The organism is Caulobacter sp. LjRoot300, assembly GCF_964253875.1.
In the GTDB taxonomy this organism is placed as follows: Bacteria; Pseudomonadota; Alphaproteobacteria; order Caulobacterales; family Caulobacteraceae; genus Caulobacter.
In genome coordinates, this window is sequence record NZ_CAXUSA020000004.1 from 275396 (window position 1) to 388423 (window position 113028).

Annotated in this window: 101 protein-coding genes and 4 pseudogenes (2 of these 105 only partly in view); 54 read left to right on the forward strand and 51 right to left on the reverse strand. The window is 68.6% G+C overall.

Annotated features, from left to right (window positions below; translation table 11 throughout):
• Window positions 1-1276 carry the 3' portion of a flavin-containing monooxygenase gene (locus tag ACSQ2G_RS15725; RefSeq protein ID WP_436032398.1) on the forward strand. Its footprint begins 119 nt before the window's first position, so the window shows 1276 of its 1395 coding nt (coding positions 120-1395); its start codon lies off the left edge, out of view; the stop codon is at window positions 1274-1276.
• Window positions 1277-1280: 4 nt separating this feature from the next.
• On the opposite strand, the pseudogene ACSQ2G_RS15730 reads toward ACSQ2G_RS15725, so the two are convergent.
• Window positions 1281-1421: pseudogene (locus tag ACSQ2G_RS15730) on the reverse strand (hypothetical protein); the annotation flags it as partial.
• A gap of 61 nt (window positions 1422-1482) precedes the next feature.
• Here ACSQ2G_RS15730 and ACSQ2G_RS15735 point away from each other — a divergent pair.
• The 9 genes from ACSQ2G_RS15735 to yihA all read left to right on the forward strand — a co-directional run bounded on the left by ACSQ2G_RS15735 (window position 1483) and on the right by yihA (window position 8257).
• Window positions 1483-2124 carry a TetR/AcrR family transcriptional regulator gene (locus tag ACSQ2G_RS15735; RefSeq protein WP_436032400.1) on the forward strand — a complete coding sequence of 214 codons (642 nt, stop codon included), beginning with the start codon at window positions 1483-1485 and terminating at the stop codon, window positions 2122-2124.
• A 31-nt stretch (window positions 2125-2155) separates the two neighbouring features.
• Entirely contained in the window at window positions 2156-3217 is a 1062-nt protein-coding gene (locus ACSQ2G_RS15740) for an alpha/beta hydrolase (RefSeq protein WP_436032402.1), read from the forward strand.
• A gap of 111 nt (window positions 3218-3328) precedes the next feature.
• A complete protein-coding gene (locus ACSQ2G_RS15745) occupies window positions 3329-4324 on the forward strand; it encodes an NADPH:quinone oxidoreductase family protein (RefSeq protein WP_436032404.1) in 996 nt (331 codons plus the stop codon).
• Window positions 4325-4371: 47 nt separating this feature from the next.
• Window positions 4372-4578 carry a hypothetical protein gene (locus tag ACSQ2G_RS15750; protein ID WP_436032406.1) on the forward strand — a complete coding sequence of 69 codons (207 nt, stop codon included), beginning with the start codon at window positions 4372-4374 and terminating at the stop codon, window positions 4576-4578.
• A gap of 6 nt (window positions 4579-4584) precedes the next feature.
• Complete coding sequence (locus ACSQ2G_RS15755; RefSeq protein WP_436032408.1) at window positions 4585-4902, forward strand: type II toxin-antitoxin system RelE/ParE family toxin; 318 nt, start codon at window positions 4585-4587, stop codon at window positions 4900-4902.
• A gap of 140 nt (window positions 4903-5042) precedes the next feature.
• The gene (gene rpmH / locus ACSQ2G_RS15760; protein WP_012284717.1) at window positions 5043-5177 is read left to right on the forward strand and encodes a 50S ribosomal protein L34; all 135 of its coding nucleotides are present in this window, start codon (window positions 5043-5045) and stop codon (window positions 5175-5177) included.
• 123 nt (window positions 5178-5300) lie between these two features.
• A complete protein-coding gene (gene rnpA, locus ACSQ2G_RS15765) occupies window positions 5301-5708 on the forward strand; it encodes a ribonuclease P protein component (protein WP_404979906.1) in 408 nt (135 codons plus the stop codon).
• A gap of 9 nt (window positions 5709-5717) precedes the next feature.
• On the forward strand, window positions 5718-7601 hold the full coding sequence (gene yidC / locus ACSQ2G_RS15770) for a membrane protein insertase YidC (RefSeq protein ID WP_436032411.1): 1884 nt from the start codon (window positions 5718-5720) through the stop codon (window positions 7599-7601).
• Window positions 7601-8257: a ribosome biogenesis GTP-binding protein YihA/YsxC gene (yihA, locus tag ACSQ2G_RS15775; RefSeq protein WP_436032413.1), complete on the forward strand. Its 657-nt coding sequence runs from the start codon at window positions 7601-7603 to the stop codon at window positions 8255-8257. Before yidC ends, yihA begins: the two co-directional genes overlap by 1 nt.
• A gap of 5 nt (window positions 8258-8262) precedes the next feature.
• On the opposite strand, the pseudogene ACSQ2G_RS15780 reads toward yihA, so the two are convergent.
• A pseudogene (locus tag ACSQ2G_RS15780) lies at window positions 8263-8370 on the reverse strand (hypothetical protein); the annotation flags it as partial.
• A 91-nt stretch (window positions 8371-8461) separates the two neighbouring features.
• Between ACSQ2G_RS15780 and ACSQ2G_RS15785 the strand changes: the two are divergent.
• Entirely contained in the window at window positions 8462-8959 is a 498-nt protein-coding gene (locus ACSQ2G_RS15785) for an ASCH/PUA domain-containing protein (protein WP_436032415.1), read from the forward strand.
• A 111-nt stretch (window positions 8960-9070) separates the two neighbouring features.
• Here the strand turns inward: ACSQ2G_RS15785 and ACSQ2G_RS15790 are convergent, their stop codons facing one another.
• From ACSQ2G_RS15790 to ACSQ2G_RS15805, 4 genes are all read right to left on the reverse strand, one after another.
• Window positions 9071-9523: a chemotaxis protein CheW gene (locus ACSQ2G_RS15790; protein ID WP_028037890.1), complete on the reverse strand. Its 453-nt coding sequence runs from the start codon at window positions 9521-9523 to the stop codon at window positions 9071-9073.
• Between the two features lie 269 nt (window positions 9524-9792).
• Entirely contained in the window at window positions 9793-9912 is a 120-nt protein-coding gene (cydX, locus tag ACSQ2G_RS15795) for a cytochrome bd-I oxidase subunit CydX (RefSeq protein WP_035071806.1), read from the reverse strand.
• Window positions 9913-9923: 11 nt separating this feature from the next.
• A complete protein-coding gene (cydB, locus tag ACSQ2G_RS15800; protein ID WP_436032417.1) occupies window positions 9924-11069 on the reverse strand; it encodes a cytochrome d ubiquinol oxidase subunit II in 1146 nt (381 codons plus the stop codon).
• A 14-nt stretch (window positions 11070-11083) separates the two neighbouring features.
• Entirely contained in the window at window positions 11084-12664 is a 1581-nt protein-coding gene (locus tag ACSQ2G_RS15805) for a cytochrome ubiquinol oxidase subunit I (protein WP_436032419.1), read from the reverse strand.
• A 124-nt stretch (window positions 12665-12788) separates the two neighbouring features.
• Here ACSQ2G_RS15805 and cydD point away from each other — a divergent pair, with 124 nt between their 5' ends.
• The 5 genes from cydD to fixK all read left to right on the forward strand — a co-directional run bounded on the left by cydD (window position 12789) and on the right by fixK (window position 19194).
• Complete coding sequence (cydD, locus tag ACSQ2G_RS15810) at window positions 12789-14423, forward strand: thiol reductant ABC exporter subunit CydD (RefSeq protein ID WP_436032421.1); 1635 nt, start codon at window positions 12789-12791, stop codon at window positions 14421-14423.
• A gap of 151 nt (window positions 14424-14574) precedes the next feature.
• The gene (locus tag ACSQ2G_RS15815; protein WP_436032423.1) at window positions 14575-16287 is read left to right on the forward strand and encodes an ATP-binding cassette domain-containing protein; all 1713 of its coding nucleotides are present in this window, start codon (window positions 14575-14577) and stop codon (window positions 16285-16287) included.
• Between the two features lie 6 nt (window positions 16288-16293).
• On the forward strand, window positions 16294-17793 hold the full coding sequence (locus ACSQ2G_RS15820; protein ID WP_436032425.1) for a PAS domain S-box protein: 1500 nt from the start codon (window positions 16294-16296) through the stop codon (window positions 17791-17793).
• A gap of 3 nt (window positions 17794-17796) precedes the next feature.
• A complete protein-coding gene (gene fixJ, locus ACSQ2G_RS15825; RefSeq protein WP_436032427.1) occupies window positions 17797-18426 on the forward strand; it encodes a response regulator FixJ in 630 nt (209 codons plus the stop codon).
• Window positions 18427-18546: 120 nt separating this feature from the next.
• Window positions 18547-19194 carry a transcriptional regulator FixK gene (gene fixK / locus ACSQ2G_RS15830; protein ID WP_436032429.1) on the forward strand — a complete coding sequence of 216 codons (648 nt, stop codon included), beginning with the start codon at window positions 18547-18549 and terminating at the stop codon, window positions 19192-19194.
• On the opposite strand, the gene ACSQ2G_RS15835 is transcribed toward fixK, so the two are convergent.
• Both ACSQ2G_RS15835 and ACSQ2G_RS15840 read right to left on the reverse strand, forming a co-directional pair.
• On the reverse strand, window positions 19191-20042 hold the full coding sequence (locus ACSQ2G_RS15835) for an aldose 1-epimerase (protein ID WP_436032431.1): 852 nt from the start codon (window positions 20040-20042) through the stop codon (window positions 19191-19193). The genes fixK and ACSQ2G_RS15835 overlap by 4 nt on opposite strands.
• A 166-nt stretch (window positions 20043-20208) precedes the next feature.
• Complete coding sequence (locus tag ACSQ2G_RS15840) at window positions 20209-22215, reverse strand: SPFH domain-containing protein (protein ID WP_436032433.1); 2007 nt, start codon at window positions 22213-22215, stop codon at window positions 20209-20211.
• A gap of 246 nt (window positions 22216-22461) precedes the next feature.
• Between ACSQ2G_RS15840 and ACSQ2G_RS15845 the strand changes: the two genes are divergently transcribed.
• Window positions 22462-23469 (forward strand): SMP-30/gluconolactonase/LRE family protein, encoded by a 1008-nt coding sequence (locus ACSQ2G_RS15845; protein ID WP_436032435.1) that lies wholly within the window; start codon window positions 22462-22464, stop codon window positions 23467-23469.
• On the opposite strand, the gene ACSQ2G_RS15850 is transcribed toward ACSQ2G_RS15845, so the two are convergent.
• Together ACSQ2G_RS15850 and ACSQ2G_RS15855 are read right to left on the reverse strand one after the other, a co-directional pair.
• Window positions 23466-23849, reverse strand: coding sequence for a DUF1244 domain-containing protein (locus tag ACSQ2G_RS15850; protein ID WP_436032437.1), 384 nt, complete (start codon window positions 23847-23849; stop codon window positions 23466-23468). The genes ACSQ2G_RS15845 and ACSQ2G_RS15850 overlap by 4 nt on opposite strands.
• A 79-nt stretch (window positions 23850-23928) precedes the next feature.
• Window positions 23929-24507 (reverse strand): helix-turn-helix transcriptional regulator, encoded by a 579-nt coding sequence (locus ACSQ2G_RS15855; protein ID WP_436032439.1) that lies wholly within the window; start codon window positions 24505-24507, stop codon window positions 23929-23931.
• 355 nt (window positions 24508-24862) lie between these two features.
• Between ACSQ2G_RS15855 and ACSQ2G_RS15860 the strand changes: the two genes are divergently transcribed.
• The 10 genes from ACSQ2G_RS15860 (at window position 24863) to ACSQ2G_RS15905 (ending at window position 33539) form a co-directional block, all read left to right on the forward strand.
• Window positions 24863-25534, forward strand: a complete 672-nt coding sequence (locus ACSQ2G_RS15860; protein ID WP_436032440.1) for a hypothetical protein — start codon at window positions 24863-24865, stop codon at window positions 25532-25534.
• Between the two features lie 112 nt (window positions 25535-25646).
• Window positions 25647-26231: a hypothetical protein gene (locus ACSQ2G_RS15865; protein ID WP_436032441.1), complete on the forward strand. Its 585-nt coding sequence runs from the start codon at window positions 25647-25649 to the stop codon at window positions 26229-26231.
• Window positions 26232-26256: 25 nt separating this feature from the next.
• A complete protein-coding gene (locus tag ACSQ2G_RS15870) occupies window positions 26257-26820 on the forward strand; it encodes a hypothetical protein (RefSeq protein ID WP_310081137.1) in 564 nt (187 codons plus the stop codon).
• 23 nt (window positions 26821-26843) lie between these two features.
• Complete coding sequence (locus tag ACSQ2G_RS15875; protein ID WP_436032444.1) at window positions 26844-27428, forward strand: hypothetical protein; 585 nt, start codon at window positions 26844-26846, stop codon at window positions 27426-27428.
• Window positions 27429-27431: 3 nt separating this feature from the next.
• Window positions 27432-28004: a hypothetical protein gene (locus ACSQ2G_RS15880; RefSeq protein WP_436032446.1), complete on the forward strand. Its 573-nt coding sequence runs from the start codon at window positions 27432-27434 to the stop codon at window positions 28002-28004.
• A gap of 12 nt (window positions 28005-28016) precedes the next feature.
• Window positions 28017-28631: a hypothetical protein gene (locus tag ACSQ2G_RS15885; RefSeq protein WP_436032448.1), complete on the forward strand. Its 615-nt coding sequence runs from the start codon at window positions 28017-28019 to the stop codon at window positions 28629-28631.
• Window positions 28628-29203 (forward strand): hypothetical protein, encoded by a 576-nt coding sequence (locus tag ACSQ2G_RS15890; RefSeq protein WP_436032450.1) that lies wholly within the window; start codon window positions 28628-28630, stop codon window positions 29201-29203. Before ACSQ2G_RS15885 ends, ACSQ2G_RS15890 begins: the two co-directional genes overlap by 4 nt.
• Window positions 29204-29235: 32 nt before the next feature.
• Window positions 29236-30045, forward strand: coding sequence for a fimbrial biogenesis chaperone (locus tag ACSQ2G_RS15895; RefSeq protein ID WP_436032452.1), 810 nt, complete (start codon window positions 29236-29238; stop codon window positions 30043-30045).
• On the forward strand, window positions 30011-32548 hold the full coding sequence (locus ACSQ2G_RS15900) for a fimbrial biogenesis outer membrane usher protein (protein WP_436032454.1): 2538 nt from the start codon (window positions 30011-30013) through the stop codon (window positions 32546-32548). The genes ACSQ2G_RS15895 and ACSQ2G_RS15900 overlap by 35 nt, the downstream gene beginning before the upstream one ends.
• A 1-nt stretch (window position 32549) precedes the next feature.
• Window positions 32550-33539 (forward strand): hypothetical protein, encoded by a 990-nt coding sequence (locus ACSQ2G_RS15905; protein ID WP_436032456.1) that lies wholly within the window; start codon window positions 32550-32552, stop codon window positions 33537-33539.
• Between the two features lie 94 nt (window positions 33540-33633).
• Here the strand turns inward: ACSQ2G_RS15905 and ACSQ2G_RS15910 are convergent, their stop codons facing one another.
• The 18 genes from ACSQ2G_RS15910 to ACSQ2G_RS15995 form a co-directional block, all read right to left on the reverse strand.
• On the reverse strand, window positions 33634-34038 hold the full coding sequence (locus tag ACSQ2G_RS15910; protein WP_436032457.1) for a hypothetical protein: 405 nt from the start codon (window positions 34036-34038) through the stop codon (window positions 33634-33636).
• Between the two features lie 470 nt (window positions 34039-34508).
• A complete protein-coding gene (locus ACSQ2G_RS15915; protein WP_436032459.1) occupies window positions 34509-35135 on the reverse strand; it encodes a helix-turn-helix transcriptional regulator in 627 nt (208 codons plus the stop codon).
• Window positions 35136-35406: 271 nt separating this feature from the next.
• A complete protein-coding gene (locus ACSQ2G_RS15920; RefSeq protein ID WP_436032461.1) occupies window positions 35407-35931 on the reverse strand; it encodes an A24 family peptidase in 525 nt (174 codons plus the stop codon).
• Window positions 35921-36880, reverse strand: coding sequence for a tetratricopeptide repeat protein (locus tag ACSQ2G_RS15925; RefSeq protein WP_436032462.1), 960 nt, complete (start codon window positions 36878-36880; stop codon window positions 35921-35923). Before ACSQ2G_RS15925 ends, ACSQ2G_RS15920 begins: the two co-directional genes overlap by 11 nt.
• Window positions 36880-37386 (reverse strand): tetratricopeptide repeat protein, encoded by a 507-nt coding sequence (locus tag ACSQ2G_RS15930; RefSeq protein WP_436032464.1) that lies wholly within the window; start codon window positions 37384-37386, stop codon window positions 36880-36882. The genes ACSQ2G_RS15925 and ACSQ2G_RS15930 overlap by 1 nt, the downstream gene beginning before the upstream one ends.
• A gap of 2 nt (window positions 37387-37388) precedes the next feature.
• Entirely contained in the window at window positions 37389-38336 is a 948-nt protein-coding gene (locus ACSQ2G_RS15935; RefSeq protein WP_436032466.1) for a type II secretion system F family protein, read from the reverse strand.
• Window positions 38337-38343: 7 nt separating this feature from the next.
• A complete protein-coding gene (locus ACSQ2G_RS15940) occupies window positions 38344-39318 on the reverse strand; it encodes a type II secretion system F family protein (protein ID WP_436032467.1) in 975 nt (324 codons plus the stop codon).
• Window positions 39319-39343: 25 nt separating this feature from the next.
• Window positions 39344-40693: a CpaF family protein gene (locus tag ACSQ2G_RS15945; RefSeq protein ID WP_436032469.1), complete on the reverse strand. Its 1350-nt coding sequence runs from the start codon at window positions 40691-40693 to the stop codon at window positions 39344-39346.
• Between the two features lie 4 nt (window positions 40694-40697).
• Complete coding sequence (locus ACSQ2G_RS15950; RefSeq protein WP_436032471.1) at window positions 40698-41915, reverse strand: AAA family ATPase; 1218 nt, start codon at window positions 41913-41915, stop codon at window positions 40698-40700.
• Window positions 41912-42523, reverse strand: coding sequence for a TadE/TadG family type IV pilus assembly protein (locus ACSQ2G_RS15955; protein ID WP_436032473.1), 612 nt, complete (start codon window positions 42521-42523; stop codon window positions 41912-41914). Before ACSQ2G_RS15955 ends, ACSQ2G_RS15950 begins: the two co-directional genes overlap by 4 nt.
• Complete coding sequence (locus ACSQ2G_RS15960) at window positions 42520-43023, reverse strand: TadE/TadG family type IV pilus assembly protein (protein WP_436032474.1); 504 nt, start codon at window positions 43021-43023, stop codon at window positions 42520-42522. The genes ACSQ2G_RS15955 and ACSQ2G_RS15960 overlap by 4 nt, the downstream gene beginning before the upstream one ends.
• On the reverse strand, window positions 43016-44488 hold the full coding sequence (locus ACSQ2G_RS15965) for a pilus assembly protein TadG-related protein (RefSeq protein WP_436032476.1): 1473 nt from the start codon (window positions 44486-44488) through the stop codon (window positions 43016-43018). The genes ACSQ2G_RS15960 and ACSQ2G_RS15965 overlap by 8 nt, the downstream gene beginning before the upstream one ends.
• Before the next feature lies 1 nt (window position 44489).
• Complete coding sequence (locus tag ACSQ2G_RS15970; protein WP_436032478.1) at window positions 44490-44807, reverse strand: hypothetical protein; 318 nt, start codon at window positions 44805-44807, stop codon at window positions 44490-44492.
• Complete coding sequence (locus tag ACSQ2G_RS15975; RefSeq protein ID WP_436032480.1) at window positions 44779-46227, reverse strand: type II and III secretion system protein family protein; 1449 nt, start codon at window positions 46225-46227, stop codon at window positions 44779-44781. Before ACSQ2G_RS15975 ends, ACSQ2G_RS15970 begins: the two co-directional genes overlap by 29 nt.
• A 71-nt stretch (window positions 46228-46298) precedes the next feature.
• Window positions 46299-47180 (reverse strand): Flp pilus assembly protein CpaB, encoded by an 882-nt coding sequence (gene cpaB, locus ACSQ2G_RS15980; protein ID WP_436032482.1) that lies wholly within the window; start codon window positions 47178-47180, stop codon window positions 46299-46301.
• 105 nt (window positions 47181-47285) lie between these two features.
• A complete protein-coding gene (locus tag ACSQ2G_RS15985) occupies window positions 47286-47468 on the reverse strand; it encodes a Flp family type IVb pilin (protein WP_436032484.1) in 183 nt (60 codons plus the stop codon).
• 647 nt (window positions 47469-48115) lie between these two features.
• Window positions 48116-49654, reverse strand: a complete 1539-nt coding sequence (locus ACSQ2G_RS15990) for an FAD-dependent monooxygenase (RefSeq protein ID WP_436032486.1) — start codon at window positions 49652-49654, stop codon at window positions 48116-48118.
• Between the two features lie 383 nt (window positions 49655-50037).
• Window positions 50038-53118 carry a TonB-dependent receptor gene (locus ACSQ2G_RS15995; protein ID WP_436032488.1) on the reverse strand — a complete coding sequence of 1027 codons (3081 nt, stop codon included), beginning with the start codon at window positions 53116-53118 and terminating at the stop codon, window positions 50038-50040.
• 627 nt (window positions 53119-53745) lie between these two features.
• Between ACSQ2G_RS15995 and ACSQ2G_RS16000 the strand changes: the two genes are divergently transcribed.
• From ACSQ2G_RS16000 to ACSQ2G_RS16025, 6 genes are all read left to right on the forward strand, one after another.
• Window positions 53746-55839: a TonB-dependent receptor gene (locus ACSQ2G_RS16000; RefSeq protein ID WP_436032490.1), complete on the forward strand. Its 2094-nt coding sequence runs from the start codon at window positions 53746-53748 to the stop codon at window positions 55837-55839.
• A 55-nt stretch (window positions 55840-55894) separates the two neighbouring features.
• The gene (locus ACSQ2G_RS16005; protein ID WP_436032492.1) at window positions 55895-56281 is read left to right on the forward strand and encodes a hypothetical protein; all 387 of its coding nucleotides are present in this window, start codon (window positions 55895-55897) and stop codon (window positions 56279-56281) included.
• Complete coding sequence (locus ACSQ2G_RS16010) at window positions 56281-56610, forward strand: type I restriction-modification system subunit M N-terminal domain-containing protein (RefSeq protein WP_436032494.1); 330 nt, start codon at window positions 56281-56283, stop codon at window positions 56608-56610. The genes ACSQ2G_RS16005 and ACSQ2G_RS16010 overlap by 1 nt, the downstream gene beginning before the upstream one ends.
• A 604-nt stretch (window positions 56611-57214) precedes the next feature.
• Entirely contained in the window at window positions 57215-58846 is a 1632-nt protein-coding gene (locus tag ACSQ2G_RS16015; RefSeq protein WP_436032495.1) for an integrase, read from the forward strand.
• A 161-nt stretch (window positions 58847-59007) separates the two neighbouring features.
• Window positions 59008-59487 (forward strand): hypothetical protein, encoded by a 480-nt coding sequence (locus ACSQ2G_RS16020; RefSeq protein ID WP_436032497.1) that lies wholly within the window; start codon window positions 59008-59010, stop codon window positions 59485-59487.
• 234 nt (window positions 59488-59721) lie between these two features.
• Window positions 59722-61146, forward strand: a complete 1425-nt coding sequence (locus tag ACSQ2G_RS16025) for an RES domain-containing protein (protein WP_436032499.1) — start codon at window positions 59722-59724, stop codon at window positions 61144-61146.
• 97 nt (window positions 61147-61243) lie between these two features.
• Here the strand turns inward: ACSQ2G_RS16025 and ACSQ2G_RS16030 are convergent, their stop codons facing one another.
• Window positions 61244-62194, reverse strand: coding sequence for a DUF6615 family protein (locus ACSQ2G_RS16030; RefSeq protein WP_436032501.1), 951 nt, complete (start codon window positions 62192-62194; stop codon window positions 61244-61246).
• Window positions 62195-62628: 434 nt separating this feature from the next.
• On the opposite strand from ACSQ2G_RS16030, the pseudogene trbE reads away from it, so the two are divergent.
• From trbE to ACSQ2G_RS16065, 7 genes and pseudogenes are all read left to right on the forward strand, one after another.
• Window positions 62629-64779, forward strand: a pseudogene (trbE, locus tag ACSQ2G_RS16035) (conjugal transfer protein TrbE); the annotation flags it as partial.
• Window position 64780: 1 nt separating this feature from the next.
• Window positions 64781-65530 carry a P-type conjugative transfer protein TrbJ gene (gene trbJ / locus ACSQ2G_RS16040; protein ID WP_436032503.1) on the forward strand — a complete coding sequence of 250 codons (750 nt, stop codon included), beginning with the start codon at window positions 64781-64783 and terminating at the stop codon, window positions 65528-65530.
• Entirely contained in the window at window positions 65527-65784 is a 258-nt protein-coding gene (trbK-alt, locus tag ACSQ2G_RS16045) for a putative entry exclusion protein TrbK-alt (protein WP_436032505.1), read from the forward strand. Before trbJ ends, trbK-alt begins: the two co-directional genes overlap by 4 nt.
• The gene (gene trbL, locus ACSQ2G_RS16050) at window positions 65784-67049 is read left to right on the forward strand and encodes a P-type conjugative transfer protein TrbL (RefSeq protein ID WP_436032507.1); all 1266 of its coding nucleotides are present in this window, start codon (window positions 65784-65786) and stop codon (window positions 67047-67049) included. The genes trbK-alt and trbL overlap by 1 nt, the downstream gene beginning before the upstream one ends.
• 3 nt (window positions 67050-67052) lie before the next feature.
• A complete protein-coding gene (trbF, locus tag ACSQ2G_RS16055) occupies window positions 67053-67736 on the forward strand; it encodes a conjugal transfer protein TrbF (protein WP_436032509.1) in 684 nt (227 codons plus the stop codon).
• Window positions 67733-68599, forward strand: a complete 867-nt coding sequence (gene trbG, locus ACSQ2G_RS16060) for a P-type conjugative transfer protein TrbG (RefSeq protein WP_436032511.1) — start codon at window positions 67733-67735, stop codon at window positions 68597-68599. Before trbF ends, trbG begins: the two co-directional genes overlap by 4 nt.
• Window positions 68596-69747 (forward strand): TrbI/VirB10 family protein, encoded by a 1152-nt coding sequence (locus ACSQ2G_RS16065; RefSeq protein WP_436032513.1) that lies wholly within the window; start codon window positions 68596-68598, stop codon window positions 69745-69747. The genes trbG and ACSQ2G_RS16065 overlap by 4 nt, the downstream gene beginning before the upstream one ends.
• On the opposite strand, the gene ACSQ2G_RS16070 is transcribed toward ACSQ2G_RS16065, so the two are convergent.
• Together ACSQ2G_RS16070 and ACSQ2G_RS16075 are read right to left on the reverse strand one after the other, a co-directional pair.
• Window positions 69744-70283 (reverse strand): LysR substrate-binding domain-containing protein, encoded by a 540-nt coding sequence (locus ACSQ2G_RS16070; RefSeq protein ID WP_436032900.1) that lies wholly within the window; start codon window positions 70281-70283, stop codon window positions 69744-69746. The two genes, ACSQ2G_RS16065 and ACSQ2G_RS16070, sit on opposite strands and share 4 nt — an antisense overlap.
• A gap of 189 nt (window positions 70284-70472) precedes the next feature.
• A pseudogene (locus tag ACSQ2G_RS16075) lies at window positions 70473-70661 on the reverse strand (helix-turn-helix domain-containing protein); the annotation flags it as partial.
• Window positions 70662-70841: 180 nt separating this feature from the next.
• On the opposite strand from ACSQ2G_RS16075, the gene ACSQ2G_RS16080 reads away from it, so the two are divergent.
• Window positions 70842-71756 carry a HEPN domain-containing protein gene (locus ACSQ2G_RS16080; RefSeq protein ID WP_436032515.1) on the forward strand — a complete coding sequence of 305 codons (915 nt, stop codon included), beginning with the start codon at window positions 70842-70844 and terminating at the stop codon, window positions 71754-71756.
• Between the two features lie 103 nt (window positions 71757-71859).
• Window positions 71860-72897 carry a hypothetical protein gene (locus ACSQ2G_RS16085; RefSeq protein WP_436032517.1) on the forward strand — a complete coding sequence of 346 codons (1038 nt, stop codon included), beginning with the start codon at window positions 71860-71862 and terminating at the stop codon, window positions 72895-72897.
• Window positions 72898-72906: 9 nt separating this feature from the next.
• Here ACSQ2G_RS16085 and ACSQ2G_RS16090 read toward each other — a convergent pair whose 3' ends face one another.
• Genes ACSQ2G_RS16090 through ACSQ2G_RS16100 form a run of 3 tightly spaced genes read right to left on the reverse strand, consistent with a single transcriptional unit; the run spans window position 72907 to window position 77143 of the window.
• Complete coding sequence (locus ACSQ2G_RS16090) at window positions 72907-73710, reverse strand: hypothetical protein (RefSeq protein ID WP_436032519.1); 804 nt, start codon at window positions 73708-73710, stop codon at window positions 72907-72909.
• Entirely contained in the window at window positions 73710-74843 is a 1134-nt protein-coding gene (locus tag ACSQ2G_RS16095) for a hypothetical protein (protein ID WP_436032521.1), read from the reverse strand. Before ACSQ2G_RS16095 ends, ACSQ2G_RS16090 begins: the two co-directional genes overlap by 1 nt.
• The gene (locus tag ACSQ2G_RS16100) at window positions 74843-77143 is read right to left on the reverse strand and encodes a sensor histidine kinase (RefSeq protein ID WP_436032523.1); all 2301 of its coding nucleotides are present in this window, start codon (window positions 77141-77143) and stop codon (window positions 74843-74845) included. The genes ACSQ2G_RS16095 and ACSQ2G_RS16100 overlap by 1 nt, the downstream gene beginning before the upstream one ends.
• A gap of 262 nt (window positions 77144-77405) precedes the next feature.
• On the opposite strand from ACSQ2G_RS16100, the gene ACSQ2G_RS16105 reads away from it, so the two are divergent.
• The 9 genes from ACSQ2G_RS16105 to ACSQ2G_RS16145 all read left to right on the forward strand — a co-directional run bounded on the left by ACSQ2G_RS16105 (window position 77406) and on the right by ACSQ2G_RS16145 (window position 95607).
• Window positions 77406-79451 carry a Druantia anti-phage system protein DruA gene (locus tag ACSQ2G_RS16105; RefSeq protein ID WP_436032525.1) on the forward strand — a complete coding sequence of 682 codons (2046 nt, stop codon included), beginning with the start codon at window positions 77406-77408 and terminating at the stop codon, window positions 79449-79451.
• 122 nt (window positions 79452-79573) lie between these two features.
• Window positions 79574-81052: a hypothetical protein gene (locus tag ACSQ2G_RS16110; RefSeq protein ID WP_436032527.1), complete on the forward strand. Its 1479-nt coding sequence runs from the start codon at window positions 79574-79576 to the stop codon at window positions 81050-81052.
• Complete coding sequence (locus ACSQ2G_RS16115; RefSeq protein ID WP_436032529.1) at window positions 81045-82397, forward strand: hypothetical protein; 1353 nt, start codon at window positions 81045-81047, stop codon at window positions 82395-82397. The genes ACSQ2G_RS16110 and ACSQ2G_RS16115 overlap by 8 nt, the downstream gene beginning before the upstream one ends.
• Window positions 82397-87088 (forward strand): AAA family ATPase, encoded by a 4692-nt coding sequence (locus ACSQ2G_RS16120; RefSeq protein WP_436032531.1) that lies wholly within the window; start codon window positions 82397-82399, stop codon window positions 87086-87088. The genes ACSQ2G_RS16115 and ACSQ2G_RS16120 overlap by 1 nt, the downstream gene beginning before the upstream one ends.
• Window positions 87089-87178: 90 nt before the next feature.
• Window positions 87179-88015 carry a hypothetical protein gene (locus ACSQ2G_RS16125; RefSeq protein WP_436032533.1) on the forward strand — a complete coding sequence of 279 codons (837 nt, stop codon included), beginning with the start codon at window positions 87179-87181 and terminating at the stop codon, window positions 88013-88015.
• A gap of 462 nt (window positions 88016-88477) precedes the next feature.
• Window positions 88478-89026: an RNA polymerase sigma factor gene (locus ACSQ2G_RS16130; RefSeq protein WP_436032535.1), complete on the forward strand. Its 549-nt coding sequence runs from the start codon at window positions 88478-88480 to the stop codon at window positions 89024-89026.
• Entirely contained in the window at window positions 89023-90021 is a 999-nt protein-coding gene (locus tag ACSQ2G_RS16135; protein ID WP_436032537.1) for a FecR family protein, read from the forward strand. Before ACSQ2G_RS16130 ends, ACSQ2G_RS16135 begins: the two co-directional genes overlap by 4 nt.
• A gap of 124 nt (window positions 90022-90145) precedes the next feature.
• A complete protein-coding gene (locus tag ACSQ2G_RS16140; RefSeq protein WP_436032538.1) occupies window positions 90146-93157 on the forward strand; it encodes a TonB-dependent receptor domain-containing protein in 3012 nt (1003 codons plus the stop codon).
• Window positions 93158-93216: 59 nt separating this feature from the next.
• Window positions 93217-95607 (forward strand): S9 family peptidase, encoded by a 2391-nt coding sequence (locus tag ACSQ2G_RS16145; protein WP_436032539.1) that lies wholly within the window; start codon window positions 93217-93219, stop codon window positions 95605-95607.
• Here ACSQ2G_RS16145 and ACSQ2G_RS16150 read toward each other — a convergent pair.
• From ACSQ2G_RS16150 to ACSQ2G_RS16160, 3 genes are all read right to left on the reverse strand, one after another.
• The gene (locus ACSQ2G_RS16150) at window positions 95520-97286 is read right to left on the reverse strand and encodes an asparagine synthase-related protein (protein ID WP_436032540.1); all 1767 of its coding nucleotides are present in this window, start codon (window positions 97284-97286) and stop codon (window positions 95520-95522) included. The genes ACSQ2G_RS16145 and ACSQ2G_RS16150 overlap by 88 nt on opposite strands.
• Window positions 97286-97924: a lasso peptide biosynthesis B2 protein gene (locus ACSQ2G_RS16155; protein WP_436032542.1), complete on the reverse strand. Its 639-nt coding sequence runs from the start codon at window positions 97922-97924 to the stop codon at window positions 97286-97288. Before ACSQ2G_RS16155 ends, ACSQ2G_RS16150 begins: the two co-directional genes overlap by 1 nt.
• A 576-nt stretch (window positions 97925-98500) precedes the next feature.
• Window positions 98501-99133: a GntR family transcriptional regulator gene (locus ACSQ2G_RS16160; RefSeq protein ID WP_436032544.1), complete on the reverse strand. Its 633-nt coding sequence runs from the start codon at window positions 99131-99133 to the stop codon at window positions 98501-98503.
• A gap of 318 nt (window positions 99134-99451) precedes the next feature.
• Here ACSQ2G_RS16160 and ACSQ2G_RS16165 point away from each other — a divergent pair, with 318 nt between their 5' ends.
• Entirely contained in the window at window positions 99452-100039 is a 588-nt protein-coding gene (locus ACSQ2G_RS16165; RefSeq protein ID WP_436032546.1) for a hypothetical protein, read from the forward strand.
• Here ACSQ2G_RS16165 and ACSQ2G_RS16170 read toward each other — a convergent pair.
• From ACSQ2G_RS16170 to ACSQ2G_RS16225, 12 genes are all read right to left on the reverse strand, one after another.
• Window positions 100034-101767, reverse strand: coding sequence for a relaxase/mobilization nuclease domain-containing protein (locus ACSQ2G_RS16170; protein ID WP_436032548.1), 1734 nt, complete (start codon window positions 101765-101767; stop codon window positions 100034-100036). The genes ACSQ2G_RS16165 and ACSQ2G_RS16170 overlap by 6 nt on opposite strands.
• A gap of 187 nt (window positions 101768-101954) precedes the next feature.
• A complete protein-coding gene (locus ACSQ2G_RS16175) occupies window positions 101955-102563 on the reverse strand; it encodes a lytic transglycosylase domain-containing protein (protein ID WP_436032550.1) in 609 nt (202 codons plus the stop codon).
• Window positions 102560-103063, reverse strand: coding sequence for a S26 family signal peptidase (locus tag ACSQ2G_RS16180; RefSeq protein WP_436032552.1), 504 nt, complete (start codon window positions 103061-103063; stop codon window positions 102560-102562). Before ACSQ2G_RS16180 ends, ACSQ2G_RS16175 begins: the two co-directional genes overlap by 4 nt.
• On the reverse strand, window positions 103060-103530 hold the full coding sequence (locus ACSQ2G_RS16185) for a DUF2840 domain-containing protein (protein WP_436032554.1): 471 nt from the start codon (window positions 103528-103530) through the stop codon (window positions 103060-103062). Before ACSQ2G_RS16185 ends, ACSQ2G_RS16180 begins: the two co-directional genes overlap by 4 nt.
• Entirely contained in the window at window positions 103527-103757 is a 231-nt protein-coding gene (locus ACSQ2G_RS16190; RefSeq protein WP_436032556.1) for a ribbon-helix-helix protein, read from the reverse strand. The genes ACSQ2G_RS16185 and ACSQ2G_RS16190 overlap by 4 nt, the downstream gene beginning before the upstream one ends.
• Window positions 103754-104392: a ParA family partition ATPase gene (gene parA / locus ACSQ2G_RS16195; RefSeq protein ID WP_436032558.1), complete on the reverse strand. Its 639-nt coding sequence runs from the start codon at window positions 104390-104392 to the stop codon at window positions 103754-103756. The genes ACSQ2G_RS16190 and parA overlap by 4 nt, the downstream gene beginning before the upstream one ends.
• Window positions 104389-105447, reverse strand: coding sequence for a replication initiator protein A (locus ACSQ2G_RS16200; RefSeq protein WP_436032560.1), 1059 nt, complete (start codon window positions 105445-105447; stop codon window positions 104389-104391). Before ACSQ2G_RS16200 ends, parA begins: the two co-directional genes overlap by 4 nt.
• A 2-nt stretch (window positions 105448-105449) precedes the next feature.
• Complete coding sequence (locus tag ACSQ2G_RS16205) at window positions 105450-105722, reverse strand: helix-turn-helix transcriptional regulator (RefSeq protein ID WP_436032562.1); 273 nt, start codon at window positions 105720-105722, stop codon at window positions 105450-105452.
• A gap of 144 nt (window positions 105723-105866) precedes the next feature.
• Window positions 105867-106199, reverse strand: coding sequence for a DUF2285 domain-containing protein (locus ACSQ2G_RS16210; RefSeq protein ID WP_436032564.1), 333 nt, complete (start codon window positions 106197-106199; stop codon window positions 105867-105869).
• A 211-nt stretch (window positions 106200-106410) separates the two neighbouring features.
• Entirely contained in the window at window positions 106411-106611 is a 201-nt protein-coding gene (locus ACSQ2G_RS16215; RefSeq protein ID WP_436032566.1) for a transcriptional regulator domain-containing protein, read from the reverse strand.
• Between the two features lie 110 nt (window positions 106612-106721).
• The gene (locus ACSQ2G_RS16220; protein ID WP_436032568.1) at window positions 106722-106988 is read right to left on the reverse strand and encodes a DNA -binding domain-containing protein; all 267 of its coding nucleotides are present in this window, start codon (window positions 106986-106988) and stop codon (window positions 106722-106724) included.
• A gap of 102 nt (window positions 106989-107090) precedes the next feature.
• Complete coding sequence (locus ACSQ2G_RS16225; protein WP_436032570.1) at window positions 107091-107438, reverse strand: DUF736 domain-containing protein; 348 nt, start codon at window positions 107436-107438, stop codon at window positions 107091-107093.
• 299 nt (window positions 107439-107737) lie between these two features.
• Here ACSQ2G_RS16225 and ACSQ2G_RS16230 point away from each other — a divergent pair, with 299 nt between their 5' ends.
• Window positions 107738-108139, forward strand: a complete 402-nt coding sequence (locus ACSQ2G_RS16230) for a helix-turn-helix domain-containing protein (RefSeq protein WP_436032572.1) — start codon at window positions 107738-107740, stop codon at window positions 108137-108139.
• Window positions 108140-108185: 46 nt separating this feature from the next.
• On the opposite strand, the gene ACSQ2G_RS16235 is transcribed toward ACSQ2G_RS16230, so the two are convergent.
• A complete protein-coding gene (locus ACSQ2G_RS16235; protein ID WP_436032574.1) occupies window positions 108186-108500 on the reverse strand; it encodes a DUF736 domain-containing protein in 315 nt (104 codons plus the stop codon).
• A gap of 743 nt (window positions 108501-109243) precedes the next feature.
• On the reverse strand, window positions 109244-111328 hold the full coding sequence (locus ACSQ2G_RS16240) for a ParB/RepB/Spo0J family partition protein (RefSeq protein ID WP_436032576.1): 2085 nt from the start codon (window positions 111326-111328) through the stop codon (window positions 109244-109246).
• A 443-nt stretch (window positions 111329-111771) separates the two neighbouring features.
• Between ACSQ2G_RS16240 and ACSQ2G_RS16245 the strand changes: the two genes are divergently transcribed.
• Window positions 111772-113028, forward strand: the beginning of a protein-coding gene (locus tag ACSQ2G_RS16245) for a sacsin N-terminal ATP-binding-like domain-containing protein (RefSeq protein WP_436032577.1). The gene runs 3138 nt beyond the window's last position; only the first 1257 of its 4395 coding nucleotides appear in the window; it begins with the start codon at window positions 111772-111774; its stop codon lies off the right edge, out of view.

The window sequence follows — 113028 nt, forward strand, 5'->3', positions numbered from 1 at the left end:
GGCCTCCGACGACGTCGGCGGCAACTGGTACTACAGGAACCCCAACGGGCTGTCGGCCTGCTACGAAAGCCTGCACATCGACACCTCGAAATGGCGGCTGGCCTTCGAGGACTTCCCGGTCCCGCCGGACTGGCCCGACTTCCCGCACCACAGCCAGGTCCTGGCGTACTTCAAGGCCTATGTCGCCCATTTCGGCCTGCGCCAGACCATCACCTTCAACACCAAGGTGCTGCGCGCCGAACGCACGACCGACGGCCTGTGGTCGGTGAGCCTGTCGACCGGCGAGACCCGGCTCTACGACGTGCTGATCGTCGCCAACGGCCATCACTGGGATCCGCGCGTTCCGGACTATCCCGGGACCTTCGACGGCGTCGCCTTCCATGCCCACGCCTATAGCGACCCGTTCGACCCCGTCGACATGCGCGGCAAGACCGTGGTGGTGGTCGGCATGGGCAATTCGGCCATGGACATCGCCAGCGAGCTGGCTCAGCGCCCGATCGCCGGCAAGCTGATCGTCTCGGCCCGGCGCGGGGTCTGGGTGTTCCCCAAATACCTGAACGGCAAGCCGTTGGACAAATCCGCCATGCCACCGTGGATGCCGCGCCGGCTGGGCCTGAAGATCGTCCGCGCGCTGGTCCGCAAGCACCTGGGCCGGATGGAGGACTACGGCCTGCCCAGGCCCGACCACCAGCCGCTGGAGGCCCATCCCTCGGTCAGCGGCGAGTTCCTGACCCGGGCCGGCTGCGGCGACATCACCTTCAAGCCGGCGATCAAGGCGCTGGAGGGGCGCGAGGTCCGCTTCGCCGACGACAGCGTCGAGGCCGTCGACGTGATCGTCTTCGCCACCGGCTACAGGATCAGCTTCCCGTTCCTGGACGATCCGGCCCTGGTTCCCGACGCCGACCATCGCCTGCCGCTGTTCAAGCGGATGATGAAGCCCGGCGTACCCGACCTCTTCCACATGGGTCTGGCCCAGGCCCTGCCAACCCTGGTCAATTTCGCCGAGCAGCAGTCCAAGCTGGTCGCCGCCTACCTGACCGGCCGCTACGCCCCGCCCCCGGTCGCCGAGATGCGGCGCATCACCGCCAAGGACGAGGAGCGCCACACCGGCCACTATTACGCCTCGGCCCGCCACACCATCCAGGTCGACTTCGGGGTCTATTGCGCCGACCTGAACAAGGAGATCGCGGCCGGCGAGAAGCGGGCGCGAACGGCCGGCGGGGCCTTGCCCGTGCCGGCCCGCGCGCCGCACGCCTTGCCACTGGCGGCGGAATGAGGCGGCGCCTTGCGTCCTTCGAGGCCCGCTGCGCGGGCGCCTCAGGATGAGGAACTCTGTCGCTGAATCCCTCATCCTGAGGTGCGAGCCGAAGGCGAGCCTCGAAGGACGCACGGCCTCGCCGCGAGCTGGAGCTTGCCCCCACCGCGGAATGAGGCTGAAATCATGACGGGGCGTCATCCGCGCCTCGCCACGAGTCGCGTCCGATGTCGAACATCGCCTATTTCCCGGTCCGTCCGTCGCCGGAGGACAACCGTCCCGGCAAGCGCGAGCGCACCAAGGTGGCCAACCGCCAGGCGATCCTCGACGCGGCGCGGGCGGTGTTCGGCGAGCTGGGCTACGAGGCCGCCACGGTGCGCGACATCATCCGCCGCACCGGCTTGGCCTCTGGCACCTTCTACAACTACTACAAGTCCAAGGAGGAGGTGTTCGACGCCCTGGCCGACGACGGCGCGCGGCGCTTCCGGCCGATCCTGCGGGCCGAGTCCGACAAGGCGGTGGACTTCGAAAGCTTCCTGCGCGGCGCGATCCGGGCCTATTTTGACTTCCTGGCGGCCGAGCACGAGAGCTGGCGGATCAACCGGCCGGCCGGTGAGGTCTTTCCCCACGCCCGCGCCACGCCCGAGATCGTCGCGGTGTTCGACGAGGTGCGCGCGGCCTTCGCCAAGGTTCTGGCGCACGACCACGCCCCGGCCGTGGACCTCGACTATTTCACCGCCGCCTGCATCGCCGTCGCCCGCGAGATCGGCGACAAGATGCTGGAACGCCGGCCGGTCGACGTGGACAGCGCCGCCGACTTCGCCGTCCGGATGATCCTGGGCGGCCTGCCCGCCCTGCCGCGTCCCTGACCTCACCGCGACCGCACAAGAAAGAGCCCGAATGGCCGACCCCGCCGTCCAGAAGTTCATCCTCAAGGCGCTGATGTCGCTGCCCAGCCCAGTGCTGCGGGCGATGTCGGGCGGCGGCACGGTCTATCGCGGCGGGCGAACCCTGGACCCGCGCTTCCAGTTCCTGGCCGCGGCGGCCGCCAGGATGCCGTCGATGACCACCCTGTCGCCGGACGAGGCCCGCTCCGCCAGCGCCAAGGGCCTGGCGGCCATGAGCGGTCCGGCCGAGCCGGGGGTGCGCAACGAGAGCCTGTCGATCGACGGCCAGGACGGACCGATCCGGCTGCGCGCCTACCGCCCCGCCGACCAGGACGGCGCCGCTCCGCTGATCGTCTTCGCCCATTTCGGCGGCGGGGTGATCGGCGACCTGGAGACCTGCCACGCCTTCTGCGGGATCCTGGCCCGCATCGCCCGCACGGCGGTGCTGTCGGTCGACTACCGCCTGGCCCCCGACCACCGGTTCCCGGCGGGGCTGGACGATGTTCTGGCCGCCTTCCGCTGGGGCCGCGACAACGCCGCCCGCTTCGGGGCCCCGGCCGGGACGGCGGCGATCGGCGGCGACTCGATGGGCGGCAACTTCGCCGCCGTGGTCGCCCAGGAGATGAAGCGGACGGGCGAGCCCCAGCCGGCCCTGCAGCTGCTGGTCTATCCCGCCGTCGACGTGGCCAGCGAGACGCCGTCGATGACGACCTACGCCGACGCCTATCCGCTGAGCCGGCCGATCATGGACTGGTTCATGGGCCACTATATCGGCGCCGACGCCGACCCGGCCGACCCGCGCCTGTCGCCCGACAGAACCGCCGACCTGTCGGACCTGGCGCCGGCCGTGGTGGTCACCGCCGGCTTCGACCCGCTGGTCGACCAGGGCGAGGCCTACGCCAAGCGCCTGATCGCCGCCGGCGTGCCGACCACCTACCGCTGCTATGACAGCCTGGCGCATGGGTTCACCGCGTTCACCGGAGCCGTGCCGGCGGCAGACGCGGCCTGCCGGGAGATCGCCCGGCTGGTGCGGGCGGCGTTCGAGGCTTCTTCTCCGTTGTCATCCCGGGCGTAGCGAAGCGAAGGCCCGGGATCCAGGTGAACCGCACCGCCTTCGCCCAGTCCCCTGGGTCCCGGACAGCCTCTGCGAGGCTTCCGGGATGACAACCATCGTGCGGATGGATTGATGCGCGCCCTCGTCGTCGAGACCCTGGACCCCGACTTCGCCGGCTGCGCCGTCCGCGAGGTTCCCACGCCGCAGCCGGGCCCCGGCGAGGTGCTGGTCCGGATACGCGCCGCCAGCGTCAACTTCCCGGACCTGCTGATGACCCGGGGCGAATACCAGTTCCAGCCGCCCCTGCCCTTCACGCCCGGCCTGGACCTTTCCGGCGAGGTCGCGGCGCTGGGCGAAGGCGTCACGGGTTGGAGCGTCGGCGACGCCGTGGTCGGCGGGGCGCGGCTGGGCGGGTTCGCCGAATATGCGGTGCTGGCGGCCGAGGCCCTCAAGCCCAAGCCCGCGCGGCTGTCGTTCGGCGAGGCCGCCGCCTATGGCGCGGCCTATCTGACGGCCTATGTCGCCCTGGTCCGCCGGGCGCGGCTGGAACCCGGCGAGTGGGTGCTGGTGCACGGCGCGGCCGGCGGGGTGGGCCTGGCGGCGGTCGACCTGGCCAAGGCCCTGGGCGCGCGGGTGATCGCCGCCTCGGCCTCCGACGAGAAGCTGGCGGCGATCCAGCGGCTCTACGCCCCCGACGCCGTGGTCAACGTCACCGGCGGCTTCCGCGAGCGGGTCAAGGCGATCACCGGCGGACGCGGGGCCGACGTGATCTATGACCCGGTCGGCGGCGACGTCTTCGACGAGAGCGTCCGCTGCATCGCCTTCGACGGCCGGCTGCTGGCGGTCGGCTTCACCTCGGGCCGTATCCCGACCGTCTCGGTCAACCTGCCGCTGATCAAGGGCTTCTCGGTGGTAGGCGTGCGGGCCGGTGAGTACGGCCGGCAGTTTCCGGACAAAGGCCGCGAGAACGCCCAGGCGGTTTGGCGGATGGCGGACGAAGGCGTGATCAGCCCGCACGTGCATGCCGAACTGCCGCTGGACCGCTGGCGCGAGGCGTTCGAGCTGTTGGCCAATCGACAGGTGATCGGCAAGGCGGTGATCTTGCCAGCCCCCTCAACCCAAGCCTGACCGCACGGCAGGTTTCCATCGTTCTCCGCGCGCGTTATGATCTTGCCATGTCCAGCCGACGCGCCCCCGCCGTTTCGCACCCTTCCGAGGACGTCCTGCATTCGGCCGACGACCAACGAACCGCCGCGATCCTGGCGCAGGCCGATCTCGATTGCGAAGCGGGTCTCGGCCTTCGCGGCCAGGACGCCACGGCGTTTCTCGGACGCGTGCTCGACGATGCTCGGGCCCGGGTCGCGGCCGCCAAGCGCGGCTGACCTCATTTGATCCGCGAACTGGTCGTCTCCCCGCGTGCGGAAGCCGACATCGTCGCTGCGGCGGACCGGTTCCTGGCCTATGGCGGTCCAACGCCTCATGCGCTCCGCCGCCTTGAAAACCTCATCGAAGCGCTCGAAGACCTCGTCAACGCTCCCGTCACGTTCAAGGTCAGCGACAGGTTCGCCGGCGTGCGCGAGCGGATTGTCAGCGGCTGCACGATCTATTTCCGCGTCGTGCCCGACACCGGCGAGAACGCCACCGCGGGCGACGTGCGGATCCTGCACGTCAAGTTGCCTGGCCAGGACGATCCGGCTTGGCTTTAGAAAGGCCGCCACCAAGCCCCTGATCCGACTCGCCTTCGTGTCGGACTCCGGTTGACAGTCGCCGCCCCTTCCCTTATCCACCGCCCCTCACTCGCGGCGGCCCTCCGGCTTCCGCGTCCCATTATTATCGGAGCCACCTCGTGAAGCGGACATTCCAGCCGTCGAAGCTCGTGCGAGCCCGCCGTCACGGCTACCGCGCGCGTATGGCCACCAAGAACGGCCAGAAGATCGTCGCGCGTCGCCGCGCCAAGGGCCGTAAGCGCCTGACGGCCTAACAGCCTTTCTCCCGCTTGCTGCGGGAACAAGACCATGATGGAAGCCGTCCTTTCCTCGAACCGGGCCCAGCGCCCGCGCCGGAAAGGGCGGCTTTTTTCATGACCGAGACCCCGGTTGCGCCCATGAAGATCGAGCGCCTGAAGAAGCGTCCCGACTTCCTCAAGGCCGCCAAGGCGCCCAACCTGGCGCGCGGGGCGGTGTTCATGCAGATGCGCCCGCGCCACGACGACGACCCGCTGATCCGGGTCGGATTCACCGCCACCAAGAAGATCGGCGGCTCGGTCGAGCGAAATCGCGCCAAAAGACGCCTGCGCGAGGCCGCCAGGCTGCTTCTCCCCCTTCATGGCCGCCCCTGTTGCGACTATGTGTTCATCGCCCGCGGCGGAACTGGCCAGCGGGACTGGGGGCGTTTGCTTGACGATGTCAAAACCGCGCTGATAAGCCTCGCCGCCGACCTCGATCGCGCGGGCCCGGGCGCGACGCCCGTACCGCACGCCCCCGCCGCGTCCGATTCCTCCGTTTCTGGTTAAGTCCAACCCATGCAGAACGACTCCAACAAAAACACGCTGATGTTCATCGTCTGCGCGTTTGCGATCCTGATCGGCTACCAGTTCCTGGTGCTGGGTCCGCAGCAGAAGCAGCGCGAGGCCGAGCTGCGCGCCAAGAAGGCCGCCGAGGCCCAGGTCGCCGCCCAGCCGGGCATGACCCTCGGCGCCGACGGCACGCCCCAGCCGCTGAAGCTGTCGCGCGACGAGGCCAAGGCCCAGAGCCCGCGCATCGCCGTCGACACCCCGGCCCTGTCGGGCTCGATCGCCCTGAAGGGCGCCCGCATCGACGACCTGTGGCTCAAGCGCTTCACCCAGACCGCCGACAAGAACTCGCCGCCGGTCGAGCTGTTCCGCCCCGAGGGCGCCGAGCACGCCTGGTTCGCCGACTTCGGCTGGGCCGGGATCGCCGGCATGAGCGGCCTGCCCACGCCCCAGACCGTGTGGACGGCCGCGCCCGGCCAGGTGCTGCGCCCGACCACTCCGGTCGTCCTGACCTATGACAACGGCCAGGGCCTGGTGTTCACCCGCACCATCTCGGTCGACGCCGACGCCATGTTCACCGTCGCCGACACCGTCCGCAACCAGGGCGGGGCGGCCGTCGCCCTGGCCCCCTACGCCTCGGTCCAGCGCCAGGGCATTCCGACCGAAGGCCCGCACGGCCTGGGCAAGACCCAGATCGTCTACGAGGGCGGCATCGGCGTGCTGGGTGGCATCGACGGCGTCAAGGACGGCAAGTACCTGCTGCAGAACCAGGCCAAGTACCCCAAGTGGAAGAAGGACAAGCCGCTCCAGGACAACCTGGAATCCAAGGGTGGCTGGATCGGCATGACCGACAAGTACTGGCTGGCGGCCCTGGTTCCCCAGCAGTCGGAGATGATCAAGGGCCGCTTCCAGGTGAAGCCGGTCAGCGGCGTCGACGTCTATGAATCGGCCTTCACCGGCGCGCCGCGGTCGCTGGCGGCCGGCGCGACGATCACCAACACCACCCGCCTGTTCGCCGGCGCCAAGACCGTGCCGCTGCTGACCCGCTACGAATACGGCGGCAAGCCGGTGGTCTGGTGGCAGTTCTGGAACCGCCCGACCGCCGCCATCCCCAGCTTCGACAAGGCCGTGGACTGGGGGATGTTCGAGGTCATCACCCGGCCGATCTTCAATGTGCTGGAGATCTTCTACAAGCTGGTCGGCAACTTCGGCGTGGCCATCATGCTGCTGACCGTCACCCTGAAGCTGATCCTCTTCCCGCTGGCCGACAAGAGCTACGAGTCGATGGCGAAGATGAAGAAGATCGCCCCCGAGGTCGAGAAGCTGAAGGCCAAGCACAAGGATGATCCGGCCAAGCAGCAGCAGGAGATGATGGGCCTGTACGCCAAGGAGAAGATCAACCCGATGATGGGCTGCGTGCCCATGCTGGTCCAGATCCCGATCTTCTACTCGCTGTACAAGGTGTTGACGGTGACCATCGAGATGCGGCACGCGCCGTTCTTCGGCTGGATCGTCGACCTGTCGGCGCCGGAACCCACCACCCTGTTCAACCTGTTCGGGCTGATCCACTGGGATCCGGCCACCCTGCCGATCCTGGGCGCTTCGGTCGCCCACCTTGGCGTCTGGCCGCTGCTGTACGGCTTCACCATGTGGCTGACCACGGCGATGAACCCGCCGGCTGGCGATCCCATCCAGCAGAAGATCTTCCAGTTCTTCCCGATCATCTTCACCTTCACCCTGTCGAACTTCGCGGTGGGCCTGGTGATCTACTGGTGCTGGAGCAACGTGCTGACCATCATCCAGCAGTACATCATCATGCACCGCTACAAGGTCGAGAACCCGATCGACAAGCTGATCGCCCGCTTCAGCGGCAAGTCCGTCGGGGCCACCTGATGAGCGAGCTGGGTATGGACGAGCTGGGTTACGGCGAAGAGGAGATCGAGGCCGCCCGCGTGCTGTTCGCCCAGCCGGCGACCTTCATGATGGGCGCGGTCAAGATGGACGGCATGCCGGCCCCGACCCTGCCCGAAGTCGCCTTCGCCGGCCGCTCCAACGTCGGCAAGTCCAGCCTGATCAACGGGCTGGTCGGACAGAACCACCTGGCGCGCGCCTCCAACTCACCGGGGCGCACGCGGGAGGTCAACTTCTTCGTGCTGGCCGAGAAGCTGCGCCTGGTCGACCTGCCGGGCTACGGCTTCGCCCGGGTGTCCAAGAGCATCGCCGACAAGTTCCAGGACCTGGGCCGGGCCTATCTGCGCGGCCGGGTGAACCTCAAGCGCGTCTACCTGCTGATCGACGCCCGCCACGGCCTGAAGTCGGTGGACGCCGAGGCCCTGGACGCCCTGGACATCGCGGCGGTCTCCTACCAGATCGTCCTGACCAAGGCCGACAAGATCAAGCAATCCGAGCTGGACGCCACGGTCGACAGGACGCTGAAGGCGATCGCCAAGCGGCCGGCGGCCTTCCCGAAGGTCCTGGCGACCTCGTCGGAGAAGGGCTACGGCCTGCCCGAACTGCGCGCCGAGATCGCCCGGACGTGTCTTTCGTAACTGTACCGCCGTGCGTCCTTCGAGGCCCGCTTCGCGGGCGCCTCAGGATGAGGAGCGCCGTTGCTGAATCCCTCTTCCTGAGGTGCGCAACGAAGCGAAGCCTCGAAGGACGCAAGACCTCCACAAGATCGTTCTCACGCCTTAACCTTCCGGCCAGATCCGTCGGCTAAGGCCACGCCTCCCGTTTTTCGAAGAAATCCTCCCATGACCCGTCACGAACTGAAGACCTGGCCGCAGTATTTCGCCGCCGTGCGCTCGGGCAAGAAGCGCTTCGAGATCCGCCGCAACGACCGCGAGTTCGCGGTGGGCGACGTGCTGGTGCTGCGCGAGTTCGATCCGGAGCAGGACGCCTATACCGGCCAGGTCGAGGAGCGGCAGATCACCTTCCTGCTGTCGGAGGAGGACTACGGCGTCATCCACGGCTTCGTCGCCATCGGCTTCGGCGAGGTGGTCCACCACGGCGACATGCCGGCCGACGGCGCCCTGACGGCGGCGCAGCTGGCCCACTGGCACGAGACGACCTCCAACAACGCCGCCCTGCGCGCCCAGGACGCCCGCAAGGTGGCCCAGAGCTACGCCGCCCCCACCACCGGCCGCGCCGCCATGCCGGTCGCCGCCGACCGCCACAGCGCCGTGGCCGCCGCCGCCGAGGCCGAGGCCGCCTTCCACGCCGCGGCGGCCAGGATCGTGCGGGGGAAGTAGGTCGCATTGGTTGGGGACAGGCGCATGCGCCTGTCCCCGGTCCGGGGGTGCTGAATCAAAAAGGGCGGACCGCGTGGTCCGCCCTTTTTCGTTGCCGCCCTGGATGACGACCTAAGCCGCCTGGCTGACCTGGGCCGGGAAGACGTCGTCCATGCGCAGATAGGTGATCAGGCGGCTGTCCAGCGAGATGATCGCCTGGATGAAGCGCAGCTCGTCGGTCCCCAGGTCCGGGGTCGGCTGCAGGTGGTCGCGCGACACGGTGAAGGTCTCGCTGACTGCGTCGACCAGGATGCCGGCCAGGCGGTCCTGGCACTCGACCACGACGATGACGTGGCGGGTCTCGGGGACGGTGACGCCCAGGCCCAGGCGGTTGCGCAGGTCGATGACCGGCATGATCGCGCCCCGCAGGTTGATGACGCCCTTCAGATAGGTCGGGGCGTGCGGGATCGGGGTGGCCGGGGTCCAGCCGCGGATCTCGCGGACCGTCTTGACGTCGATGCAGAACTCCTGCTCGCCGATGCAGAACGAGATCAGCTCCAGGGCGGGTTCGGCGTGGTCGGTCATGGTCGGATCCCGAGGGTCGAAAGTCTTCGCGGCGAAGGCCGAAAACCGGCTTTCGCGTCGTCCGCCACAAGAGCCCGAGCGCCGTTTAATAACGGTTAATGCATCGCTTGCGGCACGGCGTCGAATTGTCGCGCGGGCTGGTCCTCCCCCTGTGGGGGAGGTGTCGGCGAAGCCGACGGAGGGGGGAGTGACCGGCAGGCCTCAGCCCGGATCGACGATCCGAAGACTCCCCCCGCCGGCCTTCGGCCGCCTCCCCCACAGGGGGAGGATCAAGGCTCCGACGCCCCCACGTCGCCCTCGTCGGTCAGGTTGAACTCGTACCAGACGCCGTTCAGCACGCCGAAGGCGACCGCCAGGCCCAGGCCCAGCACCCAGGTGAAATACCACATGGCTCAACTCCTCAGTACAGGGCCGGGTCGGTCTTCAGCGCCGCCGTGCTGGTCCGGCCCCACAGCACCTTGAACACCCAGGCGGTGTAGAGCAGCACGATCGGCATCAGCACGACCGTGACGATCAGCATGATGAACAGGGTCAGGTGGCTGGACGAGGCGTTCCACACCGTCAGGCTCGAGCGCGGGTCGATCGTGCTGGGCAGGATGAACGGGAACATCGACAGGCCGACCGTGGCCACGATCCCGGCCGCCGAGGCCGACGAGCCGCCGAACGCCAGGACCGCCGAGCGCCGCCACAGACCCAGCAGGGCCAGCAGAGCGCCGCCGAAGCCCATCACCGGCGCGACCAGCATCCAGGGATGGCGGCCGAAGTTGTCGAACCAGGCGCCCGGGCTGGCGATCGCGCTTCCGCGCAGCGGATTGGAAGGTCCGGCGGGGTCGAACGCGCCTTCGATGCGGAAGCCCAGGCGCGTGGCCAGCAGGCCGCCGGCCAGGAACAGCGCCAAGGTGGCGATCCCCGCCGCCGTGCCGAACTTGCGCGCCCGGTCCTGGACCGCCCCGCCCGCCTCGGCCTTGATGCCCAGCCAGGCCGCGCCGTGCAGCACCAGCATGGCGACCGACAGCAGGCCGCAGACCAGGGTGAAGGGGGTGAACAGGCCGAAGAAGGCGCCGTGATAGGTGGCGCGCAGGTCGCCATCCAGCTTGAACGGCGCGCCCTGCAGCACGTTGCCCACGGCCACGCCGAACACCAGCACCGGCACGAGGCCGCCGGCGAACAGCGCCCAGTCCCAGAACGCCCGCCAGCGCGCGTCCGGCCGCTTGGACCGGTACTTGAAACCGACCGGCCGCAGGATCATCGCCACCAGCACCGCGAAGACCGCCAGGTAGAAGCCCGAGAAGCTGACGCCGTAGACCAGCGGCCAGGCCGCGAAGATCGAGGCTCCGCCGGTGATGAACCACACCTGGCTGCCCTCCCAGGTGGCGCCGACGGTGTTGATCACCATGCGCCGCTCCTCGTCGGTGCGGGCGACGAAGGGCAGCAGGGCGCCCACGCCCATGTCGTAGCCGTCGGTCAGGGCGAAGCCGATCAGCAGCACGCCCAGCAGGCCCCACCAGATGATGCGCAGGGTCGGATAGTCGAGGGGAAGGTCCATGGATCCGATCTCCTTTAAGCGACGGCTTCGCCGGCGGGGCCGGCTCCGGGACGCCCCGGCGCGCCGGACGGGAAGGCCTCCTGCTCGGCGAAGGGGCCCTTCTTGATGGTCTTGAGGATCAGCCCGACCTCGACCACCGCCAGGGCGCCGTACAGCAGGGTGAAGACCACGATGCTGGTCAGGATCTGGCCCACGCTCAGCGACGAAGGGGCCAGGAAGGTCGGCAGCACGCCCTCCACCGCCCAGGGCTGGCGCCCGACCTCGGCCAGCACCCAGCCCAGCTCGGTCGAGATCCACGGCAGCGGGATGGCCGCCACGGCGAGCATCAGGAACCAGCGGGTGTTGTGCCTGCGCAGCGTGACCAGCACGAAGGCCGTGGCGAACATCGCGATCATCAGGAAACCGATGCCGGCCATGATCCGGAACGACCAGAACATCACCGGCACGTTGGGCACGGTGTCCCAGGCGGTCTTCTGGATCAACGCCTTGTCGGCCGTGCGCGGGTCGGCGACGTGGCGCTTGAGCAGCAGGGCGTAGCCGAGGTCGCGGCGGTGCGTCTCGAAGACGCCGCGCGCCGCCAGGTTCTTCGGGTCGGCCTTCAGGGTCTCCAGGGCGTCATAGGCGACCACGCCGCTCTCGATCCGGGTCTCGGCCTGGGCGACCAACTCGAAGATGCCGGCGACGGGCCGGTCCAGGCTGCGGGTGGCGATCAGGCCCAGGACATAGGGGATCTTGATCTCGTCATGGGTCTTGCGGGCCTTGAGGTCGGGGATGCCGAAGGCGGTCAGACCGGCCGGGGCGGGCTCGGTTTCCCACATGGCCTCCAGGGCGGCGAGCTTCATTTTCTGGTTGTCGGTCAGGGCGTAGCCGCTCTCGTCGCCCAGCACGACGACCGACAGGGACGAGGCCAGGCCGAAGGCGGCGGCCACGGTCAGCGAGCGCTTGGCGACGCTGACATACCGGCCCTTCAGCAGATAGAAGGCGCTGACCCCCAGCACGAAGACCGCGGCGATGGTGTAGCCGGCGCTGACCGTGTGCACGAACTTGGCCTGGGCCACCGGGTTGAACAGCACCGCCCGGAAGTCGGTCACCTCCATGCGCATGGTGTCGGGGTTGAAGGCCGCGCCGACCGGGTTCTGCATCCAGCCGTTGGCGACCAGGATCCACAGGGCCGACAGGTTGGTGCCCAGGGCGACCAGGAAGGTGACCAGCAGGTGGGTGACCGGCCGCAGCTTGTCCCAGCCGAAGAACATCAGGCCCACGAACGTGGCCTCGAGGAAGAAGGCCATCAGCCCCTCGATGGCCAGCGGCGCGCCGAAGATGTCGCCGACATAGTGCGAGTAGTAGGACCAGTTCATGCCGAACTGGAACTCCATGGTCAGGCCGGTGGCCACGCCGAGCACGAAGTTGATGCCGAACAGCGTGCCCCAGAACCGCGTCGTGGTGCGCCAGATCGGCCGCCTGGTCATCACATAGACGCTCTCCATGATCACCAGCATGAAGGACAGGCCCAGCGTCAGGGGCACGAACAGGAAATGGTACAGCGCCGTCAGGGCGAACTGCAGGCGGGAGAGGTCGACGACGGCGGGGTCCATGCAGCGCTCCGGTGGTCGTTGGCGATCGATCGCGCCAAGGACTTTCCACCCCTAGACGCCTGGCGGCCAGGGCGCTTTGATCCGGATCAAGGACGCGCCCGTCCCCAGACCCTAACGACGGCCGATGACCGCCAGTTTCACCGCCCAGCTCGACGCCGTCGCGCGACCCTGGCTGAAGGCGCTGAGCCCGGCCGGCGGCCGCGCCGCGAGGACCGCGCCGCTGTGGCTGCTGGCCGACGTCCCCGCCGCTGTCGCCTTCGCCGCCGGCCTGGCCCTGGCCATCGACGCCCTGCCGCGCGGCCTGCCCGCCGCCGCGCCCTGGCTGGTCCTGCTCGCCCTCGCCGCCGCCGCGCGGGGCGGGCTGGCCAAGCGCGCCGCCGAGGTCGGGGCCCTCGCCGCCGCCGGGGTCAAGGCCCGGGCGCGGCAGGACGCCGTCGCCTCGGTGCTGGGCGGCCGCGTCGGCGGCGGCGAGGCCCTGTCGGCCGTGGTCGAAGGCGTCGAGGCGCTGGACGGCCATATCGCTCGCTTCGAGCCAGCGCGAATGGCCGCCGCCGTCGCGCCGCTGCTGGTCATCGCCGCCGTCGCCGTCGCCAGTCCCGTGGCGGCGGGGATCCTGCTGCTGACCCTGGTCCCGTTCGGCCTGGTCATGGCCCTGGCCGGCGGCGCGGCGGCCGAGGAGTCGCGGCGGCAGTTCCTGGCCTTGGAGCGGCTGTCCGGCCTGTTCCTCGACCGAGTCCGCGCCCTGCCCCTGGTCCTGGCCTTCCAGGCCGAGGGGGCGGTGACCCGCGACCTTTCAGTCGCCGCCGACGACCTGGCCCGGCGGACGATCCGTGTACTGATGGTCGTCTTCCTGTCGTCGGGGGCGCTGGAGTTCTTCGCCGCCCTGTCGGTGGCCCTGGTGGCGGTCTATTGCGGCTTCAACCTGCTGCGGCTGCTGCCCTTCCCGGTTCCCGAGCAGCTGGACCTGAAGCGCGCCTTCTTCGCCCTGGCCCTGGCGCCGGAGGTCTACGCCCCGCTGCGCCGGCTGGCCGCCGCCTATCACGACCGCCAGGCCGCCGAGGCCGCCGCCCTGACCCTGGCCGCCCTGCCCGCCCCAGCGCCCGCCGCGCCAGCCGTGACCTTCGACGCCCCGCCCGCCATTCGCTTCCGGGCCGTGACCGTGACCTACCAGGCCGGCGAGGCTTCGGTGTTCGACGGCTTCGACCTCGATATCGCCCCCGGCCAGGTCGTCGCCCTGCTGGGCCCCAGCGGCAGCGGCAAGACCACCCTGCTGAACCTGCTGCTGGGCCTGGCGCCCCTCAGCGGCGGCGAGGTGGCGATCGGCGACCAGCGCCTGTCGCACCTGGGCTCGATCGCCGCGTCGGTCGCCTGGGCCGGGCAGTCGCCGGTGGTGCTGCCCGGGTCCCTGGCCGACAACCTGGCCTTGGCCCATCCCGGCGCCGCCCGCGAAGACCTGGCGCGAGCGGCCCGCGCCGTCGGCCTGGACGCCGTGCTGGACGGCCGGGACGGCCTCGACACCCGTCTCGACGAACGCGGCGCGGGCCTGTCCGGCGGCGAGCGGCGGCGGCTGGGCCTGGCCCGCGCCCTGCTCAAGCCCGCCCCAATCCTGCTGCTGGACGAGCCGACCGCCGACCTCGACGCGGCCTCGGAGCGGGCCTTGCTGCCGATCCTGCGCCAGGCGGCGCGCGGCCGCACGACCCTGATCGCCACCCATTCCGAGGCTGTCGCCGCCCTGGCCGACCGGGTGGTGCGGCTGTGAGCGGGCCCAGAACCACCACCCGTCACGCTTGTCATCCCGGACAAGCGCGCAGCGCGCCGATCCGGGACCGGGGCCTGAACGCCGGCGCTTCCGGCGGTCCCGGATCGGCGCTTCGCTTGTCCGGGATGACAGACGTTTGTGGGATGTGGCCATGAGCGCCGGTCCCCTCGCCACCCTGATCCGCCAGCAGCGCCAGCGCCACGCCGACGGCCTGCGTCTAGCCGCGCTCTCGGCGGCCGTCGTCGGGGCCGGGTCGGTGCTGCTGCTGGGCCTGTCGGGTTGGTTCCTGACCGGGGCGGCGATCGCCGGCGTCGCTGGACTGGCGGCGGCCCAGGCCTTCAACGTCCTGCTGCCCAGCGCCGGCATCCGCCTGTTGGCCGTCCTGCGCACCGCCTTCCGCTATCTGGAGCGCCTGTCGAGCCACGCCGCCGCCCTGAAGGCCTTGGCCGCCATCCGCCCGACGCTTTACGCCTCCCTCGCCGCCGCCCCGCCGGCCCAGGCCCTGGCCCTGTCGCGCGGCGAGGCCTCCGCCCGCCTGGTGCAGGACGTCGACGCCATCGAGACCCGGCTGATCCGCCTCTCCGCCCCCTGGGGCGCGGGGGCCGCCGTCGCCGCCGGCCTGGCCATGGCCGCGCCCGCCGGCTGGGCGAGCGCCCTGGTCGTCGCCTTGGCCGTCGCCGCGACGGTGCTGGGCGTCCGCGTCCTGGCCCGCCGCCTGACCGCCCGCACCGGCCCGGCGATCCAACAGGCCGCCGGCGACCTGAAGGACGCCCTGGCCGCCTACGCAGCCGCCGCGCCGGAGTTGCGGGTCTATGGCGTGCAGGAGCGCGCGGCCGCCGAGATCGCGAGCAAGGGCGCGCGGCTGGACGCCCTGAAGCGCCAGGCCGTGGCGGCCGGCGGCGGGGTGATGGCGCTGCAGGGCGCGATCCTGGGCCTGGCCGTCGCCGGAGTCCTGGCCTTCGCCCACGACGCCGCCACGCCCCTGGCCGCCATGGCCGGCCTGGCCGCCGCCATGGCGCTGGAGGGCCTGGCGGGGCTGGGCAAGGCGTTCGAGCAGGCGGCGGGCGCCGACGCGGCGGCCGAACGGCTGGACGGGGTGTTGGGATATGAACCTGTTACGGCGGACGCTCAGGCGTCGTTGGATCGCTCTAGCCTTGGGTTCGGCGATCTCACCTTGGAGCCAGCTTCACGGTTGGTCCTGACCGGTCCTTCGGGCGCGGGCAAGACCACCGTGCTTGAACGATTGCTTGGCCTGCGCTTCTCAAAATCCGCTCATCCCGGCGAATGCCGGGACCCAGATGGAATGGTTTTGAGGCTGATCCCAGAGGCTCCGCGCCACATCCAATCATCCACACCGCTAGGGGATCTGGGTCCCGGCATTCGCCGGGATGAGCGGTTGAAATATGAGGACCAGACGCCCAGCGCCCTGACCCGCGCCGCCTTCGCCCATGCCCCGCAGGACGCGGCGATGATCGCCGGCACGGTGCGCGCCAACCTCGCCCTGGCCGGCGTCCATCCTGACGATGCCCTGTGGGACGCCCTGGCCGACGCCGCGCTGGAAGCCCGGGTCCGCGCCCTGCCCCAGGGCCTGGACACCTGGATCGGCGAGAACGGCGAGCGGTTGTCGGGCGGCGAGCGACGGCGGCTGTCCCTGGCCCGCGCCCTGCTGCGCGACGCGCCCTGGCTGCTGCTGGACGAGCCGACCGAAGGCCTGGATCCCGCCACCGAGGCCCTGGTCGTCGCGCGCCTGGACGCGCGGCTGAAGCGCACCGGCCAGGGTCTGGTGCTGGTCAGCCACCGCCCCGCGCCGCGCGCCTTGTGCGATCGGGAACTGCCAATCGTTCCGCCACCGGCTATAGGATAGCCGACCTTGCGCAGCGGAGGCCGCTATCACGTGATGACCATGGTTTCGGCCGGGACGCTGCACAGCGACATGCGGCCCCGGGCCTATCTGGCCGCCATGGCCACGGTCCTGGCCTGCTGTCTGATCCAACTGGCCCTGCCCCCCGGCTTCACGGCCCCCTCGGCCTTCCTGCTGTTCGTGCCAGCCGTGCTGATCAGCGCGGCGGTCGGCGGCCTGGCGCCAGGGCTGTTCGCCACCGTCCTGGCGGCGGGCGCGGTCTGGCTGCTGAAGGTGCAGGGACGGCCCGACCAGGCCACGGCCCTGTCCAGCCTGGTGTTCGTGATGATCGGTTTCGGCATGTCGGTCGGCGGCGGCTGGTTCCATGCCGCCCGCTCGCGCGCCGCCGCCATGACCCATCACCTGCAGTCGATCCTCGATTCGGCCCCCGACGCGGTGATCGTCATCGACCCGGCCGGCGTCATGACCTCGTTCAGCCCCGCCGCCGAGCGCCTGTTCGGCTGGACCTCGGCCGAGGCGATCGGCCGCAATGTCAGCCTGCTGATGCCCGAGCCCGATCGCGGCGTCCACGACGGCTTCCTGGCCCGCTACGTCCAGACCCGCGAAAAGAGGATCATCGGCGTCGGCCGCATGGTGATGGGCCAGCGCAAGGACGGCACGACCTTCCCGATGGAGTTGGCGGTCGGCGAGACCCGGGGGCTGCAGCCGTTCTACACCGGTTTCATCCGTGACCTGACCGAACGCCAGCAGACCGAGGCCCGGCTGCGCGACCTGCAGACCGAGCTGGTCCACGTCTCGCGCCTGACCGCCATGGGCGAGATGGCCTCGACCCTGGCCCACGAGCTGAACCAGCCGCTGTCGGCGATCGCCAACCTGCTGACCGGCTCGCGTCGGCTGATCGACCGCGGCCGGCCCGAGGACCAGGCCAAGGTCCGCGACGCGGTCGACAAGGCCTCGGCCCAGGCCCTGCGGGCCGGCGACGTGATCCACCGCATGCGCGAGTTCGTGCGGCGCGGGGCCAGCGAGCGCGCGCCCGAGAGCCTGTCCAAGGTAGTCGAGGACGCCGCCGCCCTGGCGTTGATCGGCGCGCGCGAGCACCTGGTGACCACCCGCCTGCAGCTCGACCCGGCCGCCGACGCCGTCTATGCCGATCGGGTGCAGATCCAGCAGGTGCTGGTCAACCTGATCCGCAACGCGGTCGACGCCATGGCCGAGGCGCCGCGCCGTGAACTGACGATCGCCAGCCAACGGCTGGACAACGGTTCCGTCCAGGTCAGTGTCACCGACACCGGCTCGGGCATCAGCGACGACTTCCGCGAGCGCCTGTTCCAGCCGTTCATGACCACCAAGGCCGAGGGCATGGGGGTCGGCCTGTCGATCTCGCGCTCGATCATCGAGGCGCACGGCGGGCGCATCTGGGCCGATCCGAACCCGAAGGGCGGCACGGTGTTCCACTTCGTCCTGCCGCCGCGTAGGGATGGCGACGAGGACAACAGGTCAGGGACGTGATCGATGAGTGAAGCCGTGGTCCACGTGGTCGACGACGACGAGAGCGCCCGCGAATCCCTGGCCTTCCTGCTGGAGGCGGCCGACTTCGAGGTGGTCAGCCACGCCTCGGCCCTGGCCCTGCTGGACGCCCTGCCGCTGGACGGGGCCGGCTGCGTGATCACCGACATGCGCATGCCCGACATGACCGGCCTGGAACTGGTGCGCGAGCTGAACGCCCGGGGCTGCCGCGTGCCGATCATCATGATCACCGGCCATGGCGACATCCCCCTGGCGGTCGAGGCCATGCGGGCCGGGGTGGCCGACTTCATCGAGAAGCCGTTCGGCGAAAGCCGGATGATCGACGCCCTAAACCGCGCCCTGGAAGCCGGGCCGCCGCCCCTCGCGCAGAACGGCGCCGCGAGCGCCGTCTCGGACGAGGCGACGCTGGTCCGCCAGCGGCTGGAGACCCTGTCGGAGCGCGAACGCCAGGTGCTGGACGGCGTCGTCGACGGCCAACCCAACAAGGTGATCGCCCGCGAACTGGGCATCAGCCCGCGCACGGTCGAGATCTACCGCGCCAAGCTGATGGCCAAGATGCACGCCGACAACCTGGCCGCCCTGGTGCGCATGACCCTGTCGGTCCGGCGGGAATGAGCGCGGGGGCGATCGATGTGTTCAAGCCGGGCTAGGTAGTCCCCCTTAGGCGTAGGTCCCGACTGTACGGCCAGGCTCCGGCGACGGAGATTGGCCGGGCCAAGAGATCGGGAGATCGCCGTGCTGTCCGTGATCCAGACCCCCGCCGTCACCATCGTTCGCCAGCCCGCGACGATCGTGCTGGACGGCCAGCGCCAAACCTACGGCCCGGGCGAGACGATCTTCGACGAGGGCCGGCCGGCCGACCGGATCTACCAGCTGATCTCCGGCGCCCTGCACACCAGCCGGATCCTGCGCGACGGCCGGCGGCAGATCGAGGCCTTCCATTTCGCCGGCGACGTGTTCGGCCTGGAGAGCGGCCAGACCTACCGGGCGGCCGCCCAGACCCTGGGCCCGGCCCAGGTGCGGGTCATGCCGCGCCCGGCGCTGGAAGCCCTGGCCAGCCAGAGCGGCGACGTGGCCCGCCGGCTGCTGGAGCTGACCACCGACAGCCTGCGCCGCTGCCAGGACCACGTGCTGATGCTGGGCCGCCGCACCGCCTGCGAGCGGGTCGCGGCCCTGCTGCTGGACCTGGCCGAGCGGACGGGGGCCGAGGCCCTGCTCGACGTGCCGATGACCCGCCAGGACATGGCCGACTATCTGGGCCTGACCATCGAGACCGTCTCGCGCACCTTCACCCAGTTCCAGCACGACGGCCTGATCGCCCTGCCCACGACGCGCAAGGTGCTGCTGCGGGATCGTGCGGCGCTGGAGGCGATGGTCGACTAGCTCGACGCGACGTTCATCCACACCGACGCCGTCTCGCCCGGCGCCAGGACCTTGATCCCGCTGTCCTCGCCGCTGAACGGGTCCGGACGGTTGGCCACCGGCTCGGCGCAGACGAAATCCGCGCCCGGCGGCGAATAGACGTGCAGCCAGCGGCACTCGGGCGAGGCCGTCAGGGTGGTGCTCGCACCGCCCGGCGCCGACAGGGTCGCGACGCCGTTCCAGCCCGTGTAGCAGTTGTCGATCAGGTCGCTGACCGCCGTCGGCGCGCCCGCCACCCAGTCCGAGCGCCAGACGCCGTCGAGGTGGCGGACGGGCAGGCAGTCCTCGTCGGTCAGCCAGACGCCGGTCACGCCGGCCTGCAGCCGCTCGCCGTCGCGGGCCGGGAAATAGGGGTGGAAGCCCAGGCCGACGGGCATCGGCTCGTCGCCGGTATTGGTCACCGACAGGTCCTGGCGCAGGCCCGTCTCGCCCAGAGTGAAGCGCTGTTCGGCGCGGTAGGCCCAGGGCCATTCGCCGGGCGGATGGTCGAAGGCCAGCACCGCCTGGGTCGCGTCGGCCGAGACCACCCTCCAGGTCCCGCGCCAGGCCTGGCCGTGCAGGGCGTGCGGATGGTCTCCCAGGTTCGGCGACAGGGCGACGTCGCGGCCGCCGAAGCGGAACCGCCCGTCGCGGATGCGATTGCAGAACGGGACCAGGGCGAAGTTGCCGGTGTCGAGCACCTCGGCGGTTCCGGCCGGCGCCGGCCGCAGCACGTCGCGGCCGTCCCAGGTGAAGCGGCCCACCGAACCGCCCAGGGCGGGCAGCAATTCGAGGCGGGCGCGGGCGGTCTGCAGGACGACGACGGTCATGGGAAAGCCTCGGGAACTGGCGGTGACGCGGCCTGCCTACGCACATCGCCCGGCCGAGACAAGCACGGCGAAACAGGCAGACGCCCCAAAAGGATCGTCATCCTGGACGCCTCGTGAGGCTGTCCGGGATGACGACGGCGGGTTCAGCCCTTTCGGACCGAAGCGCCTACTCGACCTCCTCCACCACCCGCTGGTCGCTGGCGTCGACGGCCAGGCCCAGCTTCTCGGACATCAGCAGGGTCAGCAGGGCCTGCATGACGCCGCCATTGGCCCCGCCCTCACCGCCGGCCCCGGTGATCGAGACCTTGGGCACCACGTCGACGCCGCTGGTCTCCAGGGCTTCGGCGAAGCGCTCGGCCACCTGGCGGGCCAGCTGGTAGCGGGCGCCGCCCGAGGCCTCGACCTGGCTGGCGATGGCCTCGGCGGTGGCCAGACCCACCTTGCTGACCCGTTCGGCCTCGGCGCGGGCCAGGGCCACGACCTTGCCGGCCTCGCCCTCGCCCAGCAGGCGGATGGCGTCGGCGTCGGCCTTGGCCAGGGTCCGGCGCTGCTGGGCTTCCTGTTCCGAGCGGGCCAGGCTGGCCTTGCCGGCGTTCTGCTGCACCTGGATCGACAGCTGGCTTTCGGTGATCGCCGTCTGCTGCTTGGCCAGGGCCTCGGCCTCGCGCAGCTCGCGCTCCTTCTGGGCGGCGAACTTCTGCCGCTCGTAGGTGCCGATCTGCTCGTCGGCGATCTGCCGTTGGCGCAGCTGGGTCAGGATCTTCTCGATCTGGTCGTCGCCGCTGGCCGCCGGGCGCGGCGTGCCGATCAGCACCTCCTGAAGCTCGAGGTTATAGAGGCCGAACTTGGCCTTCATCTCCTCGCTCGACTGGCTCTGGATGGCGCTGCGGTCCTGCAGCAGCTCGATCAGGGTGCGGGTCTGGCCGATGTTCTTGAAATAGGCGCTGACCATCGGGTCCAGGGTCTGCTCGACCAGCTTCTTGATGTCGCCGAACCTTTGGATGACCAGCGGCGCCTTGCGGTAGTCGATGTGGACCACGACCGAGACCGGCAGGGTCGGCTCGAACGCGTCGCGGGTGATCAGCGACACCTCGGCCAGGTTCTCGTCGAACTTGTGCGAGCCCACGGCCATCGTCTCCCACTTCAGGATGAAGTTGGTGGTCGGCACCATGGTCACGCGGCCGGCATAGGTGTTGAAGGCGTACTTGCCCGGCAGCAGCGGGTCGCGCCACACGCCGCGCTCGCCGTTGGCGACCAGCTCGCCGTGGCGGTAGCCCTCGCCCGAGGTGTCGGCGCCCAGCGCGCCGGTATAGGACACCACCACGCCAACCTGGCCGACCTCGACCACGGTCTTGTCGATCCGCTCGACGGTCGCGAACAGACGGTTGATGTAATAGGTGCCCTCGACCAGCACCTGCAGCTGGCGACCCTTGCGGCCGCCGGCGGCCAGGAACTTGCCGGCCTCCTGGAAGCTGTTGTGGTAAGTCGCCGTGTCCTCGGGATCGACGCCGACCAACGGCGCGATCAGCTCGCCCGAGGGCAGGCCGGGGCCGTCATGGACGGTGATCACCCCGATCTGGTCGTCGGCGTCCTTGATCACCACCGGCTCGAAGCCGCCGCGCGCCTCGATGATCTCGGCCATCTGCGCCAGCAGGTCGGCCTCGCTGCGCTCCAGGCTGAGCGCGAAGGTGCGGTCCTTGGTCACCACCACGAACTGGGCCAGGTTGATGGCGTAGGCGCCCTCGCGCAGGATCTTGCGCTGCGGGCCCTTCTGGCCGCCGGCTTCGAGGAACTTGCGCGTGTCCTGGAAGTCGACGCCGGCCGGGTGGGTGGCCAGGGTCTGGTCGGCCTCCAGCGGCGCGCCGTCACGGGCGAAGACATAGCCGATCCGGCCCTGGGGAATGGTCACCAGCGACTGGACGTGCAGCCGGTACTGGAACGGGAAGAAGAAGTGCAGGCCACCGCGCAGGACGTCGGGCTGGAAGCCTGCCTCCTCCTTCAGCGCGATCAGGCCGCCGGCGATCGAGCCGCGCCGGCTCCACAGCTTCTCGACCACCGCGACGCGGTTGTTGCCGATGTAGCGGACCATGCCCGAAACAGCGACGAACGCCGCCGCGAGCACGACGAAAAGCGCCGAACCGACAAGCGGTCCAAACGCCAAGAGGTTAGACATTTAGGTAGCCCCATGCGGCCGCCTGGGAAGCGATGATCGCTCCATGGATCAGCGGCCACGCTTCAAGTATGCACGCCGCGGCGCCGCGCAATCATGGGGCGATCACATCGGATCACGGACGCGAGAACTCCGTTACACGAAGTTCATGGGCGATGCGGGCGAGCGATCAGCAACCGGTGGCGCCGGAGCCGAACGCAAGGCACAACGGCTTGCCCGACGAGTCGTACAAGCCAGGAGCTTCGCCCCATGACCTCAACCTTGCCGATGTCCCGCCGCGCCGCGGCCGCCTCGCTCCTGGCCCTGGCCGCCGCGCCCGCCCTGGCCCGGGCCGAGACCTACCCCGTGGTCGGCAAGGTCGAGCGCCTGGACCCGGCGCTGGACGCCCTGGTCGACGCCGACGCGCCGGTCGAGCAGGTGCTGGACGGCTTCACCTGGAGCGAGGGGCCGGTGTGGGTCGGCGGCAAGGACGGCTTCCTGCTGGTCTCCGACGTGCCGGCCAACAAGATCCTGCGCTGGTCGCCGGCGACGGGCGGATCGGTCTGGCTGACGCCCTCCGGCTATGCGGGGCCCGAGACCAACAGCCTGCGCGAGGCCGGCTCGAACGGCCTGATCCTGGCGCGCGGCGGCCTGGTGGTCGGCGACAGCGGCAATCGCTGCGTCTCGCGCATCGACCTGAAGACCCGGAAGAAGACCGTGCTGTCCGTCAGCTTCGAGGGCAAGCGCCTCAACAGCCCCAACGACCTGGTCCTGGCGCGCGACGGGGCGATCTATTTCACCGATCCGCCGTGGGGCCTGAAGGGCGACTGGCGCTCGCCCTATCGCCAGACCGACTATTCCGGCGTCTATCGCCTGGGGACCGACAACAGCCTGACGATGATCGACCGGACCGTCGAGCCCAACGGCATCGGCCTGTCGCCCGACGGCCGGACGCTGTACGCCACCGACCGCAAGTCCGGCTGGGTGGCCTGGGACCTGGACGCCAAGGGCGCGCCGACCGCCCGCCGGCAGTTCGTCGACCGCGCCGCCAGCGGCATCGACGGCGGCGACGGCCTGAAGGTCGACCGGGCCGGCAACCTGTGGGCCTCCAGCAAGGACGGCATCTCGATCTTCACGCCGGCCGGTCAGCGGATCGGGATCATCCGGGCCGACGACGTGATCTCCAACTGCGAGCTGGCCGCCGACGGCCATCTCTACATGTCGTCCAACCACCGCGTGATCCGGGTGAAGGTCAAGGCCCGGAAGCTGGCCGTTTAGCGGCCCGGCTCGGTCATGGCCGGCGGATCGCTGGCCGGAAAGCTGTCTTCCAGCGCCGCGTCCAGCCGGGCGTCCCGGTCGGCGCGCAGCCGGGCCGTGAGCGCCACGCTGGCCTCCATGCGCGTCAGCTGCTCGGGAGTGGCCGGGCCCTGGTGGCGCGCCTTCCATTCCGATTGCGGCATGCCGTAGACCATCTCGCGGGCCTGGTCCCGGCTCAGGGCGCCCTCCGAGGCCTCGCTCACCCAGTCGCCCAGGCAGTTGCGGCAGAAGCCGGCCGCGCCCATCAGGTCGACGTTCTGGACGTCGGTCCGCAGGCGCAGGTGCTCGACCAGCCTATGAAAGGCGGCGGCGGCGAGACGGTCGTCGATCGGCGTGGTCATGGTTTCGGCCCAAGATGTCGTGCGCCATCATTTGGCCGTTCGCGGCCGGATCGGCAACTCGCATCGACACGAGGCGGGGTCAGGCGAAAATCTTGACGATCATCGCCAGGATCTCCTCCTTGGAGCGGACGTCCATCTTGCTGTGAATGTGCTTGATGTGGGTCCGCACGGTCAGGATCGAGATGGCCTTGCTGTCGGCGATCCGCTCGGCGCTGGCGCCCTCGATGATCAGCTGCAGGATCCGCGCCTCCATGGCGCTGAGCCCGAACAGCCGCTCGAGCCGCGGAATGTGGACCGGCGCCTCGAAGTCCTTCAGCGTGATCACCACGGCCCGCTCGCCGTCCTCGTCGACCGGGCGCATGCGCAGCAGGAAGCGGGTTCCTTGCTCGGCCTCCATGAACTGGCAGATCTCCTCGCCCGCGAAGGCTTCGCCCAGCCGCTCGTTCAGGAACTGCTGGGCGCGGCGGTCGACGCCGCCCAGCTTGCCGGCCCGATCGACCAGCGGACAGTCGCCGTGCAGCAGCAGCGCCGCCGCCCTGGAACGCCAGAGAAGCAGGCCCTGTCGATCGACCACGATGCGGGCGACTTCGTCCTCTTCAAGACAGAACCTGATGGCCTCGAAATCACGTACCCCGGCGAGCGAATGCGTGCCGTCCATGCCCCTGCCCCTTCTCCCTGTTGACCGGTCTTGGCGCCGGCATCTAGCTGAACCATTCTTTTCTGGTCCGCAGTCTCCTCATCTAGAGGCATATTGGGCAATAATTTCCACAACCTAAGATTAATGGATACATAATAGCGTCGGTTTGACGCACGCCAAATGCATATGCCTCTCAACGCCGCTATTTCTTAGACTATTTGTATTATTAAAGCCATTATAGCTAATAGAGAGAGATCTGAATTCCCCATTCAGGCGAAACTATTACGCATACCCAAGCTGGGGGATTTCACACCACTAGTTCTCTGCAATCGTCAGCCAAGCATTAAGAACTTGTTAATTAAACAAGGGCTGGGCGATGGCAGACAAATGTACAACGGTTCCCCGGGCCCTGCGCTCGGAACGCAAGCCTCGACTGCTGGACTGGCTGGTTGGCGGTGGCGTGATCGTCGTGGCCGTCTTGGCCGCCGGAGCTGACCTGGCCCAGGCCCAAGTCACGGCCTACGCTGGCGGATCGCCCTCCAATATCGTGCTGTCCATCCCGGTCACCGCCTCGGTCGGCGGCCGCTGCGGGTTCGCCCCGGGCATGGCCCCCAGCGGCTCGACCAATGTGGGCGAGGTCAACAACGCCTTCTCGGCCGACTTCCCGTTCACGCTGGAATGCACCGTGCCGTTCCGGGCGGCGGTGATCTCGCAGAACGGCGGACTGCTTGCCTCCAGCGTCACGCCGCCGACCGGCTACACCAACCTCGCGCCCTATCAAGTCGACCTGAACCTGGTCGGCGACGTCGGGGTCACCCCGGTCAGCGGCGCCTGCGACACGGGCGACCTGAAGACCAGCTCGGGCGCGACCTGCACCTTCAAGGGACCGGCCACCGCCAGTCAGGGACTGCGCCTGAACGGCTCGTCCTACGACGTCTCCGGCTCGTACCTGCGGGTCAGCCGCGCCGCCTACGCCGGCCCCCAGGTCCTGGCCGCCGCCAATGTCTACGCGGACTCGCTGACGGTGACGCTCAGCGTCTCGCCGTGACGCCCTTCCGGACCCGCTCCCCCAGCGGATCCGGTCGTCTTTCCGGGGGAATTGGGGCTCGCCCCGCAAAACCAGGCCGGTTCGCCGGCGCAACATTTGGGAGTGAAACGACATGAACAAGAGCATCCTGATCGGCGCCGCCCTGCTGGGCCTCGCCGCCGCCCCCGCCGCCATGGCCCAGACGGTCACCGGCACGGTCAATGTCACCGGCAGCGTCGCGGCCAGGTGCGTCGTGATCACCGGCGGCAGCGGCGGCAGCTTCAGCGGCTCGATCCCGCTGGGCGAACTGGCCGGCACGGACGGCACGCTGTCCACCACCCTGGCCGGCTCGACCAACGCCGCCCCCGGCGGCTCGACCCAGTTCCGGGTCAACTGCAACAGCGCCGCGCCCAAGGTGACGCTGAGCTCGACCCGCCTGGCCCTGTCGCCGACCGCCACCGCCCCGACCGGCTACGCCAACGTCATCGACTACACCGCCGCGTTGGACGCCAGCCTGGCCTCCGGCTCGACCCAGACGGTCAGCTACGTCACCGCCGCGGCCCTGCCCGCCGCCACCGTCCAGGCGCTGTCCGACAGCCTGGCCAACGCCGCCAACAACCTGACGGTCAAGGCCTACGCCCTGAACACCGCCTCCGGCGCGCTGCTGATGGCCGGCAACTATTCGAGCGTCATCTCCATCACCATCGAACCGGTCTGACCCGCAGGGCGACAGGAGCACGATCATGCGACATCCGATCATCCTGTCCGCCGCCGCGGCGAGCCTCGTGCTCGCCTGCGGAGCGGGCGCGGCCCTGGCCCAGACGGCGACGGGCACGGTGCAGGTCAACGGCACGGTGGCCAACCGCTGCCTGTTCGTGACCGGCGACGTGGTGCTGGACCTGGGCGAACTGTCCCTGCTGTCCGGGGACACCGCCGCCATCGGCCGGCTGGACGGCGCCAAGCTGACCAGCCGCACCGCCACCCTGAACGGCTGGTGCAACGGGGTCTCGGCCAGCATGGCCGTCGAAGCCCTGCCGATCCTCAACACCAGCTTCACCGACGCCGCCCCGACCGGCTTCGACCGCCGCGTCGACTACACCGCCACGGCCACCGCCTCGCCGGCCGGCGGCGCGGTCTCGGCCAGCGACAGCACCCTGGCCGCCGGCGGCGGCGCGGGCAGCACGACCGGCGTCTTCAGCAGCGACATCGTCGTCAGCTTCGCCGATCCGGCCACCCCGACCAGCGGACGGCTGGTGGCGGGATCCTACGCCGGCTCGGTGATCGTCACGCTGTCCCCCGCCACCTGAACCCGCGCCAGAAGGAGGTCGTCATGATCCAGCATCGAACCATCGGACTCGCGGCGACCGCCCTGGCCCTGGCCGCGTCCGTGGCCGCCGCGCCGGCCAGCGCCCAGGACCCGGCCCGAGGCAATGTCGGCCTGGACGCCCAGGTCAGCCGGGTCTGCATGCTGGGCGAGCCCAGCCCGGCCGGCCTCGCGCTCGGCCAGATCTCCGAAGCCTCGGGAACCCGGGCCGGACGGCTGGCGACCATCGCCGCCCAGACGATCCTGCTGCCCGGGACCTTCTGCAACTACGGCGGCGCGGCCCTGGCCATCAGCGCCTCGCCGCTGGCGGTGACCAGCGGCGTCGCCCAGGCCGGCTTCACCGGCGCGGTCGACTACACCTGCTCGATCAGCGCCTGGGGGGCGACGGCCGCCACCGTCCGCACCAGCACCACCAACGCCGCCGGCGACAGGACCAGCGCGACCAGCGCCGCGCCGAAGGCGACCGACCTGACCCTGGTGGTCTCCGACTTCGCCACCGCCGCCGACGACCTGCTGCAGCCGGGCGCCTACCTGGCCCTGGTCACCATCACCCTCGGGCCCGACGCCGGCCTGAACGCCTCGGGGAGCTGAGCCATGCATCGCGCCCTGTCCCTTCTGATCGCGCCGCCGGTCCTGCTGGTCCTGGCCGCCGCCGCCCACGCCCAGACCGTGGGTCCCTCGGACTCCGCCGGACCGATCCAGATCACCGGCAACGTGCCCAACAACATCTGCACCCTCGGCGCGCTCAGCGACGGCGACAACCTGTTCGACGTCGGCGTGCTGATCGACACGGCCACCGGCCTGCTGCGCCCCGACCTGGCGGCGCCGCCCAAGGTGCTGACCGGAACCCAGTGCAGCTCGCGCAGCCAGCTGACCATCGCCGCCACCCCGATGACGGCCCAGGCCTTCGTCACCACGCCACCGACCGGCTTCTCGCGCGGGGTCGACTACACGGCCACCGCCTCGGGCTGGACGCCGATCGACGCCCGCTATTCGACCGGGACGGCCGCCAACGCCGCCGCCTCGCAGGTCCGCGAAACGGCCGGCGCCGCCGACATCACGATCAGCCTGTCGAGCTTCGCCACCGCCGGCGGCCCGGCGCTGCGCCCGGTCGCCGACGACACCTACCAGGGCGCCGTCGTCGTCACCCTGGCCGCGGCCAGCTGAAGGAGGACGACCATGCGCGACACCCGATCCCTCGCCGCCGCGACCCTGGCCACCGCCTCGGCCGTCACCCTGCTGCTGGTCGGACAGCTGGCCAAGGCCCAGACCGACGACAACACCCGCGACATGCTGGTGCGCGGCCGGGTTCCGAGGGTCTGCACCCTGGCCACGCCCACCCTGAGCTCCGGCAGCCTGGTCAACTTCAAGACCCTGAACGGCTCCAGCCTCGAGGTCGACGCCCTGACCGATCCGGTCACCCTGTCGACCCGCGCGGCCTCGGCCCAGGTGACCTTCGCGGCCGTCTGCAACTACGCCCACCAGATCGTGCTGGAGAGCCAGAACAACGGCCTGTGGCGATCGGAGCTGGGGCTGACCCCCGCCCCGACCGGTTTCAGCGACGCCGTCCCCTATACCGCCACCCTGGTCTGGGGGCCGGTCAGCAACACCTTCCAGGCCGACGCCAGCGCCCGCCGAATGCGCGACAGCGCCCAGGCGGTCGACCAGCCGGTCGCCGGCGACATGGTCCTGCGGCTGGATATCCAGCCGGGGGCCACGAACCTGCAGACCAATGCGCCGCTGGTGTCGGGCGTCTATCGCGACACCCTCAGGCTGACGGTGGAACCCCAATGAAAGCCGCCCTCGTCCCCCTCGTCCTCGGCGCCGTGCTCGTCGCGGCCGCCTCGGCCCAGGCCCAGACCGCCTCGACCGGAGAGCGGGCCAGCAACCGGCTGGACCTGTTCGGCGTCGCGCCCAGCGCCTGCGTGCTGTCGCCGCCCTCGAGCGCCGCCGGGACCAACGCCAGCTTCACCGCCCAGGGCGCCCAGGGCGTCGTGCGCCTGACCCAGTTCATCGATCCGCAGACCGCCCAGCCGCGCGACGCGGTGATCAGCCTGGGCTTTCCGGTGGTCTGCAACTCGGCCCATCGCCTGGTGGTGCGCACCGACGGCGCCGGCCTGGCCCGCACCGCCGGTCCTGCCCCGGCCCCCGGTTTCCGCGACAGCCTGGGCTTCCAGTTGTCGGCCGACTGGGCGGGCCTGACCGCCACCGGGTCCAGCACGTCTCTCACCCCGATCAGCCTGCAGACCGCCAACGGCGCGGCCGGGCTGATGAACCTGATCGTCAACATCACCGGCGGGGGCGCGCCGATGGTCGCCGGCGACTACGCGGGAACGCTGGTCGTCGAGATCGAAGCCTCGAACTGAAACTCGAACCGAAACCAAGGAGCGGACCCCTCATGTTGCGTTCGAACAATTATCGCAAGCGTTGGCTGGGAGCGGTCACCGCCGCCAGCCTGGCGCTGGCCGGAACGGCCGGAACGGGGACGCCCTTGCTGGGCGGCGCCGCCCTGGCCATGACCGTCCAGCCGGTCGTCATCGACCTCAAGCCCACCGGGCGCGGCATGTCGCAGATCGTGACCGTGCAGAACACCTTCGCCAACCCGTTGCCGGTGGAGCTGCGGGCCGAGGAGCTGACCTTCGACGACAAGGGCGCCCACCCGGGCGACACCCAGACCAACGACCTGCTGATCTTCCCGCCCCAGGCGGTGATCCAGCCGGGCGAGACCCAGTCATTCCGGATCCAGTGGGTCGGCGACCCGGCCCTGGCCCAGAGCAAGCACTACTACGTCACCGTCGCCCAGATGCCGGTGAAGCTGCCCGAGGGCCAGTCGGCGATCCAGATCCTGTACAACTTCCAGGTCCTGGCCAGCGTCGCCCCCAGCGGCGGCAAGCCCCGCCTTGCGTTGTCGAAGGCGGAGATCGGCGCGGACGCCGACGGCAAGCCGATCCCGATCGTCTATGTCGCCGACTCCTCCAACACCCACGGCTACCTGTCCCGCGGACGGCTGAAGATCACCGAGAAGGACGCGGCGGGGAAGGTCGTCTTCCAGCGCACCCTCCCCGGTCCCGAGATCCAGCAGACGATCGGCTTCGGCCTGATCGCCCCCGGTCAAACGCGGCGGATCGCCGTTCCCATCGAACTGCCCCTCACGGCGGCAGCAGGAGGCTCCCTTGAGGCTCAATTCTCATCCGATGAAGGGCGCTAGGACGCGCGCCTACCGGCGCTGGCTGCTCGCCGGCTGCCTGGTGGCCGCCGCGGCTCCGGCCGCGGCCCTGGCCGACCCGATTCCCTACATGGCGCTCGTCCAGGAACCCACCGGCGCGCCGTCGAGCAACGCGGCCGCCTCGGCCGACGCCCTGCGCCGGCTGAACCCCACGGGCCGCGACGTCAACCTGACGGTTCCGCTGAAGGACGGCGACTTCTATCTGGGCGACATGCCGCTGACGATCTCGGCCGAAGGCCAGTTGTCGATGCCGTCCGAGCGGTTGCTGGGCCTGCTGGCCCCGCTGCTGGACGCCGCCTCGGTGGCGGCCCTGCGCTCGGCCTTCAACGGCCGCGCCCTGGTCGGTCCCGACGCGGTCACCCACGCCCAGCTGCAGATGACCTACGACCCCAAGGCCCTGGAGCTGCGGATCAACATCCCGCCCGAGCTGAAGGCCGTGCGCAGCCTGCAGGTCACGCCCATGGACCATGTGGGCCTGGGCAGCTTCACCCCGCCGGCCGGCGTCAGCGGCTACCTGAACATCCGCGGCTCGGTCGACTATGTGGAGCAGGGGCTCGACAACGGGCTGGGCGATCCGACCTTCCTGCTCGACAGCGCCATCCGCGTCAGCGGCCTGGTGCTGGAGAACGAGGCGGTCTGGCAGCCGGGCGGGCGCAGCGACTACCAGCGCCTGGGCACCCGCGTGGTCTATGACGACCTCAAGCACACCGCCCGCTGGACCTTCGGCGACCTGCAGGCCACCAGCCGCGGCTTCCAGTCCGCGCCGGACGTCGCGGGGATTTCGGTCTTCCGCTCCTACAGCGTGCTGGCCCCGCAGACGATCGCCCGGCCCCGCGGCCGGGAAAGCTTCACCCTGGCGCGCCCTTCGGACGTCAGCGTGATCCTCAACAACCAGCTGACCCGTCGGCTGCACCTGGATCCAGGCCGCTACAACGTGCACGATTTCCCGTTCGCCCAGGGCTCCAACGACGTGCGCCTGGTGGTCGAGGACGACACCGGACGGCGCGAGGTCCTGCAGTTCAACGTCTTCTTCGACCGCGCCCAGCTGGATCCGGGCCTGTCGGAATTCGGCGCCTATGCCGGCGTCAAGGCGCCGCTGGTGGCCGACGGCCCCGACTACACCCAGAACTTCACCTTCAGCGGCTTCTACCGGCGCGGCATCACCGACCGGGTGACCCTGGGCGTCAACGGCCAGGGCGACGAGGACACCGTCATGGCCGGGTTCGAGGGCCTGTTCGGCCTGCCGGTGGGCACGCTGGGCGTCGACTTCGCCCTGTCGCATATCGACGGCTTCGGCTCGGGCTACGCGACGATTGTCTCCCTGCAGCGCCTGTTCCAGTTCGCCGGCGGCCGCGCCGACTCCCTGAACCTGTCGTTCGAGAGCCGCAGCCGCGAGTTCGGACCGGTGGGGACCTTCATCCCCGACAACCGCTACGGCTACGAGCTGGGGGTTGGCTATTCGCACGCCTTCAGCGACGCGATCTACGCCAGTTTCGACGGCCGCTATTCGCATGGCCGCGACAGCTTCGCCGACTCCAGCTCGTACCGGGCGGGCATGGGCTATCGCCTGGCCTCCAACCTCGCCCTGACCGCCAACCTGATGTACGACGACGTGCCCGGGCGGCGCGAGACCACCGCGTTCATCTCGCTGTCCTGGCAGTTCTCGAACAATTCCAGCCTCAGGGCCGAATATGACGGCCGCGACGATCGCGCGCGGCTCGTCTACCAGACCCTGCACGGCCAGGGGGTGGGCTCGTACAACGCCTATGGCGAGGTTTCGCGCTCGCCGACCGACGCGGCGTTCAACGGCAGCTTCAACTACATCGCCAACCGCGCCGAGCTGGGACTGTCACACTTCACCGCGTTCGACGGCCCGGACAACGGCCGCACCTCGCTGCGGGTCGGCACCTCCCTGGGCTTCGCCGACGGCGCGGCCTCGATCGGCCGCCCGATCTACGACAGCTTCGCCATCGTCCAGGGCCACAAGAGCCTGAAGGGCGCCGATATCGTGGTGAACCCGACGCCGTTCGGCTACACCGCCAACACCGGAGCCTTGGGCACGGCGCTGGAGACCAACCTCAGCGCCTATGCCGAGCGGACGATCACGGTGGACGCGCCCAACGCGCCGGCCGGCTACGATCTCGGCTCGGGCTCGTTCCGGATGTTCCCGCCCTATCGGTCGGGCTACCGGCTGGTGGTGGGGTCGGACTATTCGATCACCGCGATCGGCCGGCTGCTGGACGGCGACGGCCAGCCCCTGGCCCTGATCGCCGGCGGCGCCACGGAGGTGGCCAAGCCCGGCCAGCCGCCGGTGGTGCTGTTCACCAACCGAACCGGCCGCTTCGGCGCCTCGGGCCTGCGCCCGGGCCGCTGGCGGATCGAGATGGGGACCACGCCCCCCACCGTCTATTTCCTCGACGTCCCCGCCAGCGCGGAGGGTTTCGTCAAGGCCGGCGACCTCAAGCCCAGCGCCTCGGGAGGCTGACATGAAACGCGGCATCAGCATGCTGATCCTGGGGCTCGCCGCCGGCGCGGCCTCGCTGACGGCCCACGCCGTCCAGGCCCAGTGCGTGATCTTCGACCCGGTGGTGCTGTCGGGCACGTTCGACCCGTTCAATCCCAGCGGCACGACGGTCCAGACCGTGACCATCACGGCCCGGCGACCGCCGGCCGTGGGCGGCAAGAAGACCCAGGAGGTCGACTTCATCTACCTGCGCCGTCCCGACACGCCCGCCAGCCTGGCCATCGTCCAGACCTCGACGGGCGGGCAGATCCTGGAAAACCCGCCCGGCCACGTGCTGGACCCCAACAACGTCAATCCCAACGAGGTCGAGCTGAACTTCGGCGGCGTCGGCCAGCCCGACGTCCAGACCTTCGTCGTGACGATCACCGTACCCAGCGGCGCGGACCTGGCGGCGGGGACCACCGACCTGTTCCTCGACCAGAAATATTACTGCAAGCGCACGGGCGGGGCGGCCGACGAGTCCGGCGTGATCCCCAACTCCCTGGACATCCGGATCAACGTGCTCAGCGCCCTGCAGGCCAGTTTCGTCGGCCCCGCCCTCGACTTCGGCGAGATCGGCGCATTGACCACCGCCGCCCTGCCCTCGACCCCCAACTCGGTCAAGCAGCGGACCGGCAATGTGCGGGTGGCCAGCTCGGGTCCCTATTCGGTGGCCCTGACCTCGGCCAACCAGTTCCGGATGACCTATCCCGGCGGCAACCTGGGCACGGCCAACCAGCGGATCCCGTACCAGCTGGACTTCCTGGGCCAGACCCGGTCCACCGCCTCGCCGACCTTCAGCACGGTGACCTGCCAGCGGGCGGGCCTGAGCGGCCAGTACCTGGCCATAAGCCCCACCCTGCTGGAAGGCGGCGCGGGCAAGGTCCCCGCGACCAACTACCAGGACATCCTGACCGTCACGGTGACCCCTCTCGCCGTGCCGCCCGCGACGACGCCCGTGGCTTGCATGTAGTTCGTTCCCGCGGCGGCGATCGCAAACTGAAACCCCGCCGGACCTGGTCCGGCGGGGTTCTTTCCGTCCGCGGACGGTAGGCGGGAGCGACGGCTCAGAGGGCGGTGATGCGCAGCGACAGGTCGCCGACCTGGCCCGCGTCGGCGCCCGGATCCAGGCGCACGACGTGCGACCGCGAGGCCGCGGTCGACGAGTGGCTGATCAGGGTCTGGCCCGAGGCCGACAGCAGGATCTTCTGCCCGTCGACATAGACGGCGGCGCCGCTCAGGCCCTGGGCGTGCGACAGCCAGACGTCGTAGCCGGCGGCGCTGTTGCAGAACTCGGTCATCCTGCCCAGGTCGGTGGCCTGGTCGGCCGAGGCGCTGCCGGCCTGCAGGTCGACCCGGCAGATGACCGGCACATGGCCCTCGAGGCGAAGCTCGTAACTGTTGGGCGCGGCGACCGCGCTGGAGGCCAGACCGAGGAAGGCCGCGGCGGCCATGAGAATCTTCGTGCGCATTGCGAACCCCTTTGGAGAGATGATGGGAGGATCATCCGACGCGAGGGTTAAGCAGCACGCCATAAAGCATGGTAAACAAATTTCCTAATAAGGACGATAGATCGTCGCAACTAAATATTGCGTAAATACGACTGAATAATCAAATCAGCGTAATACATTCTTACTATAAATATCGAGGATTTCCGCGACAACAGGGATCGGACCCATACGGCAATTCATGGCCTGGGGCGGATCGACCGGCGTCGGATCGAGGCGGTGGGGGTGCTGAACCTCGATCCGACGCTCGGCGGGCGGAGCGCGCCGCTGGAGTTCGCCGACGATGTTGCGGACCACATCGGCGAGCCGGTCTTGTCGCTAGACTATACCGGGAGGGTCTTCGTCCGGCGACGTAGTAATATTACCATCTCTTGAACCACGGCCAATAATGCGACTTGGTTAGTTCGTGAAATAAATCTCGGAAATTTATTTCTTCACTCCAAGACGTCAGCCGAGGACAGCACCGAGACAAGTTCGGCCTGGCGGTGGACGCCGACCTTGACCATGGCCGAAGCCATCTGGACCCGCAGAGTATTGATGCTGACGCCGCGCTCGGCGGCGATCTCGGACGGTTCACACCCCTGGGCGACCCGGGAGACGATCTCGGCCTCGGCTGGCGAGAAGTTGAACATCATCCGGGCGCGCTCCACCGCGTGGGACGAGGACCGGCCCACCTCGCGCACGGTGATCAGGGCGCAGCGGAAATTGCTGTCGTCGGTGGCGAAGGGCTCGATCAACAGCACCAGCGGCTTCTGGCTGCGCGAACGGTGAACCAGCATGGCGCCCGGCCGTCCCTGGCGAACGGCGGCGGCGATACGGCCGCGAAGCCCTTCGGCCTCGAAGTCGTTCTCGGCGTTCAGCAGGCCGCCCTTCTCGCCCAGCCCGTCGCCGCGCTGGACGTAGCTCCAGGCCAGGTCGTTGGCGGCGTAGACGCAGCCCTCGCTGTCGGCGACGATCACGCCGAAGTTCACCAGGTTGAGGATGGCGTTGGCCACGTGCGCCTCGAAGACACCCCGTTCAACTTCTGAATCCACGACCTCGATCATCTTGATCAATCCCATCTGCGACGCCCCACGTTGTCTTGCGCGTTCGCGGCTCGCCGGATCTCCAAGTACTTCCAGGTGCAAATCGCTAGTTGTAGAACCTAATTTGCATCTTTTAGTATTCAAATGTCCGACATGCTTTGACCACTCCTGATCAGCATTGGACATTATTTCGAAACCTTAATCCTACCCCGGATTGGGTAGTCAAAATTTGTAATACAGATGCAATTCACTCCATCCAACGGGAGAAATTCGCCCAATGAAATACATCTACGCGAAAGCCGTATATTCAGTTCAGGTGATTCAGATCGATATGGACCAGGTGCTGGGTGACGGCGAACAGGCCCGCGTTCCAGCCGGCATGGAGAGCGCCGGCGGCGATGGCCACGCCGTAGGGCACGCCGGGGCGTAGCCGCGGCCACCCGGAGGCGGTCAGCGCCGTCGCATGGGCGCGCGCCGTCACGGCCAGCAGCGCCAGGGCGCCGCCCGCCAGGGCGGTCGACACCAGCAGCAGCGGCATGTGCTCCAGCCCCGTGAACAGGGCCACGGCGGCCAGCAGCTTGGCGTCTCCCGCCCCCACCAGCTTGGTCGCGAACATCGGAAACCCGACGGCCAGGGCCAGGACCATGGCCCCCAGGCATGAGGCCCAGGACGCGACCGGCCAGCCGAACGGCAGGCCGACCAGGAACAGGCCGACCATGGCCAGCACCGACCAGTTCGGGATCCTGCGGCGCCAGGCGTCGCTGCCGGCCGCGACCAGCAGCAGGGCCGCATAGGCGCCCGCCCAGACCAGGCGTCCGTAGTCAGTTTCCATGGCCGGCCTCCGCGCTCGGGGGCGACGCGCCGGGCATGGCCCCGTCCTGGCGCTGGTCCTGGGCCTTGAGGCTGAGGGCCAGGCGACGGTTCTCGCCGGCCTTGGGATAGTAGGTGCTGCGCGCCTTGCTGGCCTGGTCGAGCAGGGTGACGGAGGTGTCGTAGTCGCCCCGCAACAGGGCCGCGAAGCCGGCGTTGTTGAGCAGGGCGGCGGGATCGTCGCCGCCCGAGCCGCGCGATGAGGCCTTGGCGTAGTCGCCCCGCAGCGCCAGCGCCAGCCGCAGGTTGTTGCGGGCGGCCACCAGGTCGGGCTTCTTCTCCAGCGCCGCGACCAGGTCGGCCGAGGCTTCCGCCAGCCGCCCCTGCAGCAGCCGCGAATAGCCTCGGTTGTTCAGCGCCAGGGCATTGCGGCCGGAGGCGTCCAGGGCGCGGGCATAGGCGTCCTCGGCCGCCGGCCAGTCATGGCGGCGATCGTACTCGCGGCCCAGGCCGTTCCAGGCGCGCCAGAGGCGGGGGTCGCTCGCCACGGCCAGGCGCAGGGCCTGGAGGGCGGCGTCCGAGCGTCCCAGGGCCGACAGGGCCAGCCCCTCGCCCTGCCGCGCCCGCGGGCTCGAGAGGTCGCCAGGAGGAACCTGGGCGAAGGTCGCCAGGGCGGCGGGGGCGTCGCCCCGCGCCAGGATCGTCTCGCCCAGCAGGGTCAGCAGGCGCGGATTCCGGCCGTCGGCGGCCAGGGCCTGGCCCAGCAGGCTGGAGGCGTCGACAAGACGGTCCTCGGCCAGGGCCGCCTCGACCGCGGCCGCGGCGGCGTCGCGCGTCGCCGCATCCATGACCGGCGCGACGGCGAGCGGCGCGGCGGGCTTGGCGCGCCCCCAGCCGCCGGCGGCGGCGGCCGGCGTGGCGGCCAGCAGGAGGACGCAGCCCGCGGCGGCGGCGATCGGCGACCCGGCCATCAGCGCGTCCCTTCCGAGGCGCCGCCAGCCGCGACGACGGCGCCGTCGGGCGGGCCGCCGGCCAGCAACGGCCCGTGGTCGGCGCCCGCCTGCCCGCTCAGCCGGGCCGAATAGGCCATGTTGTGCGCGACGATCGCCGAGCCGGGATCGGCGGCCAGGGCGCGGGCGTAGTAGCGGGCGCTGAGATCGAACCGGCCCAGCTTGTCGTAGATCACCGCCTGGGCGTTGAGCACCCGCACGTCGGCCGGCGCGCGGACCGCCGCCACCTGCAGCACCTCCAGCGCCAGGGCGTAGTCGCGGACACGGATGGCGTCGGCGGCGCGGGCGTACAGCCGATCGACCACGGCGGCCGGATCGGGCGGGATCAGGCCGGGCGCGGGGGCCGGCCGAATCTCGGCGGTCTGGGGCGAGGGTCGGACCAGGCTGGCCATTCCGCGCCAGACGGCGCAGCCGCAGAGCCCGGGGAGCAGCGCGCAACAGACGGCGGTCAGCAGCAGACGGCGCATGGTCAATGCCTCTCGAGGGCGGGAAGAAGGTTGTGGGCCACGTCCAGGCCCGCGGGCAGCAGCAGGGCCGTGACGATCACCGGCAGGATGCAGGCCACCAGCGGCAGGGTCAGCAGCACGGGGATGCGCATGGCCTTCTCCTCGCCGCGCAGGAACCGCCGCTCGCGCATCTCGGCCGAATAGGTGCGCAGGGTCTGGCCGACGCTGGCGCCCAGGCTGTCGGTCTGGATCATCAGGGCGGCGAAGGCGCGCAGCGCGTCCACATTGACCCGTTCGCTCATCCGCCGCAGGGCGTCGGGGCGGGACCGCCCCGCGCGCAGCTCCTGCGAGACCCGGCCGAACTCGAAGGCGATGTCGCGATGCGAGGCGGCGATTTCCTGCGACACCCGCACGAAGGCGGCGTCGAAGCCCAGGCCCGCCTCGATGCAGACCACCATCAGGTCCAGGGCGTCGGGAAACTGGTTCTCCAGCCGCTCGCGCCGGCCGGAGGCGCGCAGGTCCACGAAGATCGCCGGCACGACCAGGCCCAGCCCGCACAGCACCAGGGCGGCGACGACCAGTTTCAGGCCGGTGATCGGCGCCGAGGACAGCTTCTGCGAAACGAGCAGCATCAGCGGCAGGCCCACGGCCGAGCCGATGCGGGCCAGAGCGTACCAGGCGGGGGCGGAGGGAGCCGGAAAACCGGCCTCGGCCAAGGTGCGGGCCAGCCGCGAGGGCCGATCCTTGCCGGGCGCCGGCATACGCTTCTGCACCCAGGACAGCAGGGGACTGGCCGAACGGACGGGCTTGAGCAGCGCCTCTTCGATCGGGCCCGACGCGGCGGCCGTCCCGCCCTTCATCCGTCGACGGATCAGGGCGCCCTGCTCCAGGCGCCAGACCACCGCCAGGGCGCCGGTGACGACCGCCAGGAAGACCCCAACCTGCAGTCCGATGTTCAGCACGGCGTCCATGGCGTCCTCAATATTTGAAGGTGACGATCCGGTGGATCACCAGCTGGCCCAGGCCGTAGAGCAGCACGATGCCGGCGACGATCGGCCAGAAGGCGGGATCGGAAAACTTGCTGGTGTAGAACTCCGGGTGGAACAGGCTGACCGCCGAGACGCAGACCAGCGGCAGCAGCGACAGGATCAGCGCCGACATCCGCCCCTCGCTGGACAGGGCGCGGATGCGCTTGTTCAACGAGGCCCGGCCGCGGATCACGGTGGCCAGGCCGGACAGGATCTCGGCCAGGTTGCCGCCGGTCTCGGTTTGGATGGCGATGCTGACGGCGAAGAAGGCGATGTCGGCCGAACCCGTGCGGCGGGCCAGGCTGCGCAGAGCGTCCCGGAACTCGCCGCCATAGGTGGTCTCGTCCATCACCAGGCCGAATTCGCTGCCGATCGGGTCGGGCATCTCCTGGGTCACCAGGTTGACCGCCGAGATCACCGGATGTCCGGCGCGCAGGGCGCGGATCATGACGTCCAGCGCCAGCGGCAGTTGCTCCTCCAGCTTGGCCAGGCGCGCGGCGCGGCGGCGGGCGATCCACAGGGCCGCGACCGCGAAGCACAGGCCCGTGGCCCCGAACCCGGCCATCAGGACCTGCGGAAAGGGCGACGAGACCGACACCCCGCGCAGGAAGATCATCGCCAGCAGCCAGAGGGTGGCGGCCGCCCCGGCGGCCACGCCCAGCACCTGCATGGGTCCCGCCGACAGACCGGCCTGCCGGCAATAGAGCAGGGCCCGCGCGTGCAGGGCGGCGTAGGGCGTGCGACCGACCCAGCTGTCGCGGGGCTTGCGCACCAGGGTCTGGTAGACCGCCTCCTGCGACATGCCCGTCGCCATCAGCGTCAGGCGGCGATTGACCCGCTGGGTCTGTTCGCGCGCGCCGAGGAACAGGCCGATCAGCGTCTGGCCGGCCATCGCCACGGCCACGAAGGCCAGAACCAGCGCCATGGGGAAAAAGAGCGTGTCCATCGCGTCACGCCGAGACCCGGCCGACGGCGAACAGGTCGTTGGGCAGGCTGATGCCCCGCGCGGCCAGCGCCTCCATGAACCGGGGCCGCACGCCGGCGGCCTCGTACTGGCCCAGCACCCGCCCGTCGCTCCCGCGCCCGATACGGCGGAAGCGGAAGATCTCCTGCATGCAGATCACGTCCTCCTCCATGCCCGAGATCTCGGCCACGGACACGATGCGGCGCATCCCGTCCTCCATCCGCTCGGCCTGGATCACGACATGGATCGCCGAGGCGATCTGGCCACGGATCGAGCGGGCCGGAATGTCCAGCCCGGCCATGCCGACCATCTGCTCGACCCGCGACAGGGCGTCGCGCGGGGTGTTGGCGTGGACGGTGGTCATCGAGCCGTCGTGGCCGGTGTTCATCGCCTGCAGCATGTCGAAGGCCTCGCCGGAGCGGACCTCGCCGACGATGATGCGGTCGGGGCGCATGCGCAGGGCGTTGCGGACCAGCTCGCGCTGCTGCACCTCGCCCTGCCCTTCGATATTGGCCGGGCGGGTCTCCAGGCGGCCGACATGCGACTGCTGCAGCTGCAGCTCGGCGGAGTCCTCGATGGTGATGATCCGCTCGTGGTCATCGACATAGGCCGACAGGGCGTTGAGCAGGGTGGTCTTGCCCGAACCGGTGCCGCCGGAGATCAGCACGTTGCGGCGCGCCTGGACCACCGCCTCGAGCACCAGCGCCATCTCGCGCGAGATGCTGCCCAGCTCGACCAGGCGGTCCATGGCCAGGGGCGCGCGGGCGAACTTGCGGATCGAGACCAGGGGTCCGTCCACCGCCAGCGGCGGGATGATGGCGTTGACCCGCGAGCCGTCGGCCAGGCGGGCGTCGACCATCGGCTGGCTCTCGTCGACCCGGCGGCCCACGGCGGCGACGATCTTGTTGATGATCCGCACCAGGTGACGGGTGTCCTGGAAGCGGACATTGGTGCGCTGCAGGCGGCCGGCCCGCTCCACATAGACCGTCTCGTGGGTGTTGATCAGGATGTCGGTGATGCTGTCGTCCTTGAGCAGCGGCTCCAGCGGGCCCAGGCCCAGCAGTTCGTCGAGGATCTCCTCCACCAGCTGGTCGGTCTGGCTGGGGGTCAGCAGGCGCTTTTCCTCGACCAGCAAGCCGATGACCGCGCCGCGGATGTCCTGGCGCAGCGCGTCGCGCGGGGTGCGGTCCAGCAGGCTCAGATTGAGCAGGTCGATCAGCCGCTGGTGCAGCCGCACCTTCAGGTCCAGGGCGTCGTCGATGGGCGCGCCCCCCTGTGGATAGTCGGCGGCCACGGCCGTCACCTCGATATGTCGAGCTTCGTCACCCCAGAGCATGGTCCTATCTCTCCGTTCCGACGGCCGCCGCGACACGCGTCGGCGCCACCATTTCCGCCAGGCGGTCGATCGCCGCCTCGACCTTGCTGCCGCGCCGCACGGCGGCCAGCGCGACGCCCTGGTCGATGGCCTGGTGCATCAGGCGGCGATCCTCGGGGATGACCAGGTCGAACGGCCGGCCGATCGCCTGCTGGGCCGCCTTCAGCGACAGGCCGCCGGCGCCGTCGGGCTCGACCTGGTTGCAGACCAGCGTGACCGGCACGTCGTCCAGCCGCTGGGCCGACAGCATGTGCAGCTGCCGGCGGACCATATGCACGTGCGGCACCGACAGCCGGGTGACCAGCACGATGCGCTGCGACTGGCGCAGCAGGCGGTTGGTCCAGGCGGTCCAGACGGCGGGCGGATCGACCAGGGTGATCTCGAAGTCGCGGCGCAGGGCCGCCGTCAGCCCGTCGATCAGCGCCGGGTTCAGACTCTCGACCGGCATCAGCTCGCTCGGCGCGGCCAGCACGCTGACCCCGCTGCGGTGCGCGGTCAGGACCGAGGCGAAGGCCATTTCCTCGACGGCCCCGCCCGTCGCCAGCACCTGGGCCACGGTGACCGGGTCGGGGATGTCGAGATACAGCGCCGCCGCGCCCATCTGCAGGTCCAGGTCCGCCACGCAGACCCCCGCCGAGGCCGCGTTGGCGGCCAGCCGCACGGCGGTCTGCACCGCCAGCGAGGTGGCCCCGACGCCGCCGCCGGCCTTGAGCAGGGTGACGATCTCGCCGCTGCGGCGCTGGGCCCGGCCCGTGTCGAGCCGGCAGAAGATCCGCTCCAGGGCGATGGCCAGGGCGGTGTCGGTGACGGGCGCGGGCAGCACGTCGGCCGCGCCCTGGTGGATCAGGCGGCGGGTCAGCTCGACGTCGGCGTCGCGCATCACGACCAGAACCTCGACCCGTCCGACGCAGGTCGACAGGCGCGTGGTCAGGCGATCGATCCCGGCCGGGTCGGCCGCGTCCAGCCCGACGATCAGCAGGTCGAAGGTCTGGGCGGCCCGCTCCGGCCAGGGCGTGTCCAGCCCGCGGAAGGTGACGGCCGGGAACATGGCCGACAGCATCGCCAGCGGCGGATCCGCGCCCAGCCCCGGCAGGCACAGCCCTACCCGCCACGCGCAAGGCCTCTGCGACGGCGCCGGCGGCGCCGGGGGGAGCTTGATCCGGTTGAAGGGGAGCAGGCTCATGACAGGCTTTCTCCGCTGAGGGTCGAGGCCATGTCCGGCAGGGCGAAGGGCGTCACGCCCACGACCTGGAGGGCGGCGCTCTGGAAGGTCATGCCGGTGAGGCTGACCGTCACCAGGGGCTCCATGTCCGGGGCGTAGGGGTTGCCCACCTTGCCCAGGCCGACATGACGATAGGTGATCACGACGTTGGCGGCGGTGATGTCGGGATCGTAGGACTGCATCTTGGCCAGCACGGCCGCGAAGGTCGTGGCGTCGAAGCCGCTGCCCGGGATCGTGGAACCGGAGGTCTGGGTGCAGGAGGAACTCGCCCCCGAGCAGCTGAGGACCACGGGCGGGCTCGAGGGCACCGAACCGCCGCCGGCGATGCCTTGGCTCAGACCGTCGTAACCGGCCATGGCGCTGGAGACCATCGGACTGACGACGGCCAGGCGCACGCCCTCGCGGGTGGCGGCCTTGGCGGCGTTGATGGTCCAGGCCAGACGGCCCATGTCGATGACGGCCAGCAGCATCGAGACGAAGACCAGGCAGACCAGGCCGAACTCGGCCGCCGCCGCGCCGCGCTGCTCGCGGACCAGTCGCTGAAGGAGATGGGGGGCCGGGATGCTCATTCGGTCCACGCCTGCTGGGCGCTGACCGTGAACCCGGTCAGCGACACCCCGGTCAGGGGACCAAAGGAGTCGATATAGGGCGGCGAGGCGCTGACCTGGACGATCGGCACGCCGGTCATGTCCTCGTAGCGACCGCTGTAGGCGCCGCCGGTGTTGCCGACGCAGGAGACCGTGACGACGACGCTGGCGTTGCTGGTCCAGTTGGCGATCAGGGGCGAGCCCGAACCGTCGCTCGTGCCGGTCCGCGCCAGGGACTGGACCTTGGCCGGGTCGCCGGCGACGGTCAGGCCCGCGCAGGTCATCGGCAGGCGAGCGGCGTAGCGGGCCGCGTCTCGCACCGCCGAGACGGCGATGTGATAGTTCCAGAACAACCGCCCGGCGCCGACGAAGGCGAAGCACAGCAGCGTCATGAACGGCAGGACCAGCGCGAACTCCACCGCCGCCGAGCCGCGTTGGCCGGCCAGCAGCCGGCGAAGCTGAAGGGTCAGGCGCCTAGTCATAGAGCCGCACCGAATAGAGCTTGGTCTCGGCGCCGACGGCCGAGACGTCGGTGGTGGCCCCGATGACCTCGCCATAGATCGAGTTGCTGACGGCCGGAGCGGTCAGGAACAGGTCGACATAGGCGATGATGTGCACGGTCGAGCTGCCATGGACGTTGTCGGCGTGGCAGTTGGCGATCACCGCCGAGATCGTCCGGCGGTCGGGCGAGACCTGGGCGCCGGTCTTGTTGCACTGGGGCGCGGCGTAGTCGTGGGTCCCGCTGGTCGCCGTCTGGCCGTCGGAAAAGGCCCCGGCCGGCTTGGCGATCGAGCTGTCCAGCATCGCCAGCTCCCACTTGTAGACCTGGTAGCGGGTCGGGCTGGTTCCGCCGGCGGCGGGCGCGGGGCCATAGGCCGCCCAGCCTGTCCCGCTCGAACCGGCCGGGACCTGGGGCGTGTAGGTGGTCGGATTGATCCCCGAATGGTTGGTGGCGAAATACTGGGCCGCGTTCCACACGCCGCTGCCCAGGACGTCGGTCTGGCCGCAATCCAGCGGGAAACCCGTGCCGCTGGCGAGCGCCGCGGCGCTGGCGCAGGAATTGCTCGGCGCCGAGACCGGGGCCGAGCAGGCGCCGGCCCCCGCCCCCGTCTTGGCCCCGATCATGGTGTTCATGGCCGGCAGGAACAGCGGGTCGTTCTTGTTGCCGCTCGCCGACGCATTGTAGATGTCGAAGCGGACATTGAACCAGTCGTCGGCCGAGGCGATGTTGCCGGTCTGGGTCTGGGCCGTGGCGCCGAAGCACTCGGTCAGCGGCGGGCTGCGGCCCATGGCGTTCTTGACGTCGGCCGCGCCCGAGCCCACCGACAGGAAGCCGAAATTGCCGGGCCCCCAGGCCCCGTTGCCGCCCGGCGGTGGGGTCAGCAGGACGCTTTTGCCGATATAGGCGTCGCCGTCGAAGGTCAGGCTGGTGTCCTCGTTGGGATTGCACAGCAGCAGCGGCGGCACCTTGCAGATCGCCGTGCCGTAGCCGGCCACCGCGCGGGCCGTGGCGTTGAAGCCGCCGACGCCGGTCAGCGCTCCGAACACCAGGCCCAGCGATCGCGGCGTCAGGCTGATGCGGATGAAGCTGGCGGTGGCGTCGCTGGTCGCCGCGACGTCGGGATCGTGGGCGCTGAGGAAGGCGATGTCGCCGGCGCTGATCGCGACATTGCCCTCGAAGGCGTCGGCCAGGGCCGCGCGGTTGGCGACCAGGCTGCCCGTGGCCGCGGTCTGGGCGCGGCCCATGGCCCCGGCGCTTCCGTCCAGCTGGCTGGCCCCGGCCAGGGCGGCCGCGTCGACCGCGCTTTCCAGCTCGGCCCGCAGCGCATAGGCGCGACTGACGTCGTAGGCCAGGCCGCCGATGGTCACCAGGCCGATCAGGGCCACGCCCGTGAGGGCCGCCACCGCGCCGGATTGGTCGTCAAGGAAACGTCGAACAAGGGACATGTCAGTTGGCGGAGCCTGGGCCCTTCGCCCCTCCCTTGGAGTCGATGCTGGAGGTGGAGGCCTGGGCCGGCTGAATGACCTGGTCCTTGCCGTAGCGGCCGGCCGCCAGGACGGCGCGGACCCCGTCGCCGCCGGGTTGCCGGACGCCCTCGTAGCGCGCCTCGGGATCGGCGATCTGGGCGGCGAGGTTGGTGCGGACCGCCGCGCCGAAGTCCGGCGAGAGGTCGCGACGCGCATCGGCGCAGCCGGACAGGGCGGCGACGGCGGCCAGGGCCGCCAGAGGGATGATCCTAGTGCAGCACATGGCCATAGGGTCCATCGACCCCTCCCTTAGCGGCGGCGCCGGTCAGCAGCACGCGGTCCTCGGGCGACAAGGCGCCCTGGCCCGCCTGGCCGCGGCCCAGCAGGAAAAGTTCGGTGTCGGACGGCGGCGTGAAGCGGTCCGCCGGGGTCGCCATCCGCGCGCGGGTCGGCTTGACCAGGTGCGGCGTGACGACGATCACCAGTTCGGTCTGGTTGCGCTGGTAGCTGGTCGAGCGGAACAGCGCGCCCAGCACCGGCAGGTCGCCCAGCATCGGGAACTGGCGGACCTGGTTCTGGTAGTCGTCGCGGATCAGGCCGGCGATCGTGAACGACTCCGCGTCGCGCAGCTCGACCGTGGTCTTGGCGCGCCGGACCTTGATGCCCGGAATGCGCAGGCCGTTGCTGACGAACGAGCTGTTGGGGTCGATGCTGGAGACCTCGGGATTGACCACGAGGTTGATCATGCCGTCCTGCAGCACCGTCGGCGTGAAGGCCAGGCCGATGCCGAACTGCTTGAACTCGACGGTGATCGTCGTCAGGCCGCCGCTCTGGTTCTGGGCCACGGGGACCGGGAACTCGCCGCCGGCCAGGAAGCTGGCCGTGTCGCCCGACATCGCCGTCAGGTTCGGCTCGGCCAGGGTCTTGACCAGGCCCTTGGTCTCCAGGGCGTCGAACAGCACGTTCAGGTCGACGTCGCCCGAGCGCAGCGGGAACTTCAGCAGGCCGAAGCTGTCGAGCACGCTGCTGACCACGCCGGTGTCGCCGGTGCCGATGACGAAGTTGTGGTAGCCGGGCGCGCTGGGGTCGGCGGTGGCCATGTTCAGGCGCAGGGCCTTGGCCGTGGACCGCTCCATCTCGACGATGCGCACCGACAGGGTGACCTGCTGGGTGCCCTGCACCGACATCATGTTGACCACCAGGCCGGGCGCGAAACTCTCGGCCAGGGCGGCGGCGCGGCCGGCGGCGGCCCCGCTGCTGATCGGACCGGACAGCACGACCGACTGGTTGCTGGCGCCGACCACCAGGCCGTCCTCGTCGGGCATGGTGTCGTGCAGCCTCTGGCGCAGGCTGTCGACGTCCGCCGAGATCATGATGTTGGCGGCGGCCACCAGCTGGCGACCCGGGCCGTAGGCGGTCAGCGTGGCCGCACCCAGCTTCTTGCCCACCACATAGACCGAGGTGCGGGTCAGGGGCAGGACGTCGGCGGTCTCCGGGTTGGAGATCATCAGGTCGACATAGGGGGCGGGCAGCTCCAGCACCTGGGCCTTGCCGACCGGCACCGTGACCTCGACCTTGCGCAGGGCCGACGCCGACAGGGCGGCGGGTTGGGCGGCGGACTGGGCCTGGGCCGAGGGCGGGACCGCCACGGCGGCTGTCACGGCGAGCAGGGCGACGGCGGCGGCGACCCCGCGCAGCAGCACGATCTTGCGGTTCATCGACGAAGGTCCGATGGGGCGCGGCGCAGGCCGGCGCGGACAAAAGGGAAAGGGCGCGAGCGGGACCAAGGTCATGACCCCACCTCGTAGCCGGTGGTGACGACGCCCCGCGTGACCCGCACCTCGGTGGTGCGCGGCGCGGCGGGCGCGGCGGCGCGAACGGGCGCCCTGGCCCGGACGCTGGTCCGGACCGGAGCGGCGGACGCCACGGCTCGCGGCGCGCCGCCCCGCGACAGGTCGGCCAGGGTGGTGAACTGGCGGGTCAGCGGAGCCTGGTCGGAAATCTGCCGCAGGACCAGCGAGACCGCGCCGACCGCCTGGGCCAGGGTGATGGCCTGGGCCTGGTCGGGCGTGACCTCCACCGTGATGGCCTTGACCACCACCGGCTTGTCGGCGGACTGATTGTCGGACTGGTCGACGCCGACGACACGGACGTTCTCGGCCAGCACCTGGGTCAGGCTGGTTTCGGGCTGGTTGTTGTCCCGGCTGCGGGTCAGCAGCACGTCGACCCGGTCGCCCGGCAGCACGAAGCCGCCGACGCCGGCCACGTCATTGGCGCGCAGCGACACCGCCCGCATGCCCTCGGTGAGGGCGCCGGAGAGATTGGCGCGACCGCCCGGACCGGAGATCCGGTCGGGCAGGATCGGTTCGTTGGCGGCGATGTCCTTGAGCACGATGCGCGACCCGCCCTGGGCGGCCGCGGCGGCGGCGACGGTGGCGAACGCGCCCGGCGGCACGGAGTCGGCCGGGTAGCGGACCACCTTCAGGACGGCCGGCTGAAGCTTGAAGCCGCGCGTCAGCGGCTGGGCGGCGACCACGACGGGCGCCGAGGCGCTGTCTCGAACGGTTGGTCCGGCTTCTTGCGCGGCGCCCATATAGACCCGCGCGGCCAGCACCGCACCCAGGCCCAGCGTCACAGCGCCGGCCAGGGAAATAATTGTTCTCGTTTGCATTGGGGGCAACCCCTCCCCAGGATGGCGACAGGCTTTCGCAAACCCGTCGTCCGGAACCGGCGGCGCGGCGCTAAGGCCGCGCCACCGAAGATCGGCGACTGGCTGTCAGCAGGTGGCCGCCGACGGATTGGCCACGCAATTGGCCGCGTCGGTGATCGCCACGCCGATGTTGGTGCCCAGCAGCAGGGCGGCCACCGCAATGGCGCTGCCGATGATCGCCAGGATCAAGGCGTACTCGGCCGCGGCCGCGCCGTCTTCTTCCCGGATAAAGTCATGCAGAATATTCATTTGGCTTACATCTCCTCCAGATCTGCCCCGCGCCGTTTTAGTCGACCGAGATTGAAAGAAAGGGACAAACCCCTTCCGGGACATATAAGATCTTAAAGGATCATTAAGTAAATACATCGAGGTTAGTAACAAATATCATATATGGAAATTCGGAGAATATAGATAATTCGTACGAGTGAAATCGGAATGATTATTTGAAAATCCCCCACACGATGAACTTATCAACCTTAACAAGTCCAAATGCGACTCTGGATAGATTATGCTCATGAGCGTACCCAGGATCGTCCCGGACCGCCGCACGCTCCCTGCCGTCGCGGGAACACGCGGTTCACGCCCGGGGGCCTCCGGAAAGCATGGGCATGTCGGGACCGCCGTAAACGGCGCTCCAAGCGCCAACGGATCGACCGTTCAACGCCCAAGATCGGCCGAGATCGGTCTCAGACCCCGCGCCCACAACCCGCTCGGCGAGGCGATGCCGATCAAGATCGCCGTCGGCCAGCGCCAGCTTCAGGCCGTAACGCCGCCCGACTCGTTCGGCACGCTGCGCGTGACGAGGTAGCCACGCTGGACACCCAGGACCGATCCCCCTCGACCGCCTTCACGGGCTTCCGAGATTTTGGACGGCGCGGGCGCAGGGCATGTCCGCCTCACGGTTCGCCGATCCATCGCAAGGCGGCCTGGGACAGGCCGACGTCGTCGCCGGCGATCTCGCTGAGCCAGGCGACGACCCCGTCCGGACGGACGAGCACGGCGCTCAGCCCCAGCCGATCCCGCGGCTGGCCTGCCGCGTAGGACATGCGCCCTCCCCAGCGGTGCGCGACCGACCGAAGCGGCCCGCCGGGAGCGAAGTCGAGCAGCAGGGCCTTGCCGTCGCGCAGGCGTTCGCCCGTGCTCGGGCCATCCGGGACGGCGAAGTCGGGGACGCCGCGGCCGACCAGCGGATGGTCCGCGTCGAGGTCGTAGCGCAACGCCACGTTCCAGACCTTCTCGGCGAAATAGCTGGCGCCGTCGCCCGTGGCGATGAGATCGCGAATGATGGCCCCCAGCGCGCGCGTGCTGGGGGTCGGCCGCATCAGCGCGACCTGGGCGCGCGACCAGTCGAGGATGCGGGCGCCTTCGGGACGGCGTTCGGCGCCATAGCTGTCAAGCAGCCCCACGGGCGCGTCACCGCGGACCGCGGCGGCCAACTTCCAGCCCAGGTTCAGGGCGTCGCCGAGGCCCAGGTTCAGCCCCTGACCGCCGAGCGGCGAATGGATGTGCGCCGCGTCACCGGCGAGCAGGACGCGGCCCCGACGGTATTCCGTCGCCTGGAAGGCGCGGTCGGTCCAGGTGGTGGCGAGCTTGAGGGCGGTCAGACGGACCTCGACGCCCGACACCCGGCGCAGCACCGCCTGCACATGGTCCAGCGTGAGCGGTTGCGCGCGGTGAGCGGCGCCGCCGTCGAAATCGACCATGGCGATCACGCCGGGCCTCGCATAGGTGTACATGCCGGTCGCCGTGTAGGTTCGTCCGGGGGCCAGCGCGTCCGGATCGGCCAACTCGGCCTCGACCGAATAGCCCGTGAACTCGGGGTCGGTGCCGACGAAGGCGAAGCCGCCGGCCTTGCGCACCAGGCTGCGGCCGCCGTCGCATCCGACCAACCAGCGGGCGTGGAGGCGCTCGCCGCGGGTCCGGACGGTGACGCCGTCGTCCGATTGCTCGAAGCCCTCGACGCCCGAGCCGCGCCGGATCTCCGCGCCCAAGGCCGTCGCCCGTTCGGCGAGGATGGTTTCGAGGGCCTGCATGTCGATGGCCAGGTTGACGCCCGCGGGGCTCGGCAGCCGGTAGGGCCAACGCGTGGTGTCGATATCCTCGTGGAAGAACGAGATGCCGGCGAAATGGCCGGCGGGACGGCGCGGCTGCTGCGCCCAGTGGCAGGCGGCCTTGGCGGCGTCGGTGGACGGGTTGAAGCGCTGCACGGCTTCGACAGCAGTCAGGAGGTCGCGGCGATCGAAGGCTTCGAGGGTCGGCGCCGAGAGGCCGCGCATGCCGAACGGCAGGCGCTTCAGCGGTGAACAGGGATCGGCGGCCTGTTCGAGGACCACGACGGAAACGCCGGCCAGCCTGAGCTCGCAGGCGAGGAAGAGGCCAACCGGGCCGGCGCCGGCGACGATGACGTCGTGGGTGGAGGGATGATGGATAGGCATGGGCGCTCCTTGGTCGATGAGGTTCGACCGGAGCGTTCCTCGAACTGGAGACCGCGCGGACGAACAACGGGCGCTCGCGAGAGCGTCCAGGGTTCGTCGCGGGGATCCCCGGCGCGAAGCCAAAGACCAGAGCTTTCGTCACCGAAAGGACTTGGGCTTACCAGACCAAGTCTGCCTTTTCCGACAGGGGCTACATAACCGAAGGGCTGTCGCTTTTCAAATGGCGCCTTCGTTCGACAAATCGGCCGCCGGCCGACGAAGGCAGGCGTGCTGTCCTCGAATTGGCGCGCGGCGCCGCCGCGAAAGCAGCGCGCCGCACCAGCCCTCATGTGAAGCGTCCGAGGCGGACGGACGGCGTCGCCGCCATCCGTCCGCCCAGCGCCCTAGAAGGTCGCCCGCATGCCGACCAGGAACTGGCGGCCGGGCTTGTAGTAGGTGAACGTCGCGTTGTCGTACTGGAAGTGCGAGCGCAGCTTTTCGTTGGTGATGTTGGTCACGTTGAAGGTCAGCTGAGGCACGTGCTCGAGGCCGAACATCTTCTCCAGGTCGAAGCTGGAGGAGAAGTCGGTCTGCTTGTAGTCGTCCGCGAACAGCGCCGCGGCGGTGACGCCGTTCTGGTTGGCGCCGCTGGACTGCGAGCCCTTCCGGTAGACGTGGCTCAGGCGCAGGCTGACGCCGTCGTGCTCGTAATAGCCTGTCAGGTTGTAGGTGTACTTGGCCACGCCGTAGGCGACGGCCGCGCCGTTGCTGGTCTGGTCGACGATGGTGGCGTTGGCGTTGAAGCCCAGCCCCTCGACGCCGAACCGGCTGGTCAGGAAGTCGAGCGGCTGCACCCACTGGAATTCCAGGCCGTTGATCGTCAGCTTGTTGGGCACGTTGATCTGCGACTGGATCTGGACCGACGCCGCGGTTGGGCCGCCGCGCGAATTGATCGCCGTCTTCTGGGTGTCGTTCAGCGTGTCGTAGGTGATGCCGTACTGGGCCAGGTACGAGAACGGCTGGGTCACGACGTTGTTGGTCGTGAAGCCGGTCAGCGACTTGCGGAACGCGTTGACCGCTATCACGCCTTCCTGGCCGGTGTAGAACTCGAAGCCCAGGTCGATGTTCTTCGAGAAATACGGCTTCAGGGCCGAGTTGCCGATGGTGGCCTGGTCGGCCGACGGAGCGCCGAAGCTGACGCCGGGCAGCTGGGCGGCCGGATCCGGACGGGTCATGGTCTCCGACACCGCCGCGCGGGCGACGGCGTGCTCGCCGACGTCATAGGCGATGTTGGCGGCCGGCAGCCACTTGGAATAGGTGTTCTCGGTGTAGACGAAGTTGGTGATGTTCGGATAGCGCGAGCCGTCGGGAAGCTGGCCGCCGGCCGGGTTGTTGCGCGGGTCCGCGACCGAGACGCGGCCGCCGATCGTCTGCTTGGTGTGGACGTAGCGGACGCCGACATTGAAGCGCAGGTCGCTGTCCATCACCTGGGTGACGCCGTTCAGCTCGGTATAGGCCGCGCTGTTCTTCTCATTGATGGAGCCGCCGCTGGCGCCGGTGTTGGAGCCGCCCGTCTCCGGCGAGTTGTCGTGGAGCTGGTCGTAGTTGGTGGCCTTCTTGACCGCGTCCCAGTCGACGGTGACGAAGCCGGCCGGGCCGGGCTTCAGGTAGCTGGCCAGGCTGGTGGTCGGGATCAGCGAGCCGCCATAGGTGAGCGTCCCGGTCTGGCCGGCCGTGGAGCCCGTGCCGTAGCCCGGATAGGTCGGATAGCCCGCGGGCGCGGCGCCGGGCTGGTTCAGGCCCTGGCAGGGCGGCTGACCGTTGGGCGACGGCAGGTTGATGCTCGGGTTGTTGCCGCAGGTCGCGTTCTGCCACGGCGTGGTGTTGTCGTAACCGCGGATGGTGCGCGTGACGTCGTCGTAATTGCCGCCGAACTTCAGGTTCAGCTGCTCGTCGCCCCAAGTGACGACGGCGCGCGCGCCCTTGGTCTCATACCAGCGCTTCTCGTCCTGCATGTTCAACCGGCCGCCGGTCCAGACGAAGTTGGCGGGGTTGTTCAGGTCGATGCTGCTCTTGATCGTCGGAATGCCGTTCGGGTTATAGGTGTAGTCGACCGTCGTGCCGGCCCCCAGCGCGGTCACCGGACCGAAGGTCGGGCTTTCGCGGTGGAAGGTGCTCTTGGTGTAGTTGACCTGGCCCTCGACCTTCAGATTGTCGGTGATGCGCCACTCGCCGCCTGGATTGATCCCCCAAAGCTCGGTCTTCTCCATGTAGGGACGGAATTCCAGGAAGAACTGCGAGTTGGCGTAGGTGCCCTGGGTGACCGTGCAGCCGGTCGAGCAATCGGTCTTGTCGTACTTGGTGTTGGTCGGAATGATCGCGCCGTTGCGCACGATCCACGCCATGTCCTCGCGGATCAGGTCGTTGTTCTTGTAGCCGTACATGCCATCGACATAGAAGTTCAGGTTGTCGTTCGGCTTCCATTCCAGGCTGGCCACGGCGTTGAAGCGGTCGCGGCGGCCGTACTCGGCCGAGGGGCGACCCAGGCGCGGCAGCAGGCCGTTGTCGATCTGCTGGATCGTCGCGCCGGGATTGTGCGCCAGCAGGAAGGCCTGGTCGATGGTCTGGCCGGCCACCAGGCCGCCGCCCGCGCCGACCGGCACCGTGCCCGGGATCGTCCAGTTGCCGCCGCCCGTCGGGTTGCAGCCCGACGTCGCGCCGCACTGGGCCGCCGACAGGTTCGGGTTGGTGAAGCCGATCGTCTCGTAGCCGCGGGTGTCGGTCTTGAGCCGCTGGCCGGACATCCCGAACAGGACGCCGAAATTGTCCCAGGTCTTGCTGGCGATCAGCGAGCCCTTGCCGCCCCAGTCGGCGCCGTCCGGCTTCACGCCCTGGACGTTCATCGTCAGGTGCTGGCCGGGGCGGTCGAACGGACGGGCCGAGCGCATGTCGATATTGCCAGCCGCGCCGCCTTCCAGCAGGCTGGCCGAATAGCTCTTGTTGACCGTCAGCTTGGTGAACAGGTCGGTCGGGAAGAAGCTGAGGTCGACCGAGCGGTCGGTGCCTTGGGCGTCGGTGGCGCCCGACGAGGCCACGGCGATCGAGGCGCCGTTCAGCGTGACGTTGGTGAAGTTGCTGCCCAGGCCGCGGATGGCGACGTTGGTGCCCTCGCCCGTGATGTCGCGGGTGATGGTGATGCCGGGGATGCGGTTGAACGACTCGGCGATGTTGGAGTCGGGGAACTTGCCGATGTCCTCGGCGAAGATGGCGTCGGCGAAGCCTGTCGTCTCGCGCTTGGCGACGGTCGATTGCGCCAGGCTCTTGCGATAGCCGGTGACGACGACTTCCTCGACGACGTCATTGTTGGGCGCCTGGACCGTCGGCGCGGTCTGCGCCTGCGCCTGGACCGCGACAAATCCGGAAAGCATCGTCGCGCCGAGAAGCGCCGCGCGCCCCAGACGCGCACCAATGGCCAGCGTTCGCATATTGATTTCCCCTCCTACACGGCCGCCGCCAAGGGCGCGGCCCGACTTCTTGCTTTTAGTGCGGCGACGACGCCGACGACGTCAGACCTTTGGCCAGGCTCACGCCGCAGTCAATGAAGTCGGCGCATTTCCTGGCCAGGCCAGAATTCTATTGGCCTGACCAATATCAAGGTTCGAAACGCCCTTATTTTTCTGTGCTGTAGCGGCGGAGCACGGCCAAAAAAGGCTCAGAAACCGCGCCAACCGGACAATGGTAGCGGTACCGATTGTGCGAACTGGTGGGAATTTTGCCACACTTCTCGCCCTTCCGGCATCGGCAAAACGAGGCGGCTTGGGGAGATTACCCTGGACACCTGCCGCTTCCGGGGCGCGCACGCCCAGCCAGGACAACCTCTGTTTTGTGTGACTTGTCTGACAAGTTAACGGGGAGAGCGGACACCGATCGGACGGCGGAACACTCTTGGGGCGGACCTTACGGCGCGGTCGGAAACTGGCCCCTCCGACAAAGATCCTGCTCGACCCAAGCGCCGGAGGATTGTCGGCCGTCCGGGCGAGGTGGAGGTTGCGGCATTGACACATTGTTGCAAATGATTATTAGGCGCAGCCTCTTCCCGTCGAGGATCGCCCATGTCGCCCGCCGCCCGCCACCTGCTGTTCGCCTGCGCGCTCGCGCCGCTGCTCGCCGCCGCGCCCGCGTGGGCGGAGGAGACGGCCAACGACGTGTCGGGGGTCACGGTGACCGGCCGCAAGGGCGACTACAATCCAGTCCGGGCGACGACGGCGACCAAGATTGACGCCCCGCTGCGCGACATCCCCCAGACCATCGACGTGGTCGGCCTGAAGGTCATGCAGGACCAGCGGGCCCTGTCGCTGCAGGACGTGCTGAAGAACGTGCCGGGCGTCGGCTTCTCCCACGGCGACGGCCAGCGCGACCAGGTGTCGATCCGGGGCTTCACGGCGATCGCCGACCAGTTCGTCGACGGGGTGCGCGACGACGCGCTGTACTTCCGCGACCTGTCGAACATCGAGCGGGTGGAGGTGGTCAAGGGCCCCGCCTCGGTGCTCTACGGCCGCGGCTCTTCGGGCGGGCTGATCAATCGCGTCACCCGCAAGCCGGGCGTGGATATCGCCTCGGTCACCGCCAGTTACGGGGCCTGGGACGACGGGCGGATCGAGTTCGACCTGGGCAAGGCGCTGCCCGGCGCGGCGCTGCGCGTCACCGGCGCCGTCGAACGGGCCGACAGCTATCGCGACCCCCAGTTCCTCAAGCGTGAAGCCGTCGCCCCGTCCGCCACCGTGGCGCTGGGCGAGAACACCGCGCTGCTGATCCAGGCCGACTATCTGCGCGACAAGCGCGTCACCGACTTCGGCGTGCCGGCCTATCGCGGCCGGCCGGTGGACGTGGACGCCGGGGCCTATTACGGGGCGGCCAACGCCCGCGACGTCGACACCAGCCAGAGCAAGGTGGCCTCGGGCACGGCGACCCTGTCCCACCAGTTCGGCGAGGGCCTGAAGTTCCGCAACGCCTTCCGCTACTACAATTACAGCCTGTCGCGCTTCAACACCCTGCCCGGCTCGGTCAACGAGGCGGCCCAGACCGTCAGCCTCAACCGTTCGAACGTCGAGCGCGACGAGCACGGCTGGTTCGACCAGGCCGAACTGACCCAGGACCTTGCCCTGGGCGGCGCCCGCCACCAGCTGCTCTACGGCGTCGAGCTCGGCCGCCAGGTCAAGGACGCCCTGACCTATTCCCGCAACGGCGTGGCGACGGTGTCGCTGTTCAACCCGGTGCTGCCGATCCTGGCCCGCACGGTTCCGGGCGCCCCGACCGCCGACAACCGCACGGTCTTCAAGACCGTCGGCGTCTACACCCAGGACCTGGTGTCGCTGGGGGAACACTGGAAGGCGCTGGTCGGGGTTCGCTACGATCGCTTCGAGCAGGCGACCGACCAACGCCTGCCGAAGCTGGATGATCTGTCACGGACCGACAAGACCTGGAGCCCCCGGCTGGGCCTGGTCTGGCAACCGACCAAGACCCAATCCTACTACGCCTCCTGGAGCCGCTCGTTCCAGCCGTCGGGCGAGACCTTCGCCCTGGCCGCCACCAACGCCGACATCGCCCCGGAAGAAACCACCAACCGGGAGGTCGGCGGGAAGTTCGACTTCCTGGACGGCCGCGCCAGCGCCACGGTCTCGGCCTTCCGGCTCGAGCGCACCGGCATCAAGGCCACCGATCCGGCGACCTTGCGGATCATCCCGATCGGCGTGCAGCGCACGGACGGGGTGGAACTGACCGGCAACCTCGACCTTTCCAGCGGCTGGCGGGCGATCGCCGGCTACGCCTATCTCGACGCCAAGGTCACGCAATCGATCGCCTTCGACGCCGGCCTGCCGATCCAGGGCAAGCGCGCCACCATCACCCCCAGGCAGAGCGCCAACCTCTGGCTGACCCGGGATGTCGGCGGACGCTACGGCTTCGGGGCCGGCGGCAACTATGTGGGCGACCGCTTCGCCAACCCCGGCAACACCGTCACCCTGCCGGCCTACGCCACGGTCGACGCCATGGCCTGGAAGCGGTTCGGACCGCTGGTGGCGCAGCTCAATGTCAGCAACCTCTTCGACGAGGGCTACATCGTCTCCGGCCATGGCACGAGCCCCAACCTCAACCTGCCCGGCGCGCCCCGCTCGGCGATGGTGACGCTGCGCTACGCGCTGCAATAGGCCCGGCGCGGCCTTCCGCCGTCGCTGTCCGCCGGACGCCTTCGCATCGGACGGGTTGCGCTGGCACGTCCGCGGCTTTTGCCACATCGACGGGGCGTTCAGGGACTTCGTGCTGTCGCGCTGGCGCGGGCTGCGCGCCACGGGACCGGGCGGCGCGCCGGCCGGCGCGGACCAGGACTGGACCGAAACCTTCCAGGTCGAGCTCCAGCCCAACACGGCGCTTTCGCCCAGCCAACAGGAAGCCGTGGCCTGGGAATACGACATGCCGGGCGGCCGCGCGGCGCTTTCGGTCCGCAAGGCGCTGCTCTACTACCTGAAGAAGCCGCTGCGACTCGACCGGCCCGACGATCTTCCGTCCGAAACGCCGATCGTCGTCGCCAATCGTCAAGCGTTCGAAATCGCCCTGGCCAGCGCCACGGGCACAGTGCGAGGGAGCGTATAATGTTGGTCGGCACGATCCGGAACCAGATCGACGACATCTGGAACGACTTCTGGTCCGGCGGGGTCTCCAACCCGATCAGCGTGATCGAGCAGCTGACCTATCTGCTGTTCATCCGCCGCCTGGACGAGCTGCAGACGGTCGAGGAGCGCAAGGCCGAGGCGCTGAAGACGCCGATCGAGCGGCGCATCTTCCCCGAGGGCGCCGACGACGACGGCGAGCCCTACCCTGCTCGGCATCTCGCCCCGCACGCTGGAGGGCTACCGGCGGAAAGGCGGCGGTCCGTTGTTCGTGGCCCTGTCACGCAACGCGGTCCGCTACAGGCCGGCTGATCTCAAGGCGTGGCTCGACAGCCGAACCGCGCCCCACACCGCCAGGGCCCGCGCGCTGTTGGCTGTCTGACATCGCCGAGGGGCCGTCGCATGCGCGACGGCCCCGAGGTCGGATCGTTTTTGGGTCAGGTATCCGAAGCGGCATATCGTGGCTGCCGTTCGCGCAGTCCCCCCGTGGCCCCCCGGGCCATTAAAGCGCGCCGCTCTGCGTTTTTCGCGGGGGGTCACCAGGCGGAGTCGGGCGCGCACCATCAGCGGCCAATCAGATGCGCGCGGCACCATGGCGGCACCACAGCCTTGGCCGCGCACCCCGGAAAACCCGCTAAGTCATTGAAATGTATGGCGCGCCCGGAACGATTCGAACGTCCGACCCTCAGATTCGTAGCGGCTCAAGTCAGTTGACCCATGTATTCGCCACTTTACGCCAGAGTACGATAACTTATTATAACCCCTATCTTTTCTCTCGAATTCATCGCACGACGGAGAACAACTGGAAAGGGCGACCGGAAGAGTCTGGGGGCGAGTTCCCCAGTACAAACCAGACCCCAGAACAAAAGCTCTCCAGAACAATTTGATTTGTGATCACACCAAGGGACCCGCAAGAATGGACGAAAGGCGCATCCTTCTAACCGACCGTGTCGTCGCCCAACTGCCCCTGGCCACGAGCGGCCGCTACAAGGTCCGGGACACCGAGGTGCCCGGCTTCATGGTCATCGTCGGGCGCCGGCGCAAATCCTACACCGCCCAAGCCGAGCGCTGGGTCCACGGCGTGCGCCAGAGCAAGAGCGTCGTGATCGGCTACGCTGGCGAGATGAACTCCCGCGACGCGCGGAGCCAAGCCAAGCTTCTGATCAGCAAGGTCACAAACGGCGAAGCGATCAAGTACCCCAAGAAGAAGGTCGTCGAGCCTCAGGCGGACGCCGGCATCACGCTGCGCCAAGCCTGGGAGCGCTATCTGACCTCGCACATGAAGCGCAAGAACCGCAGCCCCTCGACGATCGCGGGCTACGCCGACCACGTCGAGCGCCTGATGGCCGATTGGATCGACCGCCCGTTGATGGAACTGGCCGAGGATCCGGAGAAGGTCGCCGCCCACCATGACAGGCTGACCGAGGTCAATGGCTCTTCGGCGGCCAACGGCGCCATGCGAACCTTGCGCGCCATCTACAACCATGCCCGCAAGACCCAGCGCTACCTGCCGGCGGATAATCCGACCCTGGGCGTGGACTGGAACCCGGAGAAGAGGCGCAACACGGCGATGGGCCTGGAGGACCTGCCGACCTGGTTCGCCCAGGCCCGGCTGATGCGCCACCCTGTCCGCCGCGAGTTTCACCTCTTCTGCCTGCTCAGCGGCAGCCGCCCCGGCGCCCTGCTGGAAGCCCGACTCGAGCACCTCAACATCCGGACCCGCATTCTCCACATTCCGCGCCCCAAGGGCGGGGCCGACCGCGCGTTCGACATTCCCCTGTCTCGCGCGATGATCCTCTGCCTCATCCGCGCCCTTCGGGCGGGCCGCATGCTGATGCCCGACAACAAGAAGGGCTGGATCTTCATGGGCGAGGGCGAGGAAGGCAGGATGGTCGAGCACAAGGAGAACCGCAAGGTGCTCTCCAAGTGGGGCAACGATCTGCGACAGACCTATCGCACCCTGGGCCAGATCGCCGGTTTGTCGGAGATCGACCTGCATCTGCTGATGAACCACAGCCTGCCGGGCGTGAACGCCGGCTACATCACCCGCGCCAAGCTGATCAGCGGCCATTTGCAGAACGTCCAGGAGAAGCTGACCGAGGCGGTCCTGTCGGGCGCGAAGCTCGACGCCAAGCGTTGGCCGCACCTGCCGTCCCGTCTGATCGGGCACGAGCGTCGCGACCCGACCCCGCCCGATCCTCGGTCGAACAAGGCCCGCGAGGCGCGCTTCTGGGCGGTGGAGGCGCCCAAGCTCCTCAAGCGCGCGATGCGGGCGGAGACTTCGTACGAGCCCGTGCCGGTGCCGATCACCACGCGCGGGCCGGCGCCACCGCCCGCCGTCCCTGATCCCGCGGCGCTGGTTGCGGCGATGCAAAGCACGGTCCCCAGCGCGGCTGCGGCCAACTCGGGTCACTCGGCCGCACCCGCCGGGTCATGGCCGCTTTCGCCGCGCGAGCGGATGATCGCCAAGTCGGAGGCGCAACGCCGCTTGCAGGGCGCGGCCTCGCCCGTTCCGCCAGCCAGCGCCTACGCCACGTCCCGGTACTGAGCCTGCCGCTCCCCATTTCGATGGGCTCGGCGCAATCCTGGGCAGATCGAGCGGCCGACCGCGCCGGCCCTGGCGGCCATGAGCCGCCAGGGCCATCTGGCCTTTCGGTCGCCGAGCCGTTGTACCCTTGGGCTCGCGGAACCAGGCAAGGGAGACACCTCATGGACAGCGAATTGCTCAAGGTGATGATCACCGCGGGCGCGGCCTTCGCCGGCGCGATCCTCGCCGGCTGGATGACCCAGCGCACCAGCCGCAAGACCCTGTTCGTCAACACGGTGACCACGGAGCGCGCAGCCTGGCGCAGCGACCTGCGGACCCAGACGGCGGAACTCGTGACCCTGGCGCACGCGGCCCTGGAAAGACCGACGGAGACCTTGGCCGATTTCCACGAGCGTCGGGTCGGGGTGCGGCTTCGGGTCAATCCCGGGGGCGGGAGAGACCACCCGCTCGACCAGGCCATCCTGGAAAGTCTGGCCGCCCTGCCCGACCTGCTGCGGCCGGCGGCGGGTTCTGCCGATCGCGCCTCGGTACTGGCGCAGTTGGAGCGGCTGGAAGCCTGCGTCCAACTGTTGCCGAAGCAGGAGTGGGACAAGTCCAAGGACGAGGCCAGGACCGGCAAGTTGCAGGCCGCGCGTGCCTGACGCCGGGCTCGGCCGATAGCTTCGAGCGAGCACGGCGAACGCCGACAGACCGCGCACGGTCTTGCCCAAAGCTTGACCTCAAAGACCATGGCGGCGGTGCGACATAGGTCGACGACAACGCGACGCCACGCATCGAGGCGCAGACGGCGCCCTGCGGCGCGAAGACGTCGGCGACCTTCCCGTTCGCACCTCAGCGCCCGCCTCGGTATGAAGGGCCAGGCACAGGGGGAACGGATGGACGTCGAGGGCGAAAAGAGGCTGGTCTGCGAGGACTGTATCGGCGAATACCTCCTGAAGGCGGAGATCGCCGCCAGCGGCCGAACCGGCCCATGCATGTGCTGCCGCGGCGAGGAGGCCGCCGTCGTGACGCTCGCGTGGCTGGCCGATCGGGTGAAGCCGACCTACGAGCTCCTGGTCACGCGCGCCGAAGAGGACATCCATTTCGCCGGCGACCGGGTCTGGACCGCGCCGAACGGCCAAACCTCGTCCGAACTCCTGGCCGATCTCATCCAGGCCGACGACCGGGACGTCGCCGTGGCGCTGATCGCCATCATGGGTCGCGGCCACCGCTTCGACTTCGCGGAAGGCGGGCTCGACCTCTACGGCGACGAGAACGACGACCTGGCAATCGAGGAACCCAACGGGTCGGCCCTGCGCCGACGCTGGTTGGAGTTCTGTACGGCGCTCAAGCATGAGCGCAGGTTCTTCAACGCCGTCGGCGAGGGCGTTCTGAGCGAGGTGTTCGGGCCGATCCTGTGCGGCGAGCACGGCCGCGACGCCGTCCGGGTCATCGGGCCGCAAACGGCCGATCGCTTCATCTACCGGGCTCGGCTGGCCAACGAGGACGCAGGTCAGGCCACCATCTTCGGTCGGGTCGTCAATGAGCTGGCCGCGCCCGGCCCAGGGGTGTCGGGGGCCGGCCGCATGAACGCGGCCGGCATCTCGGTGTTCTATGGCGCCTTCGACATCGAGACCTGCGTGGCCGAACTGCGCGTCCCCGTGGGCGGCGCCGCGGTCGTGGGCCGCTTCGAGGTGATGCGTGACCTGCGCATTCTCGATTTGACCCGCCTGGCGGGCGAGACCCAGGCCATGAGCTACTTCGATCCGCGCTATGCGCAGGCGCGCGCCTATGGCGACTTCATCGAGGGCTTCCACGCCGAGATTCGCCGGGCGGTGATCCCCGGCCGCGAGACGCTGGACTATCTGCCCACCCAGATCGTCGCCGAATATCTCTGGTCGCAGGCAAATCCGCCCATCGACGGCATCATCTTCGGCTCCGCGCAGATCAGCCAGTCGGCCAACAACATCGTGCTGTTCCCACACGCCGCGAGCGTGGCCGGCGCACAGGACGAGGCGCGGCGTACGATCCACGGATCCTATCGGGCGGCCGATCACGACGAGGACGCCCAGGTGGTCGGGCCGTTGGAACAGCGCGTCTACTTCACGCCGGTGGCCGAGCCGCCACCTCGACGCCACGCCGCCGACAACCCTCTGGACCTGGATGACGACTGGTTCTCCGATTTCGGCAGTCCGCCGACGCTCGAGCCGGCGCTGCGCCTGCTGACCGACGAGATCAGCCTGGTCGAGGTGACGGGAATCCATATCGACAGGACCGTCATCCCCGTCCGCTTCGATACCTGGAAGAACCCTGGCTTCTGATCGTGCCTGGGAACCAGACAGGACGGCTTTCGCGCAGGACGACGCCCAGATGCTGGAGTGCGGCCTGCCTGAAGCGCACCTGGCCCGTCCGCGCCGACTAGGGACCGCCGTCGCGGGAGATCAAGATGAGCTTTAGTCGCTGCACCCTGGCGCTCTGGATGCGCTCGCCCTCCTGCAGACGGGCGATGGCGCGTTCGACGATGAGGGGCAGGCGACGGGTAGCATCCGCCGGCCGTTCGCGTCCGGGAGGCTCGTGTCCGGGAGGCTGGGGCGGCGCCAGCGGCCCCGGCGCCAGCGCCAGACCGTGGCGGTAGTCGCCGGGCAGCCGAGGAACCTCTTCGTCGTCCATCCAGTCGGGCCGCGCCCGGCTGGCGATGGCGCCCTGCACGGCCTGGCGCGACACCTCGGGCCGAACGATTAGCCCCCCTGACGTCGGCGCGCCGAACGGCGGACAGAGGATGGTCGACAGGGGAAAAAAGAGGTCGCGCAGATAGGCGATGCGCTTGAGCCGCGGCCGCTTGGATGCGGCCTTGGCGGCCACCAGGGCCTTGACGATCTGGTTGATCGCCAGCCCGTCGGCCAGCTCGATCCCCGAGATCGCCCCGCTGGATGCGCCGCAGGCGCTCTGCGGGTTGTAGAAGGCGTAGAGCGGGATGGTGGGAACCATCTCCTGGGCCGAGGAGCGCACCAGGGTCGAGGCTTGCTTGCCCTGACCATGCGGGTGGTCGAGCTCCCTGTAGGAACCCCAGTCCCAGGTCTTGGCGTGGGGATACAGGCGCTTGGCCTGGATCCGGTACTGGACAGCGGTCCGGGTCGCGGGCTCGTGGAGGAGAATGTCGAAGTCGCTGCCGGTCTTGGGCTCGGAGGGCACGAGCACGGTGGCGTTGGAGCCGGCGATCTTCAGCAGCGAGGCGATGATGATGTCGCTGACGCTGTCCTCGCGAAAGCGGCGGCCGATCCGGTTTTCCAGGTCCAGGAAGTCGGAGACCATCGCCGGAATCCGCTCGGCCAGATCGCAGGGGGAATCGAAGAGGGGGGCCAGGGTCATGGTCGAAGCCTGACGCGGCGGGGGTCCGTGGCCAATCGAGTCTCTCCGGTTTTGCAACGTTTTCGCGAACCGTGACTATAAACGCAACTTGGGATGCCAGACCGGGGGTGCAAGCGGAGGCGCCGGCTTCGCGGGGACCCGGCTGCAGGCCCCAAAGGGGCCGAAGCTGGGCGGAAGTCGGTCCGCAGCGCGCCCGGGGCGGAGCCCCAAGCCCGCGACCGCGGCAGCGGGCGGCAGCAAGACTTGAAACCGGACGGCCTGTTCCTGGTGAAGGTCCGCGGGCTTTTCCCCCGCTCGACTAGGGCCGCACGGTGGCCCTAGTTGTTGATGCCTGTGGCGCCGCCGGCTGAAAGGGGCGTCATTACGCACGCGAGGTCGGCCCTATCCCTCACCCGCTGATATGCGGCCTTCATGATTGACGACTGCGTTGAGGCTACCCGCCCGGCCGCTTTCCGGATTCTGCCTCCGGGCTGGTCGACCTGGAGCGCCGCGAGCAGTTCGCCGAGGCCGGCGTCCACTTCGAGAGCCGCTATTTCCTGACCTTCGTCTGGCGCCCGCCGGCCGAAGACGCCACGCGGGTCAGCCGCCTGATGATCGAAGGCCGAGCCGAGCGCGGCTTCGACGCCTGGGAGCAGACCGAGAGCTTCGTCCAGCGCACCGATCGGGTGCTGCAACTCGTCGAGGGCTTCATGCCCGAGGCGGCCTGGCTGGGCGACGCCGAGACCCTGTCGTTCCTGCACGGCGCGGCCACAACCACCCGCCAGAGCGTCCGCGTCCCAGAGACGCCGATGCACCTGGACGCCCTGCTGGCCACCGCGCCGTTGTCGGGCGGACTGGAGCCGCGCCTGGGCGATCGGCATCTGCGGGTTCTGACCGTGGTCGGCTTTCCGACCGCGACCTTCCCTGGGGTGCTCGACGACCTCAACCGTCTGGCCTTCGCCTATCGCTGGTCGACCCGGGCGCTGATGCTCGACAAGACCGACGCCATTCGCCTGCTCTCGCGGATCCGCCGCCAGTGGTTCGCCAAGCGCAAGTCGATCGGCGCGATCCTCAAGGAGGTGATGACCAACGAGGCGGCGAGCCTCATCGACTCCGACGCCGCCAACAAGGCCGCCGACGCCGACGCCGCGCTGCAGGACCTCGGCGCCGACGATGTGGCCCAGGCCTTCGTCACCGCCAGCGTCGTCGTCTGGGACGAAGATCCGCGCGTCGCGGCCGAGAAGCTGCGGCTCGTCGAAAAGACCATCCAAGGCCGCGATTTCACGGTCATCCCCGAGACGCTGAACGCGGTCGAGGCCTGGCTCGGCACCCAGCCGGGCCACGTCTACGCCAACGTCCGCCAGCCGCCGATCTCGACGCTGAACCTGGCGCACATGATGCCGCTGTCGGCGGTCTGGGCCGGGCCGTCGCGCGACGAGCATCTGCGCGCCCCGCCGCTCTTCCACGCGCGGACCGCCGGCTCCACGCCGTTCCGCTTCTCGCTGCATGTCGGCGATGTGGGTCACTGCCTGGTGGTGGGGCCGACCGGCGCGGGCAAGTCCGTGCTGCTGGCGATGATGGCGCTGTCGTTCCGCCGCTACGCCGACGCCCAGATCTTCGCCTTCGATTTCGGCGGTTCGATCCGGGCGGCCACCCTGGCCATGGGCGGGACCTTCCACGACCTGGGCGGCGGGCAGGCTCCGTCGCTGCAGCCCTTGGCGCGCATCGACGACCTTGCCGAACGGACCTGGGCGGCCGAGTGGCTCTCGGCGCTGCTGGCTCGCGAGGGCGCGCCGCTCGCCCCCGAAGGGCGCGAACGCCTGTGGTCGGCGCTCGGGGCCCTGGCCACCGCGCCGGTAGATCAGCGCACGATCAGCGGCCTGATCGCCCTTCTCCAGGACGCGTCTCTGAAGCTGGCGCTCAAGCCCTATGCTGTCGGGGGTTCGGCGGGCCGGCTTCTGGACGCCGAGCACGAGACCCTCGCGCCGGCCAGCATCGAAGCGTTCGAGACCGAAGGCTTGGTCGGCGCGCCTGGGGCCGGGGCCGTGCTGGCCTACCTCTTCCACCGCATCGAAGGCCGCCTCGCCGGCCGCCCGACCCTGGTCATCGTCGACGAGGGCTGGCTGGCGCTCGACGATCCGCAGTTCGCCGGCCAACTGCGCGAGTGGCTCAAGACCCTGCGTAAGAAGAACGCGGCAGTCGTCTTCGCCACCCAGTCCCTGGCCGACATCAAGGACAGCCCGATCGCGCCGGCGATCATCGAGAGCTGTCCGACACGGCTGTTCCTACCCAACGCTCGCGCCCTCGAACCGCAGATCGCGGCGATCTACGCCGGCTTTGGTCTCAACGACCGTCAGGTCGAGATCATCGCCCGGGCCACGCCCAAGCGCGACTACTACTGCCAATCGCCAGCTGGAGACCGCCTGTTCGATCTCGGCCTCGGCGAAGTGGCCCTGGCCTTCGCCGCGGCCTCGTCCAAGTCCGACCAAGCCCAGATCGACGCGGTGCTGGCCGCCGCGCCGCGCGACTTCGCCGCGGCCTGGCTGCGCGCGCGCGGCCTGCCCTGGGCCGCCGACCTCCTCCCCACCGTTGATCTGGAGTCCTGACATGACCCCGCGCCTTTCGCGGCGGCGCCTGCTCGCGGCCGCGCCGCTGGTCCTGGCCATTCCGCTAGTCCCCATAGCCGCTCACGCCCAGTGGACCGTCTTCGATCCGTCCAACTACGCGCAGAACCTGCTGACCGCGGCGCGCACCCTCGAGCAGATCAACCACCAGATCACCGCGCTGCAGAACCAGGCCCAGTCGCTGGTCAACGAGGCGCGAAACCTGCAGGGCCTGCCGTTTTCGGCCCTGCAGACCCTGCAGACGCAGCTGGCCCAGACCCGCGCCCTGATCGACCAGGCCAAGGGCGTAGCCCTGCGGGTCAGCGACATCGAGGCGGCGTTCCAAGGCGCCTATCGCCCCGCGGACCTGTCGACCACGGGCCAAGGCCTGGTCGCCGACGCCAAGACCCGCTGGGCCAACAGCGTTGCAGCCTTCCAGGACGCCCTGAAGGTCCAGGCGGGGGTCGTCGGCAACCTCGACGGTTCGCGCAGCGAGCTTGGACAGTTGGTCACCGCCAGCCAGTCGGCCACCGGCGCCCTGCAAGCGGCCCAAGCGGGCAATCAGCTCTTGGCGCTGCAGTCGCAACAGCTGTCAGACCTGCTCGTCCTGCTCGCCGCCCAAGGCCGCGCCCAGACGCTGGAGGCGGCCCAGCGCGCGGCGGCCCAGGATCAGGCGCGCGAGCAGCTTCATCGGTTCCTGACCCCCGGCGCCGGCTACCAGCCCGGCTCGGCCAAGATGTTCAACCAGCCATGAGCGCGCGCCTGGGCTTTCGGCTGGCGGCGGCGGGCTTTGCGCTGTTGGCGATCCTGGTCGCCGCGCTGCAGGCTCGGCGTCCCGCGCCCGTTTCCGCGCCGCCCGCCGCCACGATCCAACAGCCCCGGCCGATCGATGCGCGGCTGGCGCGATGCCAGGCGATCGGCGCGGAGGGCGCGCAAGACCCCGATTGCCTGAAGGCCTGGAACGACGCGCGGACCCGGTTCCTGGGCGTTCGCCGGGCGGGCGGCTGATGGAAGGCCCCGGCGTCGTCGACCGTTTCCTGGGCGTCTTCACCGCCTACATCGACTCCGGCTTTGGTCTGCTGGGCGGCGAGGTGGCGTTCATCGCCACCACCTTGATCGTCATCGACGTCACCCTGGCCGCTCTGTTCTGGAGCCTGGGCGAGGGCGAGGACGTCGTCGCCCGCCTGATCCGCAAGACGCTGTTTATCGGGGCCTTCGCCTACCTAATCGGCAACTGGAACGCTCTGGCGCGGATCATCTTCGAAAGCTTCGCAGGGCTAGGCCTGAAGGCCTCGGGCACGGGCTTCACGGTCGAGGAGCTGCTGCGTCCCGGGCGTGTGGGCCAGGCCGGGATCGATGCCGGCCGGCCACTGCTGGAGAGCATCTCCGGCTTGATGGGCTACGTCGCCTTCTTCGAGAACTTCATCCAGATCGCGGTGCTGCTGATCGCCTGGCTGATCGTGGTCCTCAGCTTCTTCGTTCTGGCCGTGCAGCTCTTTGTGACGCTGATCGAGTTCAAGCTGACGACGCTCTGCGGTTTCGTGCTGATGCCCTGGGGCCTGTTTGGCAAGACGGCGTTCCTGGCCGAGCGGGTGCTGGGCAACGTCGTGGCCTCGGGCGTGAAGGTGATGGTGCTGGCCGTGGTGGTCGGCATCGGCTCGACGCTTTTCTCCCAGTTCACCTCCGGCTTCGCGGGCGCCGATCCGACGATCGAGGAGGCCTTGAGCGTGGTCCTGGCCTCGCTCTGCCTGCTGGGCCTGGGCCTTTTCGCGCCCGGCATCGCTAGCGGTCTCGTCTCCGGCGGCCCGCAACTTTCAGCCGGCGCAGCGGTCGGCAGCGTGGCCGCCGCGGGTGGCGCGCTCGCGGCCGGCGGCGCCCTGGCCGGTTTGGCGGTGGGCGGCGCGGCGGGACTGGCGGCCGGAGCCGCGCGCGGCGCGGCAAGCCTGGCCGGCGCGACGGTCGGGGCGGCCCAGAGCGGCGGGGCGATGGGCGTGGCCAAGGCGGCCGGCGGCGCGGCCGTCAGCCCCCTTCGCCGCATGGCCCAATCCCTGGGTCAGCGGTTCGACTCCGCACGCCAGCACCAAGCTTCCCCCGGCGCCGCCCAGCCCGATCCCCAGCAAGGCGCAACCCCTCCCGCCAGCGCACCGCCGGCCTGGGCCAAGCGCATGGACCAGCGCCAGGCCATCGCCCATGGCGCGGCGAGCGCCGGCCACGCCGCCTCGTCGGGTCCGTCCGGCGGCGGCGCCTCCGTCGACCTTTCCGAGGAGTCCTGATCGATGTTTCGACGGCCCGAGATCCGTTACGGGACGACGCCCGAGTCGGACACGCCCTACCGCCGCGCCGCCCAGGCCTGGGACGATCGCGAAGGACGGCTTGCCGTGACCGGCCGGCGCGCCTGGGCCGTGGCCCTGGTGCAGGGCGGCGTCATCATCGTCCTGGTCGCCGCCTTGATCTGGCAGGGCGCCCGCGGCCACGTCGTGCCCTGGGTTGTCGAGGTCGACCGGTTCGGAGAAGCCCGCACTGTCGGCCCCGCCACGGCGGACTTCACGCCCAGCGATTTCATCATCGCCGCCCGCCTCGAGCGCTTCATCGAGGAGGTGCGCTCGGTGTCATCCGATCCCGTGGTCGTCACCCGCAACTGGCTGTCGGCCTACCAGTTCACGACCGACAAGGGCGCGGCGGCCTTGACCGCCTACGGCAAGACCAACGATCCGCGCGAGCGCGTCGGCAAGGAACAGGTGTCGGTCGACGTCACCAACGTCCTGCGCGCCTCGCCCACCAGCTTCCGGATCGCCTGGATCGAGCGCCACTACCAGGACGGCGCCCTGGCCTCGACCGAGCGCTGGTCGGCGATCCTGACCCTGGTCGATCGCCCGACCAACAAGGTCGAGCGCCTGAAGGCGAACCCGCTGCACCTCTATGTCGACGCGATCGACTGGTCCAAGGAGATGACCCCATGACCCGCTCCGCAAAGGGGGCCGCGGTCGTCGCGGTCCTGTCGCTCGCCGCCGCGACCAGCGCGGCCGCCGCCACGCCCCGTCCCGGTCCGCCCGCGCCGGTCGCCGCGGCCAATGCCGCCGCGCGCGTCCAGCCGCGGCTCGACGCCTTCGTCGGCGCGCTGCAGCGTTTCACCTGGAGCGAGGGCGGGCTCTACCAGATCTACACCGCGCCGGGACGGGTCACCGACATCGTCCTGGAGCCCGGCGAGCAACTGGCAGGTTCGGGACCGATCGCCGCCGGCGACACCGCCCGCTGGGTAATCGGCGACACCTCGAGCGGCGAGGGCGAGGCCCAGCGGGTCCACATCCTGGTCAAGCCGACCCTGCCGGGCCTAGCCACGAATTTGGTGATCAACACCGACCGCCGCACCTACTATGTCGAGCTGCGGGCCGGCGCGGCCACCTACATGGCGTCGGTCGCCTGGACCTATCCCAAGGACGCCCTGATCGCGCTGGCCAAGCCGGCAACGCCGCCAAGGCCCGCGTCCACGACGTCGCCCCCGCCTCAAGCCCCCGCCGATCCAGATTTCTCGCGCCTGAACTTCGACTACCGGGTCTCGGGCGACAAGGTCGGCTGGCGTCCCCAGCAGGTCTATGACGACGGCGCCAAGGTCCACCTGGTCTTCCCGGCCGGCATCACGGCCGGCGAACTGCCGCCGCTCTTCCTGCTCGATTCCGCCGGCAAGGGCGGCCTGGTCAACTACCGCGTCGAGGGGCGCCAGATCATCGTCGATCGCCTGTTCGATCGGGCCGAACTGCGGCTGGGCGACAAGCGCTCGGCCAAACGCGTCAAGATCGAACGGATCGGGACGCGGGCGCCGTGACCAGGTCCGACACCGAGCAGAAAGCCCAAGACGCGGTGCGCCTGCGCGCGCCGCCGCCGAGGGTCGCGCGCCTTTCGCGCGTGGCCATCGCCGGCCTGGCCGGGCTGGGCGCGGCCGGGATCGGCGCCGCCCTCGCCCTGGCCTTCCAGCCCCGCGCGCCCAAGCCGGTCGTCATCAAGACCGACGACACCGACGGCCGGGCGCCTCAGGCGGTGATCGCGGGTCCGCGCACCTATGCCGACGTTCCCAAGCTCGGTCCGCCACTCCCCGGCGATCTCGGCCGGCCAATCCTGTCGGCCCAGGAGCGGGGCAAGGACGTGCCGCCGCCGCCGATCGGCCCAAACCAACCCAATCCGGCCTCCGACGCCCGCCGACAAGCGCTGGCCGCCGCGCGCACCAGCGCCGTGTTCAGTCGTAGCAGCCCAGGCGCCTCGCCGACGGCCACACTGCCGCCGCCCCCCTACCTCGCTCCGCCAGAATCCGCCCCGCCCCTTCCGCCCACCGCGCCGCAAGCCGACGTCACCGACAGCCGCCAAGCCTTCCTGGGCAAAAGCACGCCGCCGACCACCAGCGCCTTCCGTCCCGCACCGCCGTCCGGGCGCCAAGTGCTTCTGGCTCAGACCATCATCCCCGCCGCGCTGATTACCGCGATCAGCTCCGACCTTCCGGGTCCGGTTTCGGCCCAGGTGACGCGCAACGTCTATGACAGCCTGACGGGCCGCGCCGTGCTGATCCCGCAGGGCTCCAAACTGATCGGCGCCTATGACAGCCAGGTCGCCTTTGGCCAAAGGCGGGTGCTGCTGGCCTGGGATCGGGTGATCTTCCCGGACGGTCGGTCGCTGCAGCTCGATCACCTGGTCGGGGCCGACGCTGCCGGTCGATCGGGCCTGACCGACAAGACCGATGCGCACTGGGGGGCGATGACAAGGGCCGCGCTCCTGTCCAGCGTCCTGGGCGTCGGCGCGGCGGTGGGTTCGGACGACGACAGCGACATCGCCCGAGCTCTGCGCCAAGGCGTGCAGGACACCGTCAACCAGACCGGCCAACAGGTGGTGCGCAAGCAGCTCGACGTCCAGCCGACCCTGAGCCTGCGGGCGGGCCTGCCTGTGACCATCCTGGTGACGCGCGATATCGTCTTCGACGACTAGGTGGTCCCCGCCAGCAAGGCCATCAAACGACGGAGAATCGGCTTCTCCGGCCGTCGGCCCAGGACGGCGTCGAAGGCCAGGAAAGCCCTGGCCAACTGGCGGTAGACGACGCCAGTGACCCTGGCGGCGTCGCCCTCGTTGACCAAGCCAAGACCTTGGCCCAACGCCACCAGGCGCGCGACGCTGGCTGGACAGGACGCTTGCCCCATGGACGCCGCAGCGCCGGCCCCGAGACGTCGCGCGGCTAGGTCACAGACGACCTCGGCGATCGGTCGGCCGACCAGCAAGCGACGATCGGCGAGGTCCGACCAAGCCAGGGAAGGCGTGTCGGCCAGATAATCATCGGCCGGGACGGCGATCATGACGCGCTCGCGCCAGGCCGGTGTCGAGATCAGGGCGCGCGGCTCGGTCAGCAGGAAGCCGATGTCCAGTCGACCGTGGCTCAGCGCTAGGCCAAGGCCGCGAGCATCACCCTCGACAAGGTCGATCTCCAGGCCCGGCGCGACCTCCATCAGACGATGAAGAAGGTTCTGCATCTGGCCGCCGCCCAGGCCGGCCAGGACACCGATGCGCAGGACGCCGTGATCGCCGCGGCCGGCCTCGGCGGCGCGATCGATGGCGAGATCCAATTCGCCGACGGCGCCCTGCGCCCCGCGCACAAAGTCTTCACCGGCCGGCGTCAGCCGTACGCCCTGAGGACCGCGCTCAAAGATCGGAGCACCGAGCCGGTCTTCCAGCTCCTGGATTCGCCGCGACACCGCCGATTGCTGGACGCCCAGGTGACGCCCGGCGCGACGGAACCCGCCGTGCTCGGCCGCGGCCAGGATGTAACGCAGGTGGTGAAGGCCAAGGCCCGCCCGAGCGCTCGCCTGGCCCAGGTCGGCGACAGCAAGATCCGGCGAGATCGACAGCACGGACAGCCTGGGCGACGCGGCCCCGTCGGCCGCACGCCAGCAAACCGCGCCACCCCGCGCCGAGCCACTCTATAGAGTGAATATAGACAGAATATTCGCAGGCCGGACGCAACGAACGGTGGCGCCGGCGCCACCTGACGCCCTAGACTCCACACCTCATCGCCGACTGACGACGGACCCATGAAGACCTCGCTCGACCATCTGCCAGCCGCCAAGCGCAAGGAACTGAACCTCGTGGTCGACGTGCTGCGAGACGGTTTCGCCGAGGCGCTGAGCCGTCGGACCATGCCGCGGTTCAGGAATGGCAAGCTGCTGAAGATCATCCTGTTCGGTAGCTATGCGCGCGGCGATTGGGTCGAGGACCCCAAGGGCCGCTACTTCTCGGACTTCGATATCCTGGTGGTGGTCAACCACGACGACCTGACCGACCTTGAAGAATTCTGGCACGGTCCCGACCAGACCTTCCTGAGCGAGTACGCCTCGGGCGAGCGCCTGCGCACTCAGCCCAACTTCGTCGTCCATAGCCTCGACGACGTGAACGAGCAGCTGCGGCTCGGCCGCTACTTCTTTACTGACATCCTGAGAGACGGGATCACGCTTTTCGAAGAAGACGGCTTTCCGTTCGCCACGCCCGAGGCGCTATCGCCGCAGGACGCCTACGGGGAGACCAAGGCATACTTCAATGAATGGCATGCGAGCGCCGCTGGGTTCCTCGATACTGCCCGTTATGTCCGCCGCCAGGGCCGACCTAAAGAAGCTGCCTTTCAGCTTCACCAAGCAGCTGAGCGTTCGTATCACGGCCTGATCCTGGCCTTGACGCTTTACAGCGCCAAGACCCATCGGCTGAACCTGCTGCGCGACCGGGCCGAGTCCTTGGACAACCGCCTTCTTGGCGTGTGGCCTCGGGCCAACAAGTTCGAGCGCCAGGGCTTCGACTTAATCCGCCGCGCCTATGTCGAGGCACGTTATTCGAAAGCCTACGAGATTTCCGACGACCACCTCGCGTGGCTCGAGGAACGGGTCGCGGGACTACAGACCCTGGTGGAGACCGTCGCGTTAGAGCGAATCGCATCGCTTCGCGACGCCGCAGCATAGCAACCAGCGCCGATGTCCACTCCAAGCAGGCCAATCTTTGCGATCTTCGAGGGCGGCGCCAGAGGCGCTCCTCACATCGGCGCCCTGCGCGCGAACGTGCTCGATGGCCGATAAGGAGCGCTGGTGGTCACGCTTGGCCGAGGAGCGATTTTGGCTTGAGTCGACCGATCGAGAAGATTTGGGCGTCGATCTTCGCGCGCCTCTGCATGACGAAGCTGGAAGAGATAACTGGCGTTACACGCTTTTCTTGGAAGCCAGAGTCGGCGATGTTGTCTTTCACTATGACAAACGCGCGGCGGCGATTACCAGCGCCTCACGTATCGCCGCGCCAGCCGTCCCAGCGCCGATTGTTTGGGCCGCGCGCGGGAGCTATGCACGAACTCGTGGCGCTGAGCCATCTGAGCTAGCTGGCTACCGCTTGGCCTTGAGTGATCACCACCAATTGAGCGCCCCGCTAACCTTGGAGACCCTGCGCCGCGATCGCGAGCAACTTCAGGCAATTTATGATGCCATGGTGCCGCACAGTGTCTCAAAATACTTCCCCTTCGAACTCTCGAGTCGCCCGGTTCGACCGCTACAAGGGTACGCATTCAAACTTCCGTCCGCCTTCGTGGAGACTTTTCTGCCGTTATGGGACGATGAGGAAAATCCCCAAAGGTCAGCTCGATTTGTCGAACAGCAGGCCAAGCAGGTGGACACGGCGCCGGAAGTCCTGCGCTTAGAGACGGGACGAGAGCTCACGGATAGAAGGTGGACAAAGGCGACAACCCACGCCCGCACCTTCGCCGTGCAGCTACGTCATGCGGAAATTCAGCGTCGGCTGAAGTCCGAGCTGCTGGCGGAGGGGTGTATCGACGTGCTCCTGGAGCCAATGATCGGATCGCGGATGATCGATGTCGTCGCCATTCACGATGACGCGATGTGGTTTTACGAGGTTAAGACGAACTGTTCCGATCGAGCTTGCCTCCGAGACGCGATCGGACAGCTTCTGGAATACGCTCTGTGGCCAGGCGCGACGCGTCCTGAACGACTCGTGGTGGTGGGTGAACCGCCTCTCACAGCGAATGGAAAGGCCTATTTGGCGACGCTGAATGCGGCGTTCCCAGTCCCGATCGGCTACAGGCAGCTGCTCCTCAGTTAATCGACTGGTTTAGCAGAAGATATTGGGGATCAGTGGGTTTGCGTCGCCGCCATGCGGAACGGTATCCAACGCATCGATCCCATCGCAGAGCGTTCTGAAATAGGGTGCCCAATAACGCTGCATCGGCGCTTTGCGCAGATGCTTGTAACTTGCGTCCATGTCCCTCAGGACGCCCCAGGCGCCGCCGCAGTAATGCGCGAGAACAAAGTCGATCGCCAGGATGCCATCAAGGGGCGCCACTGGCATGCGCGGCGTCTCCGGCATGAAGACCCCGCGAATAAGATGATCGAGATCGTCGAGGCGCTCGCCCCCGACTTGGAAGTGAAAGCGTGGATGCACGGCATGGCTGACCGTATCCATAAAAAGGTGCGTATCCAGATGCCAAGCGGACCGGACAGTGTGGGCATCGCCATCCACGACGAGGCTGGCATCGAATGAAAAGTCGGTGTCTAGACGGCGAAGATGAGTAAACGCCGCACCAACGCTGGCCTGGTCAGGCGGGACATATTCCTCCACACGCACCGTCAACGATCCGGTCACGCTTTCCATGGTCGCTCCGCGCGGACGACAATGTCGCTGAGGCTCCAAAGCGATCTTTAGGTCGGAAATCTCGTAGCCCCAATAGGTGCGCCCGACGTCCGGCAGGTCGCCGCGCACCGTGCGAATGCCGCCCAGACACTGCTGGGCCGCCTCGCGCACCGGGCCCGCATCGGCGGTGAAGCTGTGGTCTTCCAAGAGTCCAGCGATGTCGAAGAGCTCGCCGGCTCTAGCGTGTCGATGGGCATCGAGCGCTTCACGTAGCTCTGGCGTCATTAGCGTTCGGTCGCCTTGAGCAGCAAGGCCAGCCGGCTGCGTTCGGTGGCGCCCAACCGCGGATTGCTAGGGTCGCGCATGGCTTCCTCCTGACAGAGGTACTCGGCGTCCTGCCAGGATTCCAAACCGTAGACGGGCAGAAGCGCAAATCCGTACGAGGGGTCCACCGGTCGTGCCGACCGGCTGCACCGATGCCAATATCGCAGCCCTGGGCTAAGCGCGTCTTCAGCCAGCGGGATGAGATCGGTCAGGTTCAGGGCAGCCGATAGAGCCTGGACGCGTTCGGGAGTGCTCAACTTACCAGGCGGAGCGTCAGCGATCTTTTCCTGCCACCAATCCATCACGCTGACGTGCCACCATCGCTTGTAGCCGAGCGAAAACGGCCCGGCGTAAACGGCGTCGTTAAGCTGCGCCTTCAGGCGCTCCCAGTCGGGGGATTCGCTGTCCACGCCCAAGCGCACAGCCAAAAGCGCTTCATCAATGAGAGGGCCAGATCGAGCCAAAAGCTTGCTAGTGAAATAGCGTGCCACGACATGAGCCGGAGCCCCCGTCCGGCGCAGCCCCAGTAGGGAGCGCGGGTCCAATCGGGTGAGAAACGCCGACGACCGGTTGAGAAGGGCAGCGATCGCCTCGTCGGAAGCCTCCTCTTTGGTCATACGGACAATCGCCGGATAATCCTGGGCGAGGCTTAGGGCCTTGTCTGCAGCACCGTCGGCGTCATCGATCAGAGCGCCCTTGTCGATCATTTCATCGAAGAGATCATCGCTCGTCGGGTCCTCGTTGACGTACTCGCGGATCACATCCTTCTTCGAAAAGCGGATAATCGGGAACTCGCCGAGCATCGCCGAGCCGGTCGCCCGCCCGCGCGTTTGCAAGGTCCGTATTTGCTGGGCCAGGGCGATGCCGTCAAAGCCGACGTGCTGCTTGTCCTCGGTCAGCGCGTTCGTTAGAGCGACGTCGAGCAATAGACCGTCGGGCTTGGCCCTAGCGATCGCTTCCAGCGTCTTTGGCAGGATGTCTGGCCGCATGGGCGTGATCATGAGCGCCGGTCGCGCCGTCATCAGCGCGTCGGCGTAGATTTCCGCGTCAGCAGCGGAGCCGGCGTCGTCGTCGATGAACAGGTAGGTCGGCATTAGGCGGACGGCTCCGGGGTCTTTTCAGCGTCAACGATGACGCGGATCGTCGTCTGATAGCCCGGCGCGGGATCAATCACCATGACCGAGCCACCTGCAGCGCGCGCGATGTCGGCGACGATTTTCAGGCCAAGACCCGTTCCCAAAGCCTGGGCGGCTTCTGAGGCACGAACCGGCGCTGCGCCGCTCGTGGTGAAGAACGCTTCGAAGATCTGACTGCGATTCTCGGCTGGGATGCCGTCCCCATTGTCGCTGAAGTCGAGATAGACCTTTCCGGATTCAATCCGGCCCATCGAAATCTGAAAGCGGCCCTGACGGCTAACGCGATCAGCAGCCTTGACGGCGTTAGTCAGGAGGTTGAGAAGGATCGACGACCATTCTGACGGATGCATCTGAACAGTACGGACATTGTATTGCTCAGGCGCGATCACCTCGAGCGCCAAACCCCGGCGGGTGAACATGACCGCGAGATCCTCGGCGAAGCTGCGGGAGAACGCATAGAGGTCAATCGACTGTAGTTCTCGGCTGGCGTTGCTCGTCGTCATGCTACCGAAGTGCGCTGTGTAGGCGCGCACTTGCCGGAACTGGTTTCGGAAGCGATCCAACCCCTTGGAGAACGCGTCCGACCCCGGTTCGGCTCGGCTCAAGGCGTTGAGGTTCAATTCCATTGTTTCCGCCAACGCCGAAAAATCATGCGTGAACTCGGCGATCGTTAGGCCCATGCTGGCCAGGATCCGCATCATGTTCAGCTCTTCGACGAGCGCGTCGCGTTCTCGCGCGCGCTCGGCAGTGATCCGGGCCGCTGCGCTCAAGCGTTCGGTGACCGCGATCAGTTGTTCCTGCCGCTCAGGCGGCAGGCCCGCAATGTCATCCTCAAGATCGCTAAGCAGGCTCTCGGTGGACTCGATCGCGGCTTCGACGTCCTTGGCGGCTTGCTCACCGCTCTTCTCCTCGCGGACCTCCGGCTTGTTGCGCCCCAAACCACGCTTGGCCTCTATACGCCGAACGGCTGAGAGCAGCACGCTATAGGTGATCTGGCGGACCTCCTCGAAAGCGGCTGTCTCGATCAGACCTTCGCGCGATGACGTCTCCTCGAACCGCTCGCCCGCCGGGTCGCGAACCGCGACAAAGCCCATGAAAGTCTTGCTGTTCCAGGGCGCGTAGATCTGGGTGTTCTTGACGTCCAAGCCCAACCAATCGTCGTGCCGCTCTCCATAAGGCGGCACGCGATAGCCGTTTCGATAAAGCCGGATCCCGCCGTGCTCATTGAGAACCTTCTTGATGAAGGCGGTCGAATGGCCAAGAAAGTCCCGCTGCTGGATATAGTACCAGGCCTTCAGACGCACATCGCGAGCGTTCGGCAGCGGTCGAACAACGTTGCGATCCAAGCCAATGGGTTGGTCAACGACCGAAATATCCAGCTTCGCGCAGGTCATCGACCAGGTCGCCACGCCTTCGTGGTCGATCCGCGCCTCGATGATCGCCAGCGCCTGATCGAGGATCTCGGTGTCGGCGTTGGCGATGTTCTCCGCCTTCAGGTGCTCGCCGGCGCGATTGAGACGCACCTCGAAGCCCGGATCAGCTTCACCGCTTTGTATTTCGGCATCGTCGAACACCGGCTGCAGTAGGCTGGACAGATAGCGGTACACCCGCTTGAGGTCAGCGTCGCTCCATCCGTCCTTCAACCCATCGATGCTGAGCCTTGTGCCATGCTCACGCTCCTTGGGGCTGGTCTCGATACGGTTGCCGATGAGACCGATATCTTCGCCCTGGGCGAAGGCGTTCCAGTCGATCGTCACCGTCCAGCCGTGGTCCTCGTCTTCAGTCTGGGTGACAATGGTTAGCCTACGCCCCAGTCGTTCGGTAGCGAAGCGGCCAATCCCCTTCTTACCGGCGCGCGAGCGACCAAACCGGGGTGACAGCGGGTTGCGCACCTTTGTGTCGCTGGCCAAGCGCATGAAGCCATTGGCCAGATCGGCGCGGCTCATGCCGGCGCCGTCGTCGACGATCTGAAACGCGTAGCTGTCCTCGCCGGTCTGAATGAGGTCGACCGTGCAGAACGTGGCGTCGGCGTCATAGGCGTTCTTCACCAACTCGCCGAGCGCGGTTTCCTGCTTGGCGACCAGTTCGCGCCCCAAACGGCGCACCATAGCAGCGTCGGTCGTGAACCGGACTACACCTGGCTCTTCTTGGGAGATTTGGCCGGCCAAGCGCAGGATCGCCTGGAAATCGACGTCGTCGCCCTCGAGCGCCTCGGTGAGCTGCGCCTTCAACTTCTCGAGCGTCTCTTGTTCGGCCATATCCCCCCGCGATCGGCTTGGCGCGTCGGCGCCCTCGCCCACCCAACGTATATCAAGCGCTGTCTAAACCTATCGTACGGCTAACCCTAGATGGAAAGGCGTGACGACCACGTCCGCGTGGTCAGCGGGCAAGGAGCGGGGTGGCCTCGGCGACCTGATCGTGCTAGAGCCAGTGACGCCTGATGCACGGAGATGGCGACCCTGACGGTTGCGCGGGGTCCGTTCCCTGTTTAACCCATCCCGTCGCCTTTGATCGAACCTCATGCTCGTACCGATTTACCCTCCTCTCGATGGCCGAACGGCCGAACGTTTTCCAATCTTTGCCCGCACGCTCTCCAGCGCCCAATCACGCGGGGATCGTGAGGGCATCACCGCCATCCTGCAGACGGAAATCGACTGGCTGGGCCAGGCACGCGAGCTTGGCGACCAAGCTCTCGTCTACGAAGCCTGCGTCCGCGTCTTGGCCGATCTGGCCCGGTTGCGCTGGCGCGTCGTCGAGGAGGGCTACGGCTTTTTCCTCGAAAACCCCAAGGAAGCCCGCGGCGGGCGCCCGACCGATGAGCTGATCGCCAGCAAGATCGCTCTGCGCGAAGAACTGCGTCCCGTCGTCGATGAACAGCAATCCCACCCGGCGGTGAAGGATTTCCTGCGCAGGATGACCGCCGGCACGCGGGACAAAAAGAGCATCAGCGTGGTGACCGCTGACCCCGAGGAACTGCGCGAACGGCTGAAGCCGGCTTTGGCGCTGCACGGGGAGCCTCGGATCGAGGCGCTCCGTACAGCGGTGCGGCCATACCTGCAGCGTGCGACGGATGAGATTGACCCCTATACGGGCCATCCATTGCGGGACCTTTGGCGGTACTTCCGCTTTAGCTGGTCGATCCCGCAAACGCCGGTGCCTGGGCGGCAGCTCCTCTATCTTGTCCGTGACGCCGCCCATCCCGCTCATGCCGTCATGGGCATCGCTTCGCTCAACAACTGCCCGCTCGAGATGGGCGAGGTGCGCGAAACCTTCATCGGTTGGCACCGGCGAGCAGTCACTGAACGGATTCTCTCGGCGCGCCTCGTCGGTGCCACTGCGCTCGAAGCCGAATTCGCCTGGCTGATGGAGCGGATCGAAGTCTCGATGGGCGAGGTCGAGTGGACCAATCTCGTCAGCGCCGAGGAGGTCGCCAATCCGACCGAGGAGGCGATCGCGCGGCTCATCCGTCGTGGCCAGGACTTCGCGCGCCGGCGCGAGCAGCTGCTCAAGGAAATCGCCTTGGGTGAACGCGACGCTTTTGATGCTGACGCCTGGGAGCTTGAAGGCGCGCCCCCGGTCGAGGACGACGTGCTGCGCCTCGAAGCCAAGGCGTCGAGCAACGAGCGGATGCACGCGGCGCGAAAGCAGCTGGTAGCCAAAAAGCGGGCCTATGCGCTCGGGCGCCTTTTCCAGGCCAAGCGCATCCTCAATCTGCGACGCGCGGAAATGACCGATCCTGCACGGGTGCTGGCCGCTCTTGAATTGGACGAGGTCAAAAGCGCACTGAACATCGTGCTCGAGGCGCTGAAGGCCCGTCGGGCCGGCGCGAACATGCTGGAGATCACCACTTGCGGCGCCGTCGCGCCATACGGTCCGCTGCTGGGCGGTAAGCTCGTGGCTCTGATGATGCTGAGCCCGCAGGTGGGCGCCGACTACCGCGCCGCCTACGAGGCGCCGTCGATCATCTCATCCCAAATGCGCAATCAGCCCGTCATTCGGGATAACGCCCTGGTCTATCTGGGCACCACGAGCCTTTATGTGCACGGCTCTAGCCAATACAATCGCCTGAAGTTGCCAGCGGGTATCTTGGCGGAGGATCAGGAAACCCTGCGCTACGAGCCGATCGGTGAGACGTCCGGCTTTGGAACCGTGCAGTTTTCACCGGAGACTAGCCGAGCGCTAGATGAGCTGCTTTCGGTGCACCGCGAGTACAAGGACGTGAACAGCGTGTTCGGCGAGGGCACCTCGCCGAAGTTGCGCAAACTCAAGGCCGGCATGCGCTTGATCGGCTTTGACCCCGACCGCTTCCTGCGCCACCAGCAAAAACGCCTGATCTACGCCGCGCCTCTGGCCCGTTCCTCTCGCGATTGGCTGCTGGAGCGCACCACCGCTCTGCCCGATTATCTGGCCAATCCCAAGGCACACGTCGACGCCAGCGAGCGGATCGCTGAATTCTGGCGAACACGCTGGCTTGCGAACCGGCTTGACGGTCAATATGGCTCCGACGGAGTCATGCCTCCAAAAGTTGCGGAGGTTGTCGGCGAGGACAAGAGGGCGCTGGTTTGAGCAAGCAGGGGGAGGCGGACCAACCGGTCCGAGTGGAATCGCCCTTGGCGCTTTGGCGCACCTTAGCGCGAGCTGGCCCCAAGGCGACGGCGGAAAACCTAAACTCTCAAGAACTGGACCGCATGCACGTGGCCACCAGTCTGGATAGCTTTGTCGCCGACCAAGTTTCGCGCGGGGTGAGCGTCGTCCTGACCGGCAACGCCGGCGACGGCAAAACGCACATGCTGCGACAGGCCAAGCAGCAATTGATCGACGCCGGCGCGGACGTGCTAGAGGACGCGACCGCGGCCATGCGTGGTGGCGATCCAAAGCCGGTGCTGGACCGTTGGGCGCGAGCCGCTGAGAAGGGCCAACCCTTCTGCGTGGCGATCAACGAATACCCCCTCTACCAGCTTCGCAACGCCGCGCCGCAATTTGCCCCCTTGGCCGAGGTCTGGCGTCAGTGCCGGCACCGGTTGGCCTATGGCGCCGCAGACGGCACCGAAGACGCTCAGGAGAAAGTCCTCGTCATCGACCTGAGCCTGCGCAACCCCTTGGCGCCGTCATTCTTCGACGCGGTGCTAGCCGGGCTGCTGGACGACCCCGCTCTTCGCCACGCCATCACCGCGGAACCGGAAACGATCCTCGCGCGCAATGCGCTCAAGCTCAGCGACGATCGCACGCGACAGCGTCTGCGAAGCCTACTTGAACGACTGATCGCCCTGGGTGGGCGCGCGACGGTCCGCGAGGTATGGATCCTGGTGGCGCGCATGCTACTTAGCCTCGATGACGGCTACGACTACCGGAGAACCTCTTGGTATTCTGAGGCGCTGTTCAACGACGATCCGCGCTTCCCCCTGTCGGCACTGATGCGCTCGGTCGATCCGGCGCAGTGTAGTCACCCACGCTGGGACGCCGCTCTGGAGACGAGGGCCCCAAGCCTTCGCGAAGGTTGGCGCTTTTCGGAGCCGTCCATCCCGCCACATCCGCATCTCGCCGGCGGCGACTTCGCCGCGCTCAAGCGCGCGTTCTATTTCGAACATGCCCAGGGCGAACAGGCCTTGAGCCTGATTGATCCCGAAGCCGAACAATTTCGCGCGCTTCTTAACGAACCGCGCGAAAGCACCGAGGTGGTTGCGCGCCTCGTTGACGCGATCAACGCCGCCTATTGCCCCGCCCCGTTCACCGGACGGGAACATCACCTGTACCTCTGGGCTGGCCACAGATTTCATGAGCAGCCGACACGCTCGTTCGTCGCCGTGGATCGGGTCGGAATCGAGGAATTGGTACTGGAGCGCCCACGACTGCCTCGGCGGCTCGAGGGGGCGTTTGACTACCACGGCGATCACCTCATGCTCATCGCGCCGGGGCACGGCGGGGCTCGCCTACGGATCGACTACCCCTTGTTCCGCACATTGCGCCGGCTGGGACGTGGCCTTCCGCGCAAATTGGTCCCCGAACGCGAGATCCACCGATTGGACGCTTTTCTCGAGCTGCTAGGAGCAACGCGCCAGGGTGATCGAGCGACGGTTTGGTCGGTGCACCTGGAGAATCTGCAAGTCATCAAGGTCGGCTTGAGCGCCGACGGGCGTCGTTATGAATCGGTTCGTCTCAATGCCTGAGCCCCGTAGCCAACAAGAGCGGTACGAAACCGCCGCCGCTGAACGGCGTATTCACGGCCTAGCCCTCGGCTATCAGCCGATGCGCATGAAACCCGTGCATTTCGCCACCAGTTTCCTCCTAGCCTTAACCGGCAAGTATTCTAAGTTGGAGTTGCTCAATAAGGCTGCTGTGCCGAGGATTTCGCCAAAGCCTCGCGCCCGCGTTGTTGACGAGTACGTCGCCGAAGCACTCTTGCCGAAGTTGCGCGACCTCGGAAAATTATCGGCGGACATCGACCCCGCTTCTTTCCGAGCCTTGCGCGCCCATCTGAACGCCGCGTTCAACAATGACGGCGCCGCGCTCATACCGGCGTTCGCCCCTCATAGCCCGTTCAGCTCGGACTATTCGGCTCCTTCGGTCCGCTACATCGCCAACCAGTCTAAGAACCACGGGCACTCGGGCGCTTTCGTCATGCGCGTGCTGCAAGCGTCCGCCGAGGGTCAGAGTGTGATCGAGGCGTGCCGCGCCCTCGTGGCACTACCGCCGCCGCCGCTCGAAACCCTGGGTCGCCCTCTCCTAGACGATCATCAGCTAGACTGGGTCGACGACTACGATCAGCGCTTTGGCGTTTTGGACGCTACACGCGCAGCCGACATCGCCTCTCTCATGGCACCGCAGACTCGCGCCCTGGGCCGCCTGCTCGAAAACCTCCTGCAGGACCGTTCGGTCTATGCGCTGCGCTACATGATCATTGGGCTGTGCAGCTGGCTCTTTGTTTACATGATGCGGCGCCAGGACGGTTCACCGTTGTTGCTGCTGGACGCGCTGGATGGTGCTAACGGGCGTATCCGCACCCAGAGCCGCGCTTCGTACGCCCGTCAGCTAGATCGCTTTTCTCGCAGCTACGATCTTTGGCGCGACGCCGAAGGCGCCGATGTTTCTGATGCTCAGTGGGCCGCATTCGCCCAGTCCAGCGAAGCGCGTCAGACCCTAGAGGATCATTTTCGTGATCTGGGCGTGCGGGTCGGCTTCATCCAGCCGCGAGCCCCGTCAGCTAAGCGCAAGCATGCTGAAATTCAGGCTGACACCCTACGCGTGCTGGCTTTGAGCTTGCTTGGCAAAGACGAGGTGATGACGGTGGTGGATTTCGCGCGCCGGCTGCGCGAGGTCTGGTGCCTGAGTTCTGGCGCCGCGCCGGAGGACGTGAACCTGCTTCACGCGCAAGGTTTCGCCCCGCTCGATTCCGACGAAGACCTTGAGCCCAATGGAGCAGCCTTCCGCGACCTCTTAATTAGGCTTGGTCTCGCCGTTGAACCTTCCGATGGATTGACCCTGTGCGCCCTGCGCGCTGAGGAACTGATTTAATGGCGCTGTCCGCCAGCCAATATGTGGCCGAAGGCCTGGTCGCGTGGATCCGCCACGATCTAACTCGGGAAAACGACTTCGCGCGCGAGGGCCTACCCCAGTGCGACCCAATCCACTTCCTGGAAGCGTTCGCCAGCAGCGATGTCCTGCGTGAGGCGGGTTTTTCAATCGCTCTGGTGGGCTTTGGCGCGAAAGAAGCCGAGCTCGCCGACGCTGCAGCCAAGCTCAAGCTTGGGCCTGTTACGACGGATCTGCATCTCGCGACGGATTGGCGAAATCGACGCGCGGAGCATCCGCGTATCATCGCGCTCGCCCAGGGATACAATCCCAGCGTTCACGGCCTAAACTTCTTCGCCCGCGCCTCGTCTTCGAGTCTAGCTCAGCACCTTTTACGGTGGGCCAGGTCGCGCTCGCCGTTCAACGACACGCCGATGCAGGAACAGCTTGTCTCGGCCTTGGCCGACGCAGCGGCTCTGAAGGGCCTGCGGTCGCTCGAAAGTGTGGCCCGCTTCCTTCAAGCCTGGACGGATGCCGCCTCGGGCGACGCGGACCCTCGTATTGCTTTGCCAGCGCTGGGTCTATTGCCTGATCCTCGGCTGTTCGAGGCGCAAGAACTCGCAAAACGACTGCAGCTCAACCTCTCGATTCGCGAGGCGGTCACGGTCTTGACCCCCGGCGAAATTCGTCAACGGCGCATACGCGCCGCGCGCTATGTGTCGGTCGAGCGCCGAGAAGCCTTAGAAGAGGCCTTGGCAAGTCTCGATGCATTCCGAGCTGGATCGCTGACGGCGCTCACGCTTGAGGATGCCGAACGACTGGTTCGCCCGCCGGCAGACGACGCCGCGCCGAACCCTCCCCCAGAGCCAGACACCCCTGAGGCGCCCGGAGCTCCGGCAGAAGAGCGCGGCGTTGATCTCCACGGAGAGGAACTCGACGCGCTGCTGAATGGCCGTTCGCAAGATCTCGAGAAGATTGGCGAGGCCCTCGATCGAGCCTGGGCTGAGTTTGACCAGACCAAAGACCGTCTAGCCGCGACGGCGGAAACCAGCCGAGGCGCTATTTCGATCGACGTGCCGGTCGACGCTAAACTGCTCGACTGGGTCAGCGCGTTTAGTTCCAAGGATGGTTTTGGCGGGTTGATCGAGACCGACGTCCTCGACCTGAACCAGGCGCTTTCGCGTTACGCCGAGTTCGATCCGATCTTTGTGCAGATCGACCAGATTTGGCGTCATGATGGACAGGTGTTCTCGCTTGAGCGGCTCCTTGAGGGCTGGGACGCGGCGGCGAAATCCACCCAGGGTCCGAGCCTAAGTGAGATCTGGAGCGACATGAGCGCGCAACGTGCGCAGCTGGCGGCGTACGTGCGCCCTCTGGTCGTGCATCCTCGTGAGTTTCTCGACACCCACCCCCAGATCAAGGCGCTCTGTGCATCCTATCTGGGTTCAGCACAGAAGCTCTATGCGAGCGTTCAACAACACTATGCTGTTGTTAGCGACCACTCCACAGCGTGGGCGCAGGCGACACTCGACGCGCTTTTGTCTCTTGATCTCCTGCAGGTGCGCATCCGGCACGACGCTAAAACCGTCAGCTCCAAAGTGGTCATGCTCCCGCTGCACCCTTTGCATCTCTGGCGCCATCAGCGCATCGGGGACTTACTTCGGAACCTGACTGAAGGCCAACCCATCATAGAGGCGGACCGGCAAGCACTGCTTGTGGAGCTGCGCCGGCCCGACCAGTTCCTCAGCGTGGTGCGCGCCGGATTGACGCCCGATGGGCGGGGGCTGGATCAACTCCTGCCTGTGGCCAACCACATGCATGGACTGGCGACCTTCGAGAACCTGCACAACGCGGTGAGCAGCGCCGATGGGGTCGAGTCCTTCGTGAAGGCGCTCGATCATTATGTTCTGCTTTACCCCAATCATCCGCGACCGCTGCGTGTCGCGCTGATCAACCCGCCCGAACCAACCCGTATCCTTGAACGCATTGTCAAACTACTGGACGAGCGCCGTGGAGCTGACGTTCTGCCGCGGATCGAAGTCGACGTCTTCGCAACCGCCGCTCACCGCGACCGGCTGCTTTCAGCGGCCATCCTCGAGGGCGAAGCGCAGGATCTAATTTATGAGAAGGTTGCTGCAGGCCGGCTGGAAATCCGCGTATCGGCCAAGCCGGCGGAGTCGCTAGAACAGCTGGTCGACGAGGGCTTAGATGGCCGCACGTTCCATGTCGCGGCGCTGTTCGACGAGTCTTCGATCGAGATCCGCAAACGCCGGATCGAGGGCCTTTTGCCCATGAGCCCATTCTGCGTTCGTAACGAGATCGCAGTGGATGGCCTGCTGGGTCAGATCAGCCTCAAACCTCATCCCGGTGAACCGCCATTCTCTGATTTTGTGCTGATGATCCACGCCCGCCAGGGCGAGCTGCGCGACAATGCGATGTATGCCTCCGCCGACGCCGACCGCCTGCGCGGGGTTGTTGATCGGTTGGTCCTTGGCGAGGACGCCGCGACGCGATGGCTGCTCGTGGCGGATCGGGCCTTGCCCCGGGAAGCGGGTATGAAGTCCGTACGACTGCTGGAACGGCGCGAGGGGGATCGACAGATCTTGCTCGCCGCCGGCGACTATGAGCGCCTGGCCAGCCTGATGAAAATCGCGTTCCAGAACTGCAACCTCAAAGTCAGCGGGCCCAGCCTGCCAGAAGTATTGCGACAAGGCGCCAATCTGATCGGCGGAGGTCTTTTGGATCTCGTCAAAAAGCAGAGCGGCCAAACAGACAACAACAAGGTCATCGGTTTCGTCGGCATGCTGCTGGCGGCGCGTGACGCGCGCCGATCTGACAGCGACTGCATCGTCGCGGCGGTGGACAGTCCAATTGCGCGCCTTTGGCTACGGCTTGGCCCGCGCCAGCTCAATGAACGGTGCGATCTCCTTCTCCTGCGCCGAGATGATGACGGCGCTTTCCGCATTACGGTCGTCGAGGTGAAAACCACCCTCGACCCGAGCTTGCCCGAGGAGGCCGAGCGCATTGAGCGCGCTGCTCAGCAGCTCACCGGTACAGCGGCGGTCATTCAAAGCGCCCTTAACGGTGAGGGCGTTTTCTCACCGCCCCGCTTGGAAATGCTGAAAGAGGTCCTGGTGCGCGCGGTGTCGACGCGGTGGGGCACCGACGAAGAGGATGCTGACTCCCGCCGGCGCTGGGGCCCCTGGCTGCGCGACCTCTTCAATGAGACTGATGCGCGGCCAATGATCCGGGTTGATGGGGAGGTTGTTCTCGTCAAACTGCGCTCCAGTGACGAAGCGACGAAGCGCGCCCTATCACACCAGTCGCTGCCGATTATGCTTCGAACCATCACCGAGCCGCTCGCCGAGTCCCTGCTTGGCGTGACGCGAGACAGCGGCGCGTTCGCACCGGCCGAGGAGCCGACTGCAAACGCTCCGGTGCGCGCTGCTTTCAAGGCGACATCGGCGCCGCCCCCAGAGCCAGTCGCATCCAAGACTGTACTGTCGGACGCGGCCGATCGCGATCCGATGGCCATTGCGTCGCAGCCGGACCTTGAGCCAGAGGCGAGCGAGGGCAATTCGGCGCCGCTGCGAGAACCAACGGCACGGGTGGCGACGCCGCCTACCGCTTCAGATGCCGCAAACCCTGCGTCGAAGGGAACCTGGCCGCCGCCCCTGAACGCTCTAGGCATGATCGGACAGTACGAAGCCGCGCGAGAACTGGCCGATCTAGCCCGTAAGGCTCAGGGCTGGAGTGAGCGTTACCCAGACAAGCTATTGGTCGGCCCAGCGGGGGTGGGCAAAAGCACCTTGGCGCGCCGGATCGGCGAGCAACTCCTTGGCCTGGACCCGATCTTGTTCAACGGCGCGGACCTGCGTCGCCCTGACATGATCGTCGACCGTCTGGTTGAGCTGGGCAAGGCCCCGGAAGACGCCACGGGCGTCGTCGTCGTTGCACCTTGCCTGATGTTCATCGACGAGGTGCACGCGATCGCGCCCTCGGTGGCGACCGCTCTGCTGAGCGCCTTGGATGATCGACGCACCACGACAGTTGGAAATGTCGTCTACAGCTTCGACCAGGTCGTGTTTCTTCTGGCTACGACGGACCCGGGACGTTTGACCGAGGCTTTCCTCAGCCGCCCGACCCGCACCACTTTGCGATCCTACACGCTCGAGGAAACCGCCGGCATCGTGTGGTTTCACGCGCGCGAGAAGCTGGACGGCGCCAATCTGGCGCGCGAGACCTGCCTGGAAATCGCGGCGCGGATGCAGTGCAGTCCGCGCCCCAGCGTCAATATTTTGGACCCTCTGGTGGCTCACTTCTATGCCATTGCCGAAGGCGATCTCGGCGGAGCCATACCCACGCGGACTCAAGTCGCTGCGCGCATGACCGTCAGCGCGGTGGGTCGTTGGTTCAATGAAGCCCAGCAGATTGATGCCAATGGTCTTGGCGGTCTCCATCGCGACTACCTGAACGTCCTATCCAATCGCGGGGCCGCCTCGGAAGAAGACATTCGCAGAGCTTTGGGAGTTTCAAATCGAGGAGACTTCGTCGAGCTCTCCGAATACCTTACCCGGCTAGGACTTGTGCGGATCGGCCCTGGCGGACGCATGTTGACGAGCGAAGGTCGCCGCTATCTAGCCGAGGACGGCGCCATGGACCTGCGGTCTAAAATATCCCGCCGTTCAGCCTGATCGGCCAGCCACAGGCGTCTGACCGGGGCAGCGAGATCGGACTGGCCCAAACGCCTGCGGCTCGTCCACCGCATGCAGAGGAGAAGGCGCATGACAGACGAGCCTTGGGCCAAACTCTTCGTCGATGGCGACGTTGACGATCTCTATGGGTTGGCGATCCTCTTTCCGGAGGGCGCCTATCCAGGCGCTCACGTCGCAACCAGCATCGTTGGTGTCAAAGACGGTGTTTTCGACCGGGTGCAGGATGCGCAGGTGAGGGAGACCTACGTCACGGGCGACGACTGCCTAGCTCTGATAGAGGCGAGAGGGATGGACGAAGCCAGTTGGATGGCGCGAGAAATTCTTGCTCCGCTCAATGGCTATGCGACGTTGGCCGACAGCAATTTCAAACCAGTCGTCGCAACCTCGCTAACTTGGAAAAATCGTACGGGCTCGGGCGGCACAATTTTTGGCCCAGACAAGCGCCCACCCAAGCCACGCCTGATTGCAACGAACCGCCATCCCCTTCTCTCAGAGCTGCTGCCAAGCCGCGTGGCCTTCATGAGCGACAACCCGCTCGCGGCCTATGCTGCTTCAGCGATCGCGGGGACCCCGTCCTGGGCCGACTACTATCGTTTGCTGGAAGACATTGCCGGATACCGTGGCACAAGCCTCGACAAGCTTGCCGAGGCGGGTTTGGCTGATCGACCCGCCCTGAATGCCTTCAAGTCGGCGGCCAACAATCGGGCATTTGGGCGTCACGGTACATCAAAGCGCGACACCAGCATCGCGCAGGAGAGCTTGATGACCTTGCTTGAGGCACGGGAGTTTGTTCGCCGCGTCGTCTGGGCTTGGTTGAATCTCGAATGCGGCGGGCGCATGCCGCGCGACCGCGTCGATGGGGGTCTCCTGCGGTTCGGCTTGGATCCGAAAGAACAAATGCAATAGCGTACTCAAATACCCCGTACGATGAACGTTACCCTAAGAGTGGCGGTCACACTCAGTGCGGGCGCCCTTCCCCTGAAGAACATGGCCCCCTAGTCTTCCAGCGCGGGCGCCGCCCTATAGGCGCCGATCTGGAGCCGGGGGTTATCGGCGGCGGTCGGCGCCGAAGTCGGCGGGCCTTTCTAATCGCAAGGTTTCCAACGCCCGCCCCCATTTTCGCCTAACAGCGATCCCCGACTTGCGCCCGAGTCCCGATTGATTCAGGATTTGCGCGCCGGCGCCTTCGAGCGCGGGTGGGGCGTGGAAACCCCGTGCGATGCCTAAGAGCCATAGCGACGAGCCGATCACAGCGGCTCGGCGATAGCGCCCGAGCCCCCGGGTTGCGCCCCCGTGTCCGCGTTCGCGGCCGCGCGCCCTTGCCCGCCCCTGCGTTTCCGACAGCCCGTCGAACCGACGGAGTAGGCGATGGACCGCAAGATTCCACGCGTGGCGACCCAGCCCGAGGGCGACTGGGACGAGCACGACGACCTGGATCAGCTTTACCGGCGCTATGCGCCCTGGCTGGGCGCGATGCTGCGCCGCCGTTTCGGCCGCGGGATAGACGCCGACGCCGACGACTTGGTGCAGGAAACCTACGCGCGCCTGGCCCCGCACGACCCGTCGACGATCGAGCGTCCCCAGGCCTTGTTGATGCGTGTCGCCTCAAACCTGGCCAAGGACCTGCTGCGTCGACGGGCGGTGCGCGCCAGGCACGCCCAGCAGGTGCAGCGCGAGCCTGACACCGCGCAGACGGTCTCCAGCGCCCTTGAGGTTCTCCTGGTCAAGGAGGCGATCTTGGCCATTCCCGAGGCCTATCTCGATGTCTTCATCTTGAGACGCTTCCACGGTTTGACTTATGAACAGATCGCCACACGCTGTGGTTTAACCGTCAAGGGCGTAGAGTGGCGCTTGGCGAGGGCGGTCGAACATGCTCTCGCGGCGCAAGCAGGGCTGAGCGGAAGAAGCGACACATGAGTCTTTCGACTGTCCCATCGGACCAAGCCAGGGCGGAGGCGGCCGATTGGTTCGCGCGCCTGAACAAGCTCGATGTGCCCTACGCCGACATGCAGGCTTTCAAGGCGTGGCTGAGCGCGCCGGGCCACAAGCAGGCCTATGATGAGGTTGACGCCTTCTGGCGTCAGAGCGAGGCGGTCAAGGACGACCCGGACATCAGGGCCGCCATGGCCGACGCGCTCGTTCGTACCGCGCCGCCGGCCCGGGCGCGGGACGTCCGGCGGGGCGGCTACGGCCTGGCCTTCGCTGTCGTCCTGCTTGCGGCGATCGCCGGTGGCTACGTTCTGTGGGGCCCCAAGATTTATTCCACGGGCGTGGGCGAGCAGCGCACGGTCCAACTCGCCGACGGATCGACCGTCGTGCTCGACACCGACAGTCAGGTCGCCGTGCGGCTGACCAGCGCCAAACGCGACATTCGCCTCACCCGTGGCCAGGCCTTGTTCGATGTCGCCCACGACGCCGCCCGTCCCTTCGTAGTCACGGCTGGAGCCACCTCGGTGACGGCCCTGGGCACCCGCTTCGACGTCCGACGGGAGGCCAGCGGCGCCACCGTCACCCTGGTTCGCGGCTCCGTCGAGGTTCGCGAGCGGTCAGACGATGGCGCGGCTCAGGTCTGGCGCCTGGCCCCAGGCCAGCGTGTCGCCACCCACGTCACCGCCCCGACCCCCAGCCCGGCTGATGTCGATACGGCCACCAGCTGGACGTCGGGCCGGCTGATCTTCCGCGCCGTGCCCTTGCGGGCGGCTGTCGCCGAGTTCAACCGCTACGAACGCCAGAAGATCGAAGTGGCGGACGGTCCGGTGGGCGACGAACTGATCACCGGCGTCTTCGCCGTGCGCGACATCGACACCTTCGTCGGCTCAGTGGCCGACGTGCACGACCTCACGGTCGTGCGCTCCGAAAAGGATGGGACCATCCGCCTGACCCGCGCAGGAGCTGGTGACGGCACCCCGTAGGTTTATTCAGCGGTTCGCCAGGGAATGGGTCGGGGTGGCGCGTCAATCCCCCGACGCCTTGCGCCGTGCACAGAAGATCCGTCCCACGACGGGCGCCGCCGCAGCGTCCGAGGGGGTCTCTTTCGTGCTGCAGTCTTCACTTCGCCGCCGGTTGCTCATCGGCCTGGCCACGTCCGTCTTCCTGGCGCCCGCATTGGCGTCGCCGGTCCTGGCCGCGCCCCAGGAGGCGGTTCAGACCGTCGAGTTCGACATCCATGCCGGCACGCTCGACGCGGCGCTGATCGCCTTCGCCACCCAGAGCGGCCGAACGGTGGCCTATGCGCCGGCGCTCGTGGCCGGCCGCCAGTCCGATGGCCTGCGCGGGCGCTTCACCCCCGAGGCGGCCCTGGACCGTCTGGTCGGCGGCGGGGCCATCGATATTCACCGCCGCGGCGACAAGGCCTTTGTACTCAAGCCCAGCAGGCCCGGCGCCGTCCCGGGCGCCAACCTTGATCCCGTGGGGCCCGTTGACGGCGGTATCGCCGAGGCGCCCAGCCAGCTGTCGGAAATCGTGGTGACCGGGTCGCTGATCCGCGGGCCGGCCCAGGGCGCCTCGCCGGTGGTGACGGTCTCGCGCGACGACCTGGACCGCACCGGAAAATCCACCGTCGCCGACATGCTGACGGACCTTCCCCAGGCATTCGGCGGCAACGCCTCGGCCGACACCAACCTGACCAACACCGATGGCTCGGGCACGAATTCGATCGTCTCGACGGGGATCAATCTGCGGGGCCTGGGCGCTTCGGCGACGCTGGTTCTGGTCAACGGCCGCCGCATGGCCGGCTCGGGCCTGATGGGCGACTTCGCCGACGTTTCGGCGCTGCCCACGGCCGCGGTCGATCGCGTCGAAGTGCTGCTCGACGGGGCCTCGGCGCTCTACGGATCCGACGCGGTAGGCGGCGTGGTCAACGTCATTCTGCGCAAGGACTTCGACGGCGCCGAGACGCGCGCCCGCGTCGGCGGGGCGACCGGCGGCGGGGCGTTCGAGCGGCAGTTCGCCCAGACGCTCGGCAAGACCTGGAACACGGGCCACGCCCTCGTCAGCTACGAATACTGGCGGCGCGATCACGTGGCCAGCGCCGACCGCGACTATGCCGGTAACGCGGACCTGCGCCCCCTCGGCGGGACTGACCACCGCTTTTTCTACAGCCATCCGGGCAACGTGCTGCTCCTGGTCGGCGGCAGTTACGTCCCCACCTGGGCGATCCCGGCCGGGCAACTGGGGACCGGGCTCACGCCCGCCAGCTTTCAAGCCGGCCAGGTCAATTACGAGAACCAACGCGCGCGATCGGACATCCTGCCTGAGCAGAACCGCAACAGCCTCTACGGCGCCTTTGGCCAGCACCTGACCCAGCGCCTGGAGGTCAGCGGCGACCTGCGACTCAGCCGGCGCAAGTTCGCCTTCGCCCTTCCGGGGTCGGTGAACATCTTCTCGGTCACCAGGGCCAACCCCTATTTCGTTTCGCCCAACGGGGCGACGTCGAACGTCATCGGCTACAGCTTCACCGACGAGTTGGGACCGATCCGCGCGCGCGGCGACACCACCAGCGTCGCAGCCTCGCTCGGGGCCGACGTCGATCTGGGTCGGACCTGGCGCGCCAGCCTTTACGGCGCCTATGCGCAGGAAGTCGCCCGGCGCGACAGCACCGACCGCCTGAATACGCGCTTCCTCAACGAGGCCTTGGGCGCAATCGCCGACGATCCGGCCACCCCCTTCAGCGCCCCGCGGGACGGCTACTTCAATCCTTATGGCGATGGCGCGACCAACAGCCGGGCCGTGCTCGACTTCATCGGCAGCGGCTATCTCCTCTCCCGCAACGTCAGCACCGTGGAGACCCTGAACGCCCAGGCCGACGGAACCCTGCTGACCCTGCCCGGCGGTCCCGCGAAGCTGGCCCTCGGCGGCCAGTACCGAGAGGAGCACTTCGACACCCGGACGATCGCGATGACCTCGCGCGCCAGCCCGACTAGGACCCTGACCGGTCCCTTCGACCGGAAGATCCTGGCCGCCTTCGCCGAACTGCGCCTCCCGCTGGTAGGGCCCGACAACGCCAGGCCGGGGGTGCAACGCCTCGAGCTGTCGCTGGCTGGCCGCATCGAGCACTATGACGACGTCGGCACGACGTCGAACCCGAAGATCGGCTTGGTGTGGTCGCCGGTCGAGTCGGTCAATGTTCGCGCCAGCTACGGAACCTCCTTCCGGGCGCCCTCTTTGCCAGAAATCTTCCAGACGCAGGATGGCGGGCCCACCTTTCTGGCCCAGGGCGCCACGAGCAAGCTGGTCCTCCTCCGCTTCGGCGGAAACCTGGATCTACGGCCCGAAAGCGCCAAATCCTGGACCGCGGGCGTCGATTACAGCAGCCGGAGCGTTCCGGGCCTGAAGCTCTCGGCGACCTGGTTCGACACGCGTTTCACCGGTCAGATCGGCACCCCGGTCGCCGAGAACCTCGCCAACGCGCTGAGCAACGCGGCCTACGCGCCGTTCGTGCAGACGCTCGATCCGACCAACGCCGCCGATCAAGCCGAGGTCGCCGCGCTCCTGGCCGGCACGACGAGCGCCGGCCTCTACCCGACCACGGCCTATACGGCGATCGTCGACAGCCGTTACGTCAATACCGGCGGGCTGCATGTGAGCGGCGTCGACCTGACCGCGCGCTATGGCGCGCCGCTGGCGGGCGGCAGGATCGACCTGTCCGGCAACCTCAGCTACCTGCTCGACTACGCGCGAAAGGTCACTCCGAATTCGAGCTGGTTGTCGCTGCTCGATCAGCCGCGCCAACCTGTGGATCTGCGCGCCAAGGCCGGCGCGACCTGGACGCGTCAGGCCTGGGCCTTCACCGGCGGCCTCAACTATGTCGACGACTACCAAACCGCCCAAGGCGCGCCGATCGACAACTGGACGACGCTCGACGCCCAAATCGCATGGCGGGCCCCAGGCTCGGGTTGGAGCCGGGGCCTGTCCGCCGCTCTTTCGGTGCAGAACCTCTTCGACGCCGATCCGCCGTTCTACGACGACCCTCAAGGCGTCGGTTACGACTCGGCCAACGCCGACCCGCTCGGCCGCTTCGTCTCGCTCCAACTGACCAAGCGCTGGTAGGTCGAGCGCTCGCCATGATCGTCAAATCAAAGCTGCTGGGTCGCCTGACGGCGGCCTGGTTGGTCCTGGCCGCCAACGCGGCCGGGGCCGAGCCCCTCACCCTGGACCGGCTCCTCAAGGTCGAAGACCTCGGATCCACCGCCCTCTCGCCCGACGGCAAGCGCCTGGTGATCGAAACCCGCGCGCCCCTCGACCAAGCCGCGCGCTTCGATTTCGATACGCCCGACGCGCGGATCGGCCGCCTGATGGTGGCGGACGTCGCGACGGGGACGCCGGCTCGCCCGCTGTTGGCGGCCGAACCGGGGGCCGGCTACACGGCCGGCCCGTTCTCGCCGGATGGGCGCCGGATGATCGTCTCGCGCTGGAAGGAGGGCCGCTGGGCGGCGGGAGTCGTCGACCTGGCGACCGGCGCGGTGCGCTGGCTCCCGTTCGGCATCGACGAGACCTTGTACGGCCGCAGCCTGCAATGGGTGTCGGACACTGCGTTCGTTGCGATCGCGCTCGCGGCCGACGATGTTCCACGCGGCCTGAAGTTGGGTTCGCAGAACCAAGCCCGCCTGACCGCCCTGTGGGCCCAGCAGGCGGCCGGCAAGGTCGCCAGCATCAAGGTCAGCGGTAGCGGCCGGGCCCGCCGTCCGGAGCCCCGGCGGGATCGTCGCCTCGTGCGCGTCGATCTGGCGACCGGCGCGCAAACGATCTTGGCCACCGGCGGCTTCCTGGATCTCGAGCTTTCACCCAGCCGCCGCTATGTCGCCGTGCTGGGGGAGGCCGAGCGCATCGGCCTGGTGCAGACCCCCGCGGTGCGGATGATGGCGCCGAGCCGGCGTCGCGCCCTGTCGATCGTCGACTTGGACACCGGGGCGGTGAACGCGATCTGCTCCAGCTGCAACACCCTCATCGAGCCGATGGTTTGGGCCCCGGGGCGCGATCGGCTTCTGGTCTTCCAGCATGCGGCGGACAGGGGCGAGGCCACCGGCGCCCTGACCGTCATCGACGCGCGCCGCGGGGAGATCCGAAAGGTCGGCGCGGCCCTGACGCCGAGCATCGACTATGGGTCCGAGGGCGTAGCGCGCGTGCGCGCCGACTGGCGCGCGGCGCACCCGATCGCCCTGGGCAAGGCCGCCGGGGCGACGCGCGGCGACTGGTACGACGTGGACGGGGACGGGCCGGTGAACCTGACCGGCGCCTTGCCCTCTTCGCCCGACAGCATCGCCTTCGGCGGCGACGGGGCGATGTTCGCGCTGGCTCAGGGCCGGGTGTGGCGGATCGGCGCCGCCGGGAAGGTCGAACAGACCGCGTTGCGGGCGTCGGGATGGTTTCGTCCCTCGGGCTTCGCCCTCGGCATCCGACCGAAGTCGGCGCCGCAGCGTTTAAAGGACCTTCGCCTGCTCACGTCCTCAGGCGTGAGCGATCTTCTCGGCCATACGGTCACCCTGCCGCCGGACGCCAAGCCGCTGGTCGCCACGCCTGGCGGGATGGCGTTTGAGGCCCGTCCGGCGAGCGGCGTGGCGACGGTTGGTCTTCTGGACGACCGCGGCCGACGCCGGGATCTCGTCACCGTCAACGCCGATCTGGCGAAGATCGACGCCGGCCCGGTGCGGGTCGTCGAAACGCGCGCGGCCAACGGTCAGATGATGAAGAGCTGGGTTTTGCTCCCGCCGACTTGGCGCCCCGGCGACAAGCCGCCCTTGGTTGTCGTGCCCTATCCGGGGTCGTCGCCGCAGAGCTTTCCATGGCGGTTCACCATCAAGTCGAACAACCTCAACCCCAGTCCTTCGTTGCTTGCCGCGCTCGGCTACGCCGTGCTGGCGCCGGCCTTGCCGCGTGACCGCAGCCGGGGCGAACCCGGGTCCGGCTTGGCCGATGAAATCTTGTCGGTGGTCGACGCCGTCGTCGCCGAAGGTTTGGTCGATCCCGATCGGCTCGCCCTCTGGGGACACAGCTTTGGCGGTTATGCGGCGCTGGTCACCGCGACCCAGACCCATCGCTTCAAGGCGATCATCGTCCAGGCCGGTTCCTCCGACTACGTCTCGACCTGGGCCAGCACCGAGCCCTATGTCCTCACCGCGACGGAGGACGGCGGTCCCACACCAAATTACCTCGGCTACAACGAGACCGGACAAGGCGGCATGAAGGGGCCGCCGTGGCGCGAAACCGAGCGCTACCTGCGCAACAGTCCGCTCCTGCAGGCCGACAGGATCACCACGCCCATGATGCTGATCTATGGCGAGCAGGATTTCGTCCCCTTGTCCCAGGGGCAGGCGATGTTCAACGCCCTGTATCGCCAGGACAAGGACGCCACGCTGGTGACGATGTTCGGCGAGGGACACCTACCGGCCAGCCCCGCCAACATCCGCGCGATCTATGGCGAAGTGCTGCCTTGGCTCGCCGACAGGCTGGCCGCGCCCTCGGCCTCGCCCGCCGCGGAGGCGAACCGGCCTTCCCAGTGACGGACATAGGCCTCCAGGACGATGGTCTCGAACAGGCGGGGGTAGTCGCCCTCATAGATCAACCGATCTGGATCGAGCATCGCCTCGGCGAAATCCCGGTCCAGGACGTGCTCCTGGGCCAGGCGCCCCTCCAGCAGGAAGGGGCGGATCGCCGCCAGGCTGCGCAGGATCATCCGTCCATGGTACGCGGTCAGAACCCCCTTCGACCGACGCTCGCGCACCGAGGCCGGTATCTGGCCCGCGAAGGCCTCGCGGGCCAGGGCTCGGCCACGGCCGCCGCGCGCGAGATCGACGACCGGCGCGGCCAGGGTCGCCTCCATCACCGGCTGGCTGAGCAGCGGATGGATGAGGCTGGCGTGGCGGCCACGCCGACTGGCGCCGTGAAAGACCTGGGACCGGATCAGGCTTTCGAGCTGGCGCCGTTTGGCGGGAGCGACGGCCGTGGCGAGCCAGGGATGAGGATCGAGGGCGGTTCTCGGCGCGGCGATCGCGTCTCGAACCGCCTCGCCGATCAGGGACCAGACGGAGCATCGGTTCCAGCGAGCGGCGGATTCCAGTTGCCGCCAAAGCGGATCGGCGCGCGGCCGACGCAGCCAGGGTCCCCAAAGTTCGGCCGCGACCTTCCGGGACGGGCTCTGGAAAAACACCATGTCGCCGCCCTGGCCCGTCAGTATCTTGCGCGCCCCCGTCCGGTGGACGAGATCGGCCATGGTCATGTCGTAGTGGTGGTCGGCCGCGTTGCTGGATGGCCGCACGCCGACAGGGACTTGGGCCAGGATGTCGGCGTCGATCCGCAACTCCGGTTTTACGATTTCCAGGAGATCCGCCTCAAGGTGACGGGCGACGTCACGCGCATAGGCGCGCTCATCCCCGCCGGGATCGTCGACGTGGAAATGCACCAGGCGCGTCCTGTCCCTGCCGCCCTGGGCGACCAGGGTCGAGGCGACGATGGCCGAGTCGAGGCCTCCTGATATCTCGGCCAACAGGAGGGCGCCGGACGCCAGTTCCGTCCCGACGCTTTCTTGCACCGCGTCGGACACGGCCTTGAGCGAGGCCTTGTAGGAGTCGTGGGGATTTAGAGCAAAGGCCGTCGGGTCCCAGATCATGCGGTCCTTGGCCGGAGCGCCGACCACCTTGAGCTCACCAGGCAGGACGGGCTCGACGCCCTTGAGGGGAATGTTTCGATAGGCGGCCAAGGCGCCGGCGGCGAACTCGGCGACCGCAGCCCAGTCGATCGCCAGGTGGGCTGGCGCGGCGCTTGCCGGCAACGGCGCCTGCGGTATCTCCGAACCGGCCGCCCATCCTGTCCGGGTGTTCCAGGTCATGCACTCCAGATGACCCGAGGGGTCGCGCAGCACCGCCCGTTCGTCGGGGACGACGAGGACATATTGCCCCCAAAAGGACCGGAAGAGCTTCGCGCAGAAGGCCTCCAGCGAAAGATCCGGTTCCTGGAGGCCAGCGGGCGCCAGCGGCGCGCACCGGGCCGACCCGCGTTCGAACAGCGGGCCGACGATCCAACCCCGCGCCGTGTCGCGCACCTCGGTGTCGTCTCGCACCCAGAGGCGAACCTGAGCCGTCGCGCGCGCCTCTCGCCAGCCCGCGGCCGACAAGGGCGCGCCCTCGAAGGCCCCATGCGCGCCCAGAAAGCCGAACCGGCCTTCGACGACGAACCCAGGCATCAGACCTCCATGATCGGTGAGAAGCTGACCAGCCGTTCGGCGGCGTCGTCGAGAACCACGTCGCCGATCTGCAGCCAGCAGTGGGCCAGGAACGGCCAGGTCCGAACGCCGAACACCCAGCGTGTCCGGTGGCCCCGCCAGCGCAGCACGCGCCGAAGCAGGAAGGCGCGATAGAGGCAGGCCCCTTGGAACGGCAGCCACGGCAGAACCCGTTCGAAGGTCGCCACGAGGCGCCGAACCTCATCGGAGGGCTCGCTCGAACCGTTCATCGGGCTCGGGTCGGCGCCGTTCCCGACGAGCCGGCGGAATTCGACCCCGTGATAGCTGACCGGCATGGTCAGGCAGGCGGCGAGAATCAGCCCGACGTCGATCAGTCGAACCTTCTCGGCCACGTTCTGGGCGAGGTCCCGGCGGGGACTGGGGGATGGGGTCGGGGCCGGCGGCGGCGGGGTCTCGGCCAGAAAGCCGGCGCTCGCGAACTGCTCGGCGAGGTCTGGATCGTCGAACGCCAGGCCGGCAGGGCCCGCGGTCACGACGGTCGAGGCGGCCGGCAGGCAGTAGTAGGCATTCGTCCGCGCATCGAGGACGACGATGTCGTCGCCGATCCTGATCAAGTGCGTGGTGGCCGAGAGGAACAATGGCGCGATCCGCGAAAGAAAGGCGGCGCCGGCGAACCGGCGCCGCCCCGCTGTCAGCCGGGCTCGAAGCTGAGCCAGGCCAGTTCGATGCCGACGCCGCGGTCGGTCCAGGTGAGGACTTTGGCGACGCCGGGCGAAGCCGACGGCTGATGGCGTTTCAGAACGTCGAAACGTCCTTCAGCCTTGCGGCTCGACCTTGCCGTTCAGCTCGGTGCCGATGAAGTTGTCGCCCTGGGTCAGGCGCTTGGCGTCGCCCAGGCGAACGAGGCGGGTCTTGGCTTGCTTGGTCATCGTCGTCTCCTTGACGTGAAATCCTGGAGGAACGGGCGGCCGCAGGGACCGCCCGGGGGAGCCGCCGGTTATGGCCGGTGGTCCCAGGTCAGGCCTCGTCCCGGCGCATGGCGGCCAGTTCGATGCCGACGCCCCAATCGCCCAGAGTGAGGACCTTGGCGTCGCCGACACGGATGAGACGGAACTTGCGGGTCTTGGTCATGACACGCTCCTTCAGGAGGGAACCGCGTGATTGCGGCTTTCCATCAAGCGCACCGCCCAGTCTGCATTGGCAGTATATTGCATCTATAAGGACGCTATATTTGCCCCTGCGCGCAAAGCGCGTATGAGGTCGGGCGCTCGCAGACGCCGGGCCTCGTGCAACAGCGCCAGCGCCGAGGCCAGTGCGTCTCGATCGCCCAAGGCGGCGTGGAGCCCAGCCAATTCATCCGCCAGCGCGAAGACCTGGGGCTCGACCCGGATCGACGGCGCCAGCCGCTCGCCGACCTGGCGATAGGCGTCGAACAGCGCCCGACTGCCGGCGCGGGCGACGATCCAGTCGAGGAACTGTGTCAGTTGGACGGTCGCGGGCAGCGCCGCGTCGGGCGTCTCGGGAGCCGGGATCGCATCGCTTTCGCCGTCCGCGGCCAAGGCCTCGGTAAGGTAGAGCCGTCGCAAGCCATAGAGTTCGACGAGATCGGAGACGTCCAGCCGGGGCGCGAAATAGCCGCGGCCGCGGCGATCCTCGATCAGCCGTTCGCCCGCCAGGCGGGAGAGCGCCTCGCGGATCGGCGTCGCGCTGAGACCCAGATCGTGGGCCAGATCGGTGACGGTCAGAGGTTCTCCCGAGACGAGACGACCGTTTCTCAATTGGTCACGCAGCGTTTCCAGAGCGGCGCTGAAGGGGTCTCTCGGCTTGCCAGGCGCGCCTACTTTCACGCGTATCTCCACGATGGAGATCGAACGCCAGAATTCGCCACGACTCTCCAGGCATACACAAATAGTCGTATGATCTAATACGTGCAACCACAAGCTATACGGCGAATAGATTGCGGAGTAGCGCAGAATATTTGCGCGACCGCGCAATGATTTTGCGCGCTTAATTTTACTGAATATTTCTTAGGTGACGCCGAAGGCAACTGATCCTATGGCACGCCGCATTCGCCCGGTCGATGGCCGGCAACCTTGGCGCTTACGGCTTCCGCTACACCGCCAAGCTTTGTTACACCTAGGGTAGATTGTGTATGCGTGGGCTGGATGAGCGGTAAGGACTCCGAGGACAAACAGCGCTCGAAGCTCTTGTCGCGCGCCCTGCGGGCGGTGCGCGCCGTCCGCAACGTCAAACCTCGCGCCCTGGCCGGGGCCCTTGGCCTGTCGCTGCGCGGCTATCAACATTTCGAGGCTGGCGGCGGCCAGCTCAACATCGATCACGTCATGGCCTTCGCCCAGGCGAGCGACGCCGACCCGATCGGCATCCTCACCGCCGTCCAGATCGGCAAGCCGGAGTTCGCCGCCTGGGTCGCGCAGAACAAGGCGATGATCGCCTTCATGATCACCCTACAAGAATTCACCGAGGACACCGGCGAGGCGATGGCGCGCCTGGAGACCACGACCTGGGTGTCGGCCTATCGGGAGATGTTCAAGGGCCTGTCGGAAAAGGCCCTGGCGGCCCAGGCGCTGAATGACGCCTGGCTGGCCGAGAACGCCGCGCGCCTGGGCCTGGGAACGGCCCGTCCCGGCGCCCAGGACAGGACCGGCGGCGCCGAAGCTGACGATGACGAGACAGCCGACGCAAAGGGCGATCTCCAAGACGATCCCGAGCCGCCGGACGAGGGCGGCTCATAGGCCCGGCCCGCGGGTGCGCCCAAGCGTCCAGGTCATGCCACCCGGCTCGAGCACGCCGCCCACGGCCAGGCCGCGATGGGCTTCCAGCGCCGGTCGCCAAGGCGCGAGCCGAAAGCCCAGGCCGTCGTCGAGCACGGCATAGCGCCCCGAGGCGAGGTCGATGCGTCGGCGATAGACGCCTTCGACCGCTTCGCCTTGCTTGGTTGACCGTACGGACCGTCCGGTTTCACGGGCCAGGCGCGCTGCCGCGGCCTCCAGGTCCTGCGCCTGGAGTGTCGCCAGAAGGCCCGGGACGGGCGCCAACCTTCCTTCGCGCACGGAGGCAAGGCCCCGGCCTACCAGGACGCCAGCCCGGCGCGACATCGCTTCGGCGACCTCGCTGGCGAACCCCGCCGCGACGTCGTCGGGCGCGTGCTTGAGGAGCTGGCGGTCGAGCCAGGTCGCGCCCCGCGCCTCCACCTGGGCCTCGACGCTCAGGTCGCTGCGCACGGCCAGGGCCTGGCGCGCGACGCCGTCGCGATCGACATAGGCGCGCCGTTCGACGATGGCCCCGGTCGGCGCGTCGGTCGTGTCGGCCAGGTGGGGAAAGACCAGGTGATGCTGGCGCCCATCCAGCCCATCGATCAGGACGTAGGCCGAGCCGGCCAGCTCGTCGTGGAGGCCGCGTTCGACCAGCCGGCCCAGAACCGGCGGACCGTCCTGCTGACCGTGGATGACGAGGCGCTCGGGGGTCGGATGGCGACCGCCGCGGGCCATCGCCTGATGATAGGTCTTGATGATGTCGCCGCGCACCGAAAGGTCGCGCAACCGCGCCTCCAGGTCCTCGGCCAGCCGCCAGCGCCCCGGTCCCTCGGCCTGGGCCAGACCGAGCTTTGCCAGATGGGCTGCGCGCCCGAGCAGCCGCGCATCGTCCTGGCCGCCGCTCTTGTCGCGGCGCAGGTCGACCACCCGGTCGCCGGGATGGGCGGCGGCGACCAGGGTTCGATCCAGGCGCGTCCAGCGCTCGGCGGCGACGTCGGCGTCGTGGCCCGCGTCGATCTCGCGCTGGGTCCGCGGGCCCAGCTCCAGAGTGACCAGTTGGGACGCCCGTTCCCGCAGGCCGCGCGCCAGGTAGTCACCGGCGATCACGAGGTCCTTGCCGTCCTCGGCACGGCCGCGGACAAGGACGTGCAGGTGGGGGTTGTCGGTGTTCCAGTGGTCGATGGCGACCCAGTCCAGGCGCGTGCCCAGGTCCTGCTCGGCGCGCCCCATCAGGTCGCGACAGAAGGCGCGCAGGTCGGCGAGGTCGGCGGCGTTCTCCGGCGAGACGATCAAGCGAAAGTGGTGCCGGTCGCCCTCGCAGCGCTCGGCGAAGGCGGCGACGTCGGCCCCATCGCCCCGGGCGTCGAACATCCGCGCCGGCGTGTCGTCGCGGCTGACGCCCTCGCGCTGCAGGTAGGCGATGTGTCGAGACAGCGGCGCGGCGCGGTAACGGCTGCCGGACTGGCGCACGATGCGCGACTTGACCACCACGCGCCGGTTGGCCGCCGCGCCGGTTCGGCCTCGTCCCGCGCCACGGCCCAGGCCTCCGCCCAATCGCCCGCGGGGGCCGGCGCGGCGTCCTGGACCCGCATCCCCCGCCGCCTCGACCGCGCGGCGGACCTGGCCCAGAAAGCGCGCCGGCTTGGCTGAGCGGTCGAAGCCGACGCGGCCCGGTCGTAGCAGGAATTCGTCGTCGAACTCGCTCATGACCGGGCCGATGGCGCAAAGCCCGTTGAAAACATGAGACAATGCGGCTGGTCCGCCAGCCGAGACCACCAGGCGACGGCGCAAAAACCCCAACCCAACCAACGACATGCCGCCCGTCCGACGGCGCGGCTTTTATCTGGCCATCGCCGCTGACTTCGCTGAAACGCGCCCCGCTTCGCCCGATGCCTCATCGCGCCTGACCTGGCCGGACCACGAACAAGCCCTGGCGATCGCGCGTCGAAGCCGCCTGCGACGTCGCCGGCATGGCGTCCGTCACCGGTCCGCCCAATCCCTGAGACCAGGCCGGCGGAAAGAGGCCCATGGCGCGCCAGTCGCTGTCGGCCCGCCCGCTCGGATCCAGTCGGCCGACGATGCGGTCGACATAGAGGCGGGTCTCCAACGGGAGAGGGCGCCCCTCCAGGCTGGCTTCGTAACGTCCGGGGCCGGCGTTGTAGGCGGCGAGGAATCCAGGCGCGCCGTACCGGTCCAAGAGCTCCCGCAGATAGGCCGCGCCGGCCAGGACGTTGTCGGCTGGATCGAAGGGGTCGGACCCGAGCCCGAGGCGCAGTCGCAGCATCGTCCAGGTGCCCGGCATCAGTTGCATCAGGCCCATGGCGCCGGCGGGAGAGACTGCGCGCGGTTGACCACCGCTCTCGGCGGCGATGACTGTCTCGATCAGGGTCGCTGGCAGGCCAAAGCGGGCGGCGGCGATGTCCACATGGCCGCGCATCTGCTCCTGCGCCCGGACCGGTTCAGCCGCCAGCAGGAGGACGAGGATCAGGACAAGGCGCCTCATCGCGTGCTGCTCGGGCGGGCGATCAGGAGCGGACGGGCGCGGGCCAGGATCTGGCGCCCGTCGGTGATTCCGAAATAGCGGCCATCAAGGCTCCCGAAACCCGGAGCCAGCAGGAAGACCTCCCCGGCGCCGAGGAGGCGACACCCGCTCCAGTTTGGCAGCAGGCGATTATGCCCGTCGACGCGAAGGGCGTGCGCGACGGTGTGGCCGTCGATCGTCACCGCTTGACCGGCCCGGCAGACCGTCTGGCCGGCGACGGCGGCCACCGGCTTGATCAACGGCACCCCGCGCGGCAGCCAGCCGCCTTCGTCGAGGAAGGCGGCGAGCGCGGGTTCGGGCGCGGCGACGACGAGGTCGCCGACGCGCGGCGAACCGGCCGGCGACAATCGATAGAGCCCGATCGCAACGCTGGCGGTCGTGTTGAGCAGCAGGCGCGGACGCGGCGCGGCGCTCAGGGCCAGGCAGGCCAGAAGACTGGCCGCGAGGACGAGGCGCCTCATGATGAGACCCTCGAGCGCAGGCGCCAGGCGCGATGGCGCCGCGCGTCGTAGGGGCGGGGCGTCAGCCCGGCGACGAGGCGGTTGTGGACGTGACGCCAGTGATCCGGCGCGATGGCATGCGGGGCGAAGCCCGCCGCCTCGATGGCGTCGATCGCCGCCAAGCCGCGTTGCACGCGCGTCCAGCCGCCGAGCAGGACCAGCGGTTCGCCGCCGGGGCGCACGCCTGGAAAGGTGACGCAGGCCCCGCCCGCCCCGGGCGCCCGCAGGATCTCCAGCGCCGAGGCGTTCGTGCCGTAGTCGCCGCCCGTCCAGCGCACGCGGGCGAACAGCGCGCCTGGCGAGAAGACCAGGGTGCGACGGCGACGGTCGTGGAGGATTTCCTCGCGAGGCTGGCCAAAGCGCAGCCACTCCTCGATGCGGCCGCGCCACCAGACCAGGTCGACTTGCGTGTCGCCGCGGGCGCTCATGCGGGATCCTCCGGGAACTCGCGGTCGAGCAGGGCGCGGATCATTTCGGCGACGGTCTGGCCGCGGGCGAAGGCGGCGATCTTGATCCGCCCGCGACTGGCCGGGGTGACGTCGATGGTCAGCCGTGCGGTGAAGGGGTTCTGTCGCCCGGCCGCATCCTCGCCGGCCACCTCACGAACCCAGGCCTCGGCGCCCGCTGGGCGGGCCGCGAAGGGTTTGCCGCTCATCGTTGCAGCGCCTCGATCTCGGCCCCGACGGCGGCGATCTCCTTGGCGGCCGGGCCGTGCGGATCGAGTTCGGCCACCGTCTGTCCGCCGGCCATGGCCTGGGCGAACAGCACCCGCTGGCCGACCGTGCGATGCAGGGCGCCGGTGTCCTGAGCGGCCAGAGCGTCTCGCGTCTCGCGGGCGATGACCGTGCGCGCCGCGCAACGGTTGAGCAGGAAGCGGGCGCGCAAGGCCGGCCGATAGACCCGAACCTCGTCGAGCAGGCGCAGCATCTCGGCCGAAGCCCAGCCATCGAGCGGCGAAGGTTGCACGGGCACGATGACGAGGTCGGCGGCCAGCAGCGCCGAGCGCAGCAGCGGCGCCACGCGCGGCGGCCCGTCGATGATCAGGTGATCGGCCGCGCGCGCCAGGTCGGGCGCTTCGTGGTGCAGGGTTTCGCGGGGCAGGCCCACGACCCCGAAGGCGCGCGGCAGGCCCGCCTGGCTGCGCGCCTGCGCCCAATCGAGCGCCGAGGCCTGGGGATCGGCGTCCAGCACGGTGACCCGGCGGCCTTGCGCGGCCCACAGGGCGGCGAGGTTGAGGGCCAGGGTGGTCTTGCCTACCCCGCCCTTCTGATTGAGGAAGGCGACGATCATCGGGTCACCCCGACGCCCAAGGCCTGCGCCTCCAGAAAGTTAGACTCCAAGTTAGAGTCCAAGTTAAGCGCGCCGGGAACGCTTGCGCCGCAAGGGTTTGATGCGGCCTCGTGCGCCCGATGTCCCGATGGCCCCGCGCCCGATGTCCCGATGATCGCCGCGCCCGATGTCCCGAGCCGATCCACAGACCGCTCCCCAAAGCGATCCCCCGATCGATCCAGAACGATCTCCGCCACCATCGGCAGGATGCGAAGGCGCTCGGGGCCTTGGGCGCGCTCCAGCATCAGGCGATAGCCCGGCAGGGACTGGCGCCGGACGATGCGGCGGATGTCGAGGGCGAAGTCGGACGGGCGGGCCAAGCTCCCCGACTTGTGGTGCAGGTGGGCCAATTCGAACACCCAGCCGCCTGGCTGGCGACCGGCGTGCTTGCGGGCGACCCGGTAGAGCCAGCGCTCGATGCCGCCGGTCAGGCGGAAGTAGTGCGGGTCGATGCTGAGCACGAGCGAGCGATCGACCACGCCGCGATAGAACCATTCGGGCAGGACGATCTCGACGCCCTCGACGCGGCCGCTTCGACCGCTGCGTTCCTCCCACTCGTTGACCCAGGAGAACTGCTGGCGACGCCAGTGCTCGCCCTGGCGGATGGTGGTGGCCACCACGGTCGACTGCAGCCGGCGCAGCGCGGCCTTGAACAGGCGGTACTCGGTGGCGCCGGTCGCCCGTCCCACCCCCGTCAGCAACTGGTAGGGCGTAAAGCGCAGCAGGCGAGAGGTTCGAACCCCGTGGTTCTCGGCGTCGACGATCTGCGAGGCGGCCCAGATCAGTACGTCGGCGTCCCAGATGGTGGCCATGCCGTGTTCGGGCAGGCCCTGAACCTGCACCTCGACGTCGCCGGCCCGATAGAGGATCGGCCGGATGCGGCGCGACTTCGACAGCGAGAAGAACGGTCGCTCCATCAGGTCGCGCTGGTCGCGGGGGCTGGCGTCGCCGGCCACGACGACGAACGGGTCGAGGCGGTCGGTTGCGGCGGGGCGGAACAGGGGTTCGCGCGCCATGATCAGAGACGGCCCGGCTCGGCGAGGACGGCGTGGCGCTTGGCCGGCAGGACTTCGCCGACGCCCGGATCGCTGGTCGAGATTCGCGCGCCGCGATCGGCCCAGGCCTTCAGATCGTCAATTGCGTAGAGCACGCGGCCGCCCAGCTTGCGATAGGCCGGGCCGGTTCCGTAGGTGCGGTGCTTTTCAAGGGTCCGGTGGGACAGGCCCAGATAAGCGGCGGCCTGCTGGGTGCGCACGAACCGTGGCACGCCTTGGGTCGGCGAAGCGTTCATTGGCGGTTTCCCTGGTCTCTTGGCGCGGGGCCGGATGGCCCGGCGCGGACGGGGGAAGGCTGGCGAAGCGCCGGCCGGGGCAGGGAGTGCGAAGACGGCGGGCGGGTTTTCGCACCCCGGCCCTGCCACGAGGATCTGGCGAAATCAGCCGGCCGGGCGCGCCAGGCGCCCACTGAGCAGGGCGAGGTAGCCGCCGCGCATCATGGCCCCGCCGTCGCGGACCAAACGTAGGGTGGCGTCGCGCAGGGCCGAGGTCTTCCAGGGCTCGCCCGCGACGCGGGCGGGGCCCCACAGGGCTTCGGCGATCTCGCGATGGACCGCGCCGCAGGCCCGCCCGTCGAGCGCGCGCAGCATGGCCTTCAGGCGTTGACGACGCTGGGCGGTGATCGGGTCGGGCGGCGGCGGCGCGCCCTCCAGATGACGCCATAGGCGGGCCAAGGCGCGGAGGCGGGCGGGCGTGGCGGCGTCGAGCGGCACGACGGCGGCGAGCGGCTGGCCTGGATCGGCGGCGTGGGCGAGCAGGGCCAGGCGGATCTTGTCGCGGCCCCGTCCCAGCGACCACCAGGCCTCGCCCGGTGCGCGGAACGCCGGACTGTGCAGTTGGGCGCCGACGGCGGTTGGCGCCGGCTGCAGTTGGATCAGCTCGGCGTCGACGTCGGGGCGCCACCAGACCTGCGCACGGTGGGCGTCAAGCGAAGGATCGACCGGGAAATCGCAGCCCCCAGCGCGCGCTCAGCCGGTCGTCGTCGCGTCCCCGGCTCGCCGTCTGGAAATCGTTCTGGTAGTCTGGATTGCGGCGAAGATATTCCCACGCCAGATCGGCCGCCGAGAGGTCGGCGAGGTAGTCATAGGCTTCCGCGGACCGCCACCGAGAGGCGTCTGGCGACATGAAGAACCTCCGACGAAGCTCGCTCTAAAATTGAGCGATCGGCCGGTTCTTTCCGTGCACGGAGTCAGCGGGAAGCGCCGAGGATGCGAACGCCCGATGCCGCCGTGGCATCACCCCTGGGGCCGCCCTTTCAGCAGATCGCGATAGCCGGCCTTCGCCATCCAGCGGGCTCGATCCAGATGGATGTCGTGGATGCGGCGGGCCCGGCCCGGATCGGCGGCGACGTCGAGCCCCAGGACGAGCGCCGCCGCCTCACGCCAGTCGGCGTGGGCGGCGGCGGCGTCCAGCAGGCGCAGATAGGCCTGAAGGTGGGCGTGGTCGTAGGCGGTGACCTCGCGGTCGTGGATCGGTGTGTCGCGCAGGTCGCCGTCGGCCATGATCGTCCTCTCCCCCGATTGATCCTAATGGATCTCGCCCGGGAGGGGACGGTCTCGAACCCGGATCGGGCGATGCGCTGGCGGCATCGCCTCGCGAGGGGATCAGGTCGGCGGGCGCGGCCTGGCGTCTTCGGCCGGCCTGTCGGCGCGCTCGGCCTTTTGGCGGATCCAGACCAGGGGATGAGGCTCCTCGCCGGCCATCAGCCGGGCGTTGACCGGCTCGGTCCAGGTCGGATCGTCCAGCTCGACGTTGAGGATCGCGCCGCTGGCCGGGTCGAGCGGCCGCCAGGCCGCCCCGCACTCGTTGTCGCCGACGAAGGCGCGAAACGCCGGCGCGCGGGGGGAGGTCTTCTCGATCGGGACCAGGCGCACGGCCGCGTCGATCTGCAGGGTGGAGAGGCGGCCGACGAAGATTTCGCCGTCACGCCGGAAGTAGCCGATGGTCGTCATGGGACCTCCTGTTGCGGTGGGTGGCGGCGGCGCGAGGCGAGGTGGGGGAGGCTTCGCGCCGCCGCGTCGCTCCGGGCCGGGAGCGCAGCGCGTCCCGACCGGCTCGGGGCGACGGCGAGACGATGTTGGGCGCGCGGCCCGTCCTCAAGGGCCGACCGTCTCGCGTGCGGCAAAGACAGGCGCTGGCGAACGGTGGCGAAGACGGCGCGTCGTCTCCGACGGCTTAGGCCAGGGATCGGGGCGGTCTGGCGCGTCAAGGGACCTCGACGGCGCTGACCGTCGCAGCCTCGGAGTCCCTGTTGAAATCGTCCCCCGCCCCGCATCCCGTTGACGTCCATGTCGGCGCCCGCCTTCGCCTGGCCCGGACGGCGCGCCAGCGCAGCCAAGAGGCCCTGGGCCAGGCGATCGGAGTCTCCGCTCAGCAGATCCAGAAATACGAGCGCGGGACAAATCGGATGTCCGCTTCGACGCTTTTCCGGTTTTGCGGATCTCTGGGGCGGCCGCTCGCCTGGTTCTTCGAAGGCCTGGAGCCGACCGGACCGGCCCCGAGCGGCGGACCGGACGCGTTCGCGATCCTGATGGCCAGCGGCGAGGGCGTCCAGATGGCCCTGGCCATGGCGCGGCTATCGCCGGCCATGCGCCGCAAGGTGCTGGCCGTGGTCCGGGCCGTCCTGCCCGACCTTTCCGGCGGCGACGATTGAGGCTTCGTGACGGGCGGGACGCCCCTTTCGGGGCGCCCCTTGGGCGTCAGTCGGCCTTGGGGGCGCTGCGCGACCAGACCAGGCTGTGGACGCCGTCGATGACCACCAGGGCGGCGTTGACCGGCTCGCCGAAGCTGATGTCGTCCAGCTTCACCGACAGGTACTCGTTGTTGTCCTTGCTGATCTTCTTCCAGGCCGCGCCCAGGTCCGTCTGTCCGGCCCAGACCCGGTAGTCGGGCCCGCGCTCGCCGGTCTTCTCGCAGGGACGGATCCGAACGGTCTTGACGTTGAGGGTGAGGGTGCGGATGGCGCCCGAGAACGAACCGTCGGCGTTGGCGGTGAAGGTGCCGATCGTAGCCATTGAAGTCTTCCTTCTGTCTTCGGGCCGCGACCATCGCGACCTCGATGGCGATCCCAGGACCGGGGGCGACAGGAGGATCGGCAGCGCGCCTTGCGCGCCCGCAGGCTTGCCGAAGGACCGAAGGCGGCGAGTTTCTTGCCTCGCGAGGAATGGCGGCGCGCCGCCAGGGGAAGAAAGTCGTTCGACGAGGTTGCCGGGCCTCCGGCCCTGGTCAGATCGGGCCATGAGAGATCGCGGATGGACGCGCCTGAAGACAGCCGGAAGCTTCAAGCCAAGATCGGCACCTTCGCCGCCAACGCCGGCGGTTTGGACGCGGGGGCTGTCCGCACCCTCGCCCTCGGCGCCAGGACCATCCGGGTTCGGCCCGACGACAAGCCCGGCGCGCGGGCTCGGCGACCGGGTCTGGGCCCGACAGTCGGACCTGGGAGCGGCCTGGAGGATGATCGACAAGGGCGATGACGCGGCGCTGTTGGGGACGCTGGCCGACCTCGGCGACGGCGAGCCGGTCAACGCCGCCCTTGGTGGTCATCGACGGCGTCCACAGCCTGGTCTGGTCGCGCGGCGCCCCCAAGGCCGACGGACGCCCAAGGGGCGCGCCGGAAGGGGCGTCCCGCCCGTCGCGAAACTCCACCCACGTCGCGCCACCGAAACGCCGAAACGAAGACGCGGTCGATCCCGCTGGGATCGACCGCGTCTCGGACCTTGGCCATCTGGGCGGGCCTTTCGCCCGCCCCACGCCGCGTCTAGGCCGCCGCGCTCTGCGCCTCGGCCTCGGCCTCGGGCTCGAGCTCTTCAAACCCTGCCGCTTCGTCCACCTCAGCCGCCTTCACCCAGGGCAACGGTCGCCCGGGCGTGCGCAGGCAGGCCGGAAGCCACCGGGCGGCGACCAGTTGCGGCTCGGCGGCCTCGATCATCTCGGTCTTGCGCAGACCCGTCAGGCGTCCAGCCGCCTCGGGCGAGACCGCTTCGGCCACCGCGTCGAGGATTTGGCCTTTGGTGACCGCGCCGAGGTAGCGGTCGGCGGTCGGGCTCCACCAGTCGCTCATGTCCAGATCCATCGCGCTGGCCAGCCGGTCGGCGTGCTTCCACGCCATCGGCCGGTTGTCCCACCCGCGCACCGCGTCGAGCGAAAGGCTGACGCAGTGCGCCATCAGACCCATGCGGCTGTCGGCGTCGAGCCCGACCACGAAGTCCCAATAGGCCTCCGGATCGTCGGGCATCTGCCGCGCCCAGGCATCGTGCCGCTCGGCGTTGGCGCGCGCGGCGGGGCTGTCTTCGATCCCGTCGCCTTCGGCCGCGAGATTGCGCGAGCCCAGCTTGACGTCCAGACACGAGGCGTAGGCGCCCACCCCCCGGAAGACCCGCAACAGCAGGGCGTGGGTCAGGGCGACGAGCGCCAGGTCCGGGTCCTGGGCCAGGGCGTTGCGCAAGGCGGTGCTGCGATGGGCGGTGAGGTCGGCGCGGATACGCGGCGAGATCGGCGCATTGGCCTCGACCATCGCCTCCTCGACCTCGCCGGGCGCGTCCTCCGCGCCGCCCTCGGCCTCGTCGTCGGCGTCATCCCACGCCTGGGCCTCACCGCCCGCCTCGGCTTCGGCCTGCGGCTCGACTTGGGCGGGCGGTTCGTCCTCGGGCCGGACGTAGCCGCGTTCGATCCGCGTCTCGCCGTCGTAGCCGAGCACCACGAAGGCGCCCGCGCGGGCCTTCTCCTCCGGATCGAAGCCGAAATCCTCGGCGAGAGCGTCCAGCTCCTGGTCGATCTCGCCGAGCCGGGCCTCGGCCTCCTCGGGCAGCTCGGCGAGATCGGGGTAGCGCTCGATCAGCCCGTCGCGTTCGGCATAGAGGGCCGCACGCTGGACCGCCTCCTCGGGGGCGCGGGGCAAGGCCCGCTCCCAGATGCGACGGCAGCCGTGATCGTGCGGGAAGGCCAGATAGGCGGCGGTCCATTTCCAGCCCTCGGCCTCACGCAGGGCGACGGCCTCCGCCTGAAGCTTTTCGGCCACGAGCCTGTCGAGCAGGCCGACATCCTCCAGCCAGCCCTCTCCCGCCTCGGTGAAGAGATCGACGAGCAGGGCGCCGCCGGCCGCGACATAGGCGTCGACGCCGACGAAAACCGCGCGCGGATCGTCCGCCGCCACCTTGGCCTGGGTCATCGCGCGGCGGATCGCGTAGGTCTGGCGCTGATGGGGCGGAAGCTGAGCATAGACCTGCATCTGCCGCTCGGGGTCCGGACTGACGGCGAAGGCCATGATCTGGTCCAGGGTCAGGCCGCCTTCCCGGTAGAGGTCGAGCAGGGCGGGGGCGACCGCGCCCATGCGCAGGCGTTGGCGCACGGTCTGCGGCGAGACCCCGGACCGGGCCGCGATCTCCTCGGCGCTGTAGCCCTTGCGCTCGGCGAGGTCTTTCCAGGCCTCGAACTGGTCGGCCGGGTGCATGTCGCAGCGCGAGGTGTTCTCATCGAGAGAAATCTCGCCGGGGTCGTTGATCGTATCGATCACGCACCGCACCGGCTGCGCCTTGCTCAGCAGCTTGCGCTTGGCCAGCAGCCGCAGGGCCTGACGCCGGCCTTCGCCGATGGTGACGAGATAGTAGCCGCTGGCCTCGCCGCCCGCCTTCACCTCCGGCTCGACCACCAGGGGCTGGAGCAGGCCCTTGTAGCGGATGCTGGCCGCGCGGGCCTCGATGACCTGGGCGCTGTGACTGACGCGGCGGACGTTCTTGGGCGAGGCCTTCAACTTGTTGAGGGCGATTTCACGCACCTCGCCGGTCTGGATGAGGGGCCGCTCGGCGTTATGGGCGGTTTGAGCGGGCTGGGCTTGGATGGTCATGTCTGCCTCCTTGGGGGCTGGGGTGCAGGCGCAAGGCGCGCCTGAACCCTTGCCCGTCGGCGAGACCGGGGGTGCAAACGGAGGGGCGGCTTCGCGGGGACCTGGCTGCAGGGCGCGGGTGTCGATGTCGCGAGGCGGCGCGGGGCGCCCGAAGCTGGGCGGAAGACGATCCGAAGTGCGCCGGGGGCGGAGCCCCAAGCCACGGCCGCGGCAGCGGCCAGAATGATGAACTCCATGTTGAAGTGGGATCGACGCCGCCGTCTCATCGCATGTCTGTGCCGCAGCCAAGCGCTTCGGCCAAATCTGGTCTTGAGACGCTCATTCGTCGGCTAGGCGCCGGTCTCGCCCGCCGTGTTTCGTGGATCGGGCACGACCGGGCGTTGCCGCCCCGCGCTGGATGCGCCAAGCTTCACATTGGCGTGCGGCGGCGACGGGGTGGACCGATGAACTCGCTTTGGGAGGAAGGCCGGCGCGCGGCCGAAGCCCTTTGGGCTGAGACGCCGCAAGCCGCCGAGGTTCAGGACCCTCGCCAGCCAGATTTCGTGGCCGGCTTTTTGGACGGCTTGCGTGACGCCGCCGCGGTCAGCCCGGGTGTTCTTAAGCGCATTATCGAAAACGCGGGCGCCTCGGCCCAGGGGCTCAACGTCGAGACCTTTCAGGGCTTGGTCGAGGTGTTGCAGAACGCCGACGACCTTGGGGCCAAGCACCTGCGTTTCGCGCTCGATACGCGACAAGGCCAGGCGGTCATGCTTATCGTTCACAACGGCCAGCCGGTCACCTGCCATCACGTCCTGCCGATCTGTCTGCCGTTCCTCACCACCAAGTCGGGCGACGCGGAGCTGCGCGGGCGATGGGGCATCGGCCTGAAGACCCTGCGCCGCATCGCCGACAGCATCGGCATCCACAGCGCGCCCTATCACTTCTCGCCCAAGGGCTTGTTGGTCGAACCGGTTGATCCGGAGCCGACCATTCCCGGCTTCTATGACCCGGCGACCGACACCCTCCTTCGGCTGGCCTTGGTCGCCGATTTTGATCGCCAAGCCCTGGCGAAGTGGTTCGCCGACTGGCGCAACGACGAGCTGCTGTTCTCCAACACCGTGCGGGAGTTCAGCTGGATCGATCTGGAGACCGGCGAGGCCGACAGCCGCGCCTTGTCGCCGTCCCCCTGGCGCCCCGTCGCCTGTCCCGAGCCTCAGGTCTTGCTCTCGTCCAGGCGGATCAAGGCGAGCGACGGAGCCTGGACGGTCTACCGTGCTGTCGTCCCGACCGACCCGGCGATCCAGCGCAGCAACAAGGCGACCGGATCGACCACGGCGATCTCCTTCGCCTTGGCCGATCATGCCCATCCGGCCGGCGTGTTCGTCGGGTTCAGGACGCGATTGGCCACGAACCTACCGTTCAGCCTGGACGCCCAGTTCGATCCCAGCACGGCGCGTGAAGTCATCGTCGATGACCCGTGGAACCGATGGCTGGTCGAGCGCTGCGGCGCGGCGCTGACCAGTCTGTTGGAGGCGCTCTACGCCACCGCGCCGGTACAGGCTTGGCGCTGGACCCCCTTGCCGAGCGAACACATCGGGGACGGTCAGGACCAGTTCCCCGGCGACATCTTCTCGAGGGTCCTGGGCGAGGCGCGCACCGCGCTCGCCGCCCGGCTGAGGCTTCAGCTTGGCGACCAATCCCTGTCCCTGAGCCAGCTGGCC

Excerpts from the sequence above, each read along its gene's own strand:
- ACSQ2G_RS15905 (WP_436032456.1), top strand. The coding sequence starts at position 32,550 with ATGAAACGCGGCATCAGCATGCTGATCCTGGGGCTCGCCGCCGGCGCG.
- cydX (WP_035071806.1), bottom strand. The coding sequence starts at position 9,912 with ATGTGGTATTTCACCTGGGTGCTGGGCCTGGGCCTGGCGGTCGCCTTC.
- ACSQ2G_RS16030 (WP_436032501.1), bottom strand. The coding sequence starts at position 62,194 with ATGACCCTGGCCCCCCTCTTCGATTCCCCCTGCGATCTGGCCGAGCGG.
- ACSQ2G_RS15895 (WP_436032452.1), top strand. The coding sequence starts at position 29,236 with ATGTTGCGTTCGAACAATTATCGCAAGCGTTGGCTGGGAGCGGTCACC.
- ACSQ2G_RS15735 (WP_436032400.1), top strand. The coding sequence starts at position 1,483 with ATGTCGAACATCGCCTATTTCCCGGTCCGTCCGTCGCCGGAGGACAAC.
- ACSQ2G_RS16165 (WP_436032546.1), top strand. The coding sequence starts at position 99,452 with ATGAGCGGTAAGGACTCCGAGGACAAACAGCGCTCGAAGCTCTTGTCG.
- ACSQ2G_RS15870 (WP_310081137.1), top strand. The coding sequence starts at position 26,257 with ATGCGACATCCGATCATCCTGTCCGCCGCCGCGGCGAGCCTCGTGCTC.
- ACSQ2G_RS15890 (WP_436032450.1), top strand. The coding sequence starts at position 28,628 with ATGAAAGCCGCCCTCGTCCCCCTCGTCCTCGGCGCCGTGCTCGTCGCG.
- trbJ (WP_436032503.1), top strand. The coding sequence starts at position 64,781 with ATGACCCCGCGCCTTTCGCGGCGGCGCCTGCTCGCGGCCGCGCCGCTG.
- ACSQ2G_RS16015 (WP_436032495.1), top strand. The coding sequence starts at position 57,215 with ATGGACGAAAGGCGCATCCTTCTAACCGACCGTGTCGTCGCCCAACTG.
- ACSQ2G_RS15920 (WP_436032461.1), bottom strand. The coding sequence starts at position 35,931 with ATGGAAACTGACTACGGACGCCTGGTCTGGGCGGGCGCCTATGCGGCC.
- ACSQ2G_RS15835 (WP_436032431.1), bottom strand. The coding sequence starts at position 20,042 with ATGACCGTCGTCGTCCTGCAGACCGCCCGCGCCCGCCTCGAATTGCTG.
- ACSQ2G_RS16085 (WP_436032517.1), top strand. The coding sequence starts at position 71,860 with ATGGCCGATAAGGAGCGCTGGTGGTCACGCTTGGCCGAGGAGCGATTT.
- fixJ (WP_436032427.1), top strand. The coding sequence starts at position 17,797 with ATGAGTGAAGCCGTGGTCCACGTGGTCGACGACGACGAGAGCGCCCGC.
- cpaB (WP_436032482.1), bottom strand. The coding sequence starts at position 47,180 with ATGCAAACGAGAACAATTATTTCCCTGGCCGGCGCTGTGACGCTGGGC.
- rnpA (WP_404979906.1), top strand. The coding sequence starts at position 5,301 with ATGAAGATCGAGCGCCTGAAGAAGCGTCCCGACTTCCTCAAGGCCGCC.
- ACSQ2G_RS16205 (WP_436032562.1), bottom strand. The coding sequence starts at position 105,722 with ATGAACGCTTCGCCGACCCAAGGCGTGCCACGGTTCGTGCGCACCCAG.
- ACSQ2G_RS16115 (WP_436032529.1), top strand. The coding sequence starts at position 81,045 with ATGCCTGAGCCCCGTAGCCAACAAGAGCGGTACGAAACCGCCGCCGCT.
- ACSQ2G_RS15880 (WP_436032446.1), top strand. The coding sequence starts at position 27,432 with ATGCATCGCGCCCTGTCCCTTCTGATCGCGCCGCCGGTCCTGCTGGTC.
- ACSQ2G_RS15970 (WP_436032478.1), bottom strand. The coding sequence starts at position 44,807 with ATGGACCCTATGGCCATGTGCTGCACTAGGATCATCCCTCTGGCGGCC.
- ACSQ2G_RS15745 (WP_436032404.1), top strand. The coding sequence starts at position 3,329 with ATGCGCGCCCTCGTCGTCGAGACCCTGGACCCCGACTTCGCCGGCTGC.
- ACSQ2G_RS15915 (WP_436032459.1), bottom strand. The coding sequence starts at position 35,135 with ATGGGATTGATCAAGATGATCGAGGTCGTGGATTCAGAAGTTGAACGG.
- ACSQ2G_RS15815 (WP_436032423.1), top strand. The coding sequence starts at position 14,575 with ATGAGCGCCGGTCCCCTCGCCACCCTGATCCGCCAGCAGCGCCAGCGC.
- ACSQ2G_RS15860 (WP_436032440.1), top strand. The coding sequence starts at position 24,863 with ATGGCAGACAAATGTACAACGGTTCCCCGGGCCCTGCGCTCGGAACGC.
- ACSQ2G_RS15930 (WP_436032464.1), bottom strand. The coding sequence starts at position 37,386 with ATGCGCCGTCTGCTGCTGACCGCCGTCTGTTGCGCGCTGCTCCCCGGG.
- ACSQ2G_RS16010 (WP_436032494.1), top strand. The coding sequence starts at position 56,281 with ATGTTGGTCGGCACGATCCGGAACCAGATCGACGACATCTGGAACGAC.
- ACSQ2G_RS16105 (WP_436032525.1), top strand. The coding sequence starts at position 77,406 with ATGCTCGTACCGATTTACCCTCCTCTCGATGGCCGAACGGCCGAACGT.
- ACSQ2G_RS15995 (WP_436032488.1), bottom strand. The coding sequence starts at position 53,118 with ATGCGAACGCTGGCCATTGGTGCGCGTCTGGGGCGCGCGGCGCTTCTC.
- yihA (WP_436032413.1), top strand. The coding sequence starts at position 7,601 with ATGAGCGAGCTGGGTATGGACGAGCTGGGTTACGGCGAAGAGGAGATC.
- trbK-alt (WP_436032505.1), top strand. The coding sequence starts at position 65,527 with ATGAGCGCGCGCCTGGGCTTTCGGCTGGCGGCGGCGGGCTTTGCGCTG.
- ACSQ2G_RS15855 (WP_436032439.1), bottom strand. The coding sequence starts at position 24,507 with ATGGACGGCACGCATTCGCTCGCCGGGGTACGTGATTTCGAGGCCATC.
- ACSQ2G_RS15740 (WP_436032402.1), top strand. The coding sequence starts at position 2,156 with ATGGCCGACCCCGCCGTCCAGAAGTTCATCCTCAAGGCGCTGATGTCG.
- ACSQ2G_RS15960 (WP_436032474.1), bottom strand. The coding sequence starts at position 43,023 with ATGACTAGGCGCCTGACCCTTCAGCTTCGCCGGCTGCTGGCCGGCCAA.
- ACSQ2G_RS16235 (WP_436032574.1), bottom strand. The coding sequence starts at position 108,500 with ATGGCTACGATCGGCACCTTCACCGCCAACGCCGACGGTTCGTTCTCG.
- yidC (WP_436032411.1), top strand. The coding sequence starts at position 5,718 with ATGCAGAACGACTCCAACAAAAACACGCTGATGTTCATCGTCTGCGCG.
- ACSQ2G_RS15925 (WP_436032462.1), bottom strand. The coding sequence starts at position 36,880 with ATGGCCGGGTCGCCGATCGCCGCCGCCGCGGGCTGCGTCCTCCTGCTG.
- ACSQ2G_RS16080 (WP_436032515.1), top strand. The coding sequence starts at position 70,842 with ATGAAGACCTCGCTCGACCATCTGCCAGCCGCCAAGCGCAAGGAACTG.
- ACSQ2G_RS16130 (WP_436032535.1), top strand. The coding sequence starts at position 88,478 with ATGGACCGCAAGATTCCACGCGTGGCGACCCAGCCCGAGGGCGACTGG.
- ACSQ2G_RS16170 (WP_436032548.1), bottom strand. The coding sequence starts at position 101,767 with ATGAGCGAGTTCGACGACGAATTCCTGCTACGACCGGGCCGCGTCGGC.
- ACSQ2G_RS15910 (WP_436032457.1), bottom strand. The coding sequence starts at position 34,038 with ATGCGCACGAAGATTCTCATGGCCGCCGCGGCCTTCCTCGGTCTGGCC.
- ACSQ2G_RS15955 (WP_436032473.1), bottom strand. The coding sequence starts at position 42,523 with ATGAGCATCCCGGCCCCCCATCTCCTTCAGCGACTGGTCCGCGAGCAG.
- ACSQ2G_RS15975 (WP_436032480.1), bottom strand. The coding sequence starts at position 46,227 with ATGAACCGCAAGATCGTGCTGCTGCGCGGGGTCGCCGCCGCCGTCGCC.
- ACSQ2G_RS15840 (WP_436032433.1), bottom strand. The coding sequence starts at position 22,215 with ATGTCTAACCTCTTGGCGTTTGGACCGCTTGTCGGTTCGGCGCTTTTC.
- ACSQ2G_RS16120 (WP_436032531.1), top strand. The coding sequence starts at position 82,397 with ATGGCGCTGTCCGCCAGCCAATATGTGGCCGAAGGCCTGGTCGCGTGG.
- ACSQ2G_RS16185 (WP_436032554.1), bottom strand. The coding sequence starts at position 103,530 with ATGAGCGCCCGCGGCGACACGCAAGTCGACCTGGTCTGGTGGCGCGGC.
- cydB (WP_436032417.1), bottom strand. The coding sequence starts at position 11,069 with ATGGACCTTCCCCTCGACTATCCGACCCTGCGCATCATCTGGTGGGGC.
- ACSQ2G_RS15875 (WP_436032444.1), top strand. The coding sequence starts at position 26,844 with ATGATCCAGCATCGAACCATCGGACTCGCGGCGACCGCCCTGGCCCTG.
- ACSQ2G_RS16200 (WP_436032560.1), bottom strand. The coding sequence starts at position 105,447 with ATGGCGCGCGAACCCCTGTTCCGCCCCGCCGCAACCGACCGCCTCGAC.
- ACSQ2G_RS15750 (WP_436032406.1), top strand. The coding sequence starts at position 4,372 with ATGTCCAGCCGACGCGCCCCCGCCGTTTCGCACCCTTCCGAGGACGTC.
- ACSQ2G_RS16220 (WP_436032568.1), bottom strand. The coding sequence starts at position 106,988 with ATGGCCGACGGCGACCTGCGCGACACACCGATCCACGACCGCGAGGTC.
- ACSQ2G_RS16110 (WP_436032527.1), top strand. The coding sequence starts at position 79,574 with ATGCACGTGGCCACCAGTCTGGATAGCTTTGTCGCCGACCAAGTTTCG.
- ACSQ2G_RS15885 (WP_436032448.1), top strand. The coding sequence starts at position 28,017 with ATGCGCGACACCCGATCCCTCGCCGCCGCGACCCTGGCCACCGCCTCG.
- ACSQ2G_RS16150 (WP_436032540.1), bottom strand. The coding sequence starts at position 97,286 with ATGCCTGGGTTCGTCGTCGAAGGCCGGTTCGGCTTTCTGGGCGCGCAT.
- ACSQ2G_RS16240 (WP_436032576.1), bottom strand. The coding sequence starts at position 111,328 with ATGACCATCCAAGCCCAGCCCGCTCAAACCGCCCATAACGCCGAGCGG.
- ACSQ2G_RS15865 (WP_436032441.1), top strand. The coding sequence starts at position 25,647 with ATGAACAAGAGCATCCTGATCGGCGCCGCCCTGCTGGGCCTCGCCGCC.
- ACSQ2G_RS16190 (WP_436032556.1), bottom strand. The coding sequence starts at position 103,757 with ATGAGCGGCAAACCCTTCGCGGCCCGCCCAGCGGGCGCCGAGGCCTGG.
- ACSQ2G_RS15945 (WP_436032469.1), bottom strand. The coding sequence starts at position 40,693 with ATGCTCTGGGGTGACGAAGCTCGACATATCGAGGTGACGGCCGTGGCC.
- ACSQ2G_RS15850 (WP_436032437.1), bottom strand. The coding sequence starts at position 23,849 with ATGACCACGCCGATCGACGACCGTCTCGCCGCCGCCGCCTTTCATAGG.
- ACSQ2G_RS16090 (WP_436032519.1), bottom strand. The coding sequence starts at position 73,710 with ATGACGCCAGAGCTACGTGAAGCGCTCGATGCCCATCGACACGCTAGA.
- trbF (WP_436032509.1), top strand. The coding sequence starts at position 67,053 with ATGTTTCGACGGCCCGAGATCCGTTACGGGACGACGCCCGAGTCGGAC.
- ACSQ2G_RS16020 (WP_436032497.1), top strand. The coding sequence starts at position 59,008 with ATGGACAGCGAATTGCTCAAGGTGATGATCACCGCGGGCGCGGCCTTC.
- ACSQ2G_RS16135 (WP_436032537.1), top strand. The coding sequence starts at position 89,023 with ATGAGTCTTTCGACTGTCCCATCGGACCAAGCCAGGGCGGAGGCGGCC.
- ACSQ2G_RS15990 (WP_436032486.1), bottom strand. The coding sequence starts at position 49,654 with ATGCCTATCCATCATCCCTCCACCCACGACGTCATCGTCGCCGGCGCC.
- cydD (WP_436032421.1), top strand. The coding sequence starts at position 12,789 with ATGACCGCCAGTTTCACCGCCCAGCTCGACGCCGTCGCGCGACCCTGG.
- ACSQ2G_RS16070 (WP_436032900.1), bottom strand. The coding sequence starts at position 70,283 with ATGCAGAACCTTCTTCATCGTCTGATGGAGGTCGCGCCGGGCCTGGAG.
- ACSQ2G_RS15785 (WP_436032415.1), top strand. The coding sequence starts at position 8,462 with ATGACCCGTCACGAACTGAAGACCTGGCCGCAGTATTTCGCCGCCGTG.
- ACSQ2G_RS16095 (WP_436032521.1), bottom strand. The coding sequence starts at position 74,843 with ATGCCGACCTACCTGTTCATCGACGACGACGCCGGCTCCGCTGCTGAC.
- ACSQ2G_RS15940 (WP_436032467.1), bottom strand. The coding sequence starts at position 39,318 with ATGGCGCTGGTTCTGGCCTTCGTGGCCGTGGCGATGGCCGGCCAGACG.
- ACSQ2G_RS16025 (WP_436032499.1), top strand. The coding sequence starts at position 59,722 with ATGGACGTCGAGGGCGAAAAGAGGCTGGTCTGCGAGGACTGTATCGGC.
- trbL (WP_436032507.1), top strand. The coding sequence starts at position 65,784 with ATGGAAGGCCCCGGCGTCGTCGACCGTTTCCTGGGCGTCTTCACCGCC.
- trbG (WP_436032511.1), top strand. The coding sequence starts at position 67,733 with ATGACCCGCTCCGCAAAGGGGGCCGCGGTCGTCGCGGTCCTGTCGCTC.
- ACSQ2G_RS16125 (WP_436032533.1), top strand. The coding sequence starts at position 87,179 with ATGACAGACGAGCCTTGGGCCAAACTCTTCGTCGATGGCGACGTTGAC.
- ACSQ2G_RS15790 (WP_028037890.1), bottom strand. The coding sequence starts at position 9,523 with ATGACCGACCACGCCGAACCCGCCCTGGAGCTGATCTCGTTCTGCATC.
- parA (WP_436032558.1), bottom strand. The coding sequence starts at position 104,392 with ATGATCGTCGCCTTCCTCAATCAGAAGGGCGGGGTAGGCAAGACCACC.
- ACSQ2G_RS16175 (WP_436032550.1), bottom strand. The coding sequence starts at position 102,563 with ATGAGGCGCCTTGTCCTGATCCTCGTCCTCCTGCTGGCGGCTGAACCG.
- ACSQ2G_RS15985 (WP_436032484.1), bottom strand. The coding sequence starts at position 47,468 with ATGAATATTCTGCATGACTTTATCCGGGAAGAAGACGGCGCGGCCGCG.
- ACSQ2G_RS16180 (WP_436032552.1), bottom strand. The coding sequence starts at position 103,063 with ATGAGGCGCCTCGTCCTCGCGGCCAGTCTTCTGGCCTGCCTGGCCCTG.
- ACSQ2G_RS15935 (WP_436032466.1), bottom strand. The coding sequence starts at position 38,336 with ATGGACGCCGTGCTGAACATCGGACTGCAGGTTGGGGTCTTCCTGGCG.
- ACSQ2G_RS16000 (WP_436032490.1), top strand. The coding sequence starts at position 53,746 with ATGTCGCCCGCCGCCCGCCACCTGCTGTTCGCCTGCGCGCTCGCGCCG.
- ACSQ2G_RS15965 (WP_436032476.1), bottom strand. The coding sequence starts at position 44,488 with ATGTCCCTTGTTCGACGTTTCCTTGACGACCAATCCGGCGCGGTGGCG.
- ACSQ2G_RS15805 (WP_436032419.1), bottom strand. The coding sequence starts at position 12,664 with ATGGACCCCGCCGTCGTCGACCTCTCCCGCCTGCAGTTCGCCCTGACG.
- ACSQ2G_RS16215 (WP_436032566.1), bottom strand. The coding sequence starts at position 106,611 with ATGTCGCCAGACGCCTCTCGGTGGCGGTCCGCGGAAGCCTATGACTAC.
- ACSQ2G_RS15845 (WP_436032435.1), top strand. The coding sequence starts at position 22,462 with ATGACCTCAACCTTGCCGATGTCCCGCCGCGCCGCGGCCGCCTCGCTC.
- ACSQ2G_RS16225 (WP_436032570.1), bottom strand. The coding sequence starts at position 107,438 with ATGACGACCATCGGCTACTTCCGGCGTGACGGCGAAATCTTCGTCGGC.
- ACSQ2G_RS16100 (WP_436032523.1), bottom strand. The coding sequence starts at position 77,143 with ATGGCCGAACAAGAGACGCTCGAGAAGTTGAAGGCGCAGCTCACCGAG.
- ACSQ2G_RS15950 (WP_436032471.1), bottom strand. The coding sequence starts at position 41,915 with ATGAGCCTGCTCCCCTTCAACCGGATCAAGCTCCCCCCGGCGCCGCCG.